The following is a 114336-nucleotide window of genomic DNA, read 5'->3' as shown; positions in this document are numbered from 1 at the left end:
TCCGGACGGTACCCAGGGCATCGGCTTGGCACGCCTGCAGAACCTGCTGGCCGCCTGGCGACAGCACGACTGGCGGTCACTGGAGCAGCGCTGGAACGCGATACCGCACTACCGCACCCGGCTCGACGGCCTGGACATCGCGTTCTGGCATGTGCGTTCGCCCGAGCCCGACGCCTTTCCCCTGGTGCTGACGCACGGCTGGCCCGGCTCGGTGCTGGAGTTCGAGAGCGTTATCGGGCCGCTGACCGACCCGGTCGCGCACGGCGGTTCCGCTGCGGACGCCTTCGACGTGGTCGTGCCCGCGCTGCCCGGTTTCGGGTTCAGCGAGCGGCCCGCGGAAGTCGGCTGGACCCCTGGCCGTACCGCACAGGCTTGGGCAGATCTGATGACCCGGCTCGGGTACGAACGCTTCGGTGCGCACGGCGGCGACTGGGGCGCGTTCGTCAGTACCGAGCTGGCTCGGCTGGCACCGGAGCGGGTCGCGGCACTGCATCTGACGATGCCGATCGCCTCGCCCCTACCCGAGGACGTGGCGACGGCCGACGCCGCGGAGCAGGCCATGATCGCCAAACGTGACATGTTCATGATGACCGGTCCGACCCATGTGATTGTCCAGGGCATGCTGCCGCAGACGCTCGGCTATTCCCTGCTCGATTCGCCGGCCGGGCTCGCCGCATGGCTGAGCGAGGCGCTGGTCGCGTTCTCGGACACCCGACCCGAGGCAGGCGGTGGTGTCAGTGTGGCGCAGCAGGTGGATGACATTGCGCTGTACTGGTTTACCGGCACCGGAGCCTCCGCCGCCCGCTGGTACTGGGAGGCAGTACGGTGGACGCCGCGCAGCGCGGAGGCGCAGAACGCGCAGGCGGTCACCGTGCCCACCGCGTTCACGCTGTTTCCTGGCGAACCGTTCCCGGTCGCCAAGCGCTGGGCCGAACGCCGCTATCAGAATCTGATCAGCTGGAACGAGATGACGTACGGCGGGCACTACGCGGGCTGGGAACAACCCGGCTTGCTGGTCAGCGAGCTGCGAAACGCCTTCCGCCAGGCCCGCATTCGGTAGACCGGTCGTTGGTCGGTGGCCAGCGTGACGGGCGCACACCGGTCTCGCGGAGGAAGACCGCGGACAGGTGTGCCGTGCTGGAAAACCCACACCATCGCGCCGCCTGTGTGACCGTGACACCACGTTCCAGCAGTCGTTTGGCCTCGACGATGCGCAGCAGAGTGAGATAGCGGTGCGGCGTATAACCGGTGGCGCGCTTGAACATTCGCAGGAAGTGGTACGGACTGTACTGCGCGACACCGGCCAACTCCGCGACGGTCACCGGCCGCGCCAACTGATCCCGCATATGCGCCACCGCTCGGAACACGGGGCTGCCTACCTCGCGCGGGACGAGGTCATCGAGCGGCACTGCAGGTTGCTTCACCACGACATTCCTTCACCACGACGACTGCGACGCCTCTGAGCATCGATCGGCCGATCGCCCTTCGCCAGATCACGCACTGCCCATCTACTGCCCAATTCGCCTGGCAGATCAGCCGGGAACGACCCGGGGGCGACGACGTTCTGGTTGAGCTAACGTGGTTTCGTGACGGTGTTGGGTGAGCGGCTGCGGGAGCTGCGCAGACATTCGTTCGTCGGACGCGCGGACGAGGTGTCGCTGTTTCGAGCCGCACTGGCCGAACCGGGCCTGATCTTCGTGCACGGCGTGGGCGGTGTCGGGAAGAGCGCGCTGCTCGAGGTGTTCGCGGAGGTCGCGGCAGCCGCCGGACGGTCCGTGGTCCGGATCGACGCTCGGCATCTGCGGCTCGCACCGGACACGATGACCGGCGGCGACCGGCCGGTCCTGCTGATCGACACCTATGAACTGCTGGCCGACAGCGACGACTGGGTCCGCGAGGAATACCTGCCTTCGCTACCCGCCGACGTGCTCGTGGTGATCGCCGGGCGTCAGGCACCCGGGCCGCAATGGCGGGCGGACCCGGCATGGCGAGATCTGGTGCGCGTTGTCGCGCTGGACAACCTGCCGCCCGGCGACGGGCGGCGGTACCTGACGGCTCAGCAAGTCCCCTCCGAGTGGCACGACCGGCTGCTGACCATCAGCCACGGCCATCCACTGACCTTGTCGATGTTGGTCGACGCGGTACGCCGCGGCGCGATCCCACGCACACTCGCCGATCTCCCTGACGTGGTGAGCACGCTGCTGGCGCAGACGATCGACGCGGCACCGAGCGCACGCCACCGCGCCGCTCTGGAAATCTGCGCACACGCACCCGTCACCACCGAAGAACTGCTGCATGAGGTGATCGGCGCGGACGCCGGTGAGTTGTTCGCCTGGCTGCGCCGACTGCCGTTTATCGATGAGGGTCCGCGCGGGTTGTATCCGCACGACATCGCCCGCGACGCCCTCGACGCGGACTCGCGCTGGCGCGCCCCCGGCCGCTATGCCGATCTGCGGGAACGGGTTTCGGCCGCGATGCGCGCCCGGATCCGCGCGTCGGTGGACGAGCGGGAACAGGTCCAGCTGATCGTCGACTCGATCGTCTTGGCCGGTGCTCGCTCGAAGATCGAAACGTGCACCACCCCGCCGCCCACGATGCAGGCCTACGCCGACCGGCTGCGGGACGGGGATCGGGACCCGATCATCGCGATGACCGCGGCCTGGCAGGGCGAACAACAGGCCGCGCTGGCGGACTACTGGTTGGCGCGGCAGCCCGCGGCGTTCTGGGTGTTCCGTGCGCTGTCGGGCGAGCCTCGCGGGTATGCCGTGTGCCTGGAGCTGACCGGGGCCGAGCTCGGCGTGGATCCGGGGGCAGACGCGATGTGGCGCTACGTGCACGAGAACGGCGCGCCTCGACCGGGCGAGCGGGTCCGGGCCTGGCGGTTCTTCCTCGACCGCGAGCACGGTCAGTTCACCTCGCCGTCGGTGACCCTGTTCGCAGCCTGCCAAACCCTCGACATCCTGAGCCGCGGCGACAACGCGGCGTGGACGTTGGTCGGCGCGTACGCCGACGCGACCCGGTGGGGCCATACCATGGCGGACCTCGGTTTCCAGCCCGCACCGGGAGCCGAATACGCGGTCGGCGACAAGCGTTTTCCCGTTTTCGCGCACGACTGGCGCCGCACGAATGTCACGGAGTGGATGCGCGCCGTCCACGCTCGGCAAGCCGGTGCGCCGATCTATCCGGCCGAACCCGGCGGCGGCAACGTGGTGCTCTCCGAGCCCGAGTTCGCGCGCGCTGTCCGGGAGGCACTGCGCGACCTGCACACGCCGGAGCGCATACGGGACAACCCGCTGCTGCGCTCGCGGATGGTGCGGCAGCACGAAGGCGGCCTGCCCGCCGTCGACACCCTCCGAGACATGCTGACCACGGGCGCGAGTATGTTGCGGCCCGATCTGAGTGAGCTGGTGGACCGCACGTTCCTGCAGCCGACTACCACCCAGGAACGTGTCGCCCAGACACTGCACCTGTCGTTCAACACCTATCGGCGGCACCGGGACCGGGCGGTCGCCCATCTCACCGAGTGGCTGTGGGCACGCGAGGTCGGTTCGACCGCATAGCGCGACAGGCGGGGATGATCTTCGGGGCTAAGCTCGGATCCATGGTCGAGACGACGAGAATCGTGCTTGCTGCCCGCCCGGAAGGTGCGCCTACAGCGGCGAACTTCCGTACCGAAACGGCCGAGTTGCCGCCCCTAGAAGAGGGGCAGGTGCAGCTGCGGACGCTGTATCTGTCCCTCGATCCCTATATGCGCGGGCGGATGAGCGCGGCGAAGTCGTATGCGAAGCCGGTCGAGGTCGGCGCGGTGATGGTCGGCGCCACGGTCGCCGAGGTGGTCGATTCGCGCGCCGCCGGATTCGCGAAAGGCGATGTGGTGCTGTCCTATTCGGGCTGGCAGTCGCATGATGTCGCGCCCGCGTCGAGCCTGCGCAAGCTCGATCCCGACAAGGTGCCGGTCTCGACGGCGCTGGGCGTACTCGGTATGCCCGGATTCACCGCATACTCCGGTCTGCTGAAGATCGGCCAGCCGAAGGCAGGGGAGACCGTCGTGGTCGCCGCCGCCACCGGCCCGGTCGGCTCGGCGGTCGGACAGATCGCCAAGATCAAGGGGGCCCGCGCGGTCGGCATCGCGGGCGGGCCGAAGAAGTGCGCGGCCCTGCTCGACGAATTCGGCTTCGACGTCGCCCTCGATCACCGCGCGCCCGACTTCGCCGAGCAGCTGAAAGCCGCAGTGCCCGACGGCATCGACGTCTACTTCGAAAACGTCGCGGGCGCGGTCGCCGAAGCGGTGTACCCGCTGCTCAATCTCTACGCCCGCGTCCCCGTGTGCGGCCTCATCGCCAACTACAACGCGGCCGGTCTCCCCGAAGGCCCCGACCAGCTCCCCGCCTTCTACGGCCGCATCCTCGTCAAGAGCCTCACCATCCGCGGCTTCATCCAGTCCGAGTTCGTCGCCGAACTCTTCCCGGACTTCCTGCGCGACATGTCCGAATGGATCGCCGACGGCCGCGTGCACTACCTCGAAGACATCACCGAAGGCCTCGACAACGCCCCCGAAGCTTTCATCGGCCTACTCGAGGGCCGCAACTTCGGCAAGGCCGTAGTGAAAGTCGCGGACTAGCAACGGGTTTCATGATCACGGGACACGGCAGCAGCCGCACCCGCACGCACCGCCACCATATCCTGCAACCCACCCAGCATCGAGTCGAGTCATATGGTCGCCAAAAGATCTTCAACAGCAACCATTTGACTCGACTCGATGACGCCCAACGACCATTCGACTCGACTCGATTTCCCCAGCATCTCTGAACCGGACCACAGCCAGTCCTCACGCTGGAACTCACCCGCTGCCCATCACAGGCTGCGGCAGAGAAAGTCGGGTACCCCCCTCACGCGCCCAGCAATACCTCGGGCATCCCACGGGCCGTCGAAAACCTCGGGGACCGCACACCCAGGGTGTCTCTGCGCGCACGATCTCGGGCCAGTACACGCAAAGACCCTCGGAAATGTGCACTTTTCCGGGCAAGTGCTGCTTAGGACTCCATGCGGTGAGCAGCCCATAGAGCTGAAGACCTATCCATGTTTTCCTGTGAGTAGTGCTGGGCGCGTCAGGTGGGGTACCCGGCTTTAGGTGTGCGTCAGGTGTGCGGTGTCGCGTTCCCGAGGTGGTCATCTGGCTGTGGTGGCGTTTCGAGAGCTCGATAGCCAGCGAATGTCGGGTTCCGGGGTGGTGAAGCTGCCTGTGTACACCCGTTGTGTCAGCCTCACACCCGGTAAAGGGGGTGTTCGGCTGACACAACGGGTGTACGGATGGGTTCTCGGGTGGCGATCTGGCCGCAGTGGCGTTGCGGGAGTTCGATAGTCGCCGAATCTCGGGTTCCGGGGCGGAGCTACCGCCGTGCACCCGCTGTGTGGGCTGCACACCTGGTACAGGGGGTGTGGGGCTGACACAGTGGGTGCACGGATGGGGTCTCCGGTGGTCATCTGGCTGTGGTTCCGTTGTGGGAGTTCGATAATCAGCGAATGTCGGGTTTCGGGGTGGGGAACCTACCTGCGTACACCCGCTGTGCGGGCTGCACACCCGATACAGGGGGTGTGGGGCTGACACAGCGGGTGTACGGATGGGTTTTCGGATGGTCATCTGGCTGTGGTTGCGTTGCGGGAGCTCGATAAGCAGCGAATCTCGGCTTCCGGGGGTGGTGAAGTTACCTGTGTGCACCCGCTGTGTGGGCTGCACACCCGGTACAGGGGGTGTCGGGCTGATACAGGGGGTGTACGGATGGGTTCTCGCGTGGTCATTTGGCTTGGTGACGTTGGGGGAGTCCGATAATCAGGGAATCTCGGGTTCCGGGGTGGGGAACCTACCTGCGTACACCCGCTGTGCGGGCTGCACACCCAGTACAGAGGGGGTGGGGCTGACGCAGTGGGTGTGAGGATGGGTTTCGGGTGGTCATCTGGCTGTGGTTGCGTTGGGGGAGTTCGATAGTCAGCGAATCTCGGGTTCCGGGGGTGGAGAAGTTACCTGCGTACACCCGTTGTGTGGGCTGCACACCTGGTACAGGGGGTGTGGGGCTGACACAGTGGGTGCACGGATGGGCCTCGCGGGGCGATCGGGCTGTGGTTGCGCCTCGAGGGCTCCGGTGTGGTGAAACCTGTTGGTGGGGAGGGGTTCACAGAGCGTGCATACCGTTCACAAGGACACAACGCCTTGGGAACGGTATGGGGGCTCTGTGGGACTGGCGGTGTGGTCTCGCGGGGGCGGGAGGGGGTGGTCAGCGGCGGGTATCCGTCAGGGTTTGCGGCCGATGCCTGCCCAGTACCAGGCGGATTCGGGGTCGGCCGGGTCTTCGTCGAGGTTGGGGTGCCAGGTGACCACGGGGACGACGCCCGGGTCGATGAGGTCGGTGCCCGCGAAGAGGACCTCGGTTTCGGCGCGGCTGCGGGGATAGAAGGTGATGCCCGCGTTCTCGGCGGAGTCGACGACGCGGGACATGGCGTGTTCGTCGAAATCTGCCGTGGGGTGGGTGATCACCAGGTAGCTGCCGGAGGGCACTACGTCCAGGAGATTCTTGATGATGCCGTGCGGGTCGTCCTCGTCGCGGAAGTACATCATGATCGCGACGAGCATGATGGCGACCGGCTGTTCGAGATCGAGGGTGGCGGCGAGCGTCTCGTTGTGCAGAATGCCTGCGGGGTCGTGCAGGTCGGCGTGGATGAACGCGGTCTTGCCCTCCGGCTTGCTCGACATCAGGGCGCGGGCGTGGGCGAGCACGATCGGATCGTTGTCCACATAGACCACGCGGGCCGCGGGATTGAGCCGCTGGGCCACTTCGTGCGTGTTGCCCGCGGTGGGAATACCGGTGCCGATGTCGAGGAACTGGGTGATGCCCGCCTCGCTGGTCAGATAGTCGACCGCGCGGCCGAGGAACGCGCGATTGGCGCGGGCCATGGTGCGGATGGCGGGGATGTGGGTGGCGATGGCGTCGCCTAGGGTCCGATCGGCCGGATAGTTGTCCCGGCCACCTAGCCAATAATCGTAAACGCGCGCTTCGTGCGCGACGCTGGTATCGATCTTGGTCGGTAATGCGGCGGTGGTCGGAGAATGGCTGTCCGGCATGGTGATTCCCTTCTGGGGCGGCTACGGAGAGTCGGTTCCGGTGGCCGCCGAGTCGCCCACGGCTGGCGACTACTACTGCGAATCTTGCTCGCCAAGGATATTCCAGCGAACGTTCGGCATGCGCCGATTCGGCCGGATGGGGGAGGGTTTTCGGGCGGCCATCCGGTTTCGGCGAACTTTTCCGCGCGGCATGCCGTGATTGCCGCCGACTCAACAACAAACCGGTCGGTCGCCCTGGCCGACGGTGGGTCGTTTGTCCGGTGTGTCGGCGGGCATACGTGATCTTGATGGGGTTGAATTGCCCAGGTCACGAGTTTTTCCGGCGACGAGCGGAAAGCAGGAGACGACATGGTACGAGTCCGCAGCGACAGCTAGCGCCGCCGTACCGGTGGTGTCGTCGAATTCTTCGGCGGCGCGATTTCTTCGATATCCGAGTTAGTGGCGACCACACCGCGATTGCTCGTGTCCGGACCCACCTCAGCCTGCGAAAAGGAGCACGAACGTGAGCATGATTCTCGCCGCGCTACACGACACCGTTCTTGCGGAGGTCGGCAATCCGACACCGGAGGCGCCACCCCTGGCCGATAAATTGATGCAAATGGGCCGCTACTTCACCTGGTTGGTGCAACTGTCGGGTATCACCGCCATTACTTACGGCGGCGGACGATTCGCCTGGGAGAAGTGGAACGGCGGCGGTTTGCAATCGCCGAAGATGATCGCCAGCGCGATGGCGGGCGGCGCGGTCGCGACCAGCGCGGGCACGATCATGAACTCCGTGATCGGCTGATCCAGCACGACTTCGGTGTCACCGGCTCGGCGGGGGCGATCTCGTTGAGCCGGGTTCGGTTGTGCCAGAGCTGTATCAGTGCCTGGTGCATTTGGGCGCCGGACCAACTATTGGTCGCTTGTTCAAAGTTGTTGTGCAGCAAGCCATTTCCGGACAGCTATGACGCAGGTCACATTGTGATGTGACGACTGTCTCAGATACATTGTGGGCGATGAATCGCACGCGATCTGTGTTGGAAGCGGCGAGTGAAACTGCCGTCAAGTGCCGAAAGTCCGTCGCCGACCGCATAGTCGACCTGATCGCCGAACACAGCGACCACGTCTTCGGTGTCGGCGGCGCGAATATCGAAGACCTCTACGACGCGCTGCATCGCAGCACGGCCTCGATCACCGGCATCGTCGCCAAGCACGAATTCGGCGCCGCGACAATGGCCGACGGCTATGCGCGCACCACGAACCGGCTCGGCGTCGTTGCCGCGACCTCCGGCGGCGGTGCGCTGAATCTGATTGCCGCACTGGGGGAGTCGTTCGATTCGCGAGTTCCGGTGCTGGCCTTGGTCGGACAGCCGCCGCTCGCGCTCGAAGGCCGCGGAGCGTTCCAGGACACCAGTGGTGGCGCGGGGCGGATCGATGCGGAGCGGCTGTTCGGATCGGTGGCGCGGTTCTGTGTCAAGCTCACCCGGGCCGAGGATGTCACCGCTGCCGTTGAGCAGGCGATCAGCGCCGCGATGGCAGGCGGACCAGCAGTCCTGTTGCTGCCCAAGGATATTCAGACTCAGCCGGTGCCGGATATGGGAACGGCCGCCCGAGATGGGCTGCTGTTCGGCCAGGGCTTTGTTCGCGATGAACCGGACGCGCATGACGAGGCGCTCGCCCTCGTCGCCGCCTGCATCGGTCGGACGGTGATGATCGCGGGCCCCGAGGTGGCTCGTGCCGACGCCAGGGCCGAGCTCCTCATCATGGCGCGGGCACTGCGTGCCGCGGTGGCGGTGACGCCGGATGCCAAGGACGCCTTCCCGAATGACGATCCGCTGTTCGTAGGGATCGCGGGCAGCATGGGTCATCCTCGGCTCGCCGAGTTGATCGGCGACGCCGCGCTGTGCGTGTTGGCAGGCACCCCGATGCCGGTGATGGCGCGCGCCGGTCTCGAAGCGGCCCTGGCGAATTGCCCGAGGGTGCTGCATGTCGGCACTGACCCGGCGTTCGTGCGCACAGATGCCTGGCTGCGCGGACCGCTACGGGCGCTGCTGGTGGAGGTGGCCTCGGCGGCCACGCCTTCAGGCCCTGAATATGCGCCGATACCGTCTCCCGCACTGAGCGTTCCGGCGGCATCGGGGCCGGGTGTGCGCTACCGCGATGCGATCGAAGCGATCAACGCCAGGCTGGCGCCGGGCACGGATGTGGTGGTCGATGCGGGCAATACAGGCGCGGCGGCGGTGCATCACCTGCCGGTGCCTGCCGATAGCCGCTTCGTCATCGCCCTCGGCATGGGCGGCATGGGCTACGCGTTCGGCGCGGGCATCGGCAGCGCGCTGGGGCGTCGCCGCAGAACGTTCGTAATCGCCGGAGACGGCGCGTATTTCATGCACGGCCACGAGGTGCACACCGCCGTCGAGCACCACGTGCCGGTGACCTTCGTGATCTTCAACAACAACGCGCACGCGATGTGCGTGACCCGCGAACAGCTCTACTACTCCGGCGATTACACCTACAACAAATTCGGCCCCGCGCGCATCGGCGCCGCGGTCGCCGCGATGTTCCCGCGTATTCCGGCCTACTCCACCGACACTCGCGCGGAATTCGAAGCCGCGCTCGACGAGACCCACGAAGCGACAGGACCTGTATTCATCGAAATCCTTTGCGACCCAGACGAAATACCACCGTTCGCCCCGTTCTTGAAGGAGCTCTCCGCATGACCGAGCCAGCCGCGATCGCCGCCGAACCCATCGAAGTCCCCGAACTCGACGTGCCAGGCGTGTACCGGGTGGAGAACATCAGCGTCAAAGAGGGCATGCCGATGGTGCTCGACATGACCCGCGCCGTGTACCCGCACGACCAGGTCTACGGCGAGTTCTGCACGGTCAACGAGTTCGTCGACGCGCCGCCGGACGAGGTGTTCGACTACCTCGCCGACACCCGCAGCCTGTGCGAATGGACCTACAGCATGCGCGGTTTCGAGCGCACCGCCGAGCCGGACCTCTGGGTGTCCGACGATCGCATCGGCGAGCACACCCGCATCTACACCCGCACCGTCGCGAACGCCGCCGCTCGCACCGTCGATTACCACTGCGCCTGGGATCAGCCCGACCACCTCTGGATGATCTACCTGATGCGGGTCCTGGACGCGCAGCAGGTCTTGAACAAGCCGGGATCGGTTGTCCTGTGGACCAATTGCCACCACCCGTTCTACGACGAGAACGGCTACCCGGACACCGCGCCGCCGGATCGACCGGTCTGGGTCGGCGACTTCTGGAATCTCTTCTACGCGGGCCACCTGCTGGAACTGCGCAATCTGAAGGCGATCTGCGAACACCGCCACGCCAAGGGTGAGCCGATCAAGCCGGAGTGGATGAACTGATGAGCACCTCGGCCGACACCATCAGCCTCGTCGACGTTTCCAGCTACCTGCCCAAGAATCGTGTCTCCGCCGACTATTTCACCCGCTACGCGGACCCCGAGGACACCATCTCGAACGCGATGTTCAAGTCGCCGCCGTTCCGGCACCACATCGCACCGGGCGAGACACCCGCCGACATGGTCGAACAGGCGATCGCGCCGATGCTCGAACGCCGCGGCAGCGAATTCCTCAGCGAGGTCGACATTCTCATCGTGCACACGCAGCTGCCCGAGATCGGCATCGTCGGCAGCGGCGGCGAGGTGGCCGCGCGGCTCGGCATCAATCCGGAATGGTTGATCGATCTGCACAACGGCGGCTGCGCCGCCTTCGTCTACGGCATGAAGATCGCCAGGCAGATCCTGGTGAGCAGCGAGGCCCGCGCCGCGCTGATCGTGACCGTGCAGAACGTCGCGGGCCAGGTCTTCACACAGGAGCAGGTGCGCGGCAAACCGCAAGCGGCCATCCCCGGCGACGGCGCGGGCGTCGGGCTGCTCGTAAAGTCCGGTGACTCACCGATTCTCGACATCGAGACCAGGCACCTCCCCGAATACGCCGGGCAGATGACGGCGGTCGCCGATCCGCCGCGCAAGTACTGGGAGGCGGGCACGGGCCAGATGCACGTCGGCTTCACCGAGTCGAAGATCGCGAAAGTTCTTGCGCGCGGTAATCGCATCGTCCCGGAGGCGGCGGAGGCGGTCTGCGGCCGCATCGGCGTGCGGTCGGACGAGCTGGACGTGCTGGTGACCAACCAGCCGAACCGGGCGTTCCTGCGCAACTGGCGCGACGCCCTGCAACTGCCGATCGAACGGCACCCCGACACCTTCGACGACTGCGGAAACCTGTTCGCCGCAGGCATTCCCGTCACCTTCGACCAGGCGGTGCAGGCGGGCCGGGTGCCCCCCGGATCGCTGGTGATGTTCGCCGGCTTCGCCCACGCCGGCGACTTCGCCGCGGCCGCCGCGGTGCGCTGGGGCGGGCGCTGAGGCGTCGATGATTGTGCACCCCGCGCAATTCGGCCACCAGCTTTCGCTCAACGAGAACCCGTACGGCCCACTGCCTTCGGTGCGGGCGGCGCTGACGGGCGCGCTGGTCGAAGCCAACCGGTATCCGGAATTTCTGCCGCGCAGGCTGCCCGGGCTGATCGCGGCGCGGCTCGGGCACGCACCGGACCGCGTCGTGGTCGGCGCGGGCGCGACCGGCGTGATCATGCATATCCTGCAGGAGTTCGTCACGCCGGGCGCGGCCGTGGTGATGGCGACACCGACCTTCGACGGCTACCCGCTGCTGACCGATACCGTGGGCGGACGGGTGGTAGCAGTGCCGCTTACGCACGACGGCCATCAGGATCTCCAGGCGATGTCGGCCGCCGTCGACCATCACACGGCGGTCGTCGTGCTGTGCAGCCCGCACAACCCCACCGGCACCTGCATCCGGCACGGCGCACTCGCCGAGTTTCTCGAACGCACCGACCCGTCGGTGACCGTCGTCTTCGATGAGGCGTACATCGATTTCGTCCCGCCCTGCGACCGCGCCGACACCGTCGCGCTGGTCGATCGGCACCCCAACCTGGTGGTGATGCGCACCTTCTCCAAGGCCTACGGTCTCGCCGCGCTGCGCGTCGGCTACGCCTTCGGCTCGGCACCGGTCATCGCGCGAATTCGCCGCTGGCAGCTGCCTTTCGGGATGACCGCGCTGGCCGAGGCCGGTGTCCGCGCCTGCTACGCCGCGGAAGACGAACTCGCGCTGCGCACTGAAACGATCACCCGGGAATGCGGCAGGCTCACCGCTGGCCTGCGCGAGCTCGGCTACCGCGTGCCGACCAGCGCCGCGAACTTCGTCTACCTGTCCGGCTGCCCCGCCGAACTCGACCGAGTGCGCGCGGGTTTCGCCCGCGACGGCATTCAGGTGAAGCATTGCGCCACCGGTATCCGGATCACCGTCGGCGACACCGCGGCAACCGCGGCGGTCGTCACTGCGGCACGGTGAGGCAGGCAACTCGCAAGTATTGAAACACGAACTGCTGCAACCATTGTCGGTCCATTGAGCAATGCGCTGATGACTGGTAGGTGAACTCGTCGCGACCAGGGCCGATTCGCCTGGCGGAGACGGTTACTCGTGCGTCATCGTGGAGACCACCCCCTCCGCTTCGGGCGAGGGGCGTCGCCGATCGCCAGGGATGAGCCGCAGGGGGAGCCGTATGAGCATGTACCTCCCCGAGGAGCTCCGCTGGCTCGGCTGGATCGCGGGATCGACCTGGCCGGACGGCGACGAAGACCAGATGTGGGCCATTGCCGAGGCCTGGAAGGCCGCGAGCGAGCAACTGCAGGCGCAGCTCGCACACATCGACACGGCCAAGCAGAGCACGTCGCGGGCCTATCCGCAGGGCCACGCAGCCGAGGAGATGGGCAAACTGTTCGACGGGCTGCGCAGCGGCGACCAGTCGCTGGACTCGCTGGCCAAGTACATGCAGCAGATCTCGGACTCGACCTTCGACATGGGCACCCAGCTGCAGGCGACCAAACTCACGATCGTCATCTCGCTGGCCTGGCTGGCGATGGAGATCCTGTGGGCGTGGATGTTTCCGCCGACCGCGCCCGTCGTGGAGGCCGCCGCCATCACCACCACCCGCTCGTTCCTGCGGGTGTTCGAGGACATGGTGCAGAAGGTAATCCAGAACCTGGCGCGCAAGCTGGGGGCCTCGGCGGAGAAGCGGTACTTCTGGAAGACGGTGGCGAGCGGGCGGTTCGTGCTGCCGACCGCGAAGGGCTGGGGCGTCTACGGCGTGAAGTTCGCCGAAACGGCCGTCACGTCAGGGGGATTGAACGCGGCGGTGCAGCTCGGCCAGATGGCCGACGGCAAGCGGCGGCATTTCGACGCCAAAGAATTCGGTGTGTCCGTGTTCGCGTCGGTCGCCTCGGCGCTGCCGTCGCGGGAGTTCGCGCGGTATCTGGGCAACGGGATCGACAAGCTGGCCGGCCGGCAGCTGAACAATGTGTGGGGGCGCACCGGGCGCGGCGCGTTCATCGGCGCGGGGGCGGGCGTGGTCGGCTCGGCAGCGGGCAACATCGCCGTCGGTGTGGCGACCGGGGACTGGTCGTCGTTCAGCACACCCCAGGGCTGGGTCGGCGGCGCCGCGCGCGGCGCGATGGTCGGTGGTGCGCGCGGCGCCTTCGCGAAGTCGAGCCCGATCTCGAGATCCGATGTGCGGTATCCGCTGTGGATGCACAAGCCGGGCGCGCCGCGGACACCGCCATCCAACGCGGCGAGTCGCGGTAGTTCGGTGCACGACGGTTCGACTCGATCACCCGGATCGTCCATTCGGCTGGAGTCGCTGAACGGCGACGGCAGCCGGGTCGGGTCGGGCAGTGGCAGGTCGGTGGGCTCGGGCGGGCAAAGCGTGCACAGTGGTTCACATCGCACCGGGCCTGCGCCTTCTGTGCGTACGAACGGTGGTGGTTCGTCGCATGGCACTGGGCCCGCGCCTTCTGAGCGCACAAGCGGTGGCGGATCTTCGCATGGCACCGGGCCCGCGCCCTCAGTGCAAACAAATGGCTCTTCGCATCGCACGGGTCCTGCGCCTTCCGTGCATACGAATGGCGGTGGTTCGTCGCATGGCACTGGGCCCGCGCCTTCAGTCCACACAAGCGGCGGTTCGTCGCATGCGACGGGTCCCGCACCTTCGGTGCACACGAGTGGTAGCGGGTCTTCCAATGGGCCTGCGTCTTCGGTGCACACGGGCGGTGGGTCTTCGCATGGCACGGGGCCCGCATCTTCGGTGCACACAGGTGGTGGGTCTTCGCATGGCACAGGGCCCGCGTCTTCGGTGCACACAAGCGATGGTGGTTCGTCGTATCGCACCGGACCCGAGTCTTCCGTGCACACAAGTGGTGGGGGATCACAGAATTCGGCCCCGGTCGTGACGAACGGCTCGGGCTCGCATCAGGGTTCGCCGTCGGTGAACTCGGGCGGCAGCACGGGCTCAGGTCGAGGCGACACCGGCAGCCGAGGGACGCTCGACAGTGACGGTCGGTCGTTCCACACCGGCCGGGGAACGGTCGACAGCCAGGGACAGTCGTTCCACACCGCGCGCGAGTCGTACCGCACGGCGCAGGAGTCGCTCGGCAGTGGTCAGTCGTCGGTGCGTGAGTCGAGCGGTCAGCCCTCGGTGCACGAGTCGTCCGGTGGCGAGGGCTCGACGCGGTCGGGCCGTAACGGGTTCGTCCCGCCCACCTCGTGGCAGGCCTCGGTCGACGGCGGCTGGCAGCCGCCAGCTGGTCGCGGGGGATCGGTGGATGGGGGCACGCCGCCGGTTTCTCCGATAAACAGCTCGTCCAGTGGCGGCGAGGCGCGTTCGGTGAGCCCGATCCCAGGATCTTCGACGCACACCGGATCAGGCGGCGATCGGCCGAGCACGGCGTCCGGCGCGTCGGGCCACGGCTCCTCGGTCTCGCATCCGCCGTCGTCGGCACCGCCGACCGGTACCGGCTCCACCCGGAATACGAACCCCCCTGTCCCGCAACCTCATCACCCGGCCGGCCAACCAGATCCCTTCCTGGGCGCCAGCAAGGACATGAAGGCCAAGACCCGTCCGAAACGGCTTCCGTACTGGGCCCCGCTGCCCGGAGTCTTCAACTCGCCGCACGCACCGGACGCCTCCGCGTGGGTGTACGGCGATTCGGCGGCAGACGGCCCGCGCGAGGGAACCGGCGAGGGAGTGGACGAGGGAACCGATCCGGACTCCGAAGACGGCGTGGATGTGCCTTTCACGCTGAAGCGTTAGACGAGCAGAAAGCAGACGAATGACCGGCACCGTCGAGGTCGACACGAACCAGCTACGACACGCAGCGGGCGAGTGCGATGGAATCCACGACAGCATCACCCACACGCTCAGCACACTGCGCGGTGTGGTGAGCGGCGGCCGTACCCCCTGGGGCTCGGACAGCTTCGGCAAGAAGTTCGCCGACGGCGACAAGGGTTACCTCGCGGCCCGCGAAAACCTGCTCGCCGCGATCGATCAGATGGCGACCACGTTCGGTGGCTACGCCGACGGCCAACGCAGCGCCGCCGACCGAATGGACGCGATGGACGCGGGAAATACCAACGGCTACAACTGATCGCGACACCGATGAGCGAACGGATGCGGAATCGGCGCGCGACATCGGCGCAGCGGGGATTACGCCGGTGCGCCGGCCACGAGCCGGTATACGGACGTGCCGTCGCCGGCCTTCCGGCAGGACACCGCCTGGAAACCGCCGGCGATCAAGTCGCTGAGGACGACGCAAATCCGCCGTCGCAGCGCCGCGCACTCGCGTCCGCACTGATCTTCGTACACGGTCGGAACGGCCACGAGCATGGTCTCGGTGTCGCCCCGCGGATCGAGTTCGGGGTTGCCGGGGACCAGTCCGGACGGTGGCTGCGGCCAGTGCTCGGCGGGCGTGGTGAGTTCCCAGCGGGCGATGATCCGGTCGGTGGGGTTGCCGCGGTCGCGCCCGGAGTCCTCGATGCCGTAGAGGTTGGGGGCGAATCCGCAGCCGCGCGCGCCGAGGACGTCGAGGTAGAAGTAGGCGTTGGCGGCACGCAACGGGTCGAAGGCCCACTGGATGGCATGTAATCCGCGGGTGAGCGAGATGCCACGCAAGAAATGCATCAATGATCGACCTATGCCAGTGCTCTGCCGGTCGGCCCGTACGACCAATAATTCCATGTAATGGTATATCGAAGAAATGCGTCCGCCACCGTCCAGGTCGAAGCCGGGGAATCCATAGCTGAAGCCGACCAGTTCCCCGTTGATGCGCGCACCGAGCGCGATACTTCCATTGTGGGCCAACGCGGTCAGTAGTCTCGGGCTGGGTGCGGGGTCTTCGGGTCGTAAAGCGAAGACATCTCGATAGAGAGCTATGGGGTCCGACAGACTACCGGGCTCGATCAGTTCGCTGACGATCATGTCGGTTATCGCGGTCATGCCGCGAGGCTATCGAATAGTTCTATATGGAAGTGGCGGAAGTGGGTAAGGCTTCACCGTTCAGTTATCAATCGGCAATCGGCGGTGGGGCAACTCTGCGAGTGGAGGTTCACCGGAGTCCGGCTACCCGGGCGAGTTCGTGAACCTGCGGGCGGACCAGGCGGTTGTCCTGCTCGACGAGATAGTGCAGCGTCGACTGAGTGTCCGAGCCGTAGCGAAAGTCCTCGGGACAGATGTCAGCGGCTTTGCCGAGGGCGCAGGAGGCGCCGGCATAGTCGTTTCGGCGAGCACAGGCATACGCGCCGGCCAGGTGGAATCGCATTCGTCCACCGACCGGGTGGGCATCCGGGACGTGCTGCTGTGCCGCGAGTTCGGCGGCCCGTTCACAATCGCCGCCCCACAGCATGACCTCGAGGCGGGCAATGAGCGATTCGGTGGGACCGAGCGGGACATCGTAAGCCGCGTGCTCGCGGTCGAACCGGTTGGCCGCGCGCGTCGCGGCGGTCGTCAGTCTGTCGGCCTCGGCGGTATTCCCCGCTGCGGCAGCGCCTTTCGCCGCGAGTAACTGCAGCGCGCCGATCAACACGGTCTTGTCGACGGAGTCGGCGGCGTCCGCAAGGTGCTTGGCGGCAGCCACCGCGTAATCGTGGCACTCCGGTGCCTGCGCGAGTCCCAGCATTCCGTTGCCGGTATGCCACGCACAAGCCGCCATCTGCCATGGGTCCCGCGTCTGTTCGGCTACCATCGTCGCCCGATCCGCGGCGGTGAAGGCCAACTGGTGGGCGCCGACCCTCGTCAGAAATCGACGGGATAGATGATAGCTACGCAACAATATCTTCCCGGCTTCGTCGTCATGCGACAGCAAGTACTGAACGCGAGCCGCGGTCAGCACCGGGGGAAGGTATTCGGCCAATTCCGTGTACCGATTCGGTGAGTGTTCCCAGATATTCTGGCATCGGTGCAATTGATCCGCCAGATCGGAAAGGGATCCGGTATTCATTGTGGTGTGCCGGTGCGTCTCGACGGCCGGATAGTCGATAATGCTGCGTTTCAAGGATTCGGCGAGCTGATTCCCGGCTTCGACGCCTGCGGGCGCCAGCTGTGGCGGCAGCGCTATCAATTCGCGGATATCTTTGATGTGTAACGCGTCGGCGAGCCGGACGATTATCGCTACGCTGTCCAGTGGCTTATTGCCGGACTCGATCAGGCGCAGCCATTCTTCACTCCGACCGACCAGTTCGGCGAGGGCTCGGCGGGACAGGTCGCGCCGGCGCCGTAGCAATTCGAGCCGCTCGCCTATTGTCAGCAGGCCTGTTTTGAGACCGGAGGTGCTGCTCACGAATTCTCCCCGTTCGGCGGTCGAAAGAATCCCTGCGGTTGTCGTGGCCGTTTCGCTCCCGTCCGGAAACCCACCGGAGGGCTGTCGGGAATTCGCGGTGGCCGTTGTACCCTCCAGTCTTACCCACCCGGCAGCGGAATAATCGGTGAAACTTTCTCGGTTCCGGCGGCCCGGTCACGCCAGGCCGGCGGCGGTGAGTAGCTTGGCGAGGTCACGTCTGGTCAGGTGATGGTCGTGGCGGGAGAGTCGTTGCAGTGTGCGATGTGCCATCCAGTCGTAGCGGAGGTCCTCCGGGGCGGCCAGCTCGGCCTGCTGCAGCGCCAGGGTCGCGGCGAAATCCTCGCCTTTGCGGCCATAGGCGTAGGCGGTGGTCAGGTAGTAGCGGGCGCGCAGATCGACAGCGGCGTCGTCCGGTAGCTGGACCTCGGCCGCGAGCCTGATCGCTTCGTCGACCTGGCCGAGCCGCAGCGCGATGTCCATCCCGGTGATGGTGACTTCGGGGACGCCGAACCAAATGGTGCGCAGGTCGACCGCGGGGTCGAGTCGCTCGGCGATGCGGGCGGCTTCGGCGATGAGCTGCTTGGACTGCTCGAGGTCGGTCGCGCCCGCGGCGGCTTCGGCGGCCAGCAGCTGCAGCGCGCCGTACGCCGGGCCCTCGGTTTCCGCGGATCGGGTGGCCGCGGCCAGGCGTTGCGCGGCGGCCAGGGCGTAGTCCCGGCTTTCCGTGTGATAACCCATCGATAGCAGTGCGCTCGCCACGTGCCAAGAACTCACCGCGACCAGGTCCGACTGTGCGGGTTGGGTGAGGATGCCGATCGGGCGGTCGGCGACGAGCCAGGCCAGGTGATAGTCGCCCACCCGGGTCAACACGAATCGGGCCAGGTGATAGGCCTCGACCAGGACCTTGCCCGTCTCCGCCAACTGGCAGTCCGAGGTTGCCTGGGCCGCGGCGCGGATCGACCGCGCCGCGGTCAGCACCCCGGGTAGCCGGGCGGCGAGTTCGGTGTAGCGGTGACCCGAACCGAGCCAGCTGGACCAGCATTGGTCGAGGTCGGCGCGCACCGACTCGAGGGTCGCGACCGGTGTGGCGAAGACGTGCGCCGACGGGTGGTCCATGATGGCACGGTTGAGCGCGCTGAGCTGCAGACCCATTTCGTCCATGTCACGTGCGCCCGAGCGGCTCGACGAGGGCAGGCCGATCAGCTCGACGGGATCGTCGAAACGCAGGACTTCGGCGAGTCGGTACATCATCTCGATACTGTCGAGGCGGCGCCGGCCTCGTTCTATCTGGCGCAGCCACTCCTCGCTGCGTCCGGTCAGTTCGGCGACCACTCGACGGGATAGCCCTAACCGTCTGCGGCGTAACTCGATTCGCTCTCCCGCACTGAGCGCTCTGTGATTCACGACCATCTGAACCCTCTTCCCCGGTGGCTCGTGATCGGGTGTCGCCCCTCGCTTTCGCGGGTCGTGCCTGCTGAAGACTGTAGTTTAACCGAAGAATGTTGCGGGGAAATGTTTTCCGATATGGCTGTGCGCGTGCAGGTGTACTTGCGTCCGCCAGGGCACCGGGGGATGTGCTGACGAATTGCCGCACGTCCGCCGGACACGCGAAAGCCCTGGTCGCGCTCGGGGATTCGGGGGGAGGAGGGGGCTGCGGCGGCTGGCGCGGCCGGGTCGTCCGTTCAGACGTTACCCGGCCGTGACCTACCGGCGGCAGTCTTCGGCCCGGCGGGCGGGGGTCGGCCTGACGGAGCCGAGTCGCTCCATCGTCAAGCCGGTCATCTCCAGCAGGAGGGTGCCGTCCGGTGCGATCGCACGGACTGTGTGCGTTCCGGTCAGATCGCCGAGCAGCCGGATGTCCGCGCCGTATCGCTCGGCCAGGCCGATATCGTTCGTGGATCCGGTGGCCAGGTCGATTCGGGCGATATCGCGGGGTACGAAAATCGGCTGATCGGTATCGGTCCCGGCGGCCAAGGCGAACGTACGCAGCATCGCGTCGAGCAGCAGCCACGGGATTCGCATGGTGTCGAGCAAGCCTGTCGTATCGGCCGGGAGCGACCACGTGCCGAGTGACCGTCGGTCGGCCGTCCGGATGTGGATGAGGTTGGCGAACATCCCGCCGATGCGCACTGGCGAACCGGCCAGGCAATACGGGTCGGGCACGGACCGGCCGACCACGTCGGGCACCTCGGGTCTGCGGGGTTCGACTGTCGAATCGGCCGAGGACACAACGACTTCGGTGCGGAAGAAGCGTCGCCGGGTCGCCGCGCCGTTGCCGGCGGTGACGTCGGAGGTCAATTCGACCGTTACCGACTGGGCGGCCTGTTCCGGGCCGGCGACCAGCGCGGCGGTGATCCGCAGCTCGACCGGCCGACGGCCGGCGAACGGTTTGAGGAAGGCCTCGAACCGGGTGTCGCGATACCCGAGGACGGTGGCGCCCGGCAGCAACGCCAGGGCTGCCCGCGCCGCCATCTCCAGCATCATGGTCCCCGGCGCGGTCGGCTTTCCGTCGACCATATGGTCGGACAGGTAGCCGTCGCGAACGGGATCGAACGTGTAGTGCCAGCATCCGGGGTTGTCGTCGGCTCGCGCGTCCTCGACAACGCCGTGCGGTCGCGCACCGCGCACCATGCGGAGCTCGTTGTCGCCGAGGAAGATCGCGCAGCCCGCGCCTGCGGCGAGTTCGGCGAGGAACAGGGCGGTCCCCTCGCCAGTGGTGATCGAGCTGAGCTGTCCCTGCCGTTGCAGATATGCGCGGTTCAAGTGGTCCGAACGAAGTCCGGTCTGTCCCCACAGCGGGAATGCGACGGTGAATTCGTCATCGTCGGAGTTCCGGGCGCACGCGGCCAGGAAATCGTTGGCGGCGGCGTAGTCGACGTCCCCGGGCAGGCCGATCGCGCCCGCCACCGATCCGACGTTGCACCAGCGGATCGGCGAATGCTCGGCCAGCGCCGCTTTGAGGTGCTGATAGCCGAGGACCTTGGTATCTCGAACCCTGCGGAAGCTCTCGAACGACTTGTTCTCCAGCAATGCCGGTTCGGACAGCCCCGCCGCGTGGATCACCAAGTCGAGTCGGCCCGCGGTCGACAGGACGGTGGCGACGGCGGCCCGCACCGCATCGGGGTCCAGTACGTCACAGGGGAGGCAGTGCAGTCGGCCCGGGCCGAGCCGTTCGGCGAGGTCTTGGCAATCACGTTGACGGGCAATGGCTTTCATGCGGGCGTCGGCATGCTCGATGATGGACCGGATGGGTCTGGCCGGGTCTTCTTCGCGCAGCCGCCGGATCAGCTCCGCGCGAACGTCCGCCGGAGCGGCGCCGTTGGAATGCTCGGCTATGCCGGTCGGATCTGTGCGGGCGAGCAGCCATACCGAGGGCTTGGCCTGTTCACTCAGCGCGCGCAGCATCGCGATCGGCAGCCCGCCGGTTCCGCCGGTCACCAGGATCGCCGAGTCGTCGTCGATCGGTGCACCACGGTGGGCCGTTGGCAGTGCGGCCGGCGTGAGAACGTCGCGATATCGGCTGCCGTTGCGGTACCACACCACCGATTCCGTTGCGGCTGCTGATCTTTCGTGGGCAAGCAACCGCAGGGCCTCGGCGGGTGACGCATCGGTGAGTATCGCTGCGATCGATGCGCCGGGGCGTTCCCAAGTCAGACTCTTGACGAAGCCGGTGAACAGCGCGGCGTACGGATGCGGCCGGCCCGTGCTCGGCTGACCGGGCAACAGCACCATGAGTGAGCTGTCCGCCGTCCAGCGGGGCCAGAGTCGTTGAGCGGCGGCAAAAGTGAGATCGTGCAGACGCAGCTGGGCGGCAATGTCGCGGCCGGTCGGGGTCCGCGGCGATTCATCGACGGAGCAGATCACCGTCAACGCGGGTGTCGCCGCGTCGATCAGCGCCTGCACGCGCGTGTCGCTCGGATCGTCGACACCTGCGCACAGGACCGTTGCCTGGGCCTTTTCCAGTTCGGCGCGCAGTTGCTGTGCCGACTCGACGGAGCCGACGAGGACGACGCTGCCCGCCGGGATCGCGCTGTGCGACAACACTTGTCGCGTGTTCGGCGCGGCAACCAAGGCGGACACGTAGCGTTTGGTGAGGTGGCCCGGCCCCGCTGCGGTCACCCTGACCCGGTCCCCGTTCGGTAGCGACAGCTCCGATGTCCCGGCCGTGCCGGTGACCGCGCGAAGCAGTTCTACCGCTCCCGTAGCGCCGAGATAGTCTCGGGTCTCTACCGAATCCTTCAGTGTGCCAACGTCAGTGGACGCGCCGGCAGCAGTATCGTGCTCCCCGCAAGCGAAACCCACCCGCGCCAGGATCGGCCAGCCACGTCGGGCGGCTTCCTCGGCGGTGGCTATCGCGATCAGAAAAGCGCCTTCGGCCAACTGTTTCGCGGGACGGCCGAGCATATCGGCGAGCTCGCCGCTGGAGTTGCCGTTCAGCGCGAGCAGCAGCGCAAGATTCAGATCCCCGGTCTGCAGATACCGTCGAGCGGTGCTGAGGGCGGCCAGCGCGGAGTCGTCGCCTGCGTCGACGGCTACGCTCATCCCCCGCAGGTTGTGCCTGCTGGTGATCCGCGACGCGATGACATTCGTCATCACGCCCGCATAGGTGTCCTCGTTGCACTCGGGTACCCGGTCGCGCACCGTCGCGAGAATCGACTCGACGAGCGGGGCAAGGTCCTGCGCCGCAGCGGATTCGGTGACGGCGCTGAGTACGTCGTCGCCATAGGTGCGGGTGAACGCGCCGGCGAGGGCGACCGGGACGCCGGTGTGCGCGGTGATGACGCCGGTCGACTCGCGCACCTCGGCCCACAGTTCGCCGTGCTCGCGAAGGAAGGTGTCCGCGACCTGAATGGCCATGAGATGGCAGGGATCGATCGTCGCGATCGTTCGGGGAGTCAGTCGCACTTCGGCCGGAGTGGGGGCCGGATAGGGGACCGCGAACCGCCGATCGGGTGCGTCGCCGTCGCCGCGCAGCCAGGCGGTGATCCGCTCGTGATCGGGGTTGCCGGGCAGGTGGGCGCTCCACGCGACCACGGCCAGATCGCCGCGGCCGGTGCGACGCCCGGACCGGATCGGGTGGCCGTTCGCGCGATCGGTCACCAGCAGGTGACCGTTGGTGCCGCCGAATCCGAATGCGGATACTCCCACCAGCCGAGGCCGCTGTGCGTCGGCGGGGAAGGCGAGGTCGCGGTCGCTGACGCGCGTCCGATCCGGCTGTACGTCCGCAGGCGCCGCGGTGAAACCGTACTGTCCCGGTATCCGCCCGGCCCGCAGCGCCTCGGTGGCATGGATCAGCGACACCGCGCCCGCGGCCCAGCCGGTATGCCCGACCACCGCCTTGTTGGAACTACACGGGTAGCCGTCGTGGGGCGCCACGGCGGCCAGCGTCTGCAGCTCGGTGCGGTCTCCAGCGGTGGTGCCGGTGGCATGCGCGACGATCCAGTCGACCTGTGCTGGCGAGGTTTCGTTGAGCGCGCGGGCACGTTCGATCGCCAGCCGCTGGCCCGCCGGGTTCGGGGCTGCGATGGCCTTGCCGCGACCGTCGGCGGCGGCGCCGAATCCGGTCAGCACGGCGAGGATTCGGTCACCGTCCGCGCGGGCCCGCGAGAGCAGCTTGAGCGTGACGACGGCGGCGCCGTCGCTGAAGAGGGTGCCGTCGGCAGCCGCGTCGAAGGACCGGACCGCGCCCCCGCGAGACAGGCCACCGAGTTTGGCGAACATCACCGCCACCGTCGGATTCAAGACCTCGACCCCGCCGCAGTAGGCGATATCGCAGTCCCCGGCCAACAGCGCCTTGGTGCCGAAGTCGACCGCGTACAGCGATGACGCGCAAGCGGTATCGATGACCGTGGCCTCGGTGACCCGGTCGAGGATGCCGGCGATGGCGGCGTTCACCACCATCATGGGCAGCACCGGCTGGTCGGCGCCCGCTCTGGGGTAGCGCCGACTCAGCAGTTCGCGCAACCGATTCCCGGCCGCCGGGCCCGCGGCCTCGTCGGCCGCGCTGCCGAACGTTTCGGTGACCAGATGTTCGGCCAGGGCTTGGCTACCGCCCGGCCAGGCGCCGACATAGACGGCGCAGCGATCCGTCGATGCCAGCCGCACGCCGTCCCTGGCCTGCAGCAAGCTGTGCCGGAGCCAGCGAGTCGCTTCGTCGCGGAGGGGCCCGCCGGCCGCCTCCTCGGCCAGGAGGGTCGGGTGCGGCTGAAAATCGTGCAGGTGGCCGCCGACCCGACAGTAGGTGCGATCGGCGGCGGCGCGGTCGGGCGCGTAGAAGTTCTCGAGGGCGAATCGCTCGCCTGGCTCGGTGAATACCGGCGTCGGCTGTGCCAGCAGACGCCAGAACTCTTGTGGGCTGTTGGCGCCCGCGATGGCCATGCCGGTGCCGACCACCGCGACGAGCTGGTCGGCGTCCTCGGTGGCTTCCGGTGGTGGGGTGGGCGGATCCGCGTCCGGCGCGCCGAGGTCGGCGACCGTGGCTTCGGCCGGGGCACCCACCTGCCCGGCGGGTGGCGCCAAACTCGTTGAGCCGAGGGAAAGTCCGCCGTCGGCGAGCAGCACCTGACCGGTGATGAACGACGCCCGATCCGACGCCAGGAACAGCACGAGCTCGGCGAGGTCGGCCTCGGTCGCCAGCCTGCGCATCGGCGTCGCCGCGAGCACCGTCTGCCGGAAGACATCGCTGTCGGGGAAGAGATGGCTGGTGGCGTTGTCGATCAGGCCGGCGGACGCGGTGTTCACCCGGATGCCCGCGGCGGCGAATTCCACTGCCAGATAACGAGTCAACGCCTCGACGGCGGCCTTGCTCACCCCGACCGTCGCATAGTTGCCGATGACCAGTCCGGCGCCGATGGAGGACAGATTGACGATCGAACCGCGCCGCCCGGTCATCAGCGCTGCGGCCGCCTGCGCGCATCGCCTGCTGCCATCGAGGTTGACCGCAAGGGCTTTGGACCAGTCGCTGTTGCGCAGGGTGGGCAGCGGCGCGAGCGTCCCGCGGGCGGCGTTGTTGATCAGGATATCGAGCCCGTCGTGGCGATCGGCGATCCCGGCGAACATCGCTCGTACGGACTCCTCGTCGGCCACCGAGCCGTGGGCGAGCTCGGCGGAACCGCCGCTGCGGCGTATCTCGGCGAGCGTCGCTTCGGCGTCGCCTTTCGAATGAAAGTAGTTGACCAGGACATGCGCGCCCTGCTCGGCCAGCCGCAGGCATATCGAGCGTCCGATGCCCTTGCCGCCGCCGGTGACCAGCGCGGTCTTTCCGGTGAACTCGCCGCTCATCGCGTCACCGTCGTGATCGGAGTGTGTGCGGATCCGTCGGCGAGCCGGCGCAACAGCTCGGCCAGCTCGGTCAGCGTGGAGAACGACGTAACACGCACTGCGGCAGGAGGTTCCGGCAACCCGAACCGTTGCCTGGCCAACCGGAAGGCTTCGATCTGCTTGATCGAGTCGATCCCCAGATCTGCCTCGAGGTCGACGTCGGCCTCCAACAGGTCGACGGGATAGCCGAGGGCGTCCGCGTAGATCTCGCGGATCTGCGCGAAGAGTTCGTCCGGCGCGGGCAGCGCGGCAGGTGCGTCGGTCGAGGTCGGTGCGCTGCCGTTCGTGGCTTCGGCGACCGGCTCGGCGACGTGCTCGGCAGCCGGTGCCGGGACGGCGTCGCCCGAGCTGACTGCCTGTCGGAACTCCGCGGCCGAACAACGTTGCCGCAGTGGCGCGACCGTATCGGCCGCAGCGGGCAGGCAGGCCGCAACCATCGAGGTGAGGGTGTCCCGGCCGCCTGACTCGACGTAGTGGCGCACGCCCTCGCGGTACAACCGCAGCAGTCCGTCGTAGAACAGCACCGGCTGGGTCAGGTGTCGTGCCATCCAGGAGTGGATGTCCTCGGCGGACCGTACGTAACGGCCGAGCACCGGGGAATAGACCGGGATCCTCGGCTCGGCGACCGGGATGTCGTTGACGGCTCGGGCGAACGCTTCCGCGGCATCGCGCAGCAGTCGATTGTGAAAGGGCTGGGCAGCGCGCAGCCGAGTCGCTCGAATGCCCGCGGCCGCGGCGACCTGCTCGACCATGGCAAGGGCCGTGGTCAGCCCGGAGACGACGCATTGATCCGGACCGTTGTCGACCGCGACGACAGCGCTCGGCTCGTCGATGAAGCCGGTCAGGTTTCTGGCGCGGGGGCTGCCGACCGCCAGGGCGACCATGCCACCGTCGGGGCTCGAAATATCGCGCAGGGCTGTGGTTCTGGCGAGGACCAGCCGGGTCGCGTCGCGCACGGTGAGGGCGCCTGCCGCGGTGAACGCGGACACCTCGCCGAGGCTGTGTCCGACGACGACGTCCGCGTGCAGTCCTGCCTCGACCAGGATCCGGTAGGTGACGATACCGCTCGAGAACAAGGCCACATCCAGGTCCGGCGATTGCTCGGCCACCAGGTCGTCCAGCGATGCGGCGTCAGGGTCGAGTAGCAGCCGGGGCGCCGCTGCTCGCCCGTGCTCGTCACACACCTCGGCTATCTGCTCCAATGTCTTTCGCGCCGAGGGGAATTCGTTGATCACATGGGCCAGGACGCCCGGGATGTAGGATCCTTGCCCGGGGAACATGAAGGCGGTACGAGCGCTCATCGGTGACTTCCTTTGGGGTGTTTACAGTTCGGGCAGGTCGAAGGCGGCCGCGAGATCCGTTATGTGCGGGAATAATTCGTCGCACAGCGCACGACGGTCGTCCCAGATGCGGTCGAGCAGCGGCGTCGGGGTGAGTCGTTGATCGGCCAGGAATCCGGCGTTGCGCTGAATCCAGGACAGCGCGTACAGCTGTAGCAGCCCACCGACCGGCGCGGGTGCGCTGCGGTAGGCGGTCTGCAAGAGCTCGAGGACAAGACGATCGGCCTGGGCTGTAGCGGCCGTCTGTGCCAGGGCGAGATTGTCGTTCCAGGCGGTGAACTGATCGTGCCCGGCGCGGTGAGCCGCATCCAGGCAGCTGACCAGGCGGTGGTGGTAGTAGCGTTCGGCGGTGCGCGCCAACGAAACCCAGGCGTGCGGCGAGGTCAGATCCGCGGCATCGGCTGGTCTGGTCTCCGGACCTGGCGGCCGGTACCGCTGGGGGTCTGCCATGGCATGCGCGGTGTCCATCAGGATCAGGTCGTTGTCGCCGCCCGCGCAGAAGTACGAGTTGACGAAGCCGTGAAAAGCGTTGAGGCGGTTGTGCGCGACGAAACCGGTCGCGCCGCAGTGCGTGCGGCAGCTCGCGGTAACGTCCAACGCGAGTCGGGTGGCGAATACCTTCAGTAGGGGGAGTTCGGTGTCGACCGAGGACCAGGGTGCCCAGGTCGCCTCGCCGACCGGTGCGACCGGCGTTGCGGCGCTTTCGCGGACGGCGTGCCTGCTGACGATGGTCAGGGTGTACGCCGCCGCGAGCGCCCCGAGCACCGCTTCTTGCTGATTGCGATAGCGGATGAGCCCTTGCTCGGGAGCCAGTCGGCCCATGGTCAGGCGGGTCGCGGTGTGCGACTCCAGGATTCGTGCCGAGTCCTGGGTGACGGCGGCGCACGCCGCGATGACGCCGCGCCACACGTGCGGCGCCCCGATGCGCATAGTGCGCGCGAGGCGGTCCGCGGCAGCGCCCGCGTCATCATGGAACCGGCCGTCGGCGTCGATGGCGGCGCCATCACTCAGCCAGGCATGCAACGGAATACGCATCCGGTCGAACCGCACATAGGCGAAATCGCAAGGCAGCGCGAAGGTATCGGGTGCCGGGGTGATCTGCACTCCGGGCCGGACGGTGCCGTCGGGACCGCGCAGCGCAACGACGAACACGAACACGCCCCGTTCCCGCCCGCCGACAATCAACTGCGCGTAGACCGCGCCGGTCTTCGCGACGCCGGGATGGCCGGTGCTGTTGGGAAACTTCCGTGCGTCGGCGTCGGGGGTATGCAGGATGAAGCCGCCGGAATCCGGGTCGAACGTCGCCTGCGTGCGCGGGTGCAGGTGGCTGTTGCTGCGGGCGCCCTCGGTCAGCAGGGCCGAGCCGAAGGCGTCCATCGACTCCAGCGCGGCCCGCGTATCGGCAAGTCCCGCACTGGAATCAGCGGGCACGGACCGCAGGATCGGCGCGAGCACCAGCGTGTAGTGCACCAGCAGGATATGGAACAGGTCGGGGTCCGCGAGCGCGGCCCTGGCCAGCAATGCCGACAACGTGTGCGGCGAGTCGAGCAGTTCGGCGGCTGGCGGCGCGGTCCGGCCCGCGTGTTGCGCTCTGGCATACACCAGGCTCAACCGCTCCTGCCGGGAAACTCCATCGGGCCAAATGAAGAACGCATCGGGGATCGCTGCGTGCAGTAGCGCGCGCGTCCGGCCCGGTGCCGCCACCGATTCGGGATCGGCGAGCGAGCGCCGCAGGTCGGACCGCGACGGGGTCGCGGTGGTCGTGGCGAGATCGTGGTCGATGGACATCGTCGTTCCCTTCTTCACCGCTGTCGAACGGAGACAGGGGATTTCGACGTTGTGCCGGTCAACCAGGACAGGTCACCGGTCAACGGTGCCAGGGTGCGTGCCGAGGGCAGGGTGGCCCGCACGCACCGGCACAGACCGTCGCCGACCCCTAGTTCGATGAACTGCGTGTGCTGAGAACCGTTGTGCTGCAGCGCTTCCACCAGATCGACGGGTTTGGTGACGCAATCGACCAGGGCCTCGTGCAGGTCGTCGGTGTCGGCATAGGTCCGTCGCCCGACCGGCGAATACACCGGCACGCGCAAGGGGCGCTGCCGGGTCTGGCACAGATTCGCGCGGAATCGGTCCGCAACGACGACGAGCCCCGGATGGTGCGAGGCATAGGGCACCGCCAGGCGTACCAGCCGCGGGCCGTCCCCCTGCCGCTCGAACAGCGTCGCGATCGCCTCCGTCGGACCGCTGACGATGGTCTGCTTCGGGCTGTTGACGCAGGCGACCACGAGATCCGACGGGCCGGCCTCGGCCAGCAGAGCGCGAGTCTCGGACGCGGAGGCGAGCACGAGCACCATGGCGCCGCGGCCCTCGAAGCCGCGGAACGCGGCATTGAGCGCGCCGACCGCGCGGGTGCCGTCCGGCACATCGAAGACGCCCGCGCACACCAGGGCGGCGATCTCGCCGAAGCTCTGGCCGACGATCACGTCGGGGTGCAGGCCCGCCGCGGTCAGCAGTCGATCGAGGACCACCGAGATGGCGTAGCTCGCGAGCTGCGGGATTCCCGGCGCCATCACTCGGAGCTTGACCTCGCTGAGCAACACCTCGCGAAGTCCTTGTCCCGCATCGCCGGACGCGCGTTCGATCTCGCCGAGGATGTCGTCGATGGTCGCGCGGGACGTGCTGTCCGCGCGATAGAGGTCGTGCAGCGCGCATCGTGGATCGCCGCCCTGTCCAGGGACCAGGAAAACTGTGCGCGGTGCCGGTGGTGCGGCCTGCCCGCTCATCGGTCGACCTCCGCGTCGTCGATGCCCCAGGTGAGCACGGTGCTGCCCCAGGTGACACCGGCGCCGAAACCTACGATGAGTATTCGGTCACCGGTCTGGAGCCGTCCGTCGGCGTGCGCCTTGGCCAGCGCGTACGGCATCGACCCCGCGCCGATATTGCCGACCAGGTCGCCGACGATGATCAGGCGCTCCACGTCGAATCCGGCGTCCGCACAGGCCTTACGCAACAACACGGGATTGGGTTGGTGGGTAACGATCACGTCGATCTGATCCGCGGTCAGACCCGATCGGCGCAACGCGCTCGCGGCGGCTTTGGGGAAGATCTCGAGAATGAAGTCGCGGACTGCCTTGCCGTCCATATGGATACGATGCTGTCCGCGTGTCAGGGTGTCCGTGCTGGCCGGGCGCCTGCTGCCACCGGCCGGGATGAGCACGTCGCCCGCGTGGTCGCCGTCGGAACCGAGCTCGATCTGGCCGAAGCCCCGGCCCCGGGCGACCGGACCGAGAATCGTCGCGCCCGCGCCGTCGCCGAACAGCACCGCGGTGGCGCGGTCGGTGGGGTCGAGGAAGCGCGAATACGCCTCGACGCCGACCACGACCGCGCACCGGCCGCCGGCGTCGCCGCGCAGGTAGTCGACGGCGACCCGGGTGCCGAACAGCCAGCCGGTGCACGCGGCGGACACATCGAAGGCCACCGCCTGATGCGCTCGCAGCAGGGCCTGTACCCGGCAGGCGGTGGACGGGCCGAGTTCATCAGGGGTGGAGGTCGTCACGATGATCAGGTCCAGATCGCCCGCGTCGAGCCCGGCCGCGTCGAGCGCGTTGCGCACCGCCTGGGCGGCGAGGTCGGACGCGGACTGACCGAGACCGCAAACATGGCGTTCATGTATTCCGGTGCGTTCGACAATCCATTCCGGCGTAACGGCCGCGGGTTCGGCGACTTCCGCATTGGTGCGCACTCGCTGCGGCACAAAGCCGCCGGCGCCGAGAACTCCGATGGCAACGTTTCCGCTACCGAAATTTCCGTGGTGTTTCGAGATCCGATCGAGGTATCCGAGATTGTCGTCCGCCATCGTTATCACTTACTTTCCATTTCGGGAAAACGATCTCTGGAACGTACTACCGGCCACGGGCCGCCTGCCCTACCCAGGATGGAGCCAACGCTGTCGAATCTGTGGCACCGGCCGCCGTCGTTGTTCCGCCGCCCAATTTCCGCCGCGACGTGGTCACCAACTTCTGTCATCGGTCTATACCTCCAACTTTTGTTGGATCGTCCGCCGGAGGGGCGTCCTATGTTCGTTGGACCCGACGGCAACCCAGGAGATTTCATGCGGAAGGTAGACGGATTCCGTACCGGCATACTCGACCTCAGCTTGCAGCCCCGATTCGCACCCGATCTGACGTTGCGCACCAATAGGTGGCTCGCCGCGGCGGGTAAGGCGGATTCGCTCTTCGTACCGGACCACCTGACCGGTTTACTGCCCGGCTCGATCTGGCAGCCACGGCACATCGGCGCCGCACGGCTCATCCCCAGAGCGAACGCACATTACGATCCATGGACCACGCTCGGGTATATCGCGGCGCAGAACAGTCTCAAGCGCCTACGTCTCGGCGTCGGCGTCACCGACGCCGGGCGGCGGAATCCCGCGGTCACCGCGCAGGCCGCCGCCACCCTGCACCTCCTGAGCCGGGGGCGGGCGATCCTCGGCATCGGACCGGGCGAACGCGAAAACAATGAGCCGTACGGGGTTCCGTGGCACGCGCCGGTGGCCAGATTCGAGGAGGCCCTCGCCACGATTCGGCTGCTGTGGGAATCCAACGGCCGTCCGGTTACCCGGGATTCCGAATACTTTCCGCTGCGCGATGCGATCTTCGAGATCCCGCCCTACCGTGGCACCAGACCGGAAATGTGGATCGGCGCGCACAGCCCGCGCATGCTGCGACTGGCGGGCCGGTATGCCGACGCCTGGTTCCCCGCTTATCCGCAACCCGTGCCGGAATATCGGAACAGCTTGGAACGGATGCGGACTGCGGCGTCCGACGCGGGCCGCGATCCGATGTCGGTGACGCCGGCGGCGATGATCTTCGTGATCACCGGATCGACTCGTGTGCATATCGAGGAGACGGTCGGATCGGTGGGTGCGCGGGCATTCGGCTTATGTATTTCCGCCGATATGTGGGCGCGGCACGGTGTCGAACATCCGTTGGGTTCCCGTTTCACCGGTATCCAGGACCTGCTGCCACAACTGCTGGACGAGGACACCGTCCTCTCGTATGCGGAGAAGGTCCCGGGTTCGTTGGTCCGGGACTATTGCGTAACCGGGACTCCGGCCGAAGTCGAGGAACGCATCGCCGAATTGCGCGACAACGGTCTTCGGTATGCCGTGCTGGTCGACCTCAGTACCTTCCATCCCGACATCACACGAGGGCTCGCCGCGTCAATTCCGTTCCTGCGCATCCTCCGCAGGCTGCGCAAGCTGTGATCGTGGCCGGGCGACGATAACCAACTCGCGAGAGGAGTGCCGGAAATGACCATCGAGTCAACGCATCGCGCACAGTGTCGCGCACCGTGCGGCAGGCTGGTCGACGACGATCATGTCGAGGATTCCGACGGATTCGGGATGATCGTTCGGGTCGACCGATACTCTTGTGGCTGCCGATACATCCGCCGCGACTATCACGATGGGAGCATCGGCGAACGCTCGATCCGCCACGACGGGAAGGTCCTCCCCACCGAGCTACGGCCGGAGCAGGGGTCTTAGTACCGCGGCATCGAAATCTCGTGCTCGACATGGTCTGAGCATGCGCTGGCTCGCTTTCAGCGTGCTCTCAGCGGAGCTACTGCACACTGCACCGGTTGGTCCCGGTACAAGGAATGGAGTGCGTGGATGGTGCGGAGTTCGGCTCGGACGTTGCTCGTGGACTACAAGCTGCCGCAGATCACGGCGATGTTCTGGCTACTCGAGATCGCCGCGACCACGTTGGGTGAGACCGGCGGGGACCTGCTCGCACAGACACTGGGGCTCGGCTACGCTCAGGCGTCGCTGTTGTTCCTGGCGCTGTTTGTGGTCAGTTTGGCAACGCAGTTGCGGGCCAACCGATTGCATCCCGCGCTGTACTGGACGGTGATCGCGGCGACCAGCACCGCGCGTTGATCGCCGCAGTCATGGTGGCGATCCTGGTCGGGGGCATCGGGTTCGCCTACCGCACACGCCGCACCGCACCGCGGCGACCGTGCGTCCGTCCGATACCGCGCTCGTGGGTCGTTCCGACCCTTCGCAGGAGCCGTCCGGTACGGGGTGACAACCATCAGGACGACTGTCCTCGGCCCCGTCGCGCAGTCACCGCAAAAGCCCATGAGCAGCGCCGAACTCGCTGGCGTAAGGTGATTGGATGCCCGAAGTAGCGCATCCCAGTTCCGCGGTGCGTGTCGAACCGGCCGCAACGCCGGGCAGCACCGCAACCGCTGGGGACTCCGACCACGACCTGCTGTCGTTGGCGAACCAGCTGTGTTTCGCCCTCTACTCGACCTCGCGCTCGATGACCGCGGCGTACCGGCCGTTCCTCGAGACGATGGAAATCACCTATCCCCAGTACCTCGCCCTGCTCGCGCTGTGGGAGCGGCCGGGGATGACGATGAAGGAGCTGGGCGAACAGCTGCGCCTGGACTATGGCACCGTCTCGCCGCTGATCCAGCGACTACAGTCGCACGGCTTCGTGGAAAGCGTGCGCAGCGCCCACGATCGCCGCTCGGTGGAACTCCGCGCGACGGACGCGGGCCTCGCGCTGCAACGCCAAGCCAGGGAGATGATCGAGTCGGTGATGGCGTCGGTCGGCTACCCGCTCGACACCCTCATCGCCCTGCGCGATCAGGTCAACGCGCTCGGCGAACGCCTCGACGCGATCACCGAGGAGCGCAAGGAACGCTGAGCGTTACGCGTCGAGCACCTTGACTTGGCGCTGCACCACGGGCGGCTCGGTCGACCACGGGAAGTTGATCCAGCGGTCGGTGTGCTTCCAGACGTATTCGCACTTGACCTCCGAGCGCGGCTTCTCATAGACCACCGCGCACCGGACCTCGGCGACGTGCTTCTCACAGAAGTCGCGCACCAGTTTGAGGGTGGCGCCGGTGTCGGCCACGTCGTCGGCGACCAGCACGGTGGCGCCGGCGAGGTCGACCGCCTGCGGCACCGGCGGCAACATCACCGGCAGGTCGAGGCGCTGGTCGATGCCGGTGTAGAACTCGACGTTCATCACGTGCAGGTTCTTCACGTCCAGCGCGTAACCGAGCGCGCCCGCGACGAACAACCCGCCGCGGGCGATCGACAGGATCAGATCGGGCTCGAACCCGTCGTCCGCGATCGTGGTCGCCAACTCCCGACTCGCCGATCCGAACAACTCCCAGGTCAGCACTTCCCGATCCGCCATGGATCCTCCATCTCCCTCGTCGCGACTGCGCACAGAGCATACGAGTTGCCACGATGTGGCCGGCTTCACGGTCCACTCAGCGGCGTTGTTCAGGTGTAGAGGTCGTCGATGTCGGCGGCGTAACGGTCGTTGATCGGCTTGCGCCGCAGCTTCATCGTCGGGGTCAGCACCTCGCTGCCCGGCTGCCAGAAGTCAGGCACGATGGTGAACTTCTTGATCTGCTCGACCCGGGATAGTTTCGAATTCGCTTGCGCGACAGCGTCGGCCACGATCTGATGAACGCCGGAGTCCTTGGCGAGCACGGCGGCGTCGAGGGCGACGCCCGCCTTGTCGGCGTACACCGCGGCCGCGTCCGGGTCGAGGGCGATGAGCGCGACGTTGTACTTGCGGTTGTCGCCGATCGCCACGGCCTGCCCGATCAGCGGCGCGAACGCCTTGATCCAGTTCTCGATGTTGCTGGGCGACATGTTCTTTCCGCTCGCATTGATGATGAGTTCCTTCTTGCGGTCGACGATCTGGAGGAAACCGTCGTCGTCGAGCGCGCCGATGTCGCCGCTGTGCACCCAGCCGTCGGCGTCGATCGCCTCGGCGGTCTGCTCGGGCTTGTTCAGGTAGCCCTTCATCACGATTGGGCCGCGCACGAGCACCTCGCCGTCCTCGGCGATCCGAATCTCGTTGCCGGGCACGATTTTACCGACGGTACCGAGCCGGACCTGTCCCGGCGGGCTCATGGTGGCCATGCCGGACAGCTCCGACATGCCCCACGCGTCGGAGGCCGTGATGCCGACGCCGTTGAAGAAGCGCAGCACATCCGAGGCGATGGGGGCGGCACCCGAGAGGGCGAGGCGCACGTCGCCGAGACCGACCGCGGCGCGCAGCTTCGACAGCACCAGCGCGTCGGCCACGCGTTCCTGCAGCGCGAGGATCGCCGAGACGGGCTTGCCGTCGAGTCGGGCGTCGGACGCGGTGCGGCCTACCTTCAGCGCCCAATTCGCCAGGGCCGCTTTGACTCCGGTCGCCTCGGTCACCTTGGCCTCGATGCCCGCCTTGAGCTTCTGCCACACCTGCGGGACCGCGCCGAACACCGTCGGGCGGGCGTCGGCCAGGGTCGCGGCGAAGTCGGCGCGGTCAGCGACGGTGGTCAGCTGGTTGCCGAGCACCTGCAGGATGTAGAGCCCGGACCAGCGGTCAGCGACGTGTGCGGAGGGCAGGAAGGACACCATGCGCTCGGCCGGGGTGGTGTTGGCGAGTTCCTCGGTGCCGTCGACCATGGCCAGCATGTTGGCGTGGGTGAGCTGCACGCCCTTCGGGCTGCCGGTGGTGCCGGAGGTGTAGATGAGGGTCAGCGCGTCGTCGGGTTGTACTGCGCGCCAAGCGGTGTCGAAGTCGAAGCCCGGGAGGCCGCTCGCCTTGACCTCGTCCAGGGTGATGGTGCCCGCCGGGGAGCCGTCGATGCACACGACATGCTCGACCCGGGCGCCTTCCCGGCTCGCGAACACGGTTGCGGCGTATTGGGTTTCGCAGACGACGACGGTCGCCCCCGAGTCGGTGAGCAGGTAGTTCAGCTGTTCGGGGGAGGAGGTGTTGTAGACCGAGAACGGCGTGGCGCCAAGGTGTTGCAAGGCGACGTCGATCGGATAGAACTCCGGCCGGTTGGTCATCAGCAGCGCGACCCGATCGCCGTGCCGCACCCCGAGCGCCGCGAATCCCGCTGCCAGCGAACGGACTTGCTCGCCCCACTCGCGATAGGTGAGGGTGCGCTGGTCGCCGAGCGTGCGCACGGCGACCTTGTCCGGGTCGCGGGCGATGGTGGCTTGGAACGCCTCGCATAGCGTGGACGAGGCGGACGCGAAGGTGGGCATACGATCTCCTGGCTCGTTGGTGGCCGGTGTTCCGGCGGCAAGTGGTCAGTGCTGATGAACGCCGACGAGAGCGTCGACAAATATCTGGGCGAGCAGCTCGACGTATTCGTCTCGCGCGATGTCGATTTCGCCGTTGTGCCAGGCGAGGGTGACGGCGGAGTTGCCGTGCACCACCACCAATGCGGCGAGCGCGATCCTGGCGTGGGTTTTCGGGTCGGTCTCGCCGTAGACCGCGCAGACCTGGCGGGCGGCCTGTTCGGCGTAGCGCTTGATGCCCTCGGCTTTGCGTGCGGCGAGGGTGGGCAGGGTCGCCGCCTCGGTGTAGAGGCGAGCGCGCCGGGGTTCCTCGGCGAAGAAGTCCAAGAAGGTCGCCACCGCTACCCGCGCGCGCACGAGCAGGTCGAGTGGCTCCGCCTCGACGGCGGCGACGGTCCGGGTGATCAGGTTGCTGATCATCGTCTCGTGCAGGGCGTCAAGGAGGTGATCACGGTTGCGAAAGTGTTCGTAGAAGTACCGCTGGGTCAAACCGGCCCGTTCGCAGACCGAACTCATCCGCAGCTGCGCGACGCCGACCGCCGCGATCTCGTCGAGGCCGGCCTCGAGCAGGTCGGCTCGCCGCTGGGCCAGCCGTTGTTCGGCGCTGACCCCGCGGAACGGGCGGACAACTGTGGACATGAACGAATCCTGACACAGCACTGTGTCAAGATCCACCTTGTGGCCGAAAATCTCGATTTCGGGCCGGATATGCCGCTCGGGTACCGCTGAACAGTAAGAACTCCATGGACGGTGGCGAAGGCCAGGATTTACTGTGCCACTATGACTTTCGCTCGAACCTCGCGCCGATGGCTACGTACGACAGTCTTCGCCGCGATCGTCACGGCCGTCGCCGCATGCTCCTTCGGCTCAGCAGCGTCCGCCCCGGGCCCGTGGTGGCATCCGGAGAAGGGGCTCACCTGGCAGTGGCAGCTGCACAACGAGCCTGTCGATACCTCGATCAACGCCCAGGTCTACGACCTCGACCTGTTCGAAAACCCCGCCTCGACCGTAAGAACCTGCACGACCAGGGGCGCAAGGTGATCTGAAGGTCGCCACGCTGGCCGGGCTGTTCGACTTCGCGGTCAACGAGCAGTGCTTTGAAGAGCGAGCGACCTGTGCGAAGCTCCAGCCCTTCATCGGCGGGGGCAAGCCGGTGTTCTATGCGGAGTACAACCTGAAGCCCGCCGACTACTGCGCCGACTCGGCTCGCCTCGGTTTTTCTTCCATCAGGAAGAAACGCGAGCTCGACGCTTGGCGCGAAACCTGCTGATTACCTGGCTGGTTCGCGAATAAACGTGCACCCATACCCGGCGCACTGCGTCGATAAACATTGCTGCGGCATTTGCCGACGCGTTTTGTGGGAATTTCTATCCGGCTTTTCAACGGGTCCCGATTCCACCGCGACACCCGGTTTCAAATAGGACAAAGCGTCGCCGGATTCCGCTACGGTTCGCGCTATCGCGTGTTACCTCGAACCCTCTTGGCTGCGTCGAAGCGCACGATGACAGATGCCTGCGCGTACTGCGGCCAATGGACCGACACCGTACAGAATGGGGATTGTCATGCGCTTTCGTCCGGCCCGGATCGCAGCCCTCGCAGTCTTGTTCATCGCGGCGGCCGCCGGCCTGACCGCCCTCGCCTCGGCCGCCATCGCGGACGAGCAGTGGACTTACGTCTGTGACGAGATCGAGGAGCCGGGGGAGGTCGGCGCGAAAGGATCCGGGAACTGTCAGGCCGACAACGGCGCGCCGCAATCCGGCCCGATCAAACAGAAATTCAGGCTGCACCAGCGCGGCGTGCAACCGAAACCCGAGATGATCGCCGTCTGCGAGGGCGAAGCCAAGGATGCCTTTGGTGAGGCGTCGCTGCCGACGCGGGTCGACGGATTCGGTTGCTACGTATACGAAATGCGCTAGGTCTTACTTCCAGGCGGATTTGAGGCTCCGCATTGCGCTCATCCCCGCGGCGGACAGGTCGGGCCACGGCGGGCGGCGGAACACCGCGAGTGTCGCGATCACCGTCGCCGCCAGCCCGATGAACTCGGCCAGCAGCGCGACGCGAGTGGTGTCGATAGCCGACTCCCATTTCACGGTGCCGTCGTGGATGACGAAGATCCCCAGCGGTGCCGCCCGGAACGGTCCGCCGCCGGCCCTGGCGACGGTGATGACAGTGGAACCATCGGCAGTCTCGTACGGTTCGCCGAAGACTTGCACGCCTTTAGGGCCCGGCTCGATTCGTCGCACGGACCTACCGATGATGGTCATCTTCCCCAACTCTCGCCGCAATCACCCACTGGCCAACCACCGTACCGCCAGCGGGTCGGCGGGAACTTCCGAACGGGACATGAGTAACGCCGCTGTCATGTCCCGTTCGATGGGCTCAGGGCCGGAGGCGGTGGATGTCGCGGGGAAACAGGGTGGCGTGGCGGATGTTGTCGGCTTCGATCAGGCGGGTGACCCACCTTTCCAAGCCGATGGCGAAGCCGCCGTGCGGTGGCATCCCATGGCGCATCGCTTCGAGGTAAGGGGCGTAGTCGGCGGGGTTTTCGCCGCGGGCCGCCAGTGCCGCGAGGTAGTCGGCGTGGTTGTGCAGGCGCTGACCGCCGGTGACCAGTTCGAGGCCGCGGAACAGCAGGTCGAAGGAGTTCGTCCATTGCGGGTCGCTCGGTTGCGGGTGGGTGTAGAAGGGGCGTTTGACCGCCGGATATCCCTCTACCGCAAGGAAATCCGAGTCGAACTGCGCCTTCGCCCACTTCCCGAGGAAGCGTTCGTGTTCGGGCGCGAGGTCGGGTTCGGTCGGTGCCGCGCCGACGAGTTCGAGGGCTTCCCGGAAGTGGATGATCGGGATCTGCTCGGGCACGAACGGCAGCTCGGCGCCGACGGTTTTCACTGCGGCCCCGGCCTTCTCGCTGATCGTGTCGACCATCGCGGCGAGTGTGGCACGCAGCTGGGCGAGTACGTCGCGATGGTCGCGGATGAAGCCGAATTCGACGTCGAGGGAAACGTATTCGGCGAGGTGCCGCGCGGTGTCGTGGGGTTCGGCGCGGAAGACCGGTCCGACTTCGTACACCCGCTCGAACACCCCGGTGAGCATCTGCTTGTACAGCTGCGGTGACTGGGCGAGATACGCGGTCGACCCGAAGTAGTCCAGCGTGAACACATTCGCGCCGGATTCGGTGGACTGGCCGACGATCTTCGGCGTGCTGACTTCGGTGAATCCGGCACCGTCGAGGTGACGACGGAAGCCGGTCATCGAAGCGGCGGCGATCTGCCAGACCGCCCGCCGGATCGGATGGCGCCAGGTGATCGCGGCGTGGTCGAGCGCGGTGGGCAGGGTGACGCCGAGGCTGGGCCGCCACAGCTCGACCGGCGGCGGTTCGGCCGGAGCGCCCAGCGGGTGCACTGTCGGGTCGACGATCTCGACGCCTCCGGGTGCCTTCGAGTTCTCGATCGCCGTCCCGGTCACCCGGACGACGGTTTCCTCCGGCAGACCCGAAACCTGTTCGCGGACTTGCGGATCGGTCACCACGGCCTGCGCGAGGCCGGAGCGGTCGCGGAGCACGACGAACGTGACGGTCGCGAGTTGCCTGCGCCGGTGTATCCATCCTTCGACGGTCACCGATCCGCTACCGGCGTGCAGGGCCGAACAGAGTGTGCGTGGCATCAGTTTCACCTCCTGGTTGCTTTCCCCGGGAGGTGTGGGCGATCGGGTCCGTCGCGGTGCCACCACACCTTCGCAGCGCGATGCTCGCTGCCTCTGCTGGTCGATTTCGCAGTCGGTGACCGGCCGACGCGGCTCGGAGTTCGTCACGCTCGTCAGCGCCGCGTCTCCGATCTTAGCTGGCCGAATCGATTGCGCCAGTCATTAATACCCGACGGCTACGACGGGTGGCCGCTGGACGAGGACATCGCCGTGACGAGCCCTTTCTCGTTGAACGCGATGGCTACTTCGACACCCGTGCCTGCTAGGCGCAGCTTCGAGGCATCGTGGTTGAACGCGGCCAGCATGCCGCGTTGCATCGCGTAGCTGTGCAGCGCGCGCCGGTGATCGGGGAGCTCGAGTTCGAAGATGCCGTTGAGAACACGCATGGTCCGCAACGGCTCGGGTGCGGGCAAGGTGAGATCGGGGTGTTCGATCAACACCGCGAGGCGCGTGCCGGCGCCGACATCGCAGCTGTACCAGGTCCAACTGCCCGACACCGCCTTGGCGAGTTCGCCCATCAACCAGGCGGCCCGATTCGGCTCGGTCGGCGCTCCCGGCAGCTCTGCGAACGGAACCTCGGCGCTGCGCAATGCCGAAATCCCGTGCCGCAGTCCATAATCGCGAACGGAGCGGGCCAATTCGGTGACCTCCGGCGGATACCAATCATTGTTCGCCCAACTCCACAGCCAGCTCTGCGGCCCTGGCGCCGCCGTCCCCAGCACGTGAAACCGGCTGCACGCCAACGGGTGATCGCCGAAAAACTCGAACCGCGGTGGTTCATAGCTCACCTGCCAGCGATGCGCACCAAGGACCTCGAGACAGTGCTCTTGATGTTCAAAAGACATTAACGCGGCATCGTCGAGTAACTGTTCGAGCGTTGGTGATTCATCGTGGAGATAAGCGGTCACGATCCACGATCCTGTCCTACTGCTGGGCGGCGTGCATCCCCATAGAAATAAGGTCCATTGAGTTCGGACGGATCGGGTAAATCGCGAATTAGCCGAATCAATCCGTATTCGGGGCGGTGCTGGGCAACATCCGGTGCGACGTGGCACGATCGTAGAGGTGACCAGCAGCTCCGCCGATTCGCCGCACCTGCGCGACCTCGCGCGGCTGCGTCGGGTGCGCGACCGGATCGACCGGGAGTACGCGCAACCGCTCGACGTCGAGGCGCTGGCCCGGGACGTGCACATGTCGGCCGGGCACCTCAGCCGTCAGTTCAAGCTCGCGTACGGCGAAGCACCGTACAGCTATCTGATGACGCGGCGGATCGAGCGCGCGATGGCTTTGCTGCGGCGCGGCGATCTCAGTGTCACCGAGGTGTGTTTCGCGGTCGGCTGCTCGTCGCTGGGCACCTTCAGCACCCGCTTCACCGAACTGGTCGGGGTGCCGCCGAGCACCTACCGGCGCGACGAGGCCGAGGCGACGGCCGGCCTGCCGTCTTGCGTGGCCAAACAAATCACCAGACCGATCAGGAATCGAGAAGCGCAGGTAGCCGCGCCGGAACTAGCCTGATCACCATGAACATCACCATTCAAGCGAGCTTCCTCCCGCAGAACGACCCGGAGGCCGCCATCGCCTTCTACCGCGACGTTCTCGGCTTCGAGGTCCGCAACGACGTCGGATACAACGGGATGCGCTGGATCACCGTCGGCCCGGCCGACCAGCCCGGCACGTCCATCGTGCTGTACCCGCCCGCCGCCAGCCCCGGCCTCACCGACGACGAGCGTCGCGTCATCGACGAGATGATGGCCAAGGGCACCTTCGGCAGCATCCTGCTGGCAACCAAGGATCTGGACGGGTCGTTCGAGCGGCTGCAGGCGAGCGACGCGGAGGTCGTCCAGGAACCGACCGATCAGCCCTACGGTGTTCGCGACTGCGCGTTCCGCGATCCCGCGGGCAACATGGTGCGAATTCAGCAGCAGAGCTAGCTCGTCGAACGCCGTCGGCGCAGTACTGATCAGGTTGAATGGAGACATCATGACGACCGCCGCGAAGAAAAAGAGCACGGGTTCGCCCGTTGCCGACAGCCACGATCTGATCCGGGTGCACGGTGCGCGCGTGAACAACCTGCGCGACGTCAGCATCGAGATCCCGAAGCGCAGGCTGACGGTGTTCACCGGTGTCTCCGGGTCGGGCAAGAGCTCGCTGGTGTTCAGCACGATCGCGGCGGAGTCGCAGCGGTTGATCAACGAGACCTACAGCTCCTTCGTGCAGGGCTTCATGCCGACGTTGGCGCGGCCCGAGGTCGATGTGCTCGACGGGTTGACGACGGTGATCACCGTCGACCAGCAGCGGATGGGGTCGGATCCGCGTTCCACGGTCGGCACCGCCACCGACGCGAACGCGATGCTGCGAATTCTGTTCAGTCGGCTCGGTAAGCCGCATATTGGTTCACCGCAGGCGTTTTCGTTCAATGTCGCCTCGATCAGCGGCGCGGGTGCGGTCAGTATCGAGCGCGCGGGCCGGACTGTGAAGGAGCGCCGCAGTTTTCAGATCATCGGCGGCATGTGCTCGCGTTGCGAAGGGCGCGGCTCGGTGTCCGATATCGACCTCACCCAGCTCTACGACGCGTCCAAATCGCTCGCCGATGGCGCCTTCACCATTCCGGGCTGGAAGTCGGACAGTTTCTGGACCGTGCGGGTCTACGCCGAGTCGGGCTTCGTCGATCCGAACAAGCCGATCAGCAAGTACACCAAGAAGGAACTCAACGACTTTCTGTACAAGGAGCCGGTCAAGGTCAAGGTCGACGGCGTCAATCTGACCTATGAGGGGCTGATTCCGAAGATTCAGAAGTCGTTCCTGTCCAAGGACCGAGAGTCTCTGCAGCCGCATATCCGGGCGTTCGTCGATCGGGCGGTCACCTTCACCACGTGTCCCGAGTGCGGTGGCACCCGGCTCAGCGAAGAGGCGCGGTCGTCGAAGATCAAGCGGAAGAACATCGCCGAGCTCTGCTCGATGGAGATCCGCGATCTCGTGGAATGGGTTCGCGCGCTTGATGAACCGTCGGTCAAGCCGTTGCTCGATTCGCTGGTGCACACGCTCGATTCGTTCGTGGAGATCGGGCTGGGTTATCTCTCGCTGGAGCGGCCGTCGGGCACGCTGTCGGGTGGAGAAGCGCAGCGCGTCAAGATGATTCGGCATCTCGGGTCGGCGCTCACCGATGTCACGTACGTGTTCGACGAGCCGACCATCGGGCTGCATCCGCATGATATTCAGCGGATGAACGATCTGTTGCTGCAGTTGCGGGACAAGGGAAATACGGTGCTCGTCGTCGAGCACAAGCCGGAGACGATCGTCATCGCCGACCATGTCGTCGACCTGGGTCCCGGTGCTGGTTCGGGCGGTGGGACCGTCTGTTTCGAGGGCACGGTGGACGGGCTACGAGGCAGCGGCACCATCACCGGGCGGCATTTCGACGACCGGGCGGCGTTGAAGGAATCGGTGCGAAAGCCCAAGGGTGCGTTGAAGATCCGGGGCGCATCGGCGAACAACCTGCAGAATGTCGATGTCGATATTCCGCTCGGGGTGTTATGCGTGATCACCGGCGTCGCCGGCTCTGGCAAGAGTTCGCTCGTGCATCGGTCGGTGCCCGCCTCGGAGGGGGTGATCGCGGTCGATCAGACGCCGATCCGCGGCTCGCGACGTAGCAATCCGGCGACCTACACCGGACTGCTCGAGCCGATCCGCAAGGCGTTCGCGAAAGCCAACGACGTGAAACCCGCGCTGTTCAGTTCCAACTCTGAGGGCGCCTGCCCCAACTGCAACGGCGCGGGCGTCATCTACACCGATCTGGGCATGATGGCGGGCACCGCCAGCACCTGCGAGGTGTGCGAGGGCAAGCGGTTCGACGCATCGGTGCTCGACTACCACCTCGGCGGCCGCGACATCAGCGAAGTACTCGCGATGTCGGTCACCGAGGCCGAAGAGTTCTTCGGCACGGGCGACGCAAGCCTCCCCGCCGCACACGCCATCCTCGAGCGACTCGCCGACGTCGGCCTCGGCTACCTCACCATCGGCCAGCCCCTCACCACCCTGTCCGGCGGCGAGCGCCAGCGCCTGAAACTGGCCACCCACATGGGCGACAAGGGCGGCGTCTACGTCCTCGACGAACCGACCACCGGCCTGCACCTCGCCGACGTGGAAAACCTGCTCGCCCTGCTCGACCGCCTCGTCGAGTCCGGCAAATCCGTCATCGTCATCGAACACCACCAGGCCGTCATGGCCCACGCCGACTGGATCATCGACCTCGGCCCCGGCGCTGGCCACGACGGCGGCAAAATCGTCTTCGAAGGCACCCCCGCGGACCTGGTAGCCGCCCGCTCCACCCTCACCGCCGAACACCTCGCCGACTATGTCGGCGCCCCCAAGAAGCCCGCGCGGTCGCGCAAGTAGTTGGTCGACTGATCATTGGGAACTGGTGCTGGTATTGCCCGAGCGGCCAACAGCACCAGTTCCCCGTGATCGCTTGTCCAGTAAGGTATTTCGGGTGACCTACGCGAGGCGGACGGTTGCGGTGGCGAGGCCGAAGACCTTGCGGCCTGCGGATTTTGCGACGATGACGATGACGGCGGTTTTGGTCTCGGGGTCCAGTGACTTTATGCGGCCGGTGAATTCGACGTTGCCGACGGAGCGGGCGTCGATGACGGTGTAGCTCGACAGGCGTACGCCGTAGCGGGTGAGGGCGCCTGGGTCGCCGAGCCAGCCGGTGACGAATCCGGCGCCGAGGCCCATGGTGAGCATGCCGTGGGCGATCACGTCGGGGAGGCCGGTGAGGGTTGCTACGGAGTCGTGCCAGTGGATCGGGTTCGCGTCTCCGGCTACACCGGCGTAGTTCACCAGGTCGCCGCGGGTGAGTTGGGTTGTCCGAGGGGGGAGTTCGTCGCCGACGGTGAGGTCCTCGAAGCGGATCGCGGTGTGCGGGAGGCGCGTTCGGGTGACCTCGGACAGGATCGGAGCGGGCGCCTGGGTCGTTTCGTTCGACTGGTCTGCCGTGACTCCTGTTGCCCGGGAGGGGATTTCGATGCCGTGCATGACCACGCGCTCGATCGCGTCGCTGATTCCTTCGGCGACACTCTCGCCGGTGATGCCCGCGACGGTCGTGTGCATGATCTGCACGACCTCGCCGCTCTGGTCGGAGAAGGTGTTCTTGATGGTGAGCAGGTCATTGCCCGCTACCCGGCGGACCGAGGCGAGTTCCACGTCGCTGACCAACCGGTCCCCGGTGACCACCGGCTTGTGCATCTCGAAGACCTGATCCGTCTGCACATACACGTCATACCCGGTGATGACGCTCTCGAAGAGCTTGCGATTGGCCAGCATCGCGGGGATCGAGATGAACGTGGTCGGCGCGACCAGTCCGGCGTAGCCGAGTTCGTCGGCCGCGTCCTCGCTCCAGTGCACGGGGTGAAAATCCTGTACCGCACGGGCATACTCGCGGATCTTCTCCCGGCCGACCTCGTAATAGTCGTCGACCCGGTAGTGATGCCCGACCAGGGCGGCCACATCGAACGTTGCTTCCATCAAGCCGCTCCTCGCGTTGGTTTCCTCGGGCATCGTAATCAGCACTCGCAGAGCCGAATCCATGAGTCGAGAGTTTCCGGTCGCGGCCCGGCGTGCGGGCCGCGACCTGGAAGCCGCACAGCTGGATCAGGCGGTCCGCCGGCGGACGGTGCGCTCGAGAATACCCAGGGTGGCTTTGAGGGCCGACTCGGGGACCACCGGGAAGACGAGGCGCCGCTGCCACTTCTCGTCGATCTCCGACCAGTCGTAGAACGACGTGACGAGAGTTCCGCCCTCGGCAGGCGCGAGCCGGTAGCCGTAGATGTGGCGGACGGGCGGGCGTATCTGCCCTTCGACGGTCCAGGCGATCTCCTCGTCCGGGGTGAACGCGGTGATGACAACCTCGACGTCGTACTTGCCAAGGGGGAAGTCTCCCAGGGCTTCTCGGTCCATATGGACCAGGAACCGGTCGCCGATCTGCTTGACGGGTTCGCCTTCGGCATCGAGGAGCATGCCCGACGCGTCGATGTCCACGTGGCCCTTCGGGTCGGTCAGGACCGCGAAGATGGTGTCGGCGGAGGCCGGGATGAGTCGGGAGACCTCGACCCGCTGGGGGCCGGGCGTTTCCGCGGTGGCGGTCAGGACCGCGCGGCCGAGGATGTGGCCGGACATGGTGAAACCGAGGACGGCCGGGGTGGCGTCGGTCGGGACGCCGATGGACTCGACATCGAGGGCGTGCACCACGATGAAGTAGCGGTGCGGGCCGTGTCCGGCGGGCGGGGCGGCGCCGATGAAACGTGCGAGGCGCGCGTCGTTGGGTAATTGGAAGGCGCCCTCGGGCAGGCTCGAACCGGTGTCATCGCCCGCGCCCTCGGGCAATTCGGTGACGCTGGCGGGGATATCGGCGACAGCCCAGTGCCAGAACCCGGACCCGGTGGGGGCATCGGGGTCATAGACGGTGACGGCGTAGCTCTTGGTGCCCAAGGGTGCGCCGCTCCAAGACAGTTGCGGGGAAACATCTTTTCCGCCGGGGACACCGGCGGAGAACTGCTCGGGCGACCAGGCGGCGCCGTCGGTGACGGTGGCGCTGGTAACCGTGAAGGTGGCCGCCTCGGGGAGGCGAGCGAAGGGGTCGTTGGCGCTCATCGCGTCGTTCCTTTCAAGCCATGCTGGGAGAGTGGCGGTGATGCGGCGGACGGAGGCCCGCAGCGTCCCATGGGGGCGACGCCATCGCCACTAGATCGACAGTAGCATAGATAATCGATTATCTGACAGATTGTTCTATACTGGGAAGCATGACCCGGATGGCTTCCGCCTCGACCTCGTCGGGGAAGCAGATGCTCAGCGAGCAGATCTACACCCACCTGCGGGACGCGATCATGCGCGGCGACTACGCCCCCGGCGACGCGCTCAAACCGCAGGACCTCGCCAAAGAACAGGGCGTGAGCCTGGCCGTCGTCCGTGAGGCGCTGGTGCGGGTGGTCGGCGAAGGTCTCGCCGACCGGCTGCACAATCGCGGCTTCGCTGTCCCGGCGTTCTCCGATCGTCGCTGGCAGGAGATCGCGGAGGCGCGCCGGACCATCGAACCGGCGATGTTGCGCATGTCGATCGAGCGCGGCGACATCGACTGGGAGGCCAGCGTCCGGGCCGCCCATCATCGGCTGGTCCGCACTCCGGCGTTCGTGCCGGAGGAGGGGGAGCATTACAGCGAAGCCTGGTCCGAAGCGCACCGGCTCTTCCATCGCACCCTGTTGGAGGGTTGCGGAAACCCGGTTCTGCTGGAGACTTTTGACCGGATGTGGATCGCGAGCGAGCTGGCCCGCCGCTGGTCGGCGCAGCGCACGCCCGGGCGGGACGGCGTCGAGGAACATCGCAGACTGGAGGAGACTGCGCTGGCCCGCGACGCCGATGCCGCGGCCGAGACGTTGATTCGGCACCTCACCCTGACCGCTGCCGGGCTGGCCGGACCTGAACCCGCGCAGGGAGTTTGATCCGTCGCTGGCTCAGCGGATGCGGTGATTTCCACGGACCGTTCCGACGGGCGTACTTCGGTGGCCAGGGCCCGACGATGAGGCCTTATGCCTCGACAGCCGGCTTCAGGACCTCTGCGCACCACTGGCGGAACGTCGTCGGGCTCGCGGTTCGGGGAGTGCGCGGCACGCCTGAATCGAGTCCGTCGTCCTTGGCGAGCATCATGTCGATGAGGCCCTGTGCGTGTGCGTCGCCGACGCCATATCGGGCGAGCGCAGCGCGGAAATCATCGACCGACTGGCGTTCGTAGCGCACCGGGCGACCGAGCACGTCGGTCATGATGTCGGCCATCTCGTTCTGCGAAAGGTCTTCGGGGCCGAGCACCGGGACTTCTCCCGTTCCCGTCCACGAGCGGTCGAGTAGCAGGCCAGCGGCGGCCGCGGCGATGTCTCGAGTCGCGACCGCCGGTGTTTTGCGGTCGGCGGTGACGATATCGGTGAACACACCGTTGTCGCGGATCGAAACTACCTGCCGCAGTAGGTTGTCCATGAATGTCGGGTTGGCGAGCGCCCGGTAGGCCACGCCTGTACCGGCGATGAGGTCGTCCATGGCGAGCGACGCGGTCACGTGCCCGGCGCGCCCTGCGACGGGAGTGCCGCGGCCGAGTGCCGAGACGCCGACGACGTGCCCGATCCCGTTGGCCGTGAACGCCTTCGCGGCGGAGCGGGTGAATTCGGCGAACACGGCGTCGAGGCTCGGTGCCTGCGGGTTCGGCGGGACCAGCCAGAAGACGGCGTCCGCGCCCGCGAAGGCCCGGTCGACGACCTCGGCGTCGCCGTGCGAGCCGGTGACGACGTCGACGCGGGCGCGGACCGTCTCGGGAAGCTTGCCGGGGTCACGTGCGATGACGCGCAGTTCTTCAGTGCGCGTTGGGCTTTCGTCGAGCAGGAGGTTCAGCAGCCTGCTGCCGATAGTGCTGGTCGGTGCGGTGATGACGATCATGCTTCGAGTCTCGGGTCGGCAACCTGCGCCGTCCAATACCCTTTCCAGCGATTGATACCCTCGGGGTATGGATCTCGATCTGCGCAAGCTCCGCTACTTCGTCGAGGTGGCCGAGCATCGGCACTTCGGCCGCGCGGCGGAAAAGCTCTACATCGCTCAGCCGGTGCTCAGCCGTCAGATCAGGGCCTTCGAGCAGGAGCTGGACTGCACCCTGCTCGTGCGAACCACCCGCAGCGTCGAGCTGACCGCCGCGGGACAGCAGCTCTACGAGGAGGCGAAGGGCATCCTCGCGTCGGTCGACGCGGCGGTGCGGCGCGTGCACGACGTCGATCAGGAGGTGCGGCGACTCGTCGTCGCCTTCTCCCCGGGACTGCATGTGTCCGAGGCGATCCGGGCGTTCGCCTCGCGCTACCCGGACGTCGAAACCGACCTCGTCCCCGCCCGCTGGTGGGAGCAGGACGCGCCACTCCGAGACGGCCGGGCCCAGATCGCGTACCTGCGGCGGCCGTTCGACGAGTCGGGTTTGCGGACCATCCTGATCGGCAACGAACCCAGGGTCGCCTGCATGCCCGCGACCCATCCGCTGGCGCACCGCCTCGACCTCACCCGCGCCGACGTCGAGGGCGAGCGAACGCTCGACACACCGACCAGGCGAACGGCCTCGCTGGAAGAAAAGTTCGAGCTCATCGCCGCCGGACACGGCATCGCCCTCATCCCGCTCAGCGTCGCGCGAGCCTACGCCCGCCCCGACCTCATCCACCTCCCCGTGACCGACGCCCCGCCCATCGAGAGATGCCTGGCCGTCGCCGCCGACCGACGCGAGAGTCTGCTGCGCGACTTCCTCGAGATCGCTACGTCGACACTGCGTGACACCTGAAACATTGCGGCAGAGACCATTCGAGCCAACTACCCGGCGCGATGTTGTGCGCCGGTAACGTCACTCCACCTCGGCGGCCAGCACCGGCCAGCTGTGCCAGCAGTCGGAGCAACCGGCCGCACCGCAATGCATCCAACCCGCGCACTTCTCGTCCGGTTCCCACAGCACGTGCTCTGCGATCGGATGTGGGCACTGATCGCACACGGCCGGAGGAGTCCATCCGCTCCCTGAGGCACTCATAACACTCATTTCTGCAAGCAGCGCCCGGCCGGGACTGCACACGTGTCGAGCCCGACTCGAACGTGCGAGCCGGGCTCGTCAGCTATCTACGACGGGCGACTATGCGCTGGTGAACGCGCCGTCAGTCACCCGCGCGGTGAACGTATCCCACACCTCGGGGGCGAAAACCAAAGCCGGTCCTGTCGGGTTCTTCGAGTCCCGGACACCGACCGCACCGCCCTCGACGAAGGCCACCTCCACACAATCCTTGGAGGCACCACTGCGACGGCTCTTGAACCACTTCGCGCCGGACAGGTCTACGTTCACGGGCATACTCCTTTGTGATCCTGAGAATGAGCGAGCGCGGCATCTGCCGCGCCCACGATAGACACACACGGTCGGGCCGGGTCACGATACGACCCGACCCCACCCCGGCGCTACCCTCATTTCACATTCACGCAACGCCACAGGATCAATGGCCTCCCCGCATTACCGATAGAAGTCCGCTTTGCGCATTTCACGAAATGCCATGCGTGCAACGCGATCTCTCGCAGTTGACGATCGCCGGTCCCATCAATTCGCCGATCCAAAAACCATTGCTGTCCAAAGACTTTCGCGCTCCTACCGTCCAGTTTGCCTGGAATATCGAAGAAGTCGATATCTTCTCTCGAGATTTGGGCGGCCTAATCGGTGTTTTCCGGTAAGCCCTGGGCTATCTGCCGCTGATAGGTCTGCGTCAACTCTGTTTGTGGCGACCTCAATTCGCGACCGTGAGGGTGGACCTCCCCTCTGCGTTGCCGGGTTCGGTCGTCCCGGACGCGCACTGCAGGGGAGTCTGCTGGTGACTCGCGGCCCATTGATCTACCGTTCCCGTTGTGGCGGTGCGGGACTCAGCGATAGCGACGAGCTCGTCGAGATGCTGTTTCCGTGACACTACCCGCAGGAAACGGGTACCAGACCATCCTGACCAGCAGCTCGATCGACACTGAGGAGCCATCCCGTGGGAGACGACGCAGATGACTGATCAAAGCCGCGTCGACGCGGGACAACAACTAGGCCTGATCCCGGCCGAAGTATCGGACGCCGGTCAGTATGTTCAGCAGACGGCGCAATCGTTGATCGATGCCGTCCGCTCGGCCGACACCGAAGTCGCCGGACTCATGTCGAGTTGGTCAGGTACAGCGGCCGAGGCGTATCACGCGGGGTGGGCGGAGACCCGCATGGGAGCGCTTCAGGTGCTCGGGGCGCTCCACGACGTCGGGGAGTTACTGGGGGTGTACGTCGCCCAGATCGACACGGTCGACACCGCACGCGCCGAAAACCTCACCGCGCAAACCAGTTCGCTGGATCTGCCATGAGTGGCGGGCAGGAATATACCGTCGACCTGGTTCACTTGGAAACGGTCACCGCGCGCATCGCGGCGCTACAGGGATTCGTCGAGGACTCCCTCACCGGCGTAGATCAGCGCGTCGCCGCCGTGCATCGGGAGTGGACCGGCGCCGCCGCGACCGCACACGCGACCGCACACCAGCACTGGCAGGCCGGGGCCCAAGACGTGCGCGACGGTATCGCCGCGATGCGGGCCGCCGCGGTGACCGCGCACACCGCCTACAGCGCCGGCATTGCGGCAAACCTACGCATGTTCGGCGAACAGGCATGACCCAACTGAAAATCGACACCAACGTCTACTACAACGCGGCGACCACGCTGATAGTCGGTGCAGGTACGTTCTTCGGCGCTTTCGAGAAGGAATGGAAATCCTCGCTGTGGGACTGCGGGAGCATGTGCGGCAGTTACGAGGAAGCGCGCCAGTGGGCCAGTTCGTACGACCAGCGTTCGCAGGCGCTGTTGAAACTTGCCGACGACACCGCCTCGGCCGCGCTGAACTACGCGCGGGTCATCAGGGCGTGCGGCTACAACTACGCCGTTGCCGAGCACGACGCCACCCACGGGGCTACCGGATCCGGCCCGGACAAACCCCCTGCGGTTCCGGAGTCGCCAGGCTCCTGCCCATTCCCGCTGCCTTCGGCCGGTGGCCCCGGACAAGGCCTGGTGGCCGATGGGCTCGGCCTGGTGGAGAAGATCGGGCTGACCGTGCCCGATGGGGACACCACCAAGTTGCAGAACGCCGCCAACGCATGGGCTGCCGTGGCCGCCGCGCCCGACTTTGCCGGGTTCCCGGACCTATTGCGCCGTGTCGCAGCGACATTCGACGGCCAGGTCACCGCGCCGGAGGTGGCGTTCATCTCCCACGATCTGGAGATTCTCGCCGCGTCGGCTACCGATGTGATCGCCGCGTGCGGGGAGATGTCGAGCTCGTGCACCGAGCATCGCGCCAGCCTCGATGAGCTGCGCTCGGATCTGCGCGACACCCTGGAGGAGTTGCGCGACGAGCTCATCAAAGAGCTCGCGATCACCGCCGGTATCACGATCGTCGCGAGCCTGGTCACCTTCGGCGCTGGCGCCGCACTAGGGACCGCGCGCGCCGCGCAGCTCGCGGCGAAGTTCGCCGCACCCCTGCGCTCGATCATCAGTTTGTGGAAGGCGCGCAAGCTCGCGAAGTCGGTCAAGACCGGAACCACCCTTGAAAAGCACGCCCAGGAAATGCGGCGCATCAAGGAGATACCGACCGAGTTCCGAGCCGCCGAACGAGTCCCGCAAGCACTGACCAAGACCGACGCCGACGCGATCGCCGACTACACCGGATCGGCCCACCAGCCGATCAACGGGTGGCTGCGCAACGGCAAGGACTACATGCCCAAGGAAGTTCAAGACCGCGTCGTCGAGTTGGATCGGGCACTGGACAAGCTGCCGAACTATGAGGGTCCCGTTACCCGCGTGACCGACGTGCCGCCCGATGTTCTGGCGACCTACCGCAAAGGCGAAGACGTCACAGAGCACGCGTTCACCAGCACAACTCCTGCGGGTGTAAGGGCGGAAAGGGAAGGCGCAGTCGAGTTCCGCTACTTCTCGCAGACCGGCAAGGACATCACACCGTACTCGGCACCGGGCAACCCGGAAATCTTGTTCAAATCCGGCACGCAGTTCAGGGTGGTCGAGCGCCTCGACCCTGATTTCGGTCGCGATCGCACGATTATCACGCTGGTCGAGAAGACCAGCTAGGAGAAGGGTAAAGCTATGAGCAACAACGAAGGCAAGCGGATCGCAGGCAAGACCTTCAGCACCCCGGACCCAGACGATCAGCTGGACCCAGCGCTGGTCGCACGTGCCCTGGCCGCATTCGAGGAAATCGACCGGCAGCGCGCCGCCGCACCACCCGACACGACTCCCGCCGAGCCGCTGCCCGAGCGGTTTCACGATGACATGGTCGGCACCGAGTACGAGCCGTGGGTTCGCGAACTCTGGGCCGAGCGGGAACGGAAACGGCAGCAGCAGAACGAATCCGGAGACTGAGCAACCAACTACACCTCGCAAAGGGCTAGCTCGGGAGCCTTCAGAGTAAGAAGTGTGCTGGAGGCTCTTCGGGTTTCGAGGGCAATACCTAGGCGGTATTCGCGAGGTGGCGGTGGAACCAGTTGATCAGGGCGGTGTCTACGTCGCGGGTTTGGGGAGTTGTGGGGCGGGGTCGATTCCGGGTTCGTCGGCGAGCGGATGGGCCAAGCCGGGGGTCGGGCACTGGACAAGCTGCCCGACTACCACGGGCCGGTCACCCGCGTGACCGACCTGCCGCCCGATGTGCTGGCGACCTATCGCGAGGGGGCAACCATCACCGAGAAAGGGTTCACCAGCACCACCCCCGCCGGTGTGGCGGCGGAAAGGGGAGGCGCGGTCGAGCTGCGCTACCTGTCGCAGACCGGCAAAGACATCACACCGTACTCGGCACCGGGCAACCCGGAAATCCTGTTCCCGTCCGGAACGCGGTTCAACGTCGTCAAGCGACTCGAACCCGACTTCTGACGCGATCGTACGATCATCACTCTGGTAGAGGCCAGCTAGAAGAAGGGGAAAAGCCATGAGCGAGAACGAAGACCTGCACATCGGCGGAAAGATCGTGAGCACCACACCGCCGGACAAGATGCCCTCCCCGGAGCTGGTCGCCCGCGCGCTGGCCGCATTCGAGGAAATCGACCGGCAGCGCGCCGCCGCACCACCCGACACGACCCCCGCCGAGCCGCTGCCCGAGCGGTTTCACGATGACATGATCGGCACCGAGTACGAGCCGTGGGTTCGCGAACTCTGGGCCGAGCGGGAACGGAAACGGCAGCAGCAGAACGAATCCGGAGACTGAGCAACCAACTACACCTCGCAAAGGGCTAGCTCGGGAGCCTCCAGAGTAAGAAGTGTGCTGGAGGCTCTTCGGGTTTCGAGTGCAAATACTTAGCCGGTATTCGCGAGGTGGCGGTGGAACCAGTTGATCAGGGCGGTGTCTACGTCGCGGGTGTGGGGGAGTTGTGGGGCGGGGTCGATTCCGGGTTCGTCGGCGAGCGGATGGGCCAAGCCGGGGATCGGGTGTAGTTCGGCATTTTGGCCTATTGCGTGGACGAGGTCGAGTGCGTCGGTGCGTAGGGCTGGGTGGTCGAGTTCGCCGCTGATGACAAGTAAGGGGGCGCGGCCGATGGTGGGGGCCTTGGTGACGAAATCCATGCTGTCGACGGCTTTTTCGGACTCAGCGTCGTAGGGGTATTCGCCGGGGAACAGGTTTACGACGGAGCGCATTCGGATGGCGGCGTTCACTATGGCGGCGGCGAAGATTGGGGTTTCGGTGTCGGCGAGGACTCGCAGGGCGACGGCTCCGCCGAGGGAGCCGCCGAGTATGCCGATCGGGCCGTCATCGACCGGCAGTTGCTCTCGGATCGATGCCAAGGCGGCAGGGAACTCCTCGGTCGCCTGGAGGACGAAGGGGTAGAGGAAGGACATCAGGACGTCCTTGCGCATCAGTTCCGCGCCGGCGTCCATGGTGCCGTTGACCATGCGTGCTCCGCACATCGGCATGCCGAGGTGGACGCGCCATGCGGGGAGGCCGTTCATCGGCAATGCAGCGGCGAACGCGGCGTCGGAGCGGGGTGCGTCGAGCATGTGCCAGGTGACGATCAGGGGCGCGGCGGTGGCGTCGCTGACCGGCGGCAACGCGGTGAACGGCACGCCGGCGGCGGTGCCCGTGATCGGTGTTTGCATGGGGTCACGGTAGGGCTATGGGTTGCGTGGCGGGAACTGGTTTCGCTACCAGCGGAAGATGTTGCGGAATCCGCGTTTTCGGGCTGACCTCCGATGCGCGGTCTTGTCAGGCAGCTGGATCAACCTGCGGGCAGGCCGACCTGGTCGCGCTCGAGCGCGCCACGCAGTTGCGAAAGAGTCTGCGCGACAGCCGACAACGAGGAACTGGCGACAGCGGTGCCGAGCAAGTGGGTCAGCTGCTCGGTGAAGGTTTGTTCCGCTGCCTCGACCAGGCGCGCACCGGCATCGGTCAGTGCCAAGAGCGACGACCGGCGATCCGACGGATTCGGTTGCCGCACAATCCATCCCTGCTTCTCCAAGCGGTCGACACCCTTGCTCATCGCCCCGACGCCCGCGGCGAACTCGCTAGCGAGGTCCGCTACCCGGGCCGCGGGGTGGTCGCGCAGGAAGCGCAGGGATTCGAACTGCGACGTGACGATCCCGTGCCGCTCGCGGAGGCGTTCGTTGAGCGCGTTGTACAGCCGCGTCTCACACCGGACGAGGTCGGCGAACAATCCCGGCAGGTCGACAGCATCGCCATCCGATGTATATTCCATGGCATATACTGTACTGGAAGATAGTTCCTAGGAAGGTGCATATGAGCAGGGAACAACGCACAAAGATCGACGCACTGCTACGGCAGCCGCGACCTGCGGGGATCGGCTCGGTCGAGGAGATACGCGCGGGATTCCGGGCGCTGATGGCCCAGATGAACGTGCCGACCGAGATCCGCACTCGAACCACGACGCTCGGCGACCGGCTCGCCGTGCTCGTCGAACCGGTGAGTGCTGCGCGAGCCGGGACGATCCTGTACTTCCACGGCGGCGGTTTCGTCTACGGTTCACCCGAGACGGCGATGCCGCTGACGGCAAACCTGGTGACCCGCACCGGATTCCGCGCCTACTCGGTCGACTATCGACTCGCGCCAGAACACCCGTTCCCCGCCGCGATCGACGACACACTGAGCGCTTACCGCGCCCTGCTCGACAGCGGCGAACACCCCTCGACCATCGCCTTCGCCGGCGATTCCGCGGGCGGCGGCCTGGCCGTCACCACCTGCCTCGCCGCCCGCGACGCAGGTCTGCCCATGCCCGCCGCGATCGTGGCGTTCTCACCCGGCCTCGACCAGACTCGCACCGGCGAAAGCATGGACACCAAAGCGGGCGTCGACCCGCTGTTCACCCGAGAGAGCCTGGAACACAACGGTGCCATGTACCTGGCCGGACAGGACCCAAATCAGCCCCTGCTCAGCCCGGCAATCCTCGCCGACCTCACCGGCTTCCCGCCGATGCTCCTGCAGGCAGGCACCAACGAAATGATCCTCGACGACGCCACCCGCCTGGCCGCCCGCGCGCGAGCAGCCGGTGTGGACGTCATCCTGGACATCACCGCCGACCTACCGCATGTGTTCCAGTCTTTCGCCGGCATGCTCGATGAAGCCGACGAGGCGCTGGATCGTGCGGCCCTGTTCCTCGGCCAGCGCATCTCGACCCGAGACCCGATCAGTCAGTAGTACTGGACCAAGCAGAATTCGTGGTCTTCGGGATCGGCCATCACGACGACCACGCCCTGGTCATAGTCGTGCCGCTCCCCGGTGTGGCTGCCGCCGAGGGTGATGACCTGAGCGATGCCCTGATCGATGTCGTCGACGGCGATGTCGAGGTGCAGGCGCACCTTGCCGTGCTTCGGGCTGCGCACGGGTTGGAAGACGAGGCGCGGCAGCGGGTCGTCGCGATGGCCGAGGTAGATCCAGCCGGGCCGGGCCGGTCCCGGTGGCCGGTCCAGCAGTGCGCTCCAGAAGCCCGCGACCCGTTCCACGTCGACGCAGTCGATCGTCACACCGACCCAGCGGTTCGTCATCCCGTCAGTTCTCCTGTGCCGAAGAGGATCTCGCCGGTGTACCGGGAGAACACGACCTTTCCGGACTCGGTGAACCGCGCACCGTCGGCGCGCAGTGCGACCGCCGGGCCGGATTCGTACGCGGCGAACGTTTCTCGATCCGGGAACAGGTAGCGTCCCTCCACCCGCCCGTCGTCGAGCAGCGCGACCTGGCCCGAGACGGCCGCGCCGAGCTCGACCACCTTCGCCACGTGCCCGTCCTGCATCCAGGCCAGATACTCCTGTCGCACTTCATCGTTGGCGAATTCCGCGGTCACTACGTAGGTGAACATGTCGACTATGCCACTCGGGAAACGTCGTTTTGGCAAGAGGTTAGAACTCGGGTCGGCTCATGTTGCTCCAGAGCTCGCGTTCGTCCGCGCGAGGGTTGGAGACGAGCTGGGATCGAGGGGTGTTGAAGGTCATGACCGGGCGAGTGTCGGGGTTGTAGGCGTCCCACGGGGTGCGGCCATGGGCGAAATCTATCCAAGCTCGATGGATTTCGGCGGCGAGAGTTTGGGGTGGAGTGTCGGGACCGAGCAACATCTTTGTTCCTTCGGCGGCCAACGTGTCGAAGACGAAGGCTATTTCGATGGCGTGGCAAGCGCGGAGGTCTAGATGGGTTGTGGGCCAGGCGAATTCGTAGGCATAGGCGGTGGTGGCAGCTTCGGCCAGGTGGATGGTGGGGATGCGGAAGGCGAAGTCGGTGAGGATGGCGGCCAGGACGTCGCCGGGAGTTGCGTCGGGGCGGTTGGCGGAATAGGTGTCGGCGATGGCTGGGTCGAGGCCGCGGGCGGTGAGGACGTTGGTGAGGGTCTCCGGGGTCAGGGCGGTGGTAAGGCCCGTGGGCGCGGAGTAGAGACGGAATTCGTCGGCGGTGGTTCCGATGATGAGGGGGACGTTGGTGGTTGCGGCGATGGCCTCGACGGGGAGTTGGGTGAGGGTGTGGCCGTCGATGGTGGGGTGGAACGCCATCAGGCCCAAGCTCGCGGTGATGGTGGATTGGCCCCAGCGGCTTGGGTTTTGGTTGAGGGTGAAGTCGAGGACGAGGTTTTGTTCGGCCTCGAGCAGGGCGGGGATCGGGGTGGTTTCGGGGGTGGTGTCGAGGCGTCCGGCGAAATCGGCGGCGACCAGTCGCGCGTCTTCGAGGGTGGAGGCGATGGTTCCGTTGGCGCTCTGGATGATCGCGCGGTGGAACAGGCCCTCGGTCAAGGGGGAGGCGAGCAAGGTGGCGACGCTCATGCCGCCTGCGGACTCGCCGAAGAGGGTGACTTGGCCGGGGTCGCCGCCGAAGGAGGCGATGTTGTCGCGGACCCACTGCAGGGCGGCGATCTGGTCCAGGAGGCCGCGGTTGGCGGGAGTGCCCTCGAGGGCGGCGAAGCCGATGGCGCCGAGGCGGTAGTTGAGGCTGACCAGGACGACGCCGTCGCGGGCGAAGGCGTGGCCGTTGTAGACCGAGACCGCGCTGGAGCCCAGGCGGTAGGCGCCGCCGTGGATCCAGACCATCACCGGGAGGCCCGAGGCGGCCGGATCGGGGGTCCATACGTTGAGGTTGAGGAATTCAGCGCCCTCGACCGCGGGATTGTGCAGGATCGAGCGCAACGGTTCCTGATAGCCCAATTGTGGTGCGGTGGGGCCGAAATGAGTGGCGTCGCGCTCATCATCCCAGCTGGGCGCGGGGCCGGGGGCTTGGAACAGGGCGGCACCCAATGGTGCTGCCGCGTAAGGGATACCAAGAAATTCGTGCACTGATCCGGTGACGCTGCCGCGCACCTTGCCTTGGGACAGGGCCACTACTGACGTGTGCATGCAAGTTCCTCACAAATCGCCGATGACACCTTGAACGTCTCACACCCGAGCAGATCACTAGGGTGGAATGATGCGGATCTTTCTGGCCGGTGCGACCGGCGTGATCGGAACACGGTTGGTCCCGCTGCTGGTCGCGGCGGGCCATGAGGTCGCGGGCATGACCCGATCGACCACCAAAGCCGACCAGGTGCGCGACGCCGGAGCGGTCCCGGTGATCTGCGATGTCTACGACCTGGACGCACTGACCGCCGCCGTCGTGGACTTCCGTCCCGACATGGTGATGCACCAGCTGACCGACCTCCCCGACAACGTCGCCCGCCTCGCCGAGTCGGCCGACGCGAACTCGCGCATCCGCACCGAGGGCACCCACAACCTGATCGCCGCCGCCCGAGCGGCAGGCGCAAAGCGATTCCTCGCCCAGAGCATCGCATGGGAACCGGCGGGCGGTGCCGCGATCCTCCAGGAGCACGAATCCGCCGTTCTCGCCATCGACGGTGTAGTCGTGAAGTACGGCCAGTTCTACGGCCCCGGAACGTATTACGAAGGCGAACTCCCACCACACCCGCGCATCCACGTGGACGACGCCGCGGCGCAAACGATTCCACTGCTGGACGCAGCAAGCGGCGTGGTGATCATCGCCGACACCGCCTGACCCTCATCGGTCGATGAGCCGGAATTCGAGCAGACAGCGTTGCTCGGCCAGGTCCATCACCGTGTCCAAAACCAGGCCGTGCGGCGAAGCGAGCGTACGGAACTCGTCGATCCGACGCTCGCGCCCGCCGTACATCACGAGCATGGCCAGATTGAATTCGCTCGCGGCCCGCATCCCGCCGACCGGTTCGATGACCAACACGCGCCCGGCGGGTTGGGCGGCCTCGACGCAACGGCTCAGGATGCGGTGGGCGTGTTCGCCATCGGCGTAGCCAGCCCAGCCAAGCGACGGATCGAGTCCGTATCGTCGTTGTGCCCCACAAGGATCCACTGTGCCCTGCGTGTCAACTGAGAATCGGTGGTGTCAGCTGCCGCCGAAAACCCATGTCCGGTCTAGGCGATGCAGGTGCCGGTGCTGACGGGAGTAGCGGATTGACCGAGGTGCTGGAGTAGTTCGGGCAGGGTTGAGGCTAGGCCGATGCTGACGTTGTTGGCGTCGACGCCGAAGACCATGCCGAGGACGCGGCCTTGGGTGTCGACGAGGGGGCCGCCTGAGTCGCCCTCGTGTACCGCGCCGTTCAGCGTGTAGGCCGAGCGTTCGCTGGTGGTGCTGCGGTAGATGTCGGGGACTCGGTTCACAGTTCGTTGGGTGATGCGGGCTGCGGCCGCGGTGTAGAGGCCGCCGGCGGGGTAGCCGAGCACGATGGCGTCTGCGCCGGATTTGGCCGGCTCGGGTGCGACGGTGACTGGTGGTGCGGTTAGTCCGGGTACCGCGAGTACTGCCAGGTCGAGGACCGGGTCGAATTGCACGACGGTGGCGGGCAAGGGGCCGCTGGGCGTGTCGACCGAAACGTTGGTGGTGCCTGCGACAACGTGTGCGTTGGACAGCACTCGCTCCGGGGCGATGACGAAGCCGGAACCGAACTGTTTGCGTGCACAGGCGGGTGCCGGACCGGAGATGCGCAATACGCTCTTCTGGAGATCGGCGGGAACGCTGGTGTGGATGATGCTCGGGTCCGGCGGGGCCATCGGGAGGACCAGTCCGGCGTCGACCAGGGGAGCGGTGAGCATGCTCGACAGGCTCGCCAGCCAGTACGGCGCGACATCGTCGACAGTCCGGACAACCCTCGAATCGTGCACGGCCGAGGCCAGGCTGGGCGCCATGGTCAGCGGCACCGCGAACAGCCACACTGCGAGCGGCACCGCGAGGGCGTGCACGAACGAACCGCCGACCGCGTCAGCCCGCTGCGCGGCGTGCCCGCGCACCGCCCGGCGCGCGACGTGCCCGAGTCGGTGACCGGCGGTTTCACCAACCGCCACCAACGCGACAATGAGCAGCACGACAATCAGCAACCGCGTGCGACCTGGCTCCAGATGGGAGAGTGCCACCGTCGCGATGACAACTCCGAGCCCAGCACCCGCGAGGACGCCGAGCAGGCCGAGCACCGCGGTGATCGCACCCCGGCGCCAGCCGACGAACACCGCCAGCACGGTCACCGAAAGTGCAACGAGGTCGAGCCAATTCGGCAGGGTCACGCCTCCAATGTACTGATCGACACCGACAGGGCGAGATTGTCCGATTTAGGCTGTGGTCTGCGGTAATGCGGCGAGCTATCGCGGTCCGTACGTGTTGAGGAACAACACAGGTCCCGTGCCGAACCCGGCCGCGTTATCGAGGTGCAGCACCGCCGCCAAGGCCTTGGCGGTGTATACGGTTTCGAGCCGCAATCCGTCCTGCGCCGCAAGGCTTTGCGCCTCATGAGCGGCCGGAGTCGGATGGCCATAGCCGGGGCCGAGCCAGTCCGTAGTGATGGTCAGATCGTCCGGGCCCAAGCCGGTCGGGTCGAATTGCGCACCGCGCGAACGCAAAAGCCGTTCCGCACGCCCTGCCAGCCGGGCGATATGCGGGGCATCGAGGGGGAGCGAATCATTGACCACCACTCCGACGACGCGCGTCTTCAATCCGGCCAACCGCAGCCCGAGCGCCAAACCTGCGGCGGTGCCACCGGATCCGACGGCCGTCACAATATGGCTCGGCTCGGGCATCACCCCCGCGGCGACCTGATCGGCCAATTCGAGCGCACCTTCGACGTAACCGAGCGCACCGATCGGCGACGATCCACCCACCGGCAGGAAGTACGGCCGGATCCGACCTTGCATGTGCCGCAGGTACAACCACGGCGCGGTCAGCATGGTCCGCCGCTTGGTGTGCGTGAAATGTATTGTCGCGCCGGACTTCTCCAACCGCCGCAGCTGCTCGCGAACGTGGTCGTCCATCGGCTGATCGACCAGCGCGAGTACCGTCTCGATCCCCTGATCCCGCCCGTACAACGCGGTGGCGAGCCCCCAATTGGTGCCCGTACCACCGACAGTGAAGATGGTCCGTGCCCCGCGCCTACGCGCCTCCGGCAGCAACCATTCCAACTTGCGAACCTTGTTGCCGCCCCACCCACCGTCACCGTAGGCGCTGTCGTCCTTGCACCACAGCGCAACTCCGGTCCCGACCTCGAGCGGCCGGATCGGCGTCGGCGCGGTACCTAGTCGCACATACGGCAACGTGTCGGCGAGAGCAGGAAAACGCTTGTGCAGCAATGAGTCCGACATGTCAGCTTCCGGTGGGAGGTCTGGTGATCGCCTCGGGGATGCCCAGCAGCGCGGCTTGCACCTCGTGCAGCCGGTCGACATCCCCTCGGATGCCTGCGACATTATCGTTGTACAGGAACGCCTCGCCCAGGCGGACCAGCGTGTAGGCCAACAGGTCCGGCTCCACCGGGGGCCGGTAGCCGTCTTCTCGTTCGGCGCGCGCGATCAGCTCGCGCACAGTGGTGACCACCAGCGGCTGCACCGGCCCGTCGCCCGCGGTGAGAATCCGCAGCCCGGCCAGGGGCTCGTTCTCGAAGTACCGCCGGAACGGCTCGTTGTCGGTCATCCATCGATTGACCCGGTACAGCACGTCGAGGATGCGTCGCGCCCCGGTGGAACGCCGCCGGGCATCGGCGCGGGTGAGCAGCGCCGCGAACTCACCGGCCAGCACCGTACCGAGCACGCCCTCCCGCGAGCCGAACCAGCGGTAGACCGAGGCGCGACTGAGCCCGAGCTGCGCGGCGATCGCCTGGATGTCCACCCGCTCGCCGGCCAGGAACGCCTGTCGCGCCAGGTCGATGACCTCTTCCCGGGTCGCCGACGCCGGTCGTCCTGGCGGGCGGGTGGTTCGCTGGCTCGGGGTGGTCATCGAAAAATGGTACATCCTTCGATGCGTGTACCGAATCAGAACCAGGCGTCGCGCATTTCCAGCGTGGTGACGTCGAGCCGGGCGAGCAGGTCCAATGCCGGTGCCGTCTTGGGCAACTCGAAGCGGTAGAAGTACCGGGCCGCGTGCCGCTTGCCGTCGTAGAAGTCGCCGGTGTGCGCGGCGGCGGCCAGCCACTGCTCCAGCCAGATCCAGGCCAGCACGATGTGACCGAAGGCCTCCAGGTAGACCGAGCTATTGGCCAGCGCGGCCTCGAAGTCGCCGGTGGCGAACAGTCCCGCGGTCACCTCGACCAGGCGCTGCCATGACGAATCCAGTTGCGCGGCAAGCTCGGCCGCCTCGCCACCCGCCGCGCGGGCGGCTGCCACGGTGCCCTGCACCCGTTCGTTGAGGGCGAGCAGACTCGCACCACCCTGCTGGGTTACCTTGCGTCCCAACAGATCCAATCCCTGGATGCCGTGCGTACCCTCGTGGATCGGGTTGAGCCGGTTGTCGCGGTAGTGCTGTTCGACGTTGTACTCGCGGGTGTAGCCGTAGCCGCCGAGCACCTGGATGGCGAGATTGTTCGCCTCCAGGCACCACTGCGACGGCCAGCTCTTGGCGATCGGCGTCAGGATGTCGAGCAGCAGCGTGAGCGCGCGCTTCTCATCGTCCGAATCGGCGGTTTGCTGTTCGTCGACCAGCCGGGCGCAATAGAGCACCAGCGCCAGCGCACCCTCGGTATATGACTTCTGCGCCAACAGCATTCGCTTGACGTCCGCGTGCTCGATGATCGGCCGCTGCGGCGCGGACGGATCGGCGGGCAGCTTCGCCCGGCCCTGCTCGCGGGTGCGGGCGTAGTCGAGGGACTCGAGGTAGCCGGTGTAGCCGAGCGCCGACGCGACCATGCCGACGCCGATCCGGGCCTCGTTCATCATGTGGAACATGTAGCTGAGCCCGCGGTGCGGCTCGCCGACCAGGTAACCGACTGCGCCCGCCGCGCCGTTCGGCGTCCAGCGGCCTTCGCCGAAGTTGAGCACGGTATTGACCGTGCCGCGAAAGCCCATCTTGTGATTGAGCCCGGCCAGCGCGACATCGTTGCGTTCGCCGACCGCGCCGTCGTCGTCGACCAGGAACCGCGGCACGACGAACAGCGAGATGCCCTTGGTGCCCGCCGGACCGCCGGGGATCTTCGCCAGCACCAGGTGCACGATGTTCTCGCCGAGCTCGTGGTCGCCGCCGGAGATCCACATCTTCGTGCCGAACAACCGGTAGGTGCCGTCGTCCTGTGGTTCCGCGCGGGTGACGATATCGGCCAGCGACGAACCCGCCTGCGGCTCGGACAGGCACATGGTGCCGAAGAACCGCCCCTCGAGCATCGGGCGGACGAACCGCTCGGTGAACTCCGGACCGGTGTGGGTGAGCAGCAGATTCGCGTTCGCCACGGTGAGGAACGAGTAGCCCGAGGTGCCGGGGTTGGCGGCTTGGAACCACGCGTAGCTCGCCTGAGTGACGGTGACCGGCAGCTGCGCTCCGCCGAGGTCGTAATCCATTGCCGCGGCGGGCAATCCGGCCTTGGCGAAGGCGGCCAGCGCGGTGGCGACCTCGGGAATGATGGTGACCCGTTCGCCGTCGAAGGTCGGCTCTTTCGCGTCGTTCAGCTTGTTGTGCGGCGCAAAGTATTTGGTGGCCAGCTGCTCGCTGAGCTCGAGCACGGCATCGAAGGTCTCGCGCGAATGATCGGCGTAGCGCCCACGTTTGGTGAGCTCCTCGACGTTCAACCACTCGTAGAGCAGGAAGTCGAGATCGCGCCGGGAAAGCAGCGTGGAACGCATCAGCCGTCCTTTCGAGACATGTGACAACCACTGTATCTTACGGTCGAGCGGGTGCGACGGGCTAACTCGACGCCTCGACGCGAGACAGCCTGACCAGGGCGGTTGCCACCTCGGGTGCTCGGCTCAGCAGTACCCGCTTGGCCTCGACGGCGACCGTCATCCACTGGCCGTCGGTGTCGCGCAGCCGCACGGTGCCCGTCACCGGACCGGCGGGCAACGCCAGGGCGATCTGCCGGGCGATCGGCAGATCGTCGGGATGCAGCGCCGGATCACGGGCCGGGTCGCCGGTGAGTTCCCAAGCGACGCCGGGCATTTCGCCGGTGAGCCAGCGGTACGCGGTGAGCGTCTTCAGGTCGACGAGCGCGTGGTAGACGCCGGGCTCGGCCCCCAACTCGGCCTCGACCAGGGCCTGGGCGAAGGTGCGCGGCGGCAGCGGCGCGTCCGCGTCGTCGCCCTCGGTGATGTCGTGCGTGAGGCCGTGCAGAAACCGCTGTCCGTCGACCATGCCGCCGCGCGCGACCCAGTTGATATCCCGGCGCACCTGGTCGTCGCGGGTGATCTGCCAGGTGGTCTGATACACCAGACTCTCGTCCGCCGACAGCGCGGCGGCCAGCGCCTCGGCCTGATCGTCGGCGGCCGTCACGTGCCGCAGTGAGGACACCCGGGAGATCTCGTCCCTGCGTCGCTCGGGCGGCACCGCGTAGATGTCGTGCATCTCCTCGGTCGCGAGCGCGGTCATTTTGTCGAGGTTCCAGTCCCACGCGCCGGAGCGGGTGCGCGCCGGCACGGCGTCGCCCAGCCTGCCGATCCACAATCGCACGCCGTGCACCATGTGCAGGACGTTCGCGACCGGCTCGGCGATGACATGCTCGTCGCGGGTTCGGGAGAATTCCTCGTAGCGCTGCCCGGTCTCGCGGACCTGGGTGATGGCATGGTCCGCAGTGCGAAGTGCTTGGCCCCGCAACACTTTATCGAGCGGTTCGAGGCCCACCGGCTCGCGGCCGACGGCCAGCACGGTCGGCGCATCGCGAATGCACTCGATCAGCAGCCACTCCCCGCGCATCTATCAAAGGTAGAGCACGGGAAGCGGCTTCGAGTCGAAGTCGGCTCAGCTGGTCACGCGATCGATCTGCTCGGCCTGAACACCCCAGCCGGACAGCAGCTTTCGAACCTGTTCCGGTTCCGCGGACAGCGGGGCCGGAGTATCGATCGGGGTACGGTCGAAACGCGGCGCCGGTGCGGGCTGGAGCACGCCGTTGACCTCGATGAAGGCATTGCGAGCCTTGTTGTGCGGATGCTCGTGGGCCTCCCACGGGCTCAGCACCGGGGCCACGCAGGCGTCGGTACCCGCGAAAACCTCGGCCCACTCGTCGCGGGTGCGCTCCTTGAACTTGGCGCCGAGTACCTCTTTGAGCTGCGGCCAGCCGTTCTTGTCGAGCTGGAACGGCAGGTCGGGGTCGTCGATGCCGAGGATGGCGAGCATCTGGTTGTAGAACGGGATCTCGACGCAGCCGACCGCCATGTACTCACCGTCGGCGCATTCGTAGGTGTCGTAGAACGGTGCGCCGCCGTCGAGCATGTTCTCGCCGCGGGGGAAGTTCCACAGGCCGAGGTGGTGCAGGCCGTGCATGGACGCGGTGAACAGGGCGGAACCGTCCACCATCGCCGCGTCGACCACCTGGCCCTTGCCGGAACGTTCGCGCTCGTAGAGTGCGCCGAGCACGCCGAGCGCCAGCAGCAGGCCACCGCCCGCGAAGTCGCCGAGCATGTTCGCGGGCGGCACCGGCGGTTCCCCGGCGCGGCCGACGAGCCCGAGCGCGCCGGAGATCGCGATGTAGTCGATGTCGTGCCCCGCGGTGCGGGCCAGCGGGCCTTCCTGACCCCAGCCGGTCATCCGGCCGTAGATCAGGCGCGGATTACGGGCGGCCAGGTCGGCGGGACCGAAGCCGAGGCGTTCGGCGACGCCGGGCCGGAACCCTTCGATGAGCACGTCCGCGTGATCGGTGAGCGCGAGCAGCGACTCGCGGTCGGCGGGCTGCTTGAGATCCAGTGTGATGCTGTGCTTTCCACGGTCCAGCGGACCCTCCGGCGAGACGATGCCCGCGCCGGGCGCACCGCCGCGGTCCACCCGCAGCACCTCCGCGCCGAGATCGGCCAGGATCATCGCGCCGAACGGGCCGGGCGCGAGACTGGCGATCTCGATGACTTTCACTCCGTGCAGTGGTCCCATGTCTCCGCTCTCTGTCGTCCTCGACGAGGGCATGCGGCGTCAGCCGAACCCCACCCGTCCGGATCGGTGTTCCCGAGGGTAGGCCCGCTCGGGGGTGTCGCCAATGACCGTCGCGCTCGATAGGGGGTGACCGTAGCGCTCATAACCGCAGCTTGTTGGGCGATCAGCCAACCCAGGCTGACCGCCGTTGTCGAGTGGCACAGGGCCCTTCGCGAAATGTCATGTGCCACTCGACGGGGCGATCTAGTCCAGCCCGGACAGGCGGGCGAGGATGGTGGCCGCCATGGCCGCCGGATCGCCGTCGTCGGGGCGGAGGACGAGTTCGGCCTCGGTGGGGGCCTCGTAGGGGTCGTCGATGCCGGTGAAGCCGCGGATCTCACCGGCGCGAGCCTTGGCGTACATGCCTTTTGGATCGCGAGATTCGCAAATGTCCAGTGGGGTGTCGACGAAAATCTCCACGAAGGGAATGCCTGCCTCCAGGTGCGCCGCACGAACTCGGTCGCGGTCGGCGCGGTAGGGACTGATCAGTGAAACTACGGCTACCACACCGGCTTCGGCGAACAGGCGGGCGACTTCGCCGACGCGGCGGACGTTCTCGACGCGATCGGCGGCGCTGAAGCCGAGGTCGGCGTTCAGTCCGTGCCGTAGGTTGTCACCGTCGAGTAGGAAGGCGGGGCGGCCCGCCGCGACTAGTCGGCGTTCGAGTTCTACAGCCACGGTGGACTTTCCGGAGCCGGAAAGCCCGGTCAGCCAGACGGTGAGACCACGGGTCGCGCGCTCCTCCCGGCCGACCGCGGTGGAGTGCCAGACCACGCGCGACGACGGCAGGCTCGGGCCGGTGATCATGCCTGCGCCGACCGTGTTGTTGGTGGTGTCGTCAACCAGGATGAAACTGCCGGTGAACCGATTGCGGCGATACGGATCGAACAGCAGCGGTTGGCGGGTGCGCAGCTGGACGCGACCTATCTCGTTGAGCGACAACGATTCCGCGTTCTCGTCCCGATGCAGGGTGTTGACGTCGAGCCGGTAGTCCAGTGTCCGCACCTCGACGGTTGCGGTGCGAGTGGTGTGCCGAATCGTGTAGGTCGAGCCTGGCGTGAGCTGTGCTTCGTCGGCGAACCAGCAGACCATCGCGTCGAGATCACGCCCTGCGGTGGGCCGATTGTTCGGTCGGCAGATCATGTCGCCGCGAGACACGTCGAGATGGTCGGCGAGCTGCATGGTGACTGCCTGCGGCGGAAAGGCTTCCGCCACCGCCTTGCCGCCCGGGCCCCAGATGGCCTCGACGGTGGTGGTGAATCCCGAAGGCAGCACCGCGACCTCGTCACCGGGCTTGAATACCCCGCCGACCACCGTGCCCGCGTAACCACGGAAATCCTGTGCATGGCTGCGGGTTACGTACTGCACCGGGAACCGCGCGTCGATGAGGTTACGGTCCGAGGCGATGTGCACCTCTTCGAGATGGTGCAGCAGGGGAGTGCCCTCGTACCAGGGCATGCTCGCGCCGCGGTGCACGATGTTCTCGCCGTCCAGCGCGGACATCGGCACGAAGGTCAGGTCGAAGATGTCGAGTTTCGAAGCGAACTGGGCGAATTCGGTCCGGATCTCCTCGAACCTGGCCTGCGACCAGTCGACCAGGTCCATCTTGTTCACGCACAGCACCAGGTGCGGGATACCGAGCAGGCTGGCGAGGAACGCGTGCCTGCGGGTCTGCTCGACCACGCCCTTGCGGGCGTCGACCAGGATCAGCGCGAGGTCGGCGGTGGACGCGCCGGTGACCATGTTGCGGGTGTACTGGATGTGGCCGGGGGTGTCGGCGATGATGAATTTCCGTCGGGGCGTGGCGAAATAGCGGTGCGCCACGTCGATGGTGATGCCCTGTTCGCGTTCGGCGCGCAGTCCGTCGGTGAGCAGGGCCAGGTTCGGATAGTCGTCGCCTCGGTCGCGGCTGGTGCGCTCCACGGCGGCGAGCTGGTCGGTGAAGATCGTCTTTGAATCGAAGAGCAGGCGGCCGATGAGGGTCGATTTGCCGTCGTCGACGCTGCCCGCGGTGGCGAGGCGCAGCAGTGTTGCGGTCATCAGAAGTAACCCTCTCGTTTGCGATCTTCCATGCCCGCCTCGGAGATTCGATCGTCGGCGCGGGTGGCGCCACGCTCGGTGACCCGGGCGGCGGCCACCTCGGTGACCACCTCGGCGGGGGTGGCCGCGGTCGACTCCACGCAGCCGGTGCAGGTGGCATCGCCGACCGTGCGGAACCGCACCGTCGTCTCCACCGGTTCCTCGCCGTCCAGGAGTTCCAGAAAGCGAGTGTGCGCCAACAACATTCCGTCCCGCTGCACCACCGGGCGGCGGTGCGCGTAGTAGAGCGGCGGCAGGTCGATGCCCTCGGCGGCGATGTAGGTCCAGATGTCGAGCTCGGTCCAGTTCGACAGCGGGAACACCCGAATGTGTTCGCCCGCACGGTGTCTGCCGTTGTACAGGTTCCAGAGCTCCGGCCGCTGGCTGCGCGGATCCCACTGGCCGTACTGGTCGCGGAAGCTGAAGACGCGCTCCTTGGCGCGCGCCTTCTCCTCGTCGCGCCGGGCGCCGCCGAAGACGGCGTCGTAACCGCCCTCCTGGATCGACCGCAGCAGCGTGGTGGTCTGCAACCGATTACGCGAGGTGCGCGGTCCGGTCTCCTCGACCACCCGGCCCGCGTCGATATCGTCCTGCACGCTGCCGACCACCAGCCGCAGCCCGAACCGCGCGACCGTCTCGTCGCGGAAGGCGATCACCTCGTCGAAGTTGTGTCCGGTGTCGATGTGCAGCACCGGGAACGGCAGCGGCGCCGGCCAGAAGGCCTTGGCCGCCAGGTGCAGCATCACCACCGAGTCCTTGCCGCCGGAGAACAGCAACACCGGACGTTCGAATGTCGCCGCTACTTCACGGAAAATATGTGCCGACTCGGCCTCGAGCGCGTCCAGATGAGGCAGCTCGTAGGTGCTCGCCGTCGACTTCGCGTACTGGCTCACACCGCAAAACTAGAACACGTTTCGATTGTTGGCAACAGCTCGCGGCTTATCCGATACAGCGTGCTGTCATTCTCGGCGAAATCCATTTCACATTCCGGCGATTGCCGGAATCGGCACGTGCGGTTCGGCAGGCCAGACCCGCGGGCCTCGTTTTGCCCGTACACCCTCGTCAACGACCGAATGCGCCCTTCACTCGCCCAGACGGACCGAAGGCCCCCTTCGGTCGGTCCCCCCTGGCAACCTGACCCGCCCGAAGGTGCCCATCGGCCGGTCACACCACCTGAAGGGCGCCTTCGGTCGGATTGGCCGAGCCGGCCGCCGTGGCGTGAGGTTTGCGGATCAAGGGCGCGGTGGCGTCTGGGTAGGTCGGCGGCCACCCGAAGCGGTGGTCACGGCATCCGCCGCCGCGACGAGAGCCGTTCCGCGCCGGTCGATTTCGGCACCGGTGATGGACGCGCCGACGTACATGGTCAACACCATGTTCTGCCTGCCGTCGCCGCCGTAGGTCGGCGCGGCGAGCAGGCTGACCGGGTGCTCCTTGCGCGGCCGCAGATCCGCGCCGACGTACACGCGCTCACCGAGACTCGTCACCAGCTCGCCGACCAGTTCGCGCAGCTCATCGGGCAGTTCACGGGCGGCGAACCCGGCCAGCATCGAGTACAGCCTGCCGCCCGCGGTGGTCAGGCTCTCGACCAGATACCCGCGCGCACGGCACTCGGCGACGATCTGCCGCAAGCGCGCCTCGTCCTGCTGCAACGGCACGGTCGCCGGTTTCGCCAGCCAGGCGTTGAACGCCGCGTCGGTATCCCACAGCACGTACATCAGGCCGACCGGTGGCGCGAAATGGTAGGCCGCGCCGACCTTGACCAGCCCCGGCCCGGTGCTCTCCAGGACCATGATCTGCTCGCCGACCACGGCTGATGCGGTGCAGGTGGTGCGGTAGCGCGCGGTGAGCTTCTCCAACTCGGTGCGGGCGAGCGCGGAAATCGCGAAGCTGTCCTGGGCCACCCGGCCCGCGGCGATCAGCGCGGGCCCGAGTCCGTAGGTCAGCGTGTCGGCGTCGCGGACCAGGTAACCGCCCGCGGTGAGTTCGGTCAGGATGCCCAGGCAGGTGGGTTTCGCCAGGTCGAGCGTCCGCGCGAGCTCGGACAGGCCGAAGCGCTTGCCCCGCTGCTCGACGAGGAAATCCAATACCTGCACCACCCGCACGGTGGGTGCGGATCTACGGCCGACCATTGACCACTCCTAGAACACGTTCTAATCTTGCCTCAAACGAAATGTACCAGAGTGGTACATATTTGGAACACCGCGATTCAATGGAGACCTTTTGCTGACACAGCCGTTCGCGGAAGCCATCGCCGCCGCCGAGCAGATCATCACCGAGGCCGCGCACATCCGCACCGAGCAGGACCTCGTCGAGGGCTACGACTACCTGGCGGGCAGCATCCGCGCGGCCCTGCAGATGGCGTGGGCCTACGAGCGGGACTTCCCGTTCTTCGTCCAGTCCACCGGGCCGTACACGAAAATGGGCCTCGACAACCCGGACACGCTCTACTTCCACTCCTACCTGCGGCCGGACGCCGAATACGTGGTCACCGGAAAGCGTGGCACCACACGGGATCTGAGCTTCCAGGTGCTGAACGGCAACTACTCGCCGGTGGATGTGCCGGACAGTCTCACCGCCTTCGACGATCGTTCGCTGGAAGTCGGTCCGGATGGTTCTTACGAACTCAGGCTCGGTCCCGGCGAAGCGCGCCCGGGATATGTGCACCTCGCCGCGGACTCGGCAATGCTGGTGGTCCGTGAGGTTTACAGCGATTGGCCCAACGAAAAGCCGGGCACGATCCGGATCGCGCGGGTCGACGGCATGGGCGACGCGCCGCCGCCGCTCACCAAGGACGTGCTGACCAAGCGGTACGGCGTCGCGGGGAAGATGCTGATCTCCCGGCTGAAGACCTTCCTGGCCTTCCCGGAGTGGTTCTATCTGAACCTGCCGGTGAACACCATGACCGAACCTCGTTCCACGCCGGGTGGTCTCACCACGCAGTTCTCCTCGGCGGGCCACTACGAGCTCGACGACGATCAGGCGATGATCATCACGGTGCCGAAATCCGATGCGCCGTACCAGGGTTTCCAGCTCGGCAGCATGTGGTACCTGTCGCTGGACTACATCAACCACCAGACCAGCCTCACCGCCGACCAGGCGCACGTCGACCCCGACGGGATGATCCGGCTGGTGGTCAGCGAGCGAAATCCCGGGCTGGCGAACTGGATCGAACGCACCGGGCATGAGCGCGGGTATCTCCAGTTCCGCTGGCAGCGGCTGTCGCGCGACATGAAGCCCGAGGACGGGCCGACGGTCGAGGTGGTGCCGGTCGACGAACTGGCGCAGCGACTGCCGTTCTACGACCAGGCGCGCGTCACGCCGGAAGCATGGCGCGCACGAATCGCGGTACGGCAGGCGGCCGTCGCGGAAAGGATGCTCGGCTGATGTTGTTGCAGGACAAAGTAGTTGTCGTCTCCGGGGTCGGCCCCGGGCTCGGACGCGCCATCGCGGTGCAGAGCGCCAAGGCGGGCGCCGACGTGGTGCTCGCGTCGCGCACCGAATCGCGGCTCACCGAGGTGGCCAAGGAAATCACCGAGCTCGGCCGGCGCGCGGTGGTGGTGCCGACCGACATCAACGACGAGGCCGCCGCCGCGCATCTGGTCGAGGCCGCGCAGAGCGCGTTCGGCCGGGTGGACACGCTGGTGAACAACGCGTTCGCGATCCCGCCGATCACCGACCTCGCCGACGTCGACCTCGATCAGGTGCGGGCCGGCTTCGAGACCAATGTGCTTGCGGCGCTGCGGTTGACGCGGCTGTTCATTCCCGCGCTCACCGAGTCCAACGGCTCGGTCGTAATGATCAACTCCGCCGTGCTGCGGCACTCGCGGCGCACCTTCGGTCCCTACAAGATGGCCAAGGCCAGCTTGCTCGCACTGGCGCAGAGCCTGGCCACCGAGCTCGGGCCGCGCGGCATCCGGGTGAATACCATTGCCCCCGGCTACATCTGGGCCGACAACCTGAAGTGGTACTTCAACTACCTCGCCGAACAGCGCGGCATCACCGCCGACGAGGTCTACGCCGAAACAGCGAAGACCATCGATCTGCGCAAGCTGCCCGAGCCCGACGAGATCGCCGACGCGGTCGTGTTCTTCGCCTCGCCCATGGCGCGCGCGATCACGGGGGCGTGCCTGGATGTCAACGGCGGCGAATACCACCACTGATCGGGTGCGCCTGTCGCGCACCACTACTGAGGAGATGACGTTGATCGGTAGGGACGATGTCGGGACCATCGATGATCTGCACGCGTCGGCGACGAAGGTCGTCGGGCTGGACGATTTCGGTGCCGACGACTACCGCGCCGGGCTCGAGGTGCTGCTCGAGTCCTATGCCAAAGATGCGGAGCTGACGCCGTTCGGCAACAAGGTGAATCGTGCCTTCCTGCGCGGGGCGCTGATCGCCAGGCTGCTCAGCGAGGCCGCGTGGCAACGCTTTCCCGAGCATGCCGAGGTGACGATCGAGCGGCCGATCTTCGTGACCGGACTGCCGCGCTCGGGGACGACGGCGGTGCACCGGCTGCTCAACGCGGATCCGGCGCATCAGGGCTTGGAGATGTGGCTCACCGAGATGCCGCAGCCGCGGCCGCCGCGCGAGACCTGGGCGAGCAATCCGGTGTATCAGCGGATCGAGGCGGCGTTCGAGAAGCATCACGTGGAGCATCCCGAATTCATGGGCGTGCACCATATTTCCGCTGACCAGGTGGAGGAGTGCTGGCAGTTGCTGCGGCAGTCGGCCATGTCGGTGTCGTACGAGTGCCTCGGGTATCTGCCGAGCTACTCCGAGTGGCTGCGGGAGCAGGACTGGACCGGTGCCTATCGCAGGCATCGGCGCAACCTGCAGTTGATCGGTCTGCCCGACGCCGGGCGGCGCTGGGTGTTGAAGAACCCCAGTCATTTATTTGCACTGGACGCCATTTTCGAGGTCTATCCGGACGCGCTCGTCATCCAGATGCATCGCGATCCGCGCACCATCATCGCCTCGGTCTGCAGTCTCAACGAGCAGGCCTCGGCCGGATGGTCCGACAAGTTCCGCGGCCCGGTGGTCGGTGCCGCGCAACTGGATCTGTGGGCCCGCGGCGCCGATCGCTTCCTGGCGGACCGCAAGCGCCACAACGCCGCCCAATTCTGCGACGTGGACTACGACGACTTCGTCGCCGATCCGATCGGCACGGTCGAATCCATCTACCGCCACTTCGACCTCCCACTGACCGAGGACGCGACCTCAGCAATGTCGGCCCTGCACGCGGAAAGCACCTCCGGCGCAGCACGTCCCGCCCACCGCTACACCCTCGAGGAATTCGGCCTCACCGCCGACCAAGTCGATGAACGGTTCGGGGCGTATCGAGCGGAACACTTCCCAGGACACTGATCGACAGCGTTGTCGTGCAAGGCAATTCGTGCACAATTGCATCGCATGCAGTAATCGGGCTCACGGCCGGCTTCGTCCGGTCCGTGAGCCCGAACCTGTAATGCCCTAACCTGCAAGACATCCCATGCATGAATGCAGACCACGCAAATCGGGACAGATCATGAACCAGGACCCGCCTAGAACCGCCGCCAGGCCCCCGTTCTCGCCCGCCGCGCATGTTCCGTCCAGCCGCGCACGAAATCGCTAGCTGAATCGTGCGCGGCGAGCGGCACTGTGCGCGGCGCGGGGCGACCTCGATTTACGGCTGGCCGGGCTTCAGGGTGATGAACAGGCCGTGGGCTTCGGCGCAGAGGCGGTCGCCGTCGTGCAGGGTGGCGCGGACGTAGACCTTGCGGCCCTCTTGGCGTTCGGCCCAGGCGCGGACCTTGAGTTCGGTGCGCAGGGGAGTGATGGAGCGGTAGTCGACGGTGAGGGACGCGGTCCTGGTCACCTGCCCGCCGTAGACCGCCGCGGCCATGCCGAGCAGGTCGTCGAAGGCGATCGCGATGTGGCCGCCGTGCGCGGCGTTGTTGCCGCCGAGGTGGTAGGTGCGGAAGGTGATGCGGGCGTCGACACCGTCGCGGCCGACGTGGTCGAAGACGAACGGCGGCAGCGTGATGTTGCCGCGGCCGGGCAGGTCGTGCCTGGTCCAGTTGGGCGTGGACCACTCGTCGACGATCGCGGCATCGAGCTTGTCGTTCAGCTGCTTGAGCAGGCCGATCGTCTCCACGGCCAACTCGTCCGAGGGGGAGGCGAGGCGCACGCGGTCCATCAGCCCGCGCACCTGCTCGATGAACTCCCCGTAGTGCGGTCCGCCGCGGGTGATGTCGATGTTCTGCTCGTGCGCGTTGATCAGCTCGCTCATCGGCCGGAACGCGCCCTCGTGGTGCTCCTCGCTCGGCAGCGATTCACCGGCCTGTTGTTCGTTCATGCAGAACACGTTATAGGTTGCCCATCGAATGCTCGCATTTCGGGCCGACTTGGCGGATTCGAGGGCCGGTCCGAATCGTCCGGTGTGGCTTAGGCTGGTTCGCGATCATCAATCGCGGTTACTCAGGAGGAACCACAAGGTTGGCGGCGCGGTCTCGATGAACGTCGACCACCGAGCGTAATGGCAGGTCCGGCGGCGAAAGGCTTTGGGCAGATGGGTATTACGGCAGTTGTCTTCGACATGGACGGCGTACTGATCGATTCCGAGCCGGTGTGGGAACAGGTTCGCCGGGACTACGTGGCAGAGCGGGGCGGGCAATGGCTACCCGATGCTCAGCAACGGCTGATGGGCATGAGCACCAAGGAATGGTCGGAATATCTGAGTACCGATCTCGGCGTCGACGCACCGCCGGAAACCGTGGCGCGCGACGTGATCGAGCGCATGGCCGCGCATTACGACCGTGAAGTCCCGCTGCTCCCCGGCGCGATCGACGCGGTCCAGCGGATGAGCGAGAAGTGGCCCCTCGGCGTCGCCAGCTCCTCCCCGCGCGCACTGATCGACGTCGTCCTCGGCCGCACCGGCCTGATCGAATTCTTCAACGTCACCTTCTCCACCGAAGAGGTAGACCGCGGCAAACCGGCCCCCGACGTTTATGTCGCCGTCGCCGCCTTCCTCCGCCAACGCCCCGCCGACTGTGCCGCAGTGGAAGATTCGAGCAACGGCATGCGCTCCGCCCACGCCGCAGGCATGCGCGTGATAGCCGCCCCCCGACCCGAATACCCACCGGCCCCAGACGCTTTGGCGCTGGCCACCCACGTAATCAACGATCTCGCCGAACTGACGCCCACCCTTGTCACCGAACCCGCCTGACCCACCAGCGCTCGCCGAGTGGGACATGGTCGCGTTCTTGCCGCCGTCAGGTCCCGTTCGGCGGGTTGTCTGGGCGGTAGGAGGTGAGGAGAGTGCGGGCTGCGGCGGGGAGGTCGGTGTCCAGCCAGGCAGGAAGGGTGGGGGCGTGGGCGTGGCGGCGGAGGGCGGCGTAGGGCAGGTCGACTACGGCTCGGCTGATGGCGTCGATTTCGCGGTCGCCCGCGCGGCCGAGCAGGGCGGTGGCCAGGCGGCGGAGGTGGTTGATCAAGGGGGCGTTCATGGTGGTGAGGCGGGCGCGGAAGTCGTCGTCGGGGCCGCCGTCCAAGAGATCGCTGACGCGCAGGTTGAGCAGAAGTCTTGCGTCGTCGGGTAATTCGCGGCCGAAGACGAGGGCGGCACTGACCATGGCGACGCCCGCTTCGACGGGATCGGGGTGGTCGGCGGCGGCCAGGACGCCGCGCTGGAAGCGTTCGAGTGCGCGCAACCAGACGGCGGTGAGCACGCCGTTGCGGTTGCCGAAGCGGTGGTACAGCGTGCCGACGGGGGCGCCGCTGGCCTCGGCGATCGCGGCGACACTGGCCGCGCGAGGGCCATCGGTGAGCACCAGGGCGCGGGCTGCGTCGAGGATCACGTCGGTGTCGTGCTTGCGGGGCGGGGCCATGTACTAGTACGTTCCTTCTATATGGAGCGATTGTCCTATATTGATGAGCATGCCAGATCTGTCGACGCGAATCGCGACCGGGTCTGGACCGCACTACTGAAAGTCATGTGCAAGGACCCGGCGGATCCGTCCACCGTGCCGATCGGCTTCGTGCTGGATGCCGCGGCGCCGCCCGCCCGGCTGGCGATGAAAGGGCGGCACTGGTTTTCGAAGTACGCCCTGATCTTCGAACTCGAGGACGAAGGCGCGAACCGAACCCGCATCCGCGCGAAGACCTTGGCGAATTTCCCTGGGCCGCACGGCAAGATCTATCGCGCGCTGGTCATCGGCAGCGGCGGCCACAAGATCGTGGTGCGCAGGATGCTCCGGCAGATCGCGGCCGCGGCATGATCGGGATGGTCTGGGGCGCCACCAAGGCCGAGTGCGACGTTCCGCTGCCGTGTGACGACCTGAGACCCGGTGGGCTGCAGGCGGACCGAGCCATCACCATCGACGCCCCGCATGAACTGGTCTATCCGTGGCTATGCCAATTGCGGGTCGCCCCTTACAGTTACGACCTCCTCGACCACTGGGGCCGCCGCAGTCCGCGGCATCGCGACCCGCGACTCGTCGAACTCGAAGTGGGGCAACCCTTCATGGCCCACTTCGAGCTCGCCTCCTTTGTGCCGAATCAGCACATCACCCTGGTCGCCGGGAAGATCGCCGTCACCTATGCGGTGCACCCCAAGGGGACGGGTACGCGTCTGGTCGCCCGGGTGCGCATGGGCGGCCCGCGGATGATCGGACGCCTGCTGGCCGTCGGAGACCTCGTCATGATGCGCAAGCAACTGCTGACGTTGCAGGGGCTGGCCGAAGCCGAGAACCACGCGGAGCTGCGAGCCCGGTTGGCACCGCGGCGATAAGTCAAGCCCTGTCGGCGTGTTGAGTGCACCGGGCGATTCGCACTGATGATCTTGCATCGAGCATGATCACGGTATGGCAAATGATGTTCAGCTCGGCGATGTCCGGACTTGGTATGACGAAACGGGCGACGGCGAGCCGGTATTGCTGTTGCACGGCGGTTTTGTGGACTCGCGGTCGTTCGAACCGGCTGTCGCCGGATTGGCCGAGGACTTCCGTGTTTTCCGGATGGATCGTCGCGGCCACGGCCGCACCCCGGACGTCGAGGGGCCCATCACCTTTGACCTGATGGTGCAGGACACCATCGCGTTCCTCGACACGGTGGTCGGCGGCGCCGCGCACCTGGTCGGCTACAGCGACGGCGCCATCGTCGCGCTGCTGGTCGCCATCCGCCGGCCGGATCTGGTCCGCAAGCTCATCTCGATCAGCGGCAACTTCCACCGCGACGGCCTGCTGCCCGGCGTACTCGACGGCTTCGGCCACGAGGAACCGATGCAGCGCTTGGCCGCTCGCTACGGCGAGGTGTCGCCGGACGGCGAGGAGCACTTCCGTGTCGTCGCCGACAAGGTCCTGCGGATGTCGCGGGAAGAGCCGACGATGACCGTCGAGGAACTCGGCGGCATCGCCAGCCGGACCCTCGTCATCGCGGCCGACGACGACGCAATGAGCTTGGAACACACGATCGCCCTCTACCGCGCGATCCCCAACTCCGAGCTCGCCATCATCCCGGGCACTTCGCACCTGTCGGTCGTCGAAAAGCCGACAGAGGTCTACCGTCTCGTCGGCCTCTTTCTCACCACCGACGCGACCCCGACCTGGCAGCCGATCCGCCGCGCCTGAGCGACCTGAATCGAACGTTTCCATCCGGTAGCAGAAACCGGGCCGCGCTTGCGCCCGCAAGACATTTCGGCAAATTATGCGCTAACGGCAACGCTGTTGGTCAACTGACCGGTCATGCTGAACAGCATGGACTTCATGAAACCAGCTGAACAACTGTTAGCGCAGGTTGCGGCCCGGTTCGGCTCCGCAGAGGCTTTCCTCGACAAGCTCGCGGACGTCCGCGCGCAGGCTATGGACGACACCATCGAGATGCCGCGTGTCGTCGGCGGGTTGCCCACTATTTACTGAAACTGGTTAAGTTCGGCTACATCGAACTTCCATAGCTCGAACCCGGCCGGCACGTTGTCGCCCACCGAGATTCGGTCCCACGCCCACGTACCTGCCAAGGCGTGCGGTGCGAAGCCGCCCTCGGCGGTGAGGATCGGCAGCGGATGGACGCGGTGACGACCCGCGTTCTCCCGCACGGTCGCCTTGTCCACGTACCCGAGTTGATCGTGATTGAGGATGTACCGGCCGGTGCATCCGTGCTCCGGTAGAACTAGCGGCGCAACGGATGCGGCGGCGTCGTACAGCTCACCGGATTGTCGTGGCGCCCACACCACCCGGGCGGGTACGCACAGCAACCGTTCGACGCCCTGAACGGTGTGATTCCCGATCCACGCGTGTTCGTCGAGCTGCGTACCAGGTTCCACATAGCCGATGAGCCGATGGTCGTCGTCCAGGAGCACTGCTCGATAGAACTGCCGCACGTGGCCGGATTCCTTTCGGAGGTAAGCGATTTCGTAGCATGCTCACACGCGATTGCGGTGCGGCGATTACCACGGCGTTACAACCGAACTAGCGACAGTCCGCCGCGCGATCGAGCAGCAGCACCTGCTCGGCCTTGTTGCCGGTCAGCTCGGCGGCGCGCAGGAACTCGGCCCGCGCCTCCGCATGCCGACCGAGCTGGGCGAGCAGATCGCCGCGCACGGCGTTGTAGAGGTGGTATCCGTCCAATGCGCCCGGCGCGATCGAGTCGACCAACTCGAGACCGGCCGCAGGCCCGTGCACCTTGCCCACCGCGACCGCGCGATTCAAATCCACGATCGGTGACGGAAAGCGCTCGGCGAGAACCGCATACAGTCCGGCGATACGCCGCCAATCGGTGTCCTCCGGTGTCGCGGCCATGGCATGCACAGCGGCGATCGCGCCCTGCAGTGCATAGCTGCCCGGCGGTAGACCGCGGTCCCGGGCGACCGCATTGGCGCGAGCCAGTGCCGCGAACCCGCGCCGGATCAGCAAGCGATCCCATCGCGACCGATTCTGATCGGCAAGCAGCACAACATCTTTCGCCGGACCGGTGCGCGCGGGCAGCCGCGAGCCCTGCAGTTCGAGCAGCGCTACCAGCCCATGCACCTCGGGTTCGGTAGGTAGCAACTCGGCCAGAATACGGGCCAGCCGCAGCGCGTCCTGGCACAGCTCGACCCGAATCCAATCCTCGCCCGCGGTCGCCGAATACCCCTCGTTGAAGATCAAATAGACGACCGCGAGCACCGAGGCCAGCCGCTCGGTCAGCTCATCGTCGCCGGGCACCTCATACGGCACCCGTTTCGCGGCGATGGTCCGCTTGGCCCGGACAATGCGTTGCGCCACAGTCGATTCCGCGACAACAAAAGCGCGGGCGATCTCCTCGGTGGTCAACCCGCCGAGCAGCCGCAGCGTCAACGCCACCCTGGCCTGCTCCGACAGCACCGGATGGCACGCGGTGAACATCATTCGAAGCAGATCGTCCTCGACCACACCGTCCGGTTCCGGCTCCGCCGGCGGCGCGGTCACCAATTCGTGGCCGAGCAGCGCCAGCTTGCGCGTGAAGGTCTGCTTGCGCCGAACCCGGTCGATCGCCCGATGCTTCGCGGTGAGCATCAGCCAGCCGCCCGGGTTCGGCGGCACCCCGTCGCGCGGCCACTGCTCCAGCGCCGCGACGAGCGCGTCCTGTGCGAGCTCCTCGGCGGCGTCGATATCGCCGACGACGCGGGTGAGCCCCGCGACCAGTCGCGGCCATTCCATCCGCCAGACCGTTTCCGCGGCGCGGTGGGTCTGCTCGGGCGACCGGTCCGGGCTCATCCGCGGTGCCGGATCAGGCCGGTTCGTCGATCTGCCGGATCTCGATCTCGATATCCCACTCCGGCCCGTGCACGCCGAGGAAGCGCGACGTCCACTCGATCGCCTCCTCCTTGGACTTGGTCTGCAGGATGCAGTATCCGCCGACGACCTCCTTGGATTCGGTGAACGGGCCGTCCAGCACGGTCTGCTTGCCGCCGCTCTGGTTGATCTTGGTGGCCTCGGTGATCGGGCGCAGGCCGTTGGTGTCCAGCAGCACGCCCGCCTTGGTCATCTCCTCGATCACCTTGCCGACCTGCTCGAACATCGCCTCGTCCGGCTCCGGCGCGGTGGTCGGGTCGACGTGGATCAGCATCATGTGGCGCATGTCGTGTCCTTTGCTCGTTGTCGTCAAGATCGTCCGATCCTCACCTCACTGCATCGAACGGCGACCCCCCGAATCGACATCTCCTCGAAGATTCTCCCCGGATATTTCTCGAGCGCACGTGGCCGCGCCACAACGCGCGGGCGAGCCGCCCCGGCCGAGCTCTGGAACGTAAGTGTTTCCCTCTGGGTGGCAACGGCTTCGGGGCTCGGGTGCGCAGACTCGCCCAGGCGATTCACAGCGAATTGTCAGTCACATAATCCTTTAGCTTTGCTAAGCTAATGAAGTCTGGCGCGTGCTGCGCCGTCGAGTTCCAACCTGTTCCCGTCAAGTTTCTACTGGTCGTGGAGGTGGACCTGTTATGTCGATTGATTCTCGTGAAGAGCGGCTCGCACGCCGCATCGCTGATTTGTATGCCAATGATCCGCAGTTCGCCGCTGCTGCCCCCCGAGACGAGGTGACCGCGGCGGTCGATGCACCCGGCCTGCGATTGCCCGAGCTCGTACGCACGGTGCTGGCGGGTTACGCGGATCGGCCCGCGCTCGGGCAGCGCGCGGTGCGTTTCGACGAAGACCCGAAGACCGGGCGCGTGACTACTGAACTGCTGCCCAGTTTCGACACCATCACGTATGGCGAACTGTCGGAGCGCGTCGCCGCGATCGCGAGCGCGTTCACCGAGAGCGGGGTGCGGCCCGGCGATCGCGTCTGCATCGTCGGCTTCTCCAGCGTCGACTACACGACGATCGATACGGCGCTGGTCCAGGTAGGTGCGGTGTCGGTGCCGCTACAGACCAGCGCGCCGGTCGCGCAACTGCGGCCGATCGTCGCGGAGACCGAGCCGCGCGTAATCGCTTCTAGCGTCGACTATCTCGATGACGCCGTCGAACTGGCGCTGACCGGCTCGGCACCCGAGCGGCTTGTCGTGTTCGACTACCTCCCGCAGGTCGACGAGCAGCGCGAGGCGTTCGAGGCCGCGCGGGCGCGGTTGACCGCGGCGGGGAGCCTGGTGCAGGTCGAAACTTTGGCCGCGGCAATCGAGCGCGGGAAGGCGCTGCCTGCAACAGATTTCGTGCCTGTTGCGGACGATCCATTGACGCTGTTGATCTACACCTCCGGCAGCACCGGCGCGCCCAAGGGTGCGATGTACCCCGAGAGACTGGTCACCAACTTCTGGCGCAAGTCGACCCGGGCGTCGTGGGGACAGGCCAGTCCCGAACCGACGATCACGCTCAACTTCATGCCGTTGAGCCACCTGATGGGGCGCGGCATCCTGTACTGGACGCTCGCCAACGGCGGCACCGCGTATTTCGCTGCCAAGAGCGATCTTTCGACCTTCCTGGACGATCTCGCGCTGGTGCGGCCGACGCAGTTGAACTTCGTGCCACGGATCTGGGACATGCTGTTCCAGGAGTTCCACAACGAGCTGGACCGGCGGTCCGTCGACGGTGTGGATCGGGCGGCGCTCGAGGCCGAGGTGATGGCGGAGCAGCGGCAGTCGGTGCTCGGTGGCCGGTTCGTCACGGCGCTGACCGGCTCCGCGCCGATCTCGGACGAACTGCGCGCGTTCGTCGAGTCCTACCTCGACCTGCACCTTTTGGAAGGCTACGGTTCGACCGAGTCCGGGGCCGTGCTCATCGACGGGCACATCCGGCGTCCACCGGTCATCGATTACAAGCTGGCCGACGTGCCCGATCTGGGCTACTTCCACACCGACCGGCCGCATCCCCGAGGCGAGCTGCTCGTCCGATCGAACGACCTGTTCCCGGGGTACTACAAACGACCCGAGGTCACCGCGGAGGTATTCGACGCGGACGGCTACTACCGGACCGGCGATGTGGTGGCCGAGATCGCCCCCGATGAGCTGGTCTATCTCGATCGGCGCAACAACGTGCAGAAGCTGTCGCAAGGCGAGTTCGTCACCGTCTCCAAGCTGGAGGCGGCGTTCGACAACAGTCCGTTGATCGAGCAGATCTACGTTTACGGCAACAGTGCGCGCGCCTATCTGCTGGCGGTTGTCGTGCCCACCGAGGACGCAGTGGCGCGCAGCGGCGGCGATATCGAGGCCCTGAAGTCGAGTATCGGTGACTCGCTGCAGGAGGTCGCGCGCACGGCCGAACTGCAGGGTTACGAGATCCCGCGCGGACTCATCATCGCGACAACGCCTTTCACGCTGGAGAACGGCCTGCTCACCGGCATCCGCAAGCTGGCGCGGCCGAAACTCAAGGAGCACTACGGCGAACAACTCGAACAGCTCTACACCGAATTGGCCGATGGGCAGGCCAGCGAGCTGAGCGCGCTGCGCCGCGGCGGTGCCGACCTCCCGGTGCTGGAGGCGGTCAGCCGGGCCGCCGGTGCGCTGCTGGGTGCTTCGGCCGCTGATCGGCGGCCGGACGCGCACTTCACCGATCTCGGCGGAGATTCGTTGTCCGCGTTGACGTTCGCCAATCTGCTGCACGAGATCTTCGACCTCGACGTGCCGGTCGGCGTGATCGTCAGCCCGGCCATCGATCTGCAGGCCATCGCCGACTACATCGAGGCGGAACGGTCCTCCGGCGCGAAGCGGCCCAGCTTCGCGACGGTGCACGGCCGCGACGCCACCGAGGCGCGCGCCGCCGATCTCACCCTGGACAAGTTCATCGATGCCGAAACGCTGGCCGCCGCACCGACATTGCCGCGGTCGAGCACCAGGGTGCGGACGGTCCTGCTGACTGGCTCGAGCGGTTTCCTCGGCCGCTACCTGGCACTGGAATGGCTCGAGCGGCTCGCCCTGGTCGGCGGCACACTGATCTGCCTGGTCCGGGCGAAGGACGACGCCGCGGCCCGCGCGCGGCTGGACAAAATCTTCGACAGCGGCGATCCGGAACTGTTGCGGCACTACCGAACTCTGGCCGCGGATCATCTGGAGGTTATCGCCGCGGACAAGGGTGAGGTGAATCTCGGCCTGGATCAGCAGACTTGGCAGCGGTTGGCCGACACGGTCGACGTGATCGTCGATCCCGCGGCGCTGGTCAACCACGTGCTGCCGTACAGCCAGCTGTTCGGCCCGAACGCGGTGGGCACCGCGGAGCTGATCCGCCTGGCGCTCACCACGAAACTGAAGCCGTTCACCTATGTTTCGACGATCGGCGTCGGCGCGCAGATCGAACCGGCGTCGTTCACCGAGGACGCGGATGTCCGGGTGATCAGCCCGGTGCGCAAGGTCGACGACAGCTACGCCAACGGCTATTCGAACAGCAAGTGGGCGGGGGAGGTGCTGCTGCGCGAGGCCAACGACCTGTGTGGCCTGCCGGTGGCTGTCTTCCGCTGCGACATGATTCTGGTGAGCGGCCGGTACGTCGGGCAGCTCAACCTGCCGGACATGTTCACCCGGATGATGCTGAGCCTGGTGGCCAGCGGTGTCGCGCCGTTCTCGTTCTACGAGACCGACGCCGACGGTACCCGGCAGCGGGCGCACTACGACGGGCTGCCGGTCGATTTCATCGCCGAGGCGATCTCGACCCTCGGTACACAGGTGACGGACGGGTTCCGGACCTATCACGTGATGAACCCGTACGACGACGGCATCGGCCTCGATGAATACGTCGATTGGCTGATCGAGGCGGGCTACTCGATTCAGCGGATCGCCGAGTACGACGCGTGGTTGCAGCGGTTCGAGACCGCGCTGCGTGCGCTGCCCGAACAACAGCGGCAGCATTCGCTACTGCCGTTGCTGCACAACTATCAGCGGCCCGAGCAGCCGATTCGTGGGTCGTTCGCGCCCACCGATCGATTCCGGGCGGCGGTGCAGGAGGCGAAAGTCGGTCAGGATAAAGACATTCCGCACGTCACCGCGCCGATCATCGTCAAGTACATCACCAACCTGAAGTTGCTCGGTCTGCTCTGAGCCGGTGCGGCACCCACCCTCGCCGAGTGTGGGTGCCGGGTTCAGCCGGGCCAGGCCGGGGTGGTGTGTGCCGCGCGGGCGGTCCAGCGGCCGTCGTAGCGGACCTCGACAGGGTGGGCGAAGGCGGCGGTGACGTTGTCGGTGGTCAGGGTCTCCCGGGCGGGTCCTGCGGCGACGGTGTGGCCGTCGGCGATGAGCAGGGCGTGGGTGGTCGTGCTCGGGAGTTCCTCGAGGTGGTGGGTCACCAGCACCGACGCGACCTCCGGATGGGTATCGCCGAGAGTGTCGATGGTTTCCAGGAGTTGTTCGCGCGCAGCGAGATCCAGGCCGGTGGACGGTTCGTCGAACAGCAGTAGCCGCGGCTCGGCGATGAGCGCGCGGGCGATCAACGTGCGGCCGCGCTCGCCCTGGGAGAGCGTGGTCCAGGTGTTGTCGGCCTTGCCGGTGAGGCCGACGGTGTCGATCATCGCGTCGGCCTGGCCGAGCTGATCCGCGGTCGGCGTCCAGCGCATCGGCGTGTCGATGGTGGCGGTGAGACCGGTCAGCACGACCTCGCGGATGGTCAGCGGATAGTGCAGCGGGTGCCGCGGATTCACGTGACCGATGGAGTGGCGCAGTCGTGCCAGTTCGACCCGGCCCAGCTGTTCGCCCAGCACCCGAACCGTGCCGGTGGTGGGGAAGGTGACTGCGCCACAGAAACCGAGCAGCGTGCTCTTGCCCGCCCCGTTCGGTCCGAGCAGCGCCCAGTGTTCGCCCGCGTGCACGGTGAGCGAGATGCCGTTGATGATCTTCTTGCCCTCGCGGCGGAACGTCACGTCCGTCAGTTCGAGCACCGGATCGCCGGTCACGTGAAGGCCTCCTTCAGTGTCGTCAGATGGGAACGGCTGTATTCGGCTGCGGCCGTGGCATTTCGGGCGACGATCGCCTCGACCAGCAGCTCGTGCGCGGCATGGTCGGCGCGCTCGGACGGGACCGGGTGGATCGTCAGCATGTCGATCATCGCCAGGCGCAGCCGAGGGAGGAAGGTGTCGAACAGCTGGACCAGGACCTCGTTGTGTGCCGCGACCAGCACCGCGCGATGGAATGCCATGTCCGCGTCGACATGCTCGGCCACCGGCTCGCCGTGTGCCTCGCGTGCCGCCAGGGTGGACCGGAGGATGCGCAGGTCGGCGCGGGTGCGGCGGTGCGCGGCCAGCGCCGCCGCCTCGGCCTCGATGGCGATGCGGGCCTCGATCACCGAGGCGATGGTGGCGCGGCGCAGCACCACATCCCAGTCGTCCTTCGCGTCCAGTGCCGTCACGAACACACCCGCACCCTGACGGGTGTCCAACACACCCTTACCCGCCAGCTCGCGGATCGCCTCACGCAGCGTCGAGCGCCCGACCCCGAGCTGCGCGGCGAGTGTTGTCTCACCCGGAAGACGGTGTCCGAGTGGCCATTCGCCCGCTTTGATGCGCGTCATGATCAGCTCCGCCGCTTGTGCGGCGAGCGGATGACGCCGTACCTGCGAAACCATCCCAACCTCTCTACTTGTCTGAGGAGTTGTGTATAGTCTAGCCATCATGCGCAACCTGCTTCTGCTTAGCCGCCACGGCGGGGCCTGAACGACCGGCCCCCCGCCGTGGGGCTTTGTCGTGGCCGGTCACCTCTGTTTCGTGACTGCCAGAAAGCAGAACATGTCTTTTTCGACGATCAACACTCCCGCGGGCAAGATTCCAGGCAACGCACCGGCCTGGAATCCGCAACGGCACTCCCAGATGCCGTCGCACCGCTACCGATCCGTCTACGACCGGGTGGAAGTGCCACTCACCCAGCGTGATTGGCCGAACGCGCGGATCGCCGCGGCGCCACTGTGGGTGCCGGTCGACCTGCGCGACGGCAATCAGGCGCTCGCCGAACCCATGGACCCCGCACGCAAGCGGCGCTTCTTCGAACTCATGGTGGCCATGGGCTACAAGGAGATCGAGGTCGGCTACCCGTCCGCCTCGCAGACCGACTTCGACTTCGTCCGGCTGATCGCCGACACCGACCTCGCGCCCGACGACGTCACCATCGTCGTATTCATGCCCGCCAGAAGGGATCTCATCGAACGCACTGTCGAATCAGTACTCGGCCTCCGCAATGTCGTCATCCACATGTACGCCGCGACCGCACCCACCTGGCGAAACACTGTGCTGGGCAAGGACCGTGCCGCGCTGCGCGAGCTGATCCTCGCCGGCGGCCGCGACGTCCTGGAATTCAGCGCCGACCTGCCGAACGTGCGCTTCGAGTTCTCGCCCGAGGTGTTCAACCTGACCGAGCCCGACTACGTGCTCGACCTGTGCGACCGGATGACAACACTGTGGGACGCCACCCCGCAGCGCCCGGTGATCCTGAATCTACCTGCCACGGTGGAGGTCGCGACCCCCAACGTCTACGCCGACCAGATCGAATACATGCACCGCAACCTGGCCCACCGCGACAGCGTCATCCTGTCCGTGCACCCGCACAACGACCGCGGCACCGGCATCGCGTCTGCCGAACTCGCGGTACTGGCCGGCGCGCAACGCGTCGAGGGCTGCCTGTTCGGCAACGGTGAACGTACCGGCAACGTCGATCTCGTCACCCTGGCGTTGAATCTGCATGCGCAGGGCGTGGATCCGATGATCGACTTCGCCGATATCGACGAGATCCGCCGGACGGTCGAATACTGCACCCGCATGCCGGTCCACGAACGGCACCCGTACGTAGGCGAACTCGTGCACACCGCGTTCTCCGGCACCCACCAGGACGCGATCAACAAGGGCATAGCGGCGCACCGGGCACGGGCCGCGCAGGCGGGAATCCCGGAGCGTCAACTGGATTGGCAGGTGCCGTACCTGCCGATCGATCCGGCCGATCTCGGCCGCAGCTACGACGCCGTGATCCGGGTCAATTCGCAGTCGGGCAAGGGCGGCATCGCCTATCTGCTGAAGACGGAATTCGGGATCGACCTGCCAAGGCCTCGGCAGATCGATTTCGCCAGGCACGTGCAGGCGCACACCGACGCGACCGGTCGGGAGATCACCGCGGCCGAGCTGCGCGACCTGTTCGAGGCGGTCTATCCGACGGCTCAGACGCCCTGACCCGCGCGGCGTGTTCCGGCAAAACGCCCGGGGGCGCGGCGCGTCCGTGCGAAGGTAATCGGCGTGGCGCGGTACGTGACAGGAAACCTCCCCGCCGAAGTGACCAGCTTCGTCGGGCGGGGCAGCGAAGTCGCCACCGCCAGGAAACTGCTGTCCAGCACGCGTTTGCTCACCCTCACCGGGCCGGGTGGCGTCGGTAAGACCCGGCTGGCCAGGCGGGTGGGCGAGGCGGTGCGGCGGGCCTTTCCCGACGGCGTGTGGCTGGTCGAGGTGGCCCACGTCAACGACGGGGAACTGGTGGCGCTCAGCGTCGCGCAAGCGCTCGGCCTGCACGATGACACCAGTGCGCCGCTGGCAGGCCTCACTGATTACCTCGGCGGCAAGCACCTGCTCCTGATTCTCGATAATTGCGAGCACCTCATCGGCGCGTGTGCCGAACTCGTCGACCGGCTGATCGCCAGCACCCCCGACATCCGGGTGTTGGCGACCAGCCGGGAACCGCTCGGCGTGGTGGGGGAGCAGGTGCTGCCGATCGCGCCGCTGCCGGTGCCCGAAATCGACGAGGACTCCGGCGAAGTCGACGCGGCGGACAATGCGGCGCTACGGCTGCTGATCGACCGGGCCACGGCCGCGAACCCCGAATTTCGGGTCGGTGCGGCCAATCTCGGCGCGCTCGCGGCGATTTGCCTTCGGCTGGAGGGCATCCCGCTGGCCCTCGAACTCGCGGCGTTGCGGCTGCGCGCTTTCACGCCCGATCAGGTGCTGGAACGTCTCGATGACACCATGCGCCTGCTCACCACCGGCTTGCGGACCGCACCGGAACGACAGCAGACCCTGGAAGCCGCGATCCGCTGGAGCTACGACCTGTGCACCCCGGACGAACAGAATCTGTGGGAGCAGCTCGCTGTGTTCGCGGGCGGCTTCGATCTGGCCGCCGCTGAGGCGGTGTGCGGGCTCGATCCCGGTGCGCTGGTGGACGCGCTCACCGGTTTGGTCGACAAATCCGTGCTGAGCCATCGGCACGAGAGCGATGGCACCGGCCGCTACTCGATGCTCGAGCCGCTGCGGCAATTCGCGCTGGCGCGGTTGGCGGCGCATGGCGATGAGTACGCGCTGCGGATTCGGCACCGTGACCACTACTATCGGGTCGCGCAGCGCGGGCGCGTCGAATACTGGGGCGATGCGGACGTCATCTGGTTCCGCGATGTCACCCGCGAACACGCGAATATGCGTGCGGCGCTGCAGTTCGCGCTCGCCGACCCGGATGGTGCGCACCGGGGGTTGCAGATCGCCAGTGAGCTGCGCCCGTTCTGGGAGCACTATCGGTTCTTCCTGGAGGGCTACCGCTGGCTGATGGACGCGCTGAGCAAGGATCTCGCGCGCACCACCGACCGGGCGCGGGCGTTGGCCGCCGCGTCGGTCATCGCCGCGATGCTGTCGGATACCGTGTCGGCGCACCAGTATCTGAGCGAATGCGTCGCGATAGCAACGGAATTGGACGCCGAGGAGGTACTGGTCGAGGCGGCGCTGCTGTCGGCGGTGCTGGCGTTCGCCGAGGCCGACCCGATGCGGGCGCTCGAAATCGCCGAGGGCGCCGCCGTGCGGGCCCGCGCGTGCGGGCATCACGGCACGGAGATGGAGTGCTTGGCGTTCGGGTATGTGTGCGCGATGGTGCTGGAGGACGGACGCGCCGGGACGCTGGCCGAGCAGTTCCTGGCCAAGTCCGCCGAGCACGGTTCGCATCTGCTCGGCGGACTCGCGTGGTGGGCGGTCGGGACGAACCAGTGGCGAAACGGTAACGAGGACAAGGCGATCGAGGATCTGCGCCGCGCGGTCGAGCTGTTGCGGTTGTTCGATCGTTGCGTGTGGACGGCGTCGGTGTTCGACGGGCTGGCCTGGGCCGCGGCCGCCGGTGGTGACCAGCGCCGCGCCGCTCGGCTGATGGGGGCCGCGACGACGGTGCGGCGCGGCAGCACGCAGCGGCTCGCGCACGCCATGACCGACGTGGTCGGGGAGAAGGTCCGCCTCCAGGTGCATGACGCCATGGGGGACACCGACTTCGGCGCGGAGTTCGACAGTGGCGCCGCCCTCACCCTCGACGAGGCGGTGAACTATGCCCTCGGCGTCGAACAGGCCGACCCGCTACCGACGCCGAAAACCGCTGCCGACGACCAACTCACGCGCCGCGAGAAGGATGTTGCTCGCTTGGTCGCCGCCGGCTATAGCAATAAACGCATCGCCGCCGAACTGGTCATCTCGATCCGGACCGCGGAGAGCCACGTCGACCACATCCTCACCAAGCTCGGCTTCGAGTCACGCGCCCAAGTCGCGGCCTGGGTCAGTAGGCACGCGCTCTGACCAGGTCAGTCGCCAGTCGCGCCGTCGATACGCTCGCGCAGGAGGTCGGCATGCCCGTTGTGCCGGGCGTACTCCTCGATCATGTGCACGTAGGCCCAGCGGAGGGTGTACACCTCTTCCGGGCGGTGGGGGTGCGGGAAGGTGTGCTCGAGCGATAGGTCGGCGACCGCGGCGTCGGCCAACTCGAATTCACGCCGGTATGTCGCGAAATCGGTTGCGGGGTCAGCTTGTTCGGTGTCGTCGAAGTCGCCGTCCATGTTGTCCGTACTGCAGTAGAGGTACTCGATGTCCTCGCCCGTGGCGGCGCGGCGAAACCAGCCGCGCTCCACCTCTGTCATGTGCCGGACCAAGCCGTGCAGCGACAGCGTCGATGGCTCGACCGAACGCAGCTTGAGCTGCTTCTCATCGAGCCCTGCGCATTTCATCAGCAGAGTGGCACGGTGAAAGTGGAGCCAGCTCTGCAGCATCGGTCGCTCGTCGGCGATCAGCGGCGTTTCGGCTCGGGAGAGGTCGGGCGCAGTCCAGGTCACGTGGCGACTGTAACTGGACAGGGTAGTCCGTTGCTCGTGATTATCGTGGGTCAGCTACCGGTGAACCGCTTCGCGTTGTCCCCGTGCAGCTTCTCGGCGGGCAGTGTGCGTCCGCACAACACCAGCAGTAGGTCCTGGGCGTCACCGGTCACGACCTCGCCGGAGCCGTAGCTCCAGTCGAGATCATCGGCGCGCAACTCGATCCCCTCGAGATCGACCCCGAAGAACTTGACGCTCTTCGGATTGATGGCATCGAGCACGAGCCGTAGCCGGTCCTCGGGCACCTTGCGGTCCAGTCCGAGCGCGACAGTGATGTCCAGCCCGTGGATGACGTCGTGACTCAACGCCCCCTCGAACCCGCCACCCGGCGGCTTCCACGGGTGAGCAACGTTGTCCCACAACGACTTCAACAGATCCTCCGCAGTGAGCTCCGCGGCATCATGCCGCGCGGTACGATCCGACATCCGATGAAAACTCCCCACCGCCCGCACCATCTCCAGCGCGAACCGCGGCCTCGACAGCCGGAACGGCATGGTCATATGCGCGACCACCTCCCGCACCCGCCACCCCTCACATAGCGTCGGCGCATCCCACCGCTCAGCATCGAGCCCGGTCAACAACTCGGCAAGGTCGGTCCGCTCACCCGTGATCGCCCTGCGCACCTCGGTATCGGTCATAGTCTCTCCTCGCCCGCGATCATTCCCCGCGACGAGCCGACACGCCACACAACGCGGAAATTCATCGGGGTTTGCTGGGGACAGGCCGCGATCTGCATGATGGGCTGGACATCAGCACCCTGCCGACACGACCGCAAGAGCTAACCGGGAGTAGAGCTTTGACCGCACCCATCGCACCTTTCGATGCGGAGTACCTGCTCGACCCGCATGTCGTGCACCGCAAGCTGCGCGAGAGCGCGCCGGTCCATCGGGTCGTGCTTCCCGGTGGCGCCCAAGCGTGGTTGGTCACCCGTGCGACGGATGTCCGAAACGCACTCAGCGACTCTCGCTTTTCGATCGACAAGGGCTCATCTCGCGACGGCTACAAGGGCTTCAGATTTCCGCCGGTGCTGGAAGCGAACCTGCTCAATATCGACGCACCCGACCACACTCGCCTGCGCCGGTTGGTTTCCCACGCCTTCACCCGCCAGCGTGTCGCGAGCCTCCAGGACAAGGTCCAGGCCGAAACCGATGTCCTGCTCGACCGCCTCGCGGACCGGACGCAGCCCGAGCTCATCGCCGACTTCGCCGCGCCGTTGCCGCTGACGGTGATCAACGACCTGCTCGGCATCGTCAGCGAGGATCGAGAACAGTTCCGCAGCTGGACGAATACCCTGCTCGCACCCGATCCGAACGAGCCGCAGCAAGCGAAGCAGGCAGTCGTCGATATGGAGCGATTCATAGTCGACCTGGTCGCCACAAAGCGCGCTACGACCGCCGACGATTTTCTGTCCGATCTGATCGCTGTGCGCGATGCGGGCGACGAGCTCACCGAGGACGAACTCGTTTCCCTGGCATTCCTGATTTTCTGGGGCGGCTACCAGAATGGCGTCGAGTTCATCGGGAAAGCCGTGTTGGCGCTGCTCGATAACCCGGAGCAGCTTGCGGCGCTGCGTATCAGCGCACCCGAGGTGAGTGGCGCGGCGCTCGAGGAGTTGCTGCGGTACTCCCATCCGAGCCAATTCGCCGTTCGTCGGTTCCCGACCGAGGACATCACTATCGGCGGCGTTCACATCCCGGCGGGCGATATGGTGCTGCTCGGTATCGCCTCCGCCAATCGGGACCCGTCGTTCGTGCCTGACCCGGACAGGCTCGACCTGACGAGAGTAGACAACCCACATCTCGCGTTCGGTTACGGCATCCACTATTGCCTCGGTGCTCCATTAGCTCGCCTCGAGGCGCGCATCGCCATCGGAAGTCTTCTACATCGGTTCCCGCGTATCGAACTGGCCGTTCCGCGTGATGAGATCCGCTGGCGGTCCTCGTTCCGCGAACACGGCTTAGCGGCCCTGCCTCTGGTCCTCGGTACCTAGACGGGGAGGTGCTTGCGGTGGCGGCCGTGCTGGCCGGAACGGGTGAAGCGAATGGCGTTGCGGCCGTGCAGTTTCTCGTCGGGTACCGTGCGCCCGCACAGCACGAGCAGGAGGTCTTGGGCGGCGCCGGAGAGGATTTCGCCGGAGCCGTAGTGCCAGTCGAGGTCTTCGGCGCGTAGTTCGATTCCTTCGAGGTCGACGCCGAAGAATTTGACGATCTTGGGGTTGATGGCGTCCAGGACGTGGCGTAGTCGGTCCTCGGGCACTTTTCGGTCCAGGCCGAGGGGGACGGTGATGTCCAAGCCGTGGATGACGTCGTGACCCAGCGCGCCCTCGAATCCGCCGCCCGGTGGCTTCCAGGGGTGACCGACGTTGTCCCACAGGGACTTCAGTAGATCCTCGGGGGTGAAGCGTTCCGCATCGTAGCGGGCGGCGTGATCGGACATTCGGTTGAAACGGCCTGCCGAGCGGAGCATTTCGAGCGCGAAGCGGGTTTCGGAGAGGCGATACGGCAGGGTGATGTGCGCGACGACCTCGCGCACCCGCCAGCCGCGGCACAACGTCGGTGCGTCCCAGCTCTCGTCATCGAGCCACGTCAAGAGCTCGGCGAGTTCGGTCCGTTCCGCCGTGATCGCCGTGCGCACATCGGTCACCGTATCTCCTTACCGTGACACCGCGACATTTGCCCGGCCGAGCGGGCACCGTCGCGGAATTACTTAGGATTTGTCGGGAAATTCCCGTTCGGTGATGTTATTCCTAAAACTGGACGAAATGTCGCGGAGTGATTTTTCGGCGTTTCAGAACGGCGTGTCGCGTGTGCGGATCAGGTCGGCGTGAGGAATGTTCCCGCGTGCAGCGTGGTGCCGAACCCAGGGGCAAAGGTGCCGTATTCGTAAACGACGTGCCCGCCGACAATGGTCGCTGCCACCGCCCGATCATTGCGATTTACCATCCGATCCAGCCCGGCGATGCCGGGAAACGGCGTTTCGGCGTATTCGGCGCTGGAACCGTCGAAACCGGCCGGGTCGATAACGGCGATATCGGCGCGGGCGCCCTCGCTCAAGCGGCCGGTGTCCAAGCCGTACCATTCGGCAAGCTCACCGGTCAGCCGGTGCACCGCCGCCTCGATCGGCATGAACTTGCGCTGATAAGTCCGCTCCAGCATGCGGATGCCGAAGTTGTAGAAGGCCATATTGCGCAGATGCGCCCCGGAATCAGCGAACCCGACCTGAACATTGGGCGAGCGCTGCAGCTTGTCGAGCACCTCGTCGCGATCGTTGGCGATCACGGTGCGCCAGCGCAGCTTCGAACCGTGCGCGACGGCCAGGTCGAGCAGCGCGTCGGCCGGGTGGATGCCGCGCTTGTCGGCCACCTCACCGAACGACTTCCCGACCACCTCGGCCTCGGGGCAGGCCACGATCTGCGCGTCATACAGGTCCCGATGCCACACCCGCGGACCGTACTTCTTGGCGAGGTCCTTGCGGAACTGCCTGCGGTAGGACTCGTCGGCCAGCAACTCCCCGCGCTTCATCACGTCGCGGATATTCAGCGCCGCGACGCCGGAACCGAACTCCTCGAAGACCACCAGATCGACGCCGTCGGCATAGACCTCGAATGGCACCGGCAGGTGCTGCCACCGAAAGGCCGCCCCGCCCAGCCTGTTCGCGATCCAGGCCGCCGCGGTCGCGGCCCGCGCCGTGGTGCGATCGGCCTTCACGTCCATGCCCGCGATCAGGGTTGTCTTGAGCGGCTTACGGAATCGCCCGGCACTCTGCGCGAAGTAGCGCGCGATCTCCAGCCGCGAGGTGAGGTTCGGCGTGCTCTGATGAATCCGATTCCGTTGCCGCAGAATCTTGTTCAGCGCCGCGTATTCGCGCCAGCTCGCGTACGTCGACGGCAGCTGCCTGGTCGGGAAGCGCACACCCTCCAGCTTCGAGAACGAGCTACGGATGGTGGACAGCCCGAGGAATCCGGCATCGAGCGCGTCGGTCAGCATCTGCCGCATGCGATTCAGCTCATCGCCGGTCGGCCGCGCCTGCGGGTCCACCGCGCGACCGAGGCCCATGACGGCGACCCGAATATCCGAATGTCCCAGCAAGGCAGCCACATTCGCGCCGAGCGGGCGAGAGGCGAGCGACTCGGCGTAGGCGCGCGGACCGTCCCAGTTCTGGTGTTCCTTGACCGCACCGTGCACCGCGTCCCACGGCAACGCCTCCACCCTGGCGAACATGTCCGCGCAGTCGTCGGCATCGGAATACACCGTGGACAGTGAGCAATTCCCGATCACCACGGACGTGACCCCGTGCCGCACCGACTCACCCAGCCCGGGATTGCCGAGCACCTCCGCGTCGTAGTGGGTGTGCACGTCGAGCATGCCCGGAATGACCCACTTGCCCGTCGCGTCGATGGTCCGCGCACCATCGGGCAGCGGCTCGGCGCTGACCGCGACCACCTTGCCGTCCTTGATACCGACGTCCGCTGAACGCGGCGGCGACCCCGCGCCGTCGAACACCGACCCGCCGCGAATCACCACGTCGTAGAGCGTCATCTGCGCCTCCAAGGCTTCCGGTATCTGGTACCGCCGGTATTGAGTACATCGTTGCACGGGCGGTCACCCGGGGTCATCTGTTGGGCGCGGATACGCCGATCCATCCAGGACGTTCGCAGAAACGAATACGAGAACGGTGGGTCGCTCGGTCCACTCGCTGTCGCGGCAGCGGTACACACAGAGAACGGGGATCGTGCATGCGCGTCAGGTCCGCGCGGATCAGTACGCTGGCCGCCTTTTGTGTCGTGGCTCTGGTCGGCCTGCTGCCGCCGAGTACGGCCCGGGCGGACAGCGTCGTCGAAGGCCTCGACGTCGCGACATCCGGTGTCGTCTGGGCCGACGTGAAGAACAAAGGCGTCGCCTTCACCTATATGAAGGCGACCCAGGGCAGAGACAGTGCCAATCCGGCATTCTCCGAGCTGAACAACGGCGCGACTGCAGCCGGTCTGTTCCACGGCGGATATCACGTCGCCGCGCCCGATGCGAGCGCAGGCAGGGACCAAGCCAATTTCTTTGTCGACCATGCCGGTATCCGGGTAGTCGGTAGTGAGAACGATGCCAACGATGTAAAGACGCTACCGGGAGCCATCCTCCTGCGTGACGGCGCCAAGACGAACAAGTGCTACGGGCTCAGCCCCCAGCAGATGGTCGAATGGCTGAAGGAGTTCAGCAACACGTATAACACGAGGTCGAAAGGCTGGCGCCCGGTGATCGCGACTACCGCCGACTGGTGGAAAACCTGCACCGGTGACTCCGGCGAATTCGGTTCGACGAACTATTTGTGGCTACTGCACTCCGCCAGTTCGGCCGACGAGCTGCCGACAGCCTGGTCGGTCGGCACTATCGCGCAGTACAAAGTCGCCGGACCCAACAAGGGAGCGGACAGGTTCAACGGGGACGAGGCCGCGCTGGAGAAATTTGCCACGACTGTGCATTGAGTGTCGACGCTGCAGTTGGATAACTCAGCCGGCGCGGAGCGATGTCGTTCACTCGTGACTTCGCCACCGCCGACGTCGCCGCGGCGCCGGAGCGGGCGGCGGCGCACTGGACCTGCCGTAGAGATCCCCGTGCGCCCGCTGATATTCCGCCCGGATGCGGTTGCCGATCGATGCGGCATCCGGTGCGGGGATCTCGGCAACCGTGCGTGCGGGCCAACTCGGCGGTTCCGCCGCACCGCTGAGCGTCCAGGCAGCCTGGCGAGCCGCACCGACCGCGACGTACTCGATCGGCTGCGGAACCGTGACAGGCACGCCGAAGATCTGCGCGGCGATCTCCGCGACCAACGCGGAGCGAGCAGCCCCGCCGATCAACAGAATTCGGCGCACACCCGTGCCCCGCGACCGGAGATGATCGAGCGCCTCGGCCATATTGCACAGCATGCCCTCGAAGGCGGCCCGGGCAATGTGGCTGGGGCGCATGGTCTCCGGACGCAAACCGTGCAGACTGCCGGTGGCATGCGGCAGGTTCGGCGTACGTTCGCCGGACAGATAGGGGAGCAGGACCAGGCCGTCAGCGCCAGGAGGTGCCTGCGCGGCAAGCGATTCGAGCGTGGTCAGGTCGACGCCGAGCAGTTCGGCGGCGTATTCGAGGACGCGCGCGGCATTGAGGGTGCACACCAGCGGCAGGAATGCCCCTGTCGCATCGGCGAATCCGGCGACCGCACCGCTGGCATCGGCACTCGGCACCGCGGAGCGAGCGAAGACGGTGCCGCTGGTGCCGAGCGAAACCACCACGTCACCGTCGCCGAGCCCGAGACCCAGTGCGGCACCGGCATTGTCGCCGGTTCCCGCCGCGACGAGCACACCGCCCGGAGTGCGCCCGGCGGCCTCGGCAGGACCGAGCACCCTGGGCAATTCGGGCGTCCGGCCGCGAAAGCCAAGGGCGAGCAGGTCTTTGCGATACTCGCAGTCGGCCGGTGACCAGTAGCCGGTGCCCGAGGCATCGCCGCGGTCGGTGGTCGGTTCGGCCGCTCCGCCCCCGCGCAACCGCCAGGTCAGATAGTCGTGCGGCAGCATGATCCGCGCAGTGCGGTCGGCGAGTTCCGGTTCGTGATCGGCCAGCCAACGCAGCTTGGTCACGGTGAAGGCAGCGAGCGGCACGCTGCCGACGGCATCGGCCCACGCCTGCGGGCCACCCAGTTCGAGGATCAGCTCATCGGCCGCCGCCGCGGACCGGACGTCGTTCCACAGCAGCGCATCGCGCACCGGCCGCCCTTCGGCGTCGAGCGCGACCAAGCCGTGCTGCTGACCGGCCACCGCGATCGCGTCGACCTGCTCGAGCACACCTGCCCCCGCCGTGCTCAACGCATCCCACCAAGCCTCCGGCGACACCTCGGTGCCGTTCGGATGCGGCGCGTTCGCCTGGTGCAGGATCTCGCCGGTGTCCGCATCGCACACCACCACTTTGCAGGACTGGGTGGAACTGTCCACCCCGGCCACCGTCGCCGCACACATCCCTCCACCTTGCACCCGAAGCGTCCCCGCACGACGCATTTCGGGTATTCGAAGACCGGATCGGGCACACTGGCCCGGTGACTGACGATCCGGACCGACCTGCCGACGTGCACGTCCGGACCGGTGACGGAACACCGGTGCCGGAGTTGACCGACGACTTGCTCACCGAGTTGCTCGACGAGCCACCCGACCCGGAATGCCCGTTCATCGTGATCAATCGCGGCGACCAGGAGTACATCCAGACCCGGTTGCTTCCCGACGGCGTCTACGAGATCGAGCATCGCGCCGACGGGTCGGACGAGCAGTTCCAGATGTACACCTCCGACGCCCGCCTGGTCCGTGACGTCATGTGGGCGTGGGTGGACGAAGACCCGTGGTGGCACGACGCCGTCGCCTGGTACCGCGTCGATCCGGCGGTCGCGGAGGTGCAGTCCGTGCTCCGCGATTTCGAGGATCTGCTCGGCGGCGTGTCGGTGCTGGACGACATCCAAGCCACCATGGACGACGCGATGGCCCGCGCCGACGAGCTGCTGGCGATGGACATCGATGAGCTGTCCGCGGAGCCCGACGAATCACCGTGACGTCTGATACCACCACGCGGTGCTGGCGATGTCCGCATTCTCCAGCGGCAGATAGGCATCCCCCTGCCAGCCGAGCGCCTGCACGGTGACGCGCAAGTCGCAGTCGAAGCAGATCGGGTCGCGCGCATGCCAGCGGTACATGCCGAATTGCTGGTCCTGCTGGTAGATCTCGTCCGGCGGCAGTACCTGGACGAGTCCGACGTACGGCGCCGAGTACATGCGGTAGGTGCCGTCGATGTCGAAATTCCAAGCGCCGCCGAAGTAGTCCTCGGTGCCGGTGCCGCAGATCGTGGGGAAGTCGGTGTCGCCGTCGAGATAGAACTTGAACTCGCCCTCACCCCACCAGCCGGGGGCGTTGGGCTGCATCGCCAGGAAGGTACCGACATAACGGCCAGGGCCGGGCACGGTGTCCAGCACCGTGTGGATGGCGGGGTGGCCCAGCGGATTCCGGCGTGACCATTGGGTGTGCAGGTAGCCGGCGGTCGCCGGCACGTCCTCTTCGGTGTAGGTGACCTGGTAATACACCGGAACCGTACGGCCGGAGCGGTTTTCCAGGGTGATTGTGGCGTGTTCGCGAAACGGCATGGGCCAGTAGCTGTTCAAGCCACCGGCCGGGCCCACGACGACCATTTCCGAACTGACCAGGGCCAGTTCGCCCCAGCCGTTGCAGAAGAAGTACCCGACCGGTAGCTCGATCGCGGGCTCGGCCGCGTTGTCCCAGGACATCCGCAGGAAGATGTCGTGCAGCGCACCACGATCGGTGGTCAGCCAGATGTGGCGCACCACGCCGGGGCCGGAAATGTCTGCCAGCGTGGCGGTTTCACCGTCGTCCAGCAGGATCGACGGCGACACCTTCCACCCGACACCGAGGAACCGGGCCGCGTGCGCGCCGGTGCCGGTGGTCGCGCGACCGCCCTGGCCGGGGGCGCCCGTCGGGTTCTCGGCGCTGATCGACCGCGTGCGCGTGTTGTCGAGCTGCCATAGTTCCATCGGGCGCCTCCAGGGTTGGTTACAGGCCGGGCCAGCCATATCTACTAGGGGTCGGGGCGAGTCCCGCCATGCGCGAAGTCCCGCCCGGTACCGCAGGGGTGGCCGCGCCGTACGGGTCGGCCGGCGTGCCGTACTGCTCGGCGAATTCGCGGCGGATCTTTTCCATGTCCAGCCATTTGATGTTCTGGACGAGTTCTTCGAGCGATTCGGCGTCGAGATAGCCCGCCTCGTTGTAGACCAGCAGGCCTTCGCGATAGGCCATGATCGTCGGGTACGCGGTGACCTCCGCCGCGTTCTTCATCTCTTCTTCCGCCACGGCGTCGACGGTGCCGTGCACGACGTCGCGGTGCCGTTCTGCCGACGACTCGAAGATCGGTGCGAACCGAGTGCACCAGCCGCACCAGTCGGCCCACCAGTCGACGAGCACGATGGGATTGCGGGTGATAACCGACTCGAAATTTTGCGGGGTCAGGGCGAGAGTGGGCATGAGATCCTCGTATTGAGTCCGACAGAGCAACCCTGCATCCTCGCATGGCGGGCGAGGTTCAGGAAAACACCCCCTTGCGGTGTTGTTCGCTCGCGAGGAAATGGGTAATAGCAGCACTGCATTCATAGAGTTCGCGGTATCGCTGGTAGTACGCATCGTATTCTCCGGTGCGTTCAGGATACGGCTCGACGGTGGCGACCACCGGATTCCATTCCGTGGTCTGGAACCCCGCGGCCTCGGCCGCGAGCAGCGCGTCGCCGAGGCACGCGCCGATCGTTTCGGCGGGCAATTGCTGGGGCAGGCCGGTCACATCGGAGACGATCTGCGTCCACAGCCTGCCCTTGGTGCCGCCGCCGACGGCGACCAGCCGCCCGGCCTGACCACCGGCCTCGGTCATCGCCGCGAGATTGTGCCGCACGCCGTAGGCGATGCCTTCCAGTACCGCCCGATAGAGTTCGGCGCGGCCGTGTCCGAGGGTCAGGCCCGCGACGATGCCCCGGGCGTCCGGATCGAACAGCGGCGTGCGTTCGCCGGCGAAGTAGGGCAGCACCAGCAGTCCGCGGCTGCCTGCGGGCACCTGCGCGGCCTCGGTGACGAGGTCGGCGAACTCGCCGCCGACGAGGTTGCGCAGCCAGTCGGTCACCGCGCCGGAGGTAGCCATGCCTGCCGCGAGAGTGTATGTGCCGGGCCAAGTTCCGCAGGTGCCCCACAGTCCGCGATGTGGGCGTGGGTCGGTCAGTACCTGGACCAGAAACATGGTGGTGCCGTACATGACCATCGCGTCGCCGGGCGCGCGAACGCCGACGCTGGCGGCCTCGGCCCACGCGTCGATGGTGCCGGTGGTGACCGGAAGACCAACGGGCAGACCGGTACTGGCCGCTGCGTCGGCGCAGACCTGGCCGATCACCTCGGTCGGCCACGCGAGTTCCGGCAGCCGCAGGCCGGGCGCCACGAGTCCTGCCCAGTCCGTGGCCCATTCGCGGTTCAACAGGTCGTACATCGGCACGCACTGGCTGGCCGATTGATGATCGAGCACATACCGGCCGGTGAGTCGGTGCACCAGAAAGGAACTCGCCATCAGCAGCATGCTGGTCTCGGCGGCGACCTGTGGCTCGTGGCGGGCCAGCCAGCGCAGCTTCGGTCCGACGGCTTGACTGGTGAGCGGGGATCCGGCGCGCTCGAGCACGGCCTGCTCGCCGAGTTCCGCGTTGAGTTCGGCGATTTCAGCGGTTGCCCTGGTATCTACGCCGTAGAGGATCGCAGGCCGCAGCGGCCGGCCGGTCGCGTCGGCGGGGAGCAGGCACGGGCCGATGCCGGAGACGGCGAGTCCGTCGAGGGCGGTGCCGTCCGCCGCGTCGACGAGGTCGCGGATGATCGCGACGAAGTCGGCCCACCACACCTGCTCCGCATCGTGCTCGAACCAGCCGGGGTGGGGCGTCGAAACACCGTGCGCGCGTTCGGATCTAGCGAGGATGGTGCCGTGCTCGTCGGTCAGCACACCCTTCGAACTCGAGGTACCGATGTCGACGCCGAGGAACCTCGTCACCGGACGAACTCGTCCAGGGTGACCCCGAGCAGGTCACACGCCGCCCGCACGGCTGCCCGATGGTCACCCGGCACCGCGTGAATGTGGTTGGCGCCGAAGCGGGACAGGAAGTCCTCGGCGCGCGCATCCAGCCGGGCGAAGGCGTGCGGCCACTCCCAAGTCGACTGTTTCATCAGCGCTTCGTTGGTCTGCTCGTCGTAGGTCTCGAAGTCGCCGAGCATCAATTGCATTCGGTAGTCGCCGTCCTTGCGGGTGAGGCGGGCCAGCGTCATGCCGCCGGGCGCGGCCAGATGGTGCACCGAGGCGCCACCGGCCGGGAAGAAGAACACCTCCGGATACAGATGCACCTTGGCGAGGTTCTCGGCCGGGTCCGCGCTGCGGGCGGCGAACCACGTCGCGTGCTGGCCGGAATTGCACAGGTCCCAGATGTCGCGGTCGGCGTGGTAGTGCCGCACATCGGCGAAAAGCACCGGGGTGCCCGCGATCTGCTTGAGCAGCTGCATGGTGAGCGCGCCGTCCATGTCCGCCTCGGTGGCGCACACGTGGGTATCCTTCGGCCCGTTCCAGTCGTAGGGATCGTTGAGGAACGCCTCGGTGATGTCCATCGTGGCGAAGTACTGGGTGAGTTCCGGTTGGCCCTTGATGCCCGAAAAATCAAGCCGCCATTCGGCAATCAGCTCCCGCACCGCGAGGTACGAACGGATCTGGCGCTCCAGGATCTCCGGCGTCAGCTTCGCGCCGTCGTAATGCACGCCCGCGGCATGGCGTTCCAGCCATTCGCGGGCCGCCTTCGCCTCGCTCGCGTCGGCCAGTTCGGCCCGCCGCACGATCTCCCACTGATCGATCTCCTCGACATCGATGCCGAAGATCCGTTGCCACTGATCGGTATTGGCGACCGCCGTGTTCATTCCCATCGGTCGTCCGCCGAACCGCCCGAAGGTGCTGCCGCGCAGGCTCGCCACCGCCGCGGCCGCACCGGCCCGCACGCCGATCGCCTCGATGAGCGCGGAATCGGCCGGATCACCCCACAATCGGGCGTGATCGCGCCCGATCTGATCGAGCGCGCCGCCGGCCGCCAGCATGCCGACCATGCCGGGCTGTACCGGATCGATGTTCGACAGCAGCAGTAGCGGACCGGGCGTGGCGCCCGCGGCCAGCATGGTGAAATGTGGGAAAGCCCAGACCGCGTAATGGAATACGGTCAGATCGACCTCGGCGGCGGCCACCGCCCGTGCCACCGAACTCGCCAGGGCGTTGTCGCTGATCGGTGCCGCGCCACGGACCACCTCGTGCCCGGCCTGGGTCAGCGCCGCGACCAAGTGATCTTCCGTCGTTCGGATGAAGTCCGAGATGCCCGCGTGCACATAGTCGCGACCGTCGGACATGCTGATTACACCGATACGGGCCATGCCGGTCCCTCCGCGCGGGTGGGTGGTCGGATACACGATTCAACTCAAGAAATACCAGGCAGAACAGAACGTTTGGGCGGATTCGGCAAATCGAGCGACCACCCCGGTCGGTGGCTTGCGATTTGCTACTGTCGCGGGATGGAAACGGACCCGGCGGGGCGGGTCGATGCGGCGGCCTCATCGAACGGTCGGCAACGCCGTGCGGAGGTGCTGGTCGTCGGCGCCTATTACGCCGATCTGGTCTTTCACGGCCTGTCGCGGCCCGTGCTGCCAGGTACCGAGGTATTTGCCCGTGGCTTCGAGATACTGCCCGGCGGCGCGTACACCCCGGCGATGGCGATGCGCAGGCTCGGGCACGACGTGGTGTGGTCGACCGACTTCGGCACCGACCTGTTCAGCGAGCAGGTGCTGGCGGCGACCCGCGCGGAGGGACTCGACGACACCGCCTTTCGTCTGCACGCGGTGCCGGTCCGCAGCATCACGGCGTCGCTGTCGTCGCGCGCGGACCGCGCGATGGTGAGCTATCAGGATCCGGTCGTGCCGTATCCGCTCGCAATGCTGCTGCGCGAGCACCAGGCCGAGGTGCTGATCCTGCCGCAACTGCACTATGGCGCGGCCGTGCACGCTGCCTTGCAGGTCGCGCATGAGGTCGGGACCAAAGTGTTCATGGATTGCCAGGACGTCCCGTGCACCCTCGATACGCCGACGGTGCGCGAAATCCTGGCCCAGGTGGATATTTTCGCGCCCAATGCCGAGGAAGCGCTGCGGCTGACTCGCGCGCCGACGCTCGACTCGGCCATCGATACCCTTGCGGCGCTGGTGGATACGCTGCTCGTCAAGCGGGGTGGCTGGGGAGCGATCGCGGTCCGGGACGGTCGGCGATGCGAGATCGACGCCGTGGCTGTCGATGTCGTCGACACCACCGCCGCGGGCGACTGCTTCAACGCGGGCTACTTACACGCGCACCTTGCCGGACAGCCGCTGCCCGACTGTCTGGCCACCGCGGTGGCCTGCGGCGCGGCCGCGACCTCGGCCCTCGGATCCAGTGCCGCACCGGACTTGACGGAGCTGCCACAGTGGCTGGCCAGGGTGCCTGCCGCACGTCAGGTCTGAAAGTTCCGCCCGAATCCATGATGTGTTCCTGCTATCGTTGCGCAGATGGCAACCGGCGAGGGTTCCAAATCCGTTGAGCCGGAAGCCTGTTCATCCGGCAATCGATGTTGCGGCGTGGCTGCCGGCGACGTCGGTCCAGACAAGATCCTGGTCACCGACCTGGACGGCACCCTGCTGGGCGGCACCGCCGCCGATCGGCGGCGGCTGCGGGACACGCTGATTCGGCATCCCGAGGTGACGGTGGTGTTCGCGACCGGTCGCGGGATCGAGTCGATCCGCGAGGTGCTGCGCGATCCGCTTGTGCCACAGCCACGTTGGATTATCGCGGATGTCGGCGCCAGCATCATCGACGGTGCCGATCTGACGCCCGTCACCGTGCCGCAAGCGGGTCTGCGCGCGGGCTGGCCCGGTACCGAGCGCGTGCGCGCCGCCTTGCGGTATTTTCCAGCGCTGACCTATCAAGACGAGGTAGCTCAGGACGGGCGCTGCTCGTTCCTGCTGCCGCCCGCGGGCCTGACACCGGAACTGATCGATGCCGTTGGGCGGCTGGGCTGCTCGTGGCAGTACTCGGCGAACACCTACTTCGATGTGCTGCCCGCGCACGCGAACAAGGGGAACGCGCTGGTGCTGCTCGCCGAAGAGCAGGGCTGGTCGATGGATGCGGTACTGGTCGCGGGCGACTCCGGCAACGACCGGTCGATGTTCGGTCGCGGCGCGCACGGCGTGATCGTCGGCAATGCCGAACGTGGCCTGCTGGCGGCGGTTCCCGTGGCGCAGGCCGCGCATCGGCCTGATCTGCCTGGCGCCGCAGGCATTCTCGCGGCCCTGCGGGATCTCGGCTGGATCGAACCCGACTATCCACTCGTGGTCGGATACCACCGCGCCCCGATCACCTGGACTCCGGACGGCTGGCGCACTCCGTCGAGCCCGAATGGCATTCTGCCGACCCTGAACAGCGTGTTCGCCGGAGATCTGCGGGCGGTATGGGCGGCAGGCGTCGTCATCGAGCCCGACGAATCGGCCGCACACCTCGACGATCACGACACCGGCCTGCCACTCGCCTTTCTCCCGCTGACCTCGGCCGAGTGGAGCGGATACTTCCACCGGGCCTGCAAAGAGGCGCTATGGCCGGTCCTGATGTCGCAACCGCACCGGCTACGCTTCGATCCCGCTGCCTGGGCCGCGTATCGCGCGGTGAACACGCGCTTCGCCGATCACATCAGCGTCCGGGCCGCGCCCGGCGCGACGGTGTGGCTGCACGACTACAACCTGTGGCTCGTGCCCGGCCGACTGCGTGAGACGCGACCCGACCTGCGGATCGGCCTGTTCCATCACACGCCGTTTCCCGAGCCGGAGGTCTTCGCCGCCCTGCCGCCCGCCGCCGAGATCCGCGCCTCGCTCAGCGGACTGGACTGGGTGGGTTTCCACACCGAGGTCTTCGCCGAGCGCTTCCTCGGGTCGCTCACCGGCCTGGCTCGGCCGCCCCGGGTCGGCGTTCATCCGCTGGGAATCGACCGCGCCGCCATCGAAGAGCTGGCTCGCACCCGTCCGCTTGACCGACGAAAAGTTGTTGGGCCCGTTGTCCTTTCGGTAGAGCGTCTGGACTACATCAAAGCGCCCGTGCAAAAGGTCGACGCCATCGCGGAACTGCTCGTCCGCCATCCCGAGCTGCGCGGCGCGCTGCGATTCCGGCTCGTCTGCCCGCCACCGGAGCCCGGCATCACCGTCTACGACGAGACTCGGAAGTTGCTCGAGCGTCGTATCGAAGAGGTCAATCGCGCTTGGGGATTCGGTGCGTGGCGACCCATCGAGTACTTTCCGGAGTCCCTGAGCTTCCCCGAGGTCATCGACCACTACCTCGACGCCGACGTGTTCTGGGTGACCTCACTGCAGGACGGGATGAATCTGACCGCGAAGGAATTCGTCGCCGCCCAGGCCGCAGTGGGCCGCTGCGGGGTGCTTGTCCTGTCGCGGCATGCCGGTGCCGCGGAACGCATGGCGGCCGGAGCTTTGCTGACCGAGCCGAATTCACCCACCGACCTGGTCGAAACACTGTATCGAGCGCTGAATCTCCCTGCCGGACAACGCCGGGAGCGACTGTTCTGCCTCAGTGAACTGCTCGAGCACGACAATCCGGCTGATTGGGCCGCCGACATCATCGCCGCCATCCAGGCCGCCGGTCGGTCGCAGGCCCACCGAGCGGCCTGAACCGGCTACCGCGGCACAGCTTTCGCGGAATTGGGATCGCGGGCCGGCGGGAAGGTGAGCGAGGCGAGGTACACCCCGCCCTGCCCCCAGCCGGCACTGCTGATCCACCAGCGCACATCGTCGTACACCAATTCGGCCGCGTGCGAGGCGATGTGGCCGACCTTGTCGCCGATGCGGAAGCAGAACGGGTTGTCGCTACGGAACACGTCGGTACCGACGTAGTCCGGACGCGGACCGATGAACAGATACCACCAGCCGTCCTGCTGAACGACGAACGGCGACTCGGTATTTCCCGCATCGGTGCCCACGGTCGGGTCGGTGTACGCGATGTGCCGGTCGCCCCAATGCACGAGATCGGTGCTGGTCCGGTAGGCGACCACATGATTGCCGCCCGCGGGATCGCTTGTCGCGCAGTAATACATCACCCACTGGTCGCCGACCCGCGCCACCATCGGGTCACGCGCGTCGTAGCCGTCGGTGAACAGCGACCCGGAACGCCTACGCTCCCAAGTGAACATATCGGTCGAGGTGGCCAGGTTGATCGCGACCGCAGTCCGATCCTCGCCGCCACCCGCATAGAACATGTAGTAACGCCCATGCGCCGTGATCACGAACGGCGCCCACAGATGCGTCTCCCCGTAATCCGGGTCCACCTCGAGCGCCGGCGGCTGCTTGGTCCACGGCCCGAGCAACTCGTCCGCCGTCGCATGCGCGAACTCGACCTCTTCGAACGGATTCGCAGGCTCCGGATGCGTGATCCCGAACAGATGCCACCGCCCGTCCGTGTCCCGGACGATCGTGTGATCGTTGATGTACCACGGCTCGGGCTCGCCGACCCCCGGGTCGTAGATCAGGACAAAGGCGCCGGCACACACCACATCGCGCATCGCCATACCCCCATCATCCTCGCCACACCCCCTGCACCGCCGCCGATCACCCGCACTGATGCGGTTCGGGTATCGCACCGTAGCCGGACCGCACGGGAGCGAGAGCCCAGCAACGCCGCTACTGCCGCGGCCGAGCTCGTTGTGGGCTCAACGGGGCAGGACGGACTGCGGCGCGGGAACCGGTGGTCCCGCGCCGTCCTGACGGGACCTGCTAGGCGGCGTCGACCATGCTGCGGCGCAGGTAGTCGGCGGTGATCGAATGCTCGTCCGCCAGCAGTGCGGCGGGCGTTCCGGTGAACACGATCTCGCCGCCGTGCTTGCCGCCGTCGGGGCCGAGGTCGATGACCCAATCCGCGCGTTTGACCACGTCCAGGTCGTGCTCGATGACGATCACGGTGTTGCCCGCGTCGACCAGGCGATCCAGCAGCGCCATCAGTGTGTCGACGTCGGCCATGTGCAGGCCGGTGGTCGGCTCGTCGAGGACGTAGATGCCGCCGCTGCGATGTAGGTCGTCGGCCAGTTTGATGCGCTGACGTTCACCGCCGGACAGCGAGCTGAGCGAACGGCCCAGGGTGAGATAGCCGAGGCCGACCTCGTTCAACGAGCGCAGTGGCGTACGAATCTTGTTGTCGGCGTGGCTGTCCCAGAAGTCGAGGGCCTGCTCGGCGGTCATGTCCAGCACGTCGGCGATGGACACGCCACGCACCGTGTAGGGGAGCACCTCCGGCCGGAATCGCCTGCCGTGGCAGGTCTGGCACACGGTGGTGATCGGATCCATGTACGCGAGATCGGTGAAAATGACTCCCGCGCCACCGCATTCGAGGCAGGCGCCCTCGGAGTTGAAGCTGAACAGGCCCGGCTTCACGCCGTGTTCCTTGGCGAACAACTGCCGCAGCGGATCCATGATGCCGAGGTAGGTGGCGGGGCTGGAGCGCCGCGACGCGTGGATCGCCGCCTGGCTCACCGCGATCGCGTCCGGGTGTGCGGCCAGAAACCCGCCGGAGACGAGCGTGCTCTTGCCCGAACCGGCCACACCGGTGATCGCCGTGAGCACACCGGTCGGGAACCGCGCGGTGACGTTCTTCAAGTTGTGCAGCTCGACATCGGTGACGGTCAGCCATCCGGTCGGCGTGCGCGTCTCGTGTTTGACCGGTTGCACTCGACGCAGCAGCTCGCCGGTCAAAGTGCCCGAGGCACGGAGCTTCTCGACCGAACCCTGGAACTCGACCTGCCCGCCGTGCCCACCCGCACCGGGGCCCATGTCCACCACCTGATCGGCGATCGCGATGACATCGGGGGAGTGCTCGACCACCAGCACCGTATTTCCCTTGTCGCGCAACTGGATCAGCAGGCTGTTCAGTCGGCCGACGTCACGCGGGTGCATGCCCACGCTCGGTTCGTCGAAGATGTAGGTCATGCCGGTGAGGCTCGACCCAAGGTGCCGAACGACTTTGAGCCGCTGCGCCTCACCACCGGACAACGACGAGGTCTCCCGATCCAGCGAGAGGTAGCCGAGACCGACCTCCTCGATCCGGCGCAGTCGCGCGATCGCGGCTCGGGCGATCACCTCGGCCATCGGATCGTCGATCGCGCCGAGCACCTCGATCAGATCCGATACCTCGAGCCTGCCGTAGTCGGCGATGCCGAGCCCGTCGATCCGGCTGGCCAGCGCGGCCGCGCTCAGCCGCGCACCGCCGCAGGCCGGGCAGATCTCCTCGGTGACCACCTCCCGCGCGGCCGCCCGGTTCTTTTCCGACAGCGAGTCGAGGTCGCGTTTGATGTAGAGGCGATCGAGCCGTTCGAGCAAGCCCTCATAGGCATTGCTGCCAACGCCCCCGGTCTTGCTCGGCCGCGGCACCCGAAAGCCGTTGCCGCGCAGGAACAGCTGCCAGTCGTCGGCGCTGAAGTCGCGTAACGGCTTGTCCGGATCGAAAAGCCCGGACTGGGCGTACAACTGCCACTGAAAGGTGCCGATGGCGAACGGCGCGAACGTGATCGCGCCCTCGTTGAGCGACTTGCCGGTGTCGAGCAGCTTGTCCAGGTTGGGCCGGACCACGTGGCCGAGCCCGCCGCATTCCGGGCACATGCCGAGCGGGTCGTTGAACGAATAACTGGTCGCCTCACCGGCACTCGGCTCGCTGTGCCGGGAGAACAGCACCCGGATGATCGATTGGATGTCGGTCATGGTGCCGACGGTCGACCGGGAGTTGCCGCCGATCGGGCGCTGGTCGACGACCACCGCTGGGGCCAGGTTCTCGATCGCGTCGGCCTCGGGGCGCTCGTACTTCGGTAGCCGGTTGCGAATGAACCACGTGTAGGTCTCGTTGAGCTGGCGCTGCGACTCGACCGCGACGGTGCCGAAAACGATCGATGACTTGCCCGAGCCGGACACCCCGGTGAAGACCACGATCTTGCCCTTCGGGATCTCCAGGGAGATGTTGCGCAGGTTGTTCTCGCGGGCTCCGACGATCTGAATGGTGTCTCGCTCTGCGTTCACAACAACCACGCTATGCGGCAATGAGGTCAGGATCCGTCCTCATTCCGCGCCATACTGAAACAGTGACCGAGACCGCCGCCCGACTACTCCAATTGCTGTCGCTCCTGCAGACCCGCCGCGAATGGACCGGCCCCGAGCTGGCCGATCGTCTCGGCGTCACCGTGCGGACCGTGCGCCGCGATATCGAACGGCTGCGCGAGCTGGAATATCCCGTGCACGCCAGCCTCGGCTCGGTCGGCGGCTACCGGCTGGAAGCGGGCACCGACCTCCCGCCGCTGCTGCTGAACGACGAGGAGGCGGTCGCGATCACCCTCGGCTTACGCAGCGCCGCCCAGGGTTCGGTGGCGGGTATCGAGGAGTCGGCCGCCCGTGCACTGGTCAAACTCCAGCAGGTGCTGCCGTCGCGACTGCGCGGGCGGGTGGACGCGATCGATTCGGCGACCGTCTCGCTGGGCGGCCCGGCCGCCGGACCGCGCGTCGACCCGGAAACCCTGGTCGTGCTGGCTGCCGCGGCCCGCGACGGCGAGCGAATCCGCTTCCGCTATCGAGACAAGACCGACGCGGAGAGCAAGCGAGTCGCCGAGCCGCACAGCCTCGTGTCCGCGGGCCGCCGCTGGTACCTGGTCGCGTGGGACATCGACCGAGCCGATTGGCGGACCTTCCGTCTCGACCGGATCGACGCCCCGTTCCCGACCGGAGTACGTTGCGCACCAAGGGAATTGCCCGGTGACGACGCAGCGGCGTTCGTCACCAGCCAGCTGGCCCACTCCCGGCCGACGCGCAGCGTGGTGTTCCTCGTGCACACCTCGGCCGAACAGTTGGCCGAAACCTTCCGGGTCCGACCGGAAGAGGTCGAGCCGATCGACGAGCACAGCTGCCTGATCCGCACCAGCGCCGACTCACTCGAATGGACCGCCGTTCGCATCGCGCACCTCGACGTGGAGTTCGAGGTCAAGGAACCGCCCGAGATGCGGCGCATGCTGCACGACGTCGGCGCCAAACTGCTTCGCGCGGCAGGGAATCCGCAGGAGATAAGCCCGGGCTGACGTGCACTGATCGACGCAGGCGAGACGAAACCGAAGGCTGACCGATTCGTCTGTTTTCAATACCGGTATACGACCGGTCGTGCGTTGCTATCGTTCCGCCATGTCGAACACGGCGGGCGATCGTTTGGAATCCGAGGCGCCCGTAGAAGATCGGCCGACACTGCTCGAGGTCGATGACGAGGAGCGGCCCGCCCGGGTACTGACCGGCTGGCCCGAGCGGGTTGTCGCGGTGACGTCGTTCCTGACCGCGATTCTGGTGGTGTGGCAGGTATTTCGGCCATTGCCGCAGGGGAGCCAGTACTACCTGGTGGTGTTCCTGGCGGCCACCTTGCCGATGGTGTTCCTGGCGTACCGATCCGGCGTTCGGTTCCTCGACCGGGCCGATGGGCCAGGCGTTTTCGATTGGTTGCTGGCCGTCGTCGCCGTGCTGGTCTGCCTGTATCCGGTGCTGCCGTTCGCGATCGGCTCGGGCGGCGGCGGATACAACGCCTTCCTGGATCGGCAGGGCCTGCTGGATCCCGTCGACGTCGCCATGGGCGCGGTACTGCTGATCCTCGTGCTGGAGGCGTGCCGGCGGACCACGGGCTGGGTGCTCGTCGCGGTCTGCCTGGTGTTCGTGGCGTACGGGTATTACGGCGGGTTCCTGCCGCAGGACTGGACGATCGCGCACGCGGGCTTGGACTTCGGACAGATCGTCGACGCCCTGTACAACTCGGGCAGCGGGTTCTACGGCACGCCTTTGGATGTCGCGGCCACCTACATCGTGCTGTTCACACTGTACGGCGCGGTGCTCGAATTCTCCGGTGCGGCACAGTTTTTCGTGGACCTGTCGGTAGCGGCCTTCCGGCGCTCCCGCGGCGCCGCCGGAAGGACCGCCGTCGCTTCGGGTTTCCTGCTCGGCACGGTGTCGGGGTCGGGCACCGCGACCGCCGTGACCATCGGTGCGGTCACCTGGCCGATCCTGAAGCGGGCCGGTTATCCACCCGAGCAGGCGGGCGGCATGCTCGCGGCCGCCGGCGTCGGCGCGATTCTCTCGCCACCAACCTTGGGCGTCGCGGCGTTCATCGTCGCCGAATACCTCGAGGTGTCGTATGTGACGGTGCTCGGCTGGGCCTTGATCCCGACATTGCTCTACTACCTCGGGATCCTGCTGGCCGTGGAGATCGATGCGCGCCGGTTGGGCACCAAACCAGTAGAGACCGACGGTGTCTCGGCGTGGCGGCTGCTGCTGCGCTTCGGCTACCACTTCCTGTCGCTGATCGCGATCGTCGTATTGCTGCTGCTCGACGTCAGCGCCACCAAGGCCGTCGTATACGCGACCGCCTTGGCATTCATCCTCGCCTTCTTCGACCCGCGCACCCGTGAGACCGCGCTCTCGCCGCGGCGAGTGTTCCACGCGATCGGTAGCGGAGTGCGCGCGGCGCTGCCGGTCGTCGCGGTGTGTGCCTCGGCGGGCGTGATCACCGCGATGACCACCAAGACCGGGCTCGGCGCACAGCTGGCCTCGCTGCTGGTGCGGGCGGCAAAGTCGGTGTCGGACAACCACACCGTGGTGCTGGCCTGCACCGTCGTGCTCGCGGCGATCGCGCTGGCACTGCTCGGCCTCGCGGTGCCGGTCACCGCGTCGTTCATCATCGGCTGGGCGATCATCGGCCCCGCGCTACTCGCGCTCGACGTGCCACCTCCGGCGGCCGCCATGTTCGTCTTCTACTACTCGGTGCTGTCGGAGGTGACGCCGCCGACGGCGCTGGCAGCGGTGGGTGCCGCCGCGGTCACCGGCGCTCGCACGGTGCCCACCATGTGGCAGGCACTGAAATACGCGCTGCCCGCGTTCCTGGTTCCGGTCGTTTTCGTGCTCACCGAACCCGGCGAATATCTCCTCGGCCGCGGCCCGGTGATCGGCATCCTGTGGACCACGGCCGTCGCCTGCCTCGGCGTCGCGGCCCTCGCGGTGGCCACCGGCGGCTGGATCCTCGGGATCGGCCCGGTGAAACCGCTGGCCAGGGCACTGGCCGGGCTCGGCGGTCTGTTGCTGCTGTACCTGGAAACCGGCGCGCTCATCGCCGGCGTGGTCGCGCTCGCCGCGGCCGTCGGGATCACTCTGCTCTCTCGAAGGAGGACGACATGAGAAGAGTCGCCATAGTTTTCGCCATTACCGCGGTCTCGGCCGGGCTGCTGACCGGCTGCGGCGGGCGCCGGGACGCACCGCAGCACGACGCGGGCGGCGCGGTCACCTGCGAGGTGAAACAGGAGACCAGGGTCGGCATCGCCACCGGCAACGCGACCGGCGTGTACTTCGCGCTGGGCAACTCCTACGCCGACCAGGTCTCCCAGGCCACGAACGGCAAGGTGAAGGCAACCGCTGCGGAAACCGGTGCGTCCGTGCAGAACATCCAGCAGTTGGTCGCGGGCACCTATCAAGTGGCGTTCTCGCTCGCCGACACCGCCTCGGACGCCGTCCTCGGCGTGGGCAGCTTCGACGGCAAAAAGCAACCGGTGCAGGCGCTTTCGCGGCTCTACCCGAACTACACCCAGGTGGTCGCCCGCACCGGATCTGGCATCAATTCCGTCGCCGACCTGCGCGGCAAGCGCGTATCCACCGGCTCACCGAAGTCCGGCACCGAGGTGATCGCCCAGCGCGTACTGCAGGCTGCGGGCCTGAACCCGGAAAGCGACATCTCCGCCCAGCGCCTCGATCTCACCAAAACGGTCGACGGTATGAAAGACGGCTCCATCGACGCCATGTTCTTCTCCGGCGGCCTGCCAACCCCCGGCCTCACCGACCTGTTCACCTCGGCCAAGGGCAAGGTCCGCTTCCTCGACCTCACCGACCAGCTCCCCGCCATGCGCAAGCTGAGCCCCGTCTACGAGGCGGGCACCATCCCCGCCGCCACCTACGGCCTGCCCGCCGACGCGAAAACCATCGTCGTGCCCAACGTCCTGCTGGTCCGCGACGACCTCGACGCCGACCTGGCCTGCGTCCTCACCAAGGCCCTGTTCGACCGCAAACCCCAACTGGAACAAGCGAACTCCGCCGCCAAGGACATCTCCCGCGACGACGCCCGCAAGACCGAGCCGGTCCCGCTGCACCGCGGCGCCGACCACGCCCTGACCAAATAGACGTGCCCGCTGCACCTTTGCTGCAGAGCTGAAAATCGACCAGATGCCAACGTTTTTCAGTAGCTGAGGGTGTCGCGTTGCTATCGTCACGCCTTGTCGGACACCGCCGCCGGATCGGGCGTCGGTGGTCGATGACGTGGAGCTGCCCGCATGGGCGTCGGGTTGGTGGGCGAGCGGGTTGGTCGCGACCGTTGTGGTCGACCGGCTCGCGCCAGGGAGGACGAGATGAGAAGAGTGGCGATCGTGGTCACCGTGGTCGCGGTGTCGGCAGGATTTGTCGCGGGGTGTGGAAAGAGTCGAGACGAGTCGCTCACCGACTCGGGCGCGCCGGTCACCTGCGAGGTGACCCACGCGACCAAGCTCGGCATCGCCACCGGCAATGCGACCGGTGTGTTCGCCACGCTCGGTAGTGCCTACGCCGACCAGCTCTCGCTGGCCACCGACGGCAAGGTCTCGGCGACCGCCGCGGAGACCATGGCCTCGGTGCAGAACATCCAGCAGTTGGTGGCGGGTAAGTATCAGGTGGCGTTCGCGCAGACCGATACCGCCGCCGACGCGGTGCTCGGCATCGGCACCTTCGACGGCGATAAGCAACCGGTGCAGGCACTTTCGCGGCTCTACCCGAACTACACCCAGGTGGTCGTGCGGGCCGACTCCGGCATCAGGTCCATCGCCGAGCTGCGCGGTAAGCGGGTCTCGACCGGCTCCCCGAAATCCGGCACGGAGATGTTGGCGCGGCGCATCCTGCGGTCAGGCGGTCTGAATCCGGACAGCGATATCGCGGTCAACCGGCTGGATCTCACCAAAGCTGTCGCCGGTATGAAGGACGGCTCGCTCGACGCACTGTTCTTCGCGGGCGGCCTGCCGACGCCGGGCATCGCCGAGCTGTTCGCCTCGGCCAAGGACAGGTACCGCTTCCTCGACACTTCCGAACAGCTGGCGGGCATGCGGATCCTGAGCCCGGTGTACGAGTTGGGCACGATCCCGGCCGCTACCTATGGACTGTCCGAAGACGTGCCGTCCATCGTCGTGCCCAACGTGCTGTTGGTCCGCGACAACCTGGATGCCGACGTCGCCTGTGTCCTCACCAAGGCCCTCTTCGATCGCAAGCCTCAGCTGGAACAGGCGAACGCCGCGGCCAAGGGGATCGTGCGCGACACCGCGCGGGAGACGAATCCGGTCCCGCTGCATCGCGGGGCAGAGCACGCGCTGGCCAACTGACGGGGTCCGCACGGGGGTTGTGCGGGCGCGTTCGGATGAAGTTCGGGTGGCCTGAGTCACATTCGGGTGCCCCGGACCGGTCCTCGCCCGATGTCAGGGGCCTTGACCTGCGAATTTTCGCGCTGCGCAGGCGATTTGACGTGGCGTTCGCCGCCGCGTAACTTATTCCAGGTCAGAGCGACACGGACACCGACCCGGAGCCGAAGAAGCCCAGCGGAGACGCTGAGTGGAGAGCCTGGGAAACGAGGTAGGACGAGGAGCGCCTGACGCTCACACTGGCAAGACCGGCACCCCGATTTCACTTCGGGTTCATGGTTGCGCTAAGCTTGAAAAGTTGCCTCACCGACCGACCGGGCCAAGCCCGCTAGGTGGTTTGTGCGTGTGTTCTTTGAGAACTCAATAGTGTGTCGATGAATGTCAGTGCCAATTATTTAATTGGTTCCGGCCTCTCATACCCCCCGGTTGACGA

At 66.7% G+C, this 114336-nt stretch carries 100 protein-coding genes and 4 pseudogenes (1 of these 104 only partly in view); 50 read left to right on the top strand and 54 right to left on the bottom strand.

Annotated elements, in window-relative coordinates; genetic code table 11:
* Positions 1-1060, top strand: the 3' portion of a protein-coding gene (locus ACIBK2_RS00520) for an epoxide hydrolase family protein (RefSeq protein WP_396962054.1). Its footprint begins 101 nt before the window's first position; the window shows 1060 of its 1161 coding nt (coding positions 102-1161); its start codon lies off the left edge, out of view; it ends in the stop codon at positions 1058-1060.
* On the opposite strand, the gene ACIBK2_RS00515 is transcribed toward ACIBK2_RS00520, so the two are convergent.
* Positions 1017-1424, bottom strand: a complete 408-nt coding sequence (locus ACIBK2_RS00515) for a helix-turn-helix domain-containing protein (protein ID WP_396962052.1) — start codon at positions 1422-1424, stop codon at positions 1017-1019. The genes ACIBK2_RS00520 and ACIBK2_RS00515 overlap by 44 nt on opposite strands.
* A gap of 162 nt (positions 1425-1586) precedes the next feature.
* Here ACIBK2_RS00515 and ACIBK2_RS00510 point away from each other — a divergent pair, with 162 nt between their 5' ends.
* Together ACIBK2_RS00510 and ACIBK2_RS00505 are read left to right on the top strand one after the other, a co-directional pair.
* The gene (locus ACIBK2_RS00510) at positions 1587-3560 is read left to right on the top strand and encodes an ATP-binding protein (protein WP_396962050.1); all 1974 of its coding nucleotides are present in this window, start codon (positions 1587-1589) and stop codon (positions 3558-3560) included.
* 41 nt (positions 3561-3601) lie between these two features.
* On the top strand, positions 3602-4621 hold the full coding sequence (locus ACIBK2_RS00505) for an NADP-dependent oxidoreductase (RefSeq protein WP_396962047.1): 1020 nt from the start codon (positions 3602-3604) through the stop codon (positions 4619-4621).
* Between the two features lie 1668 nt (positions 4622-6289).
* Here ACIBK2_RS00505 and ACIBK2_RS00500 read toward each other — a convergent pair.
* Positions 6290-7117 (bottom strand): SAM-dependent methyltransferase, encoded by an 828-nt coding sequence (locus ACIBK2_RS00500; RefSeq protein WP_396962045.1) that lies wholly within the window; start codon positions 7115-7117, stop codon positions 6290-6292.
* A 508-nt stretch (positions 7118-7625) separates the two neighbouring features.
* Here ACIBK2_RS00500 and ACIBK2_RS00495 point away from each other — a divergent pair.
* From ACIBK2_RS00495 to ACIBK2_RS00465, 7 genes are all read left to right on the top strand, one after another.
* Positions 7626-7904 (top strand): hypothetical protein, encoded by a 279-nt coding sequence (locus ACIBK2_RS00495; RefSeq protein ID WP_150407093.1) that lies wholly within the window; start codon positions 7626-7628, stop codon positions 7902-7904.
* Between the two features lie 211 nt (positions 7905-8115).
* The gene (locus tag ACIBK2_RS00490; RefSeq protein WP_396962043.1) at positions 8116-9819 is read left to right on the top strand and encodes a thiamine pyrophosphate-binding protein; all 1704 of its coding nucleotides are present in this window, start codon (positions 8116-8118) and stop codon (positions 9817-9819) included.
* A gap of 29 nt (positions 9820-9848) precedes the next feature.
* Positions 9849-10481 carry an SRPBCC family protein gene (locus ACIBK2_RS00485; RefSeq protein WP_396963986.1) on the top strand — a complete coding sequence of 211 codons (633 nt, stop codon included), beginning with the start codon at positions 9849-9851 and terminating at the stop codon, positions 10479-10481.
* On the top strand, positions 10481-11503 hold the full coding sequence (locus ACIBK2_RS00480; RefSeq protein WP_396962041.1) for a 3-oxoacyl-ACP synthase III family protein: 1023 nt from the start codon (positions 10481-10483) through the stop codon (positions 11501-11503). The genes ACIBK2_RS00485 and ACIBK2_RS00480 overlap by 1 nt, the downstream gene beginning before the upstream one ends.
* A gap of 7 nt (positions 11504-11510) precedes the next feature.
* Positions 11511-12506 (top strand): pyridoxal phosphate-dependent aminotransferase, encoded by a 996-nt coding sequence (locus ACIBK2_RS00475; protein WP_396962039.1) that lies wholly within the window; start codon positions 11511-11513, stop codon positions 12504-12506.
* Positions 12507-12717: 211 nt separating this feature from the next.
* On the top strand, positions 12718-15300 hold the full coding sequence (locus ACIBK2_RS00470) for a hypothetical protein (protein WP_396962037.1): 2583 nt from the start codon (positions 12718-12720) through the stop codon (positions 15298-15300).
* Positions 15301-15319: 19 nt separating this feature from the next.
* Entirely contained in the window at positions 15320-15634 is a 315-nt protein-coding gene (locus tag ACIBK2_RS00465) for a hypothetical protein (protein WP_396962035.1), read from the top strand.
* A gap of 59 nt (positions 15635-15693) precedes the next feature.
* On the opposite strand, the gene ACIBK2_RS00460 is transcribed toward ACIBK2_RS00465, so the two are convergent.
* The 8 genes from ACIBK2_RS00460 to ACIBK2_RS00425 form a co-directional block, all read right to left on the bottom strand.
* Positions 15694-16482 carry a GNAT family N-acetyltransferase gene (locus ACIBK2_RS00460; RefSeq protein ID WP_396962033.1) on the bottom strand — a complete coding sequence of 263 codons (789 nt, stop codon included), beginning with the start codon at positions 16480-16482 and terminating at the stop codon, positions 15694-15696.
* Between the two features lie 109 nt (positions 16483-16591).
* Positions 16592-17821, bottom strand: coding sequence for a helix-turn-helix domain-containing protein (locus tag ACIBK2_RS00455; RefSeq protein ID WP_396962031.1), 1230 nt, complete (start codon positions 17819-17821; stop codon positions 16592-16594).
* Positions 17822-17995: 174 nt separating this feature from the next.
* Positions 17996-19231 (bottom strand): helix-turn-helix domain-containing protein, encoded by a 1236-nt coding sequence (locus ACIBK2_RS00450; RefSeq protein WP_396962029.1) that lies wholly within the window; start codon positions 19229-19231, stop codon positions 17996-17998.
* Positions 19232-19525: 294 nt separating this feature from the next.
* The gene (locus ACIBK2_RS00445; protein ID WP_396962027.1) at positions 19526-25102 is read right to left on the bottom strand and encodes an SDR family oxidoreductase; all 5577 of its coding nucleotides are present in this window, start codon (positions 25100-25102) and stop codon (positions 19526-19528) included.
* Positions 25099-26442: an acyltransferase domain-containing protein gene (locus ACIBK2_RS00440; protein ID WP_396962025.1), complete on the bottom strand. Its 1344-nt coding sequence runs from the start codon at positions 26440-26442 to the stop codon at positions 25099-25101. Before ACIBK2_RS00440 ends, ACIBK2_RS00445 begins: the two co-directional genes overlap by 4 nt.
* Before the next feature lie 21 nt (positions 26443-26463).
* Positions 26464-28269 (bottom strand): acyl-CoA dehydrogenase, encoded by a 1806-nt coding sequence (locus ACIBK2_RS00435; RefSeq protein WP_396962023.1) that lies wholly within the window; start codon positions 28267-28269, stop codon positions 26464-26466.
* Positions 28270-28283: 14 nt separating this feature from the next.
* Positions 28284-29264: an acyltransferase domain-containing protein gene (locus ACIBK2_RS00430; RefSeq protein WP_396962021.1), complete on the bottom strand. Its 981-nt coding sequence runs from the start codon at positions 29262-29264 to the stop codon at positions 28284-28286.
* A complete protein-coding gene (locus ACIBK2_RS00425) occupies positions 29261-30337 on the bottom strand; it encodes a 3-oxoacyl-ACP synthase III family protein (RefSeq protein WP_396962019.1) in 1077 nt (358 codons plus the stop codon). Before ACIBK2_RS00425 ends, ACIBK2_RS00430 begins: the two co-directional genes overlap by 4 nt.
* A 255-nt stretch (positions 30338-30592) precedes the next feature.
* Here ACIBK2_RS00425 and ACIBK2_RS00420 point away from each other — a divergent pair, with 255 nt between their 5' ends.
* From ACIBK2_RS00420 to ACIBK2_RS00405, 4 genes and pseudogenes are all read left to right on the top strand, one after another.
* Positions 30593-31747 carry an LLM class flavin-dependent oxidoreductase gene (locus tag ACIBK2_RS00420; protein ID WP_396962017.1) on the top strand — a complete coding sequence of 385 codons (1155 nt, stop codon included), beginning with the start codon at positions 30593-30595 and terminating at the stop codon, positions 31745-31747.
* Positions 31748-31792: 45 nt separating this feature from the next.
* Positions 31793-32026 (top strand): hypothetical protein, encoded by a 234-nt coding sequence (locus ACIBK2_RS00415; protein WP_396962015.1) that lies wholly within the window; start codon positions 31793-31795, stop codon positions 32024-32026.
* A 126-nt stretch (positions 32027-32152) separates the two neighbouring features.
* Positions 32153-32413 (top strand): annotated as a pseudogene (locus tag ACIBK2_RS00410) (hypothetical protein); the annotation flags it as partial.
* Between the two features lie 391 nt (positions 32414-32804).
* Positions 32805-33194, top strand: a complete 390-nt coding sequence (locus ACIBK2_RS00405) for a MarR family winged helix-turn-helix transcriptional regulator (RefSeq protein WP_396963984.1) — start codon at positions 32805-32807, stop codon at positions 33192-33194.
* A 3-nt stretch (positions 33195-33197) separates the two neighbouring features.
* On the opposite strand, the gene ACIBK2_RS00400 is transcribed toward ACIBK2_RS00405, so the two are convergent.
* The 3 genes from ACIBK2_RS00400 to ACIBK2_RS00390 all read right to left on the bottom strand — a co-directional run bounded on the left by ACIBK2_RS00400 (position 33198) and on the right by ACIBK2_RS00390 (position 36229).
* Positions 33198-33692, bottom strand: coding sequence for a phosphoribosyltransferase (locus ACIBK2_RS00400; RefSeq protein WP_379285890.1), 495 nt, complete (start codon positions 33690-33692; stop codon positions 33198-33200).
* Between the two features lie 89 nt (positions 33693-33781).
* The gene (locus tag ACIBK2_RS00395) at positions 33782-35554 is read right to left on the bottom strand and encodes an AMP-dependent synthetase/ligase (protein WP_396962012.1); all 1773 of its coding nucleotides are present in this window, start codon (positions 35552-35554) and stop codon (positions 33782-33784) included.
* A gap of 45 nt (positions 35555-35599) precedes the next feature.
* Positions 35600-36229, bottom strand: a complete 630-nt coding sequence (locus tag ACIBK2_RS00390) for a TetR/AcrR family transcriptional regulator (protein ID WP_396962010.1) — start codon at positions 36227-36229, stop codon at positions 35600-35602.
* Positions 36230-36370: 141 nt separating this feature from the next.
* On the opposite strand from ACIBK2_RS00390, the gene ACIBK2_RS00385 reads away from it, so the two are divergent.
* The 3 genes from ACIBK2_RS00385 (at position 36371) to ACIBK2_RS00375 (ending at position 37506) form a co-directional block, all read left to right on the top strand.
* Positions 36371-36631, top strand: a complete 261-nt coding sequence (locus ACIBK2_RS00385; RefSeq protein ID WP_396962008.1) for a hypothetical protein — start codon at positions 36371-36373, stop codon at positions 36629-36631.
* Between the two features lies 1 nt (position 36632).
* Positions 36633-36860 (top strand): endo alpha-1,4 polygalactosaminidase, encoded by a 228-nt coding sequence (locus ACIBK2_RS00380; protein ID WP_396963982.1) that lies wholly within the window; start codon positions 36633-36635, stop codon positions 36858-36860.
* Positions 36861-37152: 292 nt separating this feature from the next.
* The gene (locus tag ACIBK2_RS00375; protein WP_396962006.1) at positions 37153-37506 is read left to right on the top strand and encodes a hypothetical protein; all 354 of its coding nucleotides are present in this window, start codon (positions 37153-37155) and stop codon (positions 37504-37506) included.
* 3 nt (positions 37507-37509) lie between these two features.
* Here the strand turns inward: ACIBK2_RS00375 and ACIBK2_RS00370 are convergent, their stop codons facing one another.
* From ACIBK2_RS00370 to ACIBK2_RS00360, 3 genes are all read right to left on the bottom strand, one after another.
* Positions 37510-37854 (bottom strand): hypothetical protein, encoded by a 345-nt coding sequence (locus tag ACIBK2_RS00370; protein WP_396962004.1) that lies wholly within the window; start codon positions 37852-37854, stop codon positions 37510-37512.
* Positions 37855-37969: 115 nt separating this feature from the next.
* Positions 37970-39253 (bottom strand): aspartate--tRNA(Asn) ligase, encoded by a 1284-nt coding sequence (gene aspS, locus ACIBK2_RS00365; protein ID WP_396962002.1) that lies wholly within the window; start codon positions 39251-39253, stop codon positions 37970-37972.
* A gap of 215 nt (positions 39254-39468) precedes the next feature.
* Entirely contained in the window at positions 39469-40200 is a 732-nt protein-coding gene (locus ACIBK2_RS00360; RefSeq protein ID WP_396962000.1) for a DUF6882 domain-containing protein, read from the bottom strand.
* A 157-nt stretch (positions 40201-40357) separates the two neighbouring features.
* On the opposite strand from ACIBK2_RS00360, the gene ACIBK2_RS00355 reads away from it, so the two are divergent.
* The 3 genes from ACIBK2_RS00355 to ACIBK2_RS00345 are packed head-to-tail and all read left to right on the top strand — an operon-like array spanning position 40358 to position 43687.
* The gene (locus tag ACIBK2_RS00355; protein ID WP_396961998.1) at positions 40358-40807 is read left to right on the top strand and encodes a helix-turn-helix transcriptional regulator; all 450 of its coding nucleotides are present in this window, start codon (positions 40358-40360) and stop codon (positions 40805-40807) included.
* A 5-nt stretch (positions 40808-40812) separates the two neighbouring features.
* Positions 40813-41223, top strand: coding sequence for a VOC family protein (locus ACIBK2_RS00350; RefSeq protein WP_396961996.1), 411 nt, complete (start codon positions 40813-40815; stop codon positions 41221-41223).
* 49 nt (positions 41224-41272) lie between these two features.
* Entirely contained in the window at positions 41273-43687 is a 2415-nt protein-coding gene (locus tag ACIBK2_RS00345; protein WP_396961994.1) for an ATP-binding cassette domain-containing protein, read from the top strand.
* Between the two features lie 99 nt (positions 43688-43786).
* Here ACIBK2_RS00345 and ACIBK2_RS00340 read toward each other — a convergent pair whose 3' ends face one another.
* The 3 genes and pseudogenes from ACIBK2_RS00340 to ACIBK2_RS00330 all read right to left on the bottom strand — a co-directional run.
* Complete coding sequence (locus ACIBK2_RS00340; RefSeq protein WP_396961992.1) at positions 43787-44815, bottom strand: fused (3R)-hydroxyacyl-ACP dehydratase subunits HadA/HadB; 1029 nt, start codon at positions 44813-44815, stop codon at positions 43787-43789.
* 126 nt (positions 44816-44941) lie between these two features.
* Positions 44942-45394 (bottom strand): annotated as a pseudogene (locus ACIBK2_RS00335) (polyketide cyclase); the annotation flags it as partial.
* 18 nt (positions 45395-45412) lie between these two features.
* A pseudogene (locus ACIBK2_RS00330) lies at positions 45413-45940 on the bottom strand (YbhB/YbcL family Raf kinase inhibitor-like protein); the annotation flags it as partial.
* A gap of 149 nt (positions 45941-46089) precedes the next feature.
* Here ACIBK2_RS00330 and ACIBK2_RS00325 point away from each other — a divergent pair.
* Positions 46090-46785 (top strand): GntR family transcriptional regulator, encoded by a 696-nt coding sequence (locus ACIBK2_RS00325; RefSeq protein ID WP_396961990.1) that lies wholly within the window; start codon positions 46090-46092, stop codon positions 46783-46785.
* An 85-nt stretch (positions 46786-46870) separates the two neighbouring features.
* On the opposite strand, the gene ACIBK2_RS00320 is transcribed toward ACIBK2_RS00325, so the two are convergent.
* Entirely contained in the window at positions 46871-47767 is an 897-nt protein-coding gene (locus tag ACIBK2_RS00320; RefSeq protein WP_396961988.1) for an NAD(P)H-binding protein, read from the bottom strand.
* Positions 47768-47834: 67 nt separating this feature from the next.
* Here ACIBK2_RS00320 and ACIBK2_RS00315 point away from each other — a divergent pair, with 67 nt between their 5' ends.
* Positions 47835-48644 carry a LysR family transcriptional regulator gene (locus ACIBK2_RS00315; RefSeq protein WP_396961986.1) on the top strand — a complete coding sequence of 270 codons (810 nt, stop codon included), beginning with the start codon at positions 47835-47837 and terminating at the stop codon, positions 48642-48644.
* 339 nt (positions 48645-48983) lie between these two features.
* Here the strand turns inward: ACIBK2_RS00315 and ACIBK2_RS00310 are convergent, their stop codons facing one another.
* Positions 48984-49190, bottom strand: a complete 207-nt coding sequence (locus tag ACIBK2_RS00310) for a DUF397 domain-containing protein (protein ID WP_396961984.1) — start codon at positions 49188-49190, stop codon at positions 48984-48986.
* Between the two features lie 689 nt (positions 49191-49879).
* On the opposite strand from ACIBK2_RS00310, the gene ACIBK2_RS00305 reads away from it, so the two are divergent.
* The 6 genes from ACIBK2_RS00305 (at position 49880) to ACIBK2_RS00280 (ending at position 53112) form a co-directional block, all read left to right on the top strand.
* Entirely contained in the window at positions 49880-50221 is a 342-nt protein-coding gene (locus ACIBK2_RS00305; RefSeq protein WP_396961982.1) for a WXG100 family type VII secretion target, read from the top strand.
* Positions 50218-50523: a WXG100 family type VII secretion target gene (locus tag ACIBK2_RS00300; RefSeq protein ID WP_396961980.1), complete on the top strand. Its 306-nt coding sequence runs from the start codon at positions 50218-50220 to the stop codon at positions 50521-50523. The genes ACIBK2_RS00305 and ACIBK2_RS00300 overlap by 4 nt, the downstream gene beginning before the upstream one ends.
* Entirely contained in the window at positions 50520-51986 is a 1467-nt protein-coding gene (locus ACIBK2_RS00295) for an ADP-ribosyltransferase (RefSeq protein ID WP_396961977.1), read from the top strand. Before ACIBK2_RS00300 ends, ACIBK2_RS00295 begins: the two co-directional genes overlap by 4 nt.
* 15 nt (positions 51987-52001) lie before the next feature.
* Positions 52002-52277: a hypothetical protein gene (locus ACIBK2_RS00290; RefSeq protein ID WP_396961975.1), complete on the top strand. Its 276-nt coding sequence runs from the start codon at positions 52002-52004 to the stop codon at positions 52275-52277.
* A gap of 159 nt (positions 52278-52436) precedes the next feature.
* Positions 52437-52781 carry a hypothetical protein gene (locus ACIBK2_RS00285; RefSeq protein ID WP_396961973.1) on the top strand — a complete coding sequence of 115 codons (345 nt, stop codon included), beginning with the start codon at positions 52437-52439 and terminating at the stop codon, positions 52779-52781.
* A gap of 55 nt (positions 52782-52836) precedes the next feature.
* Positions 52837-53112, top strand: a complete 276-nt coding sequence (locus tag ACIBK2_RS00280; protein WP_396961971.1) for a hypothetical protein — start codon at positions 52837-52839, stop codon at positions 53110-53112.
* 89 nt (positions 53113-53201) lie between these two features.
* Here the strand turns inward: ACIBK2_RS00280 and ACIBK2_RS00275 are convergent, their stop codons facing one another.
* A complete protein-coding gene (locus tag ACIBK2_RS00275) occupies positions 53202-53999 on the bottom strand; it encodes an alpha/beta hydrolase (RefSeq protein WP_396961969.1) in 798 nt (265 codons plus the stop codon).
* A gap of 119 nt (positions 54000-54118) precedes the next feature.
* Entirely contained in the window at positions 54119-54595 is a 477-nt protein-coding gene (locus ACIBK2_RS00270) for a MarR family winged helix-turn-helix transcriptional regulator (RefSeq protein WP_396961967.1), read from the bottom strand.
* Between the two features lie 41 nt (positions 54596-54636).
* Here ACIBK2_RS00270 and ACIBK2_RS00265 point away from each other — a divergent pair, with 41 nt between their 5' ends.
* A complete protein-coding gene (locus ACIBK2_RS00265) occupies positions 54637-55551 on the top strand; it encodes an alpha/beta hydrolase (RefSeq protein WP_396961965.1) in 915 nt (304 codons plus the stop codon).
* Here ACIBK2_RS00265 and ACIBK2_RS00260 read toward each other — a convergent pair.
* Genes ACIBK2_RS00260 through ACIBK2_RS00250 form a run of 3 tightly spaced genes read right to left on the bottom strand, consistent with a single transcriptional unit; the run spans position 55545 to position 57725 of the window.
* A complete protein-coding gene (locus ACIBK2_RS00260) occupies positions 55545-55898 on the bottom strand; it encodes a VOC family protein (protein ID WP_396961963.1) in 354 nt (117 codons plus the stop codon). The genes ACIBK2_RS00265 and ACIBK2_RS00260 overlap by 7 nt on opposite strands.
* On the bottom strand, positions 55895-56209 hold the full coding sequence (locus tag ACIBK2_RS00255) for a hypothetical protein (protein WP_396961961.1): 315 nt from the start codon (positions 56207-56209) through the stop codon (positions 55895-55897). The genes ACIBK2_RS00260 and ACIBK2_RS00255 overlap by 4 nt, the downstream gene beginning before the upstream one ends.
* 40 nt (positions 56210-56249) lie before the next feature.
* On the bottom strand, positions 56250-57725 hold the full coding sequence (locus ACIBK2_RS00250) for a carboxylesterase/lipase family protein (RefSeq protein WP_396961959.1): 1476 nt from the start codon (positions 57723-57725) through the stop codon (positions 56250-56252).
* 70 nt (positions 57726-57795) lie between these two features.
* On the opposite strand from ACIBK2_RS00250, the gene ACIBK2_RS00245 reads away from it, so the two are divergent.
* Positions 57796-58377: an NAD-dependent epimerase/dehydratase family protein gene (locus ACIBK2_RS00245; protein ID WP_396961957.1), complete on the top strand. Its 582-nt coding sequence runs from the start codon at positions 57796-57798 to the stop codon at positions 58375-58377.
* A gap of 3 nt (positions 58378-58380) precedes the next feature.
* Here the strand turns inward: ACIBK2_RS00245 and ACIBK2_RS00240 are convergent, their stop codons facing one another.
* The 10 genes from ACIBK2_RS00240 to ACIBK2_RS00195 all read right to left on the bottom strand — a co-directional run bounded on the left by ACIBK2_RS00240 (position 58381) and on the right by ACIBK2_RS00195 (position 69917).
* Entirely contained in the window at positions 58381-58707 is a 327-nt protein-coding gene (locus tag ACIBK2_RS00240) for a methyltransferase (protein ID WP_396961955.1), read from the bottom strand.
* Between the two features lie 62 nt (positions 58708-58769).
* Entirely contained in the window at positions 58770-59912 is a 1143-nt protein-coding gene (locus ACIBK2_RS00235) for a MarP family serine protease (RefSeq protein ID WP_396961952.1), read from the bottom strand.
* A gap of 75 nt (positions 59913-59987) precedes the next feature.
* A complete protein-coding gene (locus tag ACIBK2_RS00230) occupies positions 59988-60980 on the bottom strand; it encodes a 1-aminocyclopropane-1-carboxylate deaminase/D-cysteine desulfhydrase (protein WP_396961950.1) in 993 nt (330 codons plus the stop codon).
* A gap of 1 nt (position 60981) precedes the next feature.
* Complete coding sequence (locus ACIBK2_RS00225; RefSeq protein WP_396961948.1) at positions 60982-61608, bottom strand: QsdR family transcriptional regulator; 627 nt, start codon at positions 61606-61608, stop codon at positions 60982-60984.
* 35 nt (positions 61609-61643) lie between these two features.
* The gene (locus ACIBK2_RS00220; RefSeq protein ID WP_396961946.1) at positions 61644-63440 is read right to left on the bottom strand and encodes an acyl-CoA dehydrogenase; all 1797 of its coding nucleotides are present in this window, start codon (positions 63438-63440) and stop codon (positions 61644-61646) included.
* A 61-nt stretch (positions 63441-63501) separates the two neighbouring features.
* Entirely contained in the window at positions 63502-64503 is a 1002-nt protein-coding gene (locus ACIBK2_RS00215) for a GAF domain-containing protein (protein WP_396961944.1), read from the bottom strand.
* Positions 64504-64548: 45 nt separating this feature from the next.
* A complete protein-coding gene (locus tag ACIBK2_RS00210) occupies positions 64549-65670 on the bottom strand; it encodes a CaiB/BaiF CoA transferase family protein (RefSeq protein WP_396961942.1) in 1122 nt (373 codons plus the stop codon).
* 243 nt (positions 65671-65913) lie between these two features.
* Complete coding sequence (gene cysC / locus ACIBK2_RS00205) at positions 65914-67749, bottom strand: adenylyl-sulfate kinase (protein ID WP_396961940.1); 1836 nt, start codon at positions 67747-67749, stop codon at positions 65914-65916.
* Positions 67749-68681, bottom strand: a complete 933-nt coding sequence (gene cysD, locus ACIBK2_RS00200; RefSeq protein ID WP_396961938.1) for a sulfate adenylyltransferase subunit CysD — start codon at positions 68679-68681, stop codon at positions 67749-67751. Before cysD ends, cysC begins: the two co-directional genes overlap by 1 nt.
* A gap of 339 nt (positions 68682-69020) precedes the next feature.
* The gene (locus ACIBK2_RS00195) at positions 69021-69917 is read right to left on the bottom strand and encodes a helix-turn-helix domain-containing protein (protein ID WP_396961936.1); all 897 of its coding nucleotides are present in this window, start codon (positions 69915-69917) and stop codon (positions 69021-69023) included.
* A 91-nt stretch (positions 69918-70008) separates the two neighbouring features.
* Between ACIBK2_RS00195 and ACIBK2_RS00190 the strand changes: the two genes are divergently transcribed.
* The 3 genes from ACIBK2_RS00190 to ACIBK2_RS00180 are packed head-to-tail and all read left to right on the top strand — an operon-like array spanning position 70009 to position 73152.
* Complete coding sequence (locus ACIBK2_RS00190) at positions 70009-71172, top strand: hypothetical protein (RefSeq protein WP_396961934.1); 1164 nt, start codon at positions 70009-70011, stop codon at positions 71170-71172.
* Positions 71172-71948: an SDR family oxidoreductase gene (locus tag ACIBK2_RS00185; RefSeq protein WP_396961932.1), complete on the top strand. Its 777-nt coding sequence runs from the start codon at positions 71172-71174 to the stop codon at positions 71946-71948. The genes ACIBK2_RS00190 and ACIBK2_RS00185 overlap by 1 nt, the downstream gene beginning before the upstream one ends.
* Before the next feature lie 34 nt (positions 71949-71982).
* Positions 71983-73152, top strand: a complete 1170-nt coding sequence (locus ACIBK2_RS00180) for a sulfotransferase family protein (RefSeq protein WP_396963980.1) — start codon at positions 71983-71985, stop codon at positions 73150-73152.
* 298 nt (positions 73153-73450) lie between these two features.
* Here ACIBK2_RS00180 and ACIBK2_RS00175 read toward each other — a convergent pair whose 3' ends face one another.
* On the bottom strand, positions 73451-74122 hold the full coding sequence (locus tag ACIBK2_RS00175; protein WP_396961930.1) for a PaaI family thioesterase: 672 nt from the start codon (positions 74120-74122) through the stop codon (positions 73451-73453).
* 213 nt (positions 74123-74335) lie between these two features.
* Here ACIBK2_RS00175 and ACIBK2_RS00170 point away from each other — a divergent pair, with 213 nt between their 5' ends.
* Entirely contained in the window at positions 74336-74992 is a 657-nt protein-coding gene (locus ACIBK2_RS00170) for an HAD family hydrolase (protein WP_396961928.1), read from the top strand.
* Between the two features lie 46 nt (positions 74993-75038).
* On the opposite strand, the gene ACIBK2_RS00165 is transcribed toward ACIBK2_RS00170, so the two are convergent.
* Positions 75039-75653 (bottom strand): TetR/AcrR family transcriptional regulator, encoded by a 615-nt coding sequence (locus ACIBK2_RS00165; protein WP_396961926.1) that lies wholly within the window; start codon positions 75651-75653, stop codon positions 75039-75041.
* 21 nt (positions 75654-75674) lie between these two features.
* Here ACIBK2_RS00165 and ACIBK2_RS00160 point away from each other — a divergent pair, with 21 nt between their 5' ends.
* The 4 genes from ACIBK2_RS00160 to ACIBK2_RS00145 all read left to right on the top strand — a co-directional run bounded on the left by ACIBK2_RS00160 (position 75675) and on the right by ACIBK2_RS00145 (position 77681).
* Positions 75675-76043: a hypothetical protein gene (locus ACIBK2_RS00160; RefSeq protein ID WP_396961925.1), complete on the top strand. Its 369-nt coding sequence runs from the start codon at positions 75675-75677 to the stop codon at positions 76041-76043.
* Positions 76040-76555: a hypothetical protein gene (locus ACIBK2_RS00155; RefSeq protein WP_396961924.1), complete on the top strand. Its 516-nt coding sequence runs from the start codon at positions 76040-76042 to the stop codon at positions 76553-76555. Before ACIBK2_RS00160 ends, ACIBK2_RS00155 begins: the two co-directional genes overlap by 4 nt.
* A gap of 73 nt (positions 76556-76628) precedes the next feature.
* Complete coding sequence (locus ACIBK2_RS00150; RefSeq protein WP_396961922.1) at positions 76629-77393, top strand: alpha/beta fold hydrolase; 765 nt, start codon at positions 76629-76631, stop codon at positions 77391-77393.
* Between the two features lie 114 nt (positions 77394-77507).
* Positions 77508-77681 carry a hypothetical protein gene (locus tag ACIBK2_RS00145; protein ID WP_396961920.1) on the top strand — a complete coding sequence of 58 codons (174 nt, stop codon included), beginning with the start codon at positions 77508-77510 and terminating at the stop codon, positions 77679-77681.
* Here the strand turns inward: ACIBK2_RS00145 and ACIBK2_RS00140 are convergent.
* From ACIBK2_RS00140 to ACIBK2_RS00130, 3 genes are all read right to left on the bottom strand, one after another.
* The gene (locus ACIBK2_RS00140; protein WP_396961918.1) at positions 77675-78142 is read right to left on the bottom strand and encodes a hypothetical protein; all 468 of its coding nucleotides are present in this window, start codon (positions 78140-78142) and stop codon (positions 77675-77677) included. The genes ACIBK2_RS00145 and ACIBK2_RS00140 overlap by 7 nt on opposite strands.
* Positions 78143-78230: 88 nt before the next feature.
* Positions 78231-79496 carry an RNA polymerase sigma factor gene (locus tag ACIBK2_RS00135; RefSeq protein WP_396961916.1) on the bottom strand — a complete coding sequence of 422 codons (1266 nt, stop codon included), beginning with the start codon at positions 79494-79496 and terminating at the stop codon, positions 78231-78233.
* Positions 79497-79509: 13 nt separating this feature from the next.
* Positions 79510-79887 carry a YciI family protein gene (locus tag ACIBK2_RS00130; protein WP_396961914.1) on the bottom strand — a complete coding sequence of 126 codons (378 nt, stop codon included), beginning with the start codon at positions 79885-79887 and terminating at the stop codon, positions 79510-79512.
* Between the two features lie 331 nt (positions 79888-80218).
* On the opposite strand from ACIBK2_RS00130, the gene car reads away from it, so the two are divergent.
* On the top strand, positions 80219-83740 hold the full coding sequence (gene car, locus ACIBK2_RS00125) for a carboxylic acid reductase (RefSeq protein WP_396961912.1): 3522 nt from the start codon (positions 80219-80221) through the stop codon (positions 83738-83740).
* Between the two features lie 41 nt (positions 83741-83781).
* On the opposite strand, the gene ACIBK2_RS00120 is transcribed toward car, so the two are convergent.
* Positions 83782-84588, bottom strand: a complete 807-nt coding sequence (locus tag ACIBK2_RS00120) for an ABC transporter ATP-binding protein (protein ID WP_396961910.1) — start codon at positions 84586-84588, stop codon at positions 83782-83784.
* On the bottom strand, positions 84585-85256 hold the full coding sequence (locus ACIBK2_RS00115; RefSeq protein ID WP_396961908.1) for a FadR/GntR family transcriptional regulator: 672 nt from the start codon (positions 85254-85256) through the stop codon (positions 84585-84587). Before ACIBK2_RS00115 ends, ACIBK2_RS00120 begins: the two co-directional genes overlap by 4 nt.
* A 241-nt stretch (positions 85257-85497) precedes the next feature.
* Here ACIBK2_RS00115 and ACIBK2_RS00110 point away from each other — a divergent pair.
* Together ACIBK2_RS00110 and ACIBK2_RS00105 are read left to right on the top strand one after the other, a co-directional pair.
* Positions 85498-86823, top strand: a pseudogene (locus tag ACIBK2_RS00110) (2-isopropylmalate synthase); the annotation flags it as partial.
* A 96-nt stretch (positions 86824-86919) separates the two neighbouring features.
* Positions 86920-89202: an ATP-binding protein gene (locus ACIBK2_RS00105; RefSeq protein ID WP_396961906.1), complete on the top strand. Its 2283-nt coding sequence runs from the start codon at positions 86920-86922 to the stop codon at positions 89200-89202.
* 5 nt (positions 89203-89207) lie between these two features.
* Here the strand turns inward: ACIBK2_RS00105 and ACIBK2_RS00100 are convergent, their stop codons facing one another.
* Both ACIBK2_RS00100 and ACIBK2_RS00095 read right to left on the bottom strand, forming a co-directional pair.
* Positions 89208-89732 carry a DinB family protein gene (locus tag ACIBK2_RS00100; RefSeq protein WP_396961904.1) on the bottom strand — a complete coding sequence of 175 codons (525 nt, stop codon included), beginning with the start codon at positions 89730-89732 and terminating at the stop codon, positions 89208-89210.
* A 50-nt stretch (positions 89733-89782) separates the two neighbouring features.
* Positions 89783-90409: a maleylpyruvate isomerase family mycothiol-dependent enzyme gene (locus tag ACIBK2_RS00095; protein ID WP_396961902.1), complete on the bottom strand. Its 627-nt coding sequence runs from the start codon at positions 90407-90409 to the stop codon at positions 89783-89785.
* Between the two features lie 158 nt (positions 90410-90567).
* On the opposite strand from ACIBK2_RS00095, the gene ACIBK2_RS00090 reads away from it, so the two are divergent.
* Positions 90568-91761 carry a cytochrome P450 gene (locus ACIBK2_RS00090; protein ID WP_396961900.1) on the top strand — a complete coding sequence of 398 codons (1194 nt, stop codon included), beginning with the start codon at positions 90568-90570 and terminating at the stop codon, positions 91759-91761.
* On the opposite strand, the gene ACIBK2_RS00085 is transcribed toward ACIBK2_RS00090, so the two are convergent.
* Both ACIBK2_RS00085 and ACIBK2_RS00080 read right to left on the bottom strand, forming a co-directional pair.
* A complete protein-coding gene (locus ACIBK2_RS00085) occupies positions 91758-92414 on the bottom strand; it encodes a maleylpyruvate isomerase family mycothiol-dependent enzyme (RefSeq protein ID WP_396961898.1) in 657 nt (218 codons plus the stop codon). The two genes, ACIBK2_RS00090 and ACIBK2_RS00085, sit on opposite strands and share 4 nt — an antisense overlap.
* Positions 92415-92584: 170 nt before the next feature.
* Positions 92585-94309, bottom strand: coding sequence for an amidohydrolase family protein (locus ACIBK2_RS00080; RefSeq protein ID WP_396961896.1), 1725 nt, complete (start codon positions 94307-94309; stop codon positions 92585-92587).
* Between the two features lie 197 nt (positions 94310-94506).
* On the opposite strand from ACIBK2_RS00080, the gene ACIBK2_RS00075 reads away from it, so the two are divergent.
* Positions 94507-95247, top strand: a complete 741-nt coding sequence (locus ACIBK2_RS00075) for a GH25 family lysozyme (protein WP_396961894.1) — start codon at positions 94507-94509, stop codon at positions 95245-95247.
* Between the two features lie 48 nt (positions 95248-95295).
* On the opposite strand, the gene xylB is transcribed toward ACIBK2_RS00075, so the two are convergent.
* Complete coding sequence (xylB, locus tag ACIBK2_RS00070; protein ID WP_396961892.1) at positions 95296-96762, bottom strand: xylulokinase; 1467 nt, start codon at positions 96760-96762, stop codon at positions 95296-95298.
* 77 nt (positions 96763-96839) lie between these two features.
* On the opposite strand from xylB, the gene ACIBK2_RS00065 reads away from it, so the two are divergent.
* Positions 96840-97343, top strand: coding sequence for a hypothetical protein (locus ACIBK2_RS00065; RefSeq protein WP_396961890.1), 504 nt, complete (start codon positions 96840-96842; stop codon positions 97341-97343).
* Here the strand turns inward: ACIBK2_RS00065 and ACIBK2_RS00060 are convergent.
* From ACIBK2_RS00060 to ACIBK2_RS00045, 4 genes are read right to left on the bottom strand one after another with little or no spacing between them, the layout of a single operon-like run.
* The gene (locus tag ACIBK2_RS00060) at positions 97335-98333 is read right to left on the bottom strand and encodes a glycoside hydrolase family 172 protein (RefSeq protein ID WP_396961888.1); all 999 of its coding nucleotides are present in this window, start codon (positions 98331-98333) and stop codon (positions 97335-97337) included. The two genes, ACIBK2_RS00065 and ACIBK2_RS00060, sit on opposite strands and share 9 nt — an antisense overlap.
* A 19-nt stretch (positions 98334-98352) precedes the next feature.
* Positions 98353-98820 carry a thioredoxin family protein gene (locus ACIBK2_RS00055; protein ID WP_396961886.1) on the bottom strand — a complete coding sequence of 156 codons (468 nt, stop codon included), beginning with the start codon at positions 98818-98820 and terminating at the stop codon, positions 98353-98355.
* Positions 98821-98878: 58 nt separating this feature from the next.
* Positions 98879-100366, bottom strand: coding sequence for an FGGY-family carbohydrate kinase (locus tag ACIBK2_RS00050; protein ID WP_396961884.1), 1488 nt, complete (start codon positions 100364-100366; stop codon positions 98879-98881).
* Positions 100363-101775 carry an L-fucose/L-arabinose isomerase family protein gene (locus ACIBK2_RS00045; RefSeq protein WP_396961882.1) on the bottom strand — a complete coding sequence of 471 codons (1413 nt, stop codon included), beginning with the start codon at positions 101773-101775 and terminating at the stop codon, positions 100363-100365. The genes ACIBK2_RS00050 and ACIBK2_RS00045 overlap by 4 nt, the downstream gene beginning before the upstream one ends.
* Before the next feature lie 138 nt (positions 101776-101913).
* On the opposite strand from ACIBK2_RS00045, the gene ACIBK2_RS00040 reads away from it, so the two are divergent.
* Together ACIBK2_RS00040 and ACIBK2_RS00035 are read left to right on the top strand one after the other, a co-directional pair.
* On the top strand, positions 101914-102888 hold the full coding sequence (locus ACIBK2_RS00040) for a carbohydrate kinase family protein (RefSeq protein WP_396961880.1): 975 nt from the start codon (positions 101914-101916) through the stop codon (positions 102886-102888).
* A gap of 114 nt (positions 102889-103002) precedes the next feature.
* On the top strand, positions 103003-105096 hold the full coding sequence (locus ACIBK2_RS00035; RefSeq protein ID WP_396961878.1) for an HAD-IIB family hydrolase: 2094 nt from the start codon (positions 103003-103005) through the stop codon (positions 105094-105096).
* A gap of 5 nt (positions 105097-105101) precedes the next feature.
* Here ACIBK2_RS00035 and ACIBK2_RS00030 read toward each other — a convergent pair whose 3' ends face one another.
* The gene (locus ACIBK2_RS00030; protein ID WP_396961876.1) at positions 105102-105989 is read right to left on the bottom strand and encodes a glycosyl hydrolase family 32; all 888 of its coding nucleotides are present in this window, start codon (positions 105987-105989) and stop codon (positions 105102-105104) included.
* Positions 105990-106194: 205 nt separating this feature from the next.
* The gene (locus ACIBK2_RS00025; protein ID WP_396961874.1) at positions 106195-108480 is read right to left on the bottom strand and encodes an ATP-binding cassette domain-containing protein; all 2286 of its coding nucleotides are present in this window, start codon (positions 108478-108480) and stop codon (positions 106195-106197) included.
* Between the two features lie 62 nt (positions 108481-108542).
* Between ACIBK2_RS00025 and ACIBK2_RS00020 the strand changes: the two genes are divergently transcribed.
* From ACIBK2_RS00020 to ACIBK2_RS00005, 4 genes are all read left to right on the top strand, one after another.
* Positions 108543-109526 (top strand): helix-turn-helix transcriptional regulator, encoded by a 984-nt coding sequence (locus ACIBK2_RS00020; RefSeq protein ID WP_396961872.1) that lies wholly within the window; start codon positions 108543-108545, stop codon positions 109524-109526.
* 100 nt (positions 109527-109626) lie between these two features.
* Entirely contained in the window at positions 109627-111654 is a 2028-nt protein-coding gene (locus ACIBK2_RS00015) for a TRAP transporter permease (RefSeq protein WP_396961870.1), read from the top strand.
* Positions 111651-112646 carry a TAXI family TRAP transporter solute-binding subunit gene (locus tag ACIBK2_RS00010; protein WP_396961868.1) on the top strand — a complete coding sequence of 332 codons (996 nt, stop codon included), beginning with the start codon at positions 111651-111653 and terminating at the stop codon, positions 112644-112646. Before ACIBK2_RS00015 ends, ACIBK2_RS00010 begins: the two co-directional genes overlap by 4 nt.
* Positions 112647-112871: 225 nt before the next feature.
* Positions 112872-113867, top strand: coding sequence for a TAXI family TRAP transporter solute-binding subunit (locus ACIBK2_RS00005; RefSeq protein WP_396961866.1), 996 nt, complete (start codon positions 112872-112874; stop codon positions 113865-113867).
* Positions 113868-114336: the final 469 nt, after the last annotated feature.

The organism is Nocardia sp. NPDC050175 (assembly GCF_044459885.1).
Taxonomy (GTDB): Bacteria; Actinomycetota; Actinomycetes; order Mycobacteriales; family Mycobacteriaceae; genus Nocardia.
The sequence above is the reverse complement of the archived record's forward strand: the minus strand, read 5'-3'. Positions and strand labels throughout refer to the sequence as shown.

What these genes read in the sequence shown, in the direction of transcription:
- ACIBK2_RS00280 (WP_396961971.1), top strand. Translation starts at nt 52,837, where the DNA reads ATGAGCGAGAACGAAGACCTGCACATCGGCGGAAAGATCGTGAGCACC.
- ACIBK2_RS00015 (WP_396961870.1), top strand. Translation starts at nt 109,627, where the DNA reads ATGTCGAACACGGCGGGCGATCGTTTGGAATCCGAGGCGCCCGTAGAA.
- ACIBK2_RS00390 (WP_396962010.1), bottom strand. Translation starts at nt 36,229, where the DNA reads ATGTCCACAGTTGTCCGCCCGTTCCGCGGGGTCAGCGCCGAACAACGG.
- ACIBK2_RS00500 (WP_396962045.1), bottom strand. Translation starts at nt 7,117, where the DNA reads ATGCCGGACAGCCATTCTCCGACCACCGCCGCATTACCGACCAAGATC.
- ACIBK2_RS00030 (WP_396961876.1), bottom strand. Translation starts at nt 105,989, where the DNA reads ATGGCGATGCGCGATGTGGTGTGTGCCGGCGCCTTTGTCCTGATCTAC.
- ACIBK2_RS00435 (WP_396962023.1), bottom strand. Translation starts at nt 28,269, where the DNA reads ATGTCCATCGACCACGATCTCGCCACGACCACCGCGACCCCGTCGCGG.
- ACIBK2_RS00255 (WP_396961961.1), bottom strand. Translation starts at nt 56,209, where the DNA reads ATGTTCACCTACGTAGTGACCGCGGAATTCGCCAACGATGAAGTGCGA.
- ACIBK2_RS00210 (WP_396961942.1), bottom strand. Translation starts at nt 65,670, where the DNA reads ATGGGACCACTGCACGGAGTGAAAGTCATCGAGATCGCCAGTCTCGCG.
- ACIBK2_RS00290 (WP_396961975.1), top strand. Translation starts at nt 52,002, where the DNA reads ATGAGCAACAACGAAGGCAAGCGGATCGCAGGCAAGACCTTCAGCACC.
- ACIBK2_RS00225 (WP_396961948.1), bottom strand. Translation starts at nt 61,608, where the DNA reads ATGACCACCCCGAGCCAGCGAACCACCCGCCCGCCAGGACGACCGGCG.
- ACIBK2_RS00350 (WP_396961996.1), top strand. Translation starts at nt 40,813, where the DNA reads ATGAACATCACCATTCAAGCGAGCTTCCTCCCGCAGAACGACCCGGAG.
- ACIBK2_RS00195 (WP_396961936.1), bottom strand. Translation starts at nt 69,917, where the DNA reads ATGGTCGGCCGTAGATCCGCACCCACCGTGCGGGTGGTGCAGGTATTG.
- ACIBK2_RS00160 (WP_396961925.1), top strand. Translation starts at nt 75,675, where the DNA reads ATGGAGCGATTGTCCTATATTGATGAGCATGCCAGATCTGTCGACGCG.
- ACIBK2_RS00505 (WP_396962047.1), top strand. Translation starts at nt 3,602, where the DNA reads ATGGTCGAGACGACGAGAATCGTGCTTGCTGCCCGCCCGGAAGGTGCG.
- ACIBK2_RS00260 (WP_396961963.1), bottom strand. Translation starts at nt 55,898, where the DNA reads ATGACGAACCGCTGGGTCGGTGTGACGATCGACTGCGTCGACGTGGAA.
- ACIBK2_RS00400 (WP_379285890.1), bottom strand. Translation starts at nt 33,692, where the DNA reads ATGGCGGATCGGGAAGTGCTGACCTGGGAGTTGTTCGGATCGGCGAGT.
- ACIBK2_RS00470 (WP_396962037.1), top strand. Translation starts at nt 12,718, where the DNA reads ATGAGCATGTACCTCCCCGAGGAGCTCCGCTGGCTCGGCTGGATCGCG.
- ACIBK2_RS00300 (WP_396961980.1), top strand. Translation starts at nt 50,218, where the DNA reads ATGAGTGGCGGGCAGGAATATACCGTCGACCTGGTTCACTTGGAAACG.
- ACIBK2_RS00445 (WP_396962027.1), bottom strand. Translation starts at nt 25,102, where the DNA reads ATGAGCGGCGAGTTCACCGGAAAGACCGCGCTGGTCACCGGCGGCGGC.
- ACIBK2_RS00040 (WP_396961880.1), top strand. Translation starts at nt 101,914, where the DNA reads ATGGAAACGGACCCGGCGGGGCGGGTCGATGCGGCGGCCTCATCGAAC.
- ACIBK2_RS00460 (WP_396962033.1), bottom strand. Translation starts at nt 16,482, where the DNA reads ATGACCGCGATAACCGACATGATCGTCAGCGAACTGATCGAGCCCGGT.
- ACIBK2_RS00450 (WP_396962029.1), bottom strand. Translation starts at nt 19,231, where the DNA reads ATGGTCGTGAATCACAGAGCGCTCAGTGCGGGAGAGCGAATCGAGTTA.
- ACIBK2_RS00340 (WP_396961992.1), bottom strand. Translation starts at nt 44,815, where the DNA reads ATGGAAGCAACGTTCGATGTGGCCGCCCTGGTCGGGCATCACTACCGG.
- ACIBK2_RS00265 (WP_396961965.1), top strand. Translation starts at nt 54,637, where the DNA reads ATGAGCAGGGAACAACGCACAAAGATCGACGCACTGCTACGGCAGCCG.
- ACIBK2_RS00215 (WP_396961944.1), bottom strand. Translation starts at nt 64,503, where the DNA reads ATGCGCGGGGAGTGGCTGCTGATCGAGTGCATTCGCGATGCGCCGACC.
- ACIBK2_RS00150 (WP_396961922.1), top strand. Translation starts at nt 76,629, where the DNA reads ATGGCAAATGATGTTCAGCTCGGCGATGTCCGGACTTGGTATGACGAA.
- ACIBK2_RS00230 (WP_396961950.1), bottom strand. Translation starts at nt 60,980, where the DNA reads ATGTCGGACTCATTGCTGCACAAGCGTTTTCCTGCTCTCGCCGACACG.
- ACIBK2_RS00495 (WP_150407093.1), top strand. Translation starts at nt 7,626, where the DNA reads ATGATTCTCGCCGCGCTACACGACACCGTTCTTGCGGAGGTCGGCAAT.
- cysC (WP_396961940.1), bottom strand. Translation starts at nt 67,749, where the DNA reads ATGACCGCAACACTGCTGCGCCTCGCCACCGCGGGCAGCGTCGACGAC.
- car (WP_396961912.1), top strand. Translation starts at nt 80,219, where the DNA reads ATGTCGATTGATTCTCGTGAAGAGCGGCTCGCACGCCGCATCGCTGAT.
- ACIBK2_RS00385 (WP_396962008.1), top strand. Translation starts at nt 36,371, where the DNA reads ATGACTTTCGCTCGAACCTCGCGCCGATGGCTACGTACGACAGTCTTC.
- ACIBK2_RS00345 (WP_396961994.1), top strand. Translation starts at nt 41,273, where the DNA reads ATGACGACCGCCGCGAAGAAAAAGAGCACGGGTTCGCCCGTTGCCGAC.
- ACIBK2_RS00275 (WP_396961969.1), bottom strand. Translation starts at nt 53,999, where the DNA reads ATGCAAACACCGATCACGGGCACCGCCGCCGGCGTGCCGTTCACCGCG.
- ACIBK2_RS00180 (WP_396963980.1), top strand. Translation starts at nt 71,983, where the DNA reads ATGACGTTGATCGGTAGGGACGATGTCGGGACCATCGATGATCTGCAC.
- ACIBK2_RS00415 (WP_396962015.1), top strand. Translation starts at nt 31,793, where the DNA reads ATGACCATCGAGTCAACGCATCGCGCACAGTGTCGCGCACCGTGCGGC.
- ACIBK2_RS00185 (WP_396961932.1), top strand. Translation starts at nt 71,172, where the DNA reads ATGTTGTTGCAGGACAAAGTAGTTGTCGTCTCCGGGGTCGGCCCCGGG.
- ACIBK2_RS00250 (WP_396961959.1), bottom strand. Translation starts at nt 57,725, where the DNA reads ATGCACACGTCAGTAGTGGCCCTGTCCCAAGGCAAGGTGCGCGGCAGC.
- ACIBK2_RS00055 (WP_396961886.1), bottom strand. Translation starts at nt 98,820, where the DNA reads ATGCCCACTCTCGCCCTGACCCCGCAAAATTTCGAGTCGGTTATCACC.
- ACIBK2_RS00315 (WP_396961986.1), top strand. Translation starts at nt 47,835, where the DNA reads ATGGATCTCGATCTGCGCAAGCTCCGCTACTTCGTCGAGGTGGCCGAG.
- ACIBK2_RS00465 (WP_396962035.1), top strand. Translation starts at nt 15,320, where the DNA reads ATGACCGGCACCGTCGAGGTCGACACGAACCAGCTACGACACGCAGCG.
- ACIBK2_RS00270 (WP_396961967.1), bottom strand. Translation starts at nt 54,595, where the DNA reads ATGGAATATACATCGGATGGCGATGCTGTCGACCTGCCGGGATTGTTC.
- ACIBK2_RS00325 (WP_396961990.1), top strand. Translation starts at nt 46,090, where the DNA reads ATGACCCGGATGGCTTCCGCCTCGACCTCGTCGGGGAAGCAGATGCTC.
- ACIBK2_RS00480 (WP_396962041.1), top strand. Translation starts at nt 10,481, where the DNA reads ATGAGCACCTCGGCCGACACCATCAGCCTCGTCGACGTTTCCAGCTAC.
- ACIBK2_RS00430 (WP_396962021.1), bottom strand. Translation starts at nt 29,264, where the DNA reads ATGAGCGGGCAGGCCGCACCACCGGCACCGCGCACAGTTTTCCTGGTC.
- ACIBK2_RS00305 (WP_396961982.1), top strand. Translation starts at nt 49,880, where the DNA reads ATGACTGATCAAAGCCGCGTCGACGCGGGACAACAACTAGGCCTGATC.
- ACIBK2_RS00115 (WP_396961908.1), bottom strand. Translation starts at nt 85,256, where the DNA reads ATGGTTTCGCAGGTACGGCGTCATCCGCTCGCCGCACAAGCGGCGGAG.
- ACIBK2_RS00295 (WP_396961977.1), top strand. Translation starts at nt 50,520, where the DNA reads ATGACCCAACTGAAAATCGACACCAACGTCTACTACAACGCGGCGACC.
- ACIBK2_RS00060 (WP_396961888.1), bottom strand. Translation starts at nt 98,333, where the DNA reads ATGGAACTATGGCAGCTCGACAACACGCGCACGCGGTCGATCAGCGCC.
- ACIBK2_RS00155 (WP_396961924.1), top strand. Translation starts at nt 76,040, where the DNA reads ATGATCGGGATGGTCTGGGGCGCCACCAAGGCCGAGTGCGACGTTCCG.
- ACIBK2_RS00145 (WP_396961920.1), top strand. Translation starts at nt 77,508, where the DNA reads ATGCTGAACAGCATGGACTTCATGAAACCAGCTGAACAACTGTTAGCG.
- aspS (WP_396962002.1), bottom strand. Translation starts at nt 39,253, where the DNA reads ATGCCACGCACACTCTGTTCGGCCCTGCACGCCGGTAGCGGATCGGTG.
- ACIBK2_RS00425 (WP_396962019.1), bottom strand. Translation starts at nt 30,337, where the DNA reads ATGGCGGACGACAATCTCGGATACCTCGATCGGATCTCGAAACACCAC.
- ACIBK2_RS00320 (WP_396961988.1), bottom strand. Translation starts at nt 47,767, where the DNA reads ATGATCGTCATCACCGCACCGACCAGCACTATCGGCAGCAGGCTGCTG.
- ACIBK2_RS00170 (WP_396961928.1), top strand. Translation starts at nt 74,336, where the DNA reads ATGGGTATTACGGCAGTTGTCTTCGACATGGACGGCGTACTGATCGAT.
- ACIBK2_RS00010 (WP_396961868.1), top strand. Translation starts at nt 111,651, where the DNA reads ATGAGAAGAGTCGCCATAGTTTTCGCCATTACCGCGGTCTCGGCCGGG.
- ACIBK2_RS00395 (WP_396962012.1), bottom strand. Translation starts at nt 35,554, where the DNA reads ATGCCCACCTTCGCGTCCGCCTCGTCCACGCTATGCGAGGCGTTCCAA.
- ACIBK2_RS00405 (WP_396963984.1), top strand. Translation starts at nt 32,805, where the DNA reads ATGACCGCGGCGTACCGGCCGTTCCTCGAGACGATGGAAATCACCTAT.
- ACIBK2_RS00245 (WP_396961957.1), top strand. Translation starts at nt 57,796, where the DNA reads ATGCGGATCTTTCTGGCCGGTGCGACCGGCGTGATCGGAACACGGTTG.
- ACIBK2_RS00075 (WP_396961894.1), top strand. Translation starts at nt 94,507, where the DNA reads ATGCGCGTCAGGTCCGCGCGGATCAGTACGCTGGCCGCCTTTTGTGTC.
- ACIBK2_RS00420 (WP_396962017.1), top strand. Translation starts at nt 30,593, where the DNA reads ATGCGGAAGGTAGACGGATTCCGTACCGGCATACTCGACCTCAGCTTG.
- ACIBK2_RS00490 (WP_396962043.1), top strand. Translation starts at nt 8,116, where the DNA reads ATGAATCGCACGCGATCTGTGTTGGAAGCGGCGAGTGAAACTGCCGTC.
- ACIBK2_RS00370 (WP_396962004.1), bottom strand. Translation starts at nt 37,854, where the DNA reads ATGACCATCATCGGTAGGTCCGTGCGACGAATCGAGCCGGGCCCTAAA.
- ACIBK2_RS00475 (WP_396962039.1), top strand. Translation starts at nt 11,511, where the DNA reads ATGATTGTGCACCCCGCGCAATTCGGCCACCAGCTTTCGCTCAACGAG.
- ACIBK2_RS00045 (WP_396961882.1), bottom strand. Translation starts at nt 101,775, where the DNA reads ATGGCCCGTATCGGTGTAATCAGCATGTCCGACGGTCGCGACTATGTG.
- ACIBK2_RS00165 (WP_396961926.1), bottom strand. Translation starts at nt 75,653, where the DNA reads ATGGCCCCGCCCCGCAAGCACGACACCGACGTGATCCTCGACGCAGCC.
- ACIBK2_RS00080 (WP_396961896.1), bottom strand. Translation starts at nt 94,309, where the DNA reads ATGACGCTCTACGACGTGGTGATTCGCGGCGGGTCGGTGTTCGACGGC.
- ACIBK2_RS00095 (WP_396961902.1), bottom strand. Translation starts at nt 90,409, where the DNA reads ATGACCGATACCGAGGTGCGCAGGGCGATCACGGGTGAGCGGACCGAC.
- ACIBK2_RS00375 (WP_396962006.1), top strand. Translation starts at nt 37,153, where the DNA reads ATGCGCTTTCGTCCGGCCCGGATCGCAGCCCTCGCAGTCTTGTTCATC.
- ACIBK2_RS00175 (WP_396961930.1), bottom strand. Translation starts at nt 74,122, where the DNA reads ATGAACGAACAACAGGCCGGTGAATCGCTGCCGAGCGAGGAGCACCAC.
- ACIBK2_RS00220 (WP_396961946.1), bottom strand. Translation starts at nt 63,440, where the DNA reads ATGCGTTCCACGCTGCTTTCCCGGCGCGATCTCGACTTCCTGCTCTAC.
- ACIBK2_RS00005 (WP_396961866.1), top strand. Translation starts at nt 112,872, where the DNA reads ATGAGAAGAGTGGCGATCGTGGTCACCGTGGTCGCGGTGTCGGCAGGA.
- ACIBK2_RS00135 (WP_396961916.1), bottom strand. Translation starts at nt 79,496, where the DNA reads ATGAGCCCGGACCGGTCGCCCGAGCAGACCCACCGCGCCGCGGAAACG.
- xylB (WP_396961892.1), bottom strand. Translation starts at nt 96,762, where the DNA reads ATGTGTGCGGCGACGGTGGCCGGGGTGGACAGTTCCACCCAGTCCTGC.
- ACIBK2_RS00440 (WP_396962025.1), bottom strand. Translation starts at nt 26,442, where the DNA reads ATGAGCGCTCGTACCGCCTTCATGTTCCCCGGGCAAGGATCCTACATC.